Annotated in this window: 92 protein-coding genes, 2 tRNA genes, 1 rRNA gene and 3 riboswitches (1 of these 98 only partly in view); of the genes, 34 read left to right on the plus strand and 61 right to left on the minus strand. The window is 65.6% G+C overall.

All coding sequences use genetic code 11. The annotated features are described in order from the left end of the window. From J2S97_RS10775 to J2S97_RS10800, 6 genes are all read right to left on the minus strand, one after another. Positions 1-298 carry the 5' portion of a Gfo/Idh/MocA family oxidoreductase gene (locus tag J2S97_RS10775; protein WP_307049194.1) on the minus strand. It extends 821 nt beyond the left edge of the window, so 298 of the gene's 1,119 nt are visible here — the first part of the coding sequence; the start codon lies at positions 296-298; the stop codon falls past the left edge of the window. Positions 299-445: 147 nt separating this feature from the next. After that, positions 446-1,354 (minus strand): ATP-binding cassette domain-containing protein, encoded by a 909-nt coding sequence (locus J2S97_RS10780; RefSeq protein WP_307049196.1) that lies wholly within the window; start codon positions 1,352-1,354, stop codon positions 446-448. 13 nt (positions 1,355-1,367) lie between these two features. After that, entirely contained in the window at positions 1,368-2,417 is a 1,050-nt protein-coding gene (locus tag J2S97_RS10785; RefSeq protein WP_307049198.1) for an ABC transporter permease, read from the minus strand. Between the two features lie 72 nt (positions 2,418-2,489). Then, the gene (locus J2S97_RS10790; protein WP_307049200.1) at positions 2,490-3,485 is read right to left on the minus strand and encodes a substrate-binding domain-containing protein; all 996 of its coding nucleotides are present in this window, start codon (positions 3,483-3,485) and stop codon (positions 2,490-2,492) included. A 218-nt stretch (positions 3,486-3,703) separates the two neighbouring features. Continuing rightward, positions 3,704-4,531: an aldo/keto reductase gene (locus tag J2S97_RS10795; RefSeq protein ID WP_307049202.1), complete on the minus strand. Its 828-nt coding sequence runs from the start codon at positions 4,529-4,531 to the stop codon at positions 3,704-3,706. 62 nt (positions 4,532-4,593) lie between these two features. Further along, positions 4,594-5,826: an MFS transporter gene (locus J2S97_RS10800; RefSeq protein ID WP_307049204.1), complete on the minus strand. Its 1,233-nt coding sequence runs from the start codon at positions 5,824-5,826 to the stop codon at positions 4,594-4,596. Positions 5,827-5,991: 165 nt separating this feature from the next. On the opposite strand from J2S97_RS10800, the gene J2S97_RS10805 reads away from it, so the two are divergent. Then, a complete protein-coding gene (locus J2S97_RS10805; protein ID WP_307049206.1) occupies positions 5,992-6,441 on the plus strand; it encodes a MarR family winged helix-turn-helix transcriptional regulator in 450 nt (149 codons plus the stop codon). Positions 6,442-6,531: 90 nt separating this feature from the next. On the opposite strand, the gene J2S97_RS10810 is transcribed toward J2S97_RS10805, so the two are convergent. The 9 genes from J2S97_RS10810 to J2S97_RS10850 all read right to left on the minus strand — a co-directional run bounded on the left by J2S97_RS10810 (position 6,532) and on the right by J2S97_RS10850 (position 17,135). Continuing rightward, complete coding sequence (locus J2S97_RS10810) at positions 6,532-7,992, minus strand: sugar porter family MFS transporter (protein ID WP_307049208.1); 1,461 nt, start codon at positions 7,990-7,992, stop codon at positions 6,532-6,534. A gap of 11 nt (positions 7,993-8,003) precedes the next feature. Further along, positions 8,004-8,876 (minus strand): sugar phosphate isomerase/epimerase family protein, encoded by an 873-nt coding sequence (locus J2S97_RS10815; protein ID WP_307049210.1) that lies wholly within the window; start codon positions 8,874-8,876, stop codon positions 8,004-8,006. A gap of 115 nt (positions 8,877-8,991) precedes the next feature. Then, positions 8,992-10,005, minus strand: a complete 1,014-nt coding sequence (locus J2S97_RS10820; RefSeq protein WP_307049212.1) for a Gfo/Idh/MocA family protein — start codon at positions 10,003-10,005, stop codon at positions 8,992-8,994. Positions 10,006-10,041: 36 nt separating this feature from the next. Then, a complete protein-coding gene (locus J2S97_RS10825; protein ID WP_307049213.1) occupies positions 10,042-10,953 on the minus strand; it encodes a sugar phosphate isomerase/epimerase family protein in 912 nt (303 codons plus the stop codon). Between the two features lie 91 nt (positions 10,954-11,044). Continuing rightward, complete coding sequence (locus J2S97_RS10830; RefSeq protein ID WP_307049216.1) at positions 11,045-12,556, minus strand: CoA-acylating methylmalonate-semialdehyde dehydrogenase; 1,512 nt, start codon at positions 12,554-12,556, stop codon at positions 11,045-11,047. Between the two features lie 44 nt (positions 12,557-12,600). After that, on the minus strand, positions 12,601-14,529 hold the full coding sequence (gene iolD, locus J2S97_RS10835; protein ID WP_307049371.1) for a 3D-(3,5/4)-trihydroxycyclohexane-1,2-dione acylhydrolase (decyclizing): 1,929 nt from the start codon (positions 14,527-14,529) through the stop codon (positions 12,601-12,603). Positions 14,530-14,573: 44 nt separating this feature from the next. After that, positions 14,574-15,524 (minus strand): Cgl0159 family (beta/alpha)8-fold protein, encoded by a 951-nt coding sequence (locus J2S97_RS10840; protein WP_307049217.1) that lies wholly within the window; start codon positions 15,522-15,524, stop codon positions 14,574-14,576. Next, on the minus strand, positions 15,521-16,522 hold the full coding sequence (gene iolC / locus J2S97_RS10845) for a 5-dehydro-2-deoxygluconokinase (RefSeq protein ID WP_307049219.1): 1,002 nt from the start codon (positions 16,520-16,522) through the stop codon (positions 15,521-15,523). Before iolC ends, J2S97_RS10840 begins: the two co-directional genes overlap by 4 nt. A 208-nt stretch (positions 16,523-16,730) precedes the next feature. Then, on the minus strand, positions 16,731-17,135 hold the full coding sequence (locus tag J2S97_RS10850; protein ID WP_307049221.1) for a tautomerase family protein: 405 nt from the start codon (positions 17,133-17,135) through the stop codon (positions 16,731-16,733). A gap of 172 nt (positions 17,136-17,307) precedes the next feature. Between J2S97_RS10850 and J2S97_RS10855 the strand changes: the two genes are divergently transcribed. From J2S97_RS10855 to J2S97_RS10865, 3 genes are read left to right on the plus strand one after another with little or no spacing between them, the layout of a single operon-like run. Next, positions 17,308-17,670 carry an ArsR/SmtB family transcription factor gene (locus J2S97_RS10855; RefSeq protein WP_307049373.1) on the plus strand — a complete coding sequence of 121 codons (363 nt, stop codon included), beginning with the start codon at positions 17,308-17,310 and terminating at the stop codon, positions 17,668-17,670. Continuing rightward, positions 17,667-18,176, plus strand: coding sequence for an SRPBCC family protein (locus J2S97_RS10860; RefSeq protein ID WP_307049222.1), 510 nt, complete (start codon positions 17,667-17,669; stop codon positions 18,174-18,176). Before J2S97_RS10855 ends, J2S97_RS10860 begins: the two co-directional genes overlap by 4 nt. After that, positions 18,173-18,670 carry an SRPBCC family protein gene (locus J2S97_RS10865; RefSeq protein WP_307049224.1) on the plus strand — a complete coding sequence of 166 codons (498 nt, stop codon included), beginning with the start codon at positions 18,173-18,175 and terminating at the stop codon, positions 18,668-18,670. Before J2S97_RS10860 ends, J2S97_RS10865 begins: the two co-directional genes overlap by 4 nt. A 95-nt stretch (positions 18,671-18,765) precedes the next feature. Here J2S97_RS10865 and sucD read toward each other — a convergent pair whose 3' ends face one another. The 5 genes from sucD to J2S97_RS10890 form a co-directional block, all read right to left on the minus strand. After that, complete coding sequence (gene sucD / locus J2S97_RS10870; protein ID WP_307049225.1) at positions 18,766-19,668, minus strand: succinate--CoA ligase subunit alpha; 903 nt, start codon at positions 19,666-19,668, stop codon at positions 18,766-18,768. 11 nt (positions 19,669-19,679) lie between these two features. Beyond that, entirely contained in the window at positions 19,680-20,849 is a 1,170-nt protein-coding gene (sucC, locus tag J2S97_RS10875; RefSeq protein WP_307049227.1) for an ADP-forming succinate--CoA ligase subunit beta, read from the minus strand. 224 nt (positions 20,850-21,073) lie between these two features. Then, the gene (locus J2S97_RS10880) at positions 21,074-21,781 is read right to left on the minus strand and encodes a hypothetical protein (RefSeq protein WP_307049229.1); all 708 of its coding nucleotides are present in this window, start codon (positions 21,779-21,781) and stop codon (positions 21,074-21,076) included. A gap of 14 nt (positions 21,782-21,795) precedes the next feature. Then, the gene (gene pcrA / locus J2S97_RS10885) at positions 21,796-24,291 is read right to left on the minus strand and encodes a DNA helicase PcrA (protein ID WP_373460545.1); all 2,496 of its coding nucleotides are present in this window, start codon (positions 24,289-24,291) and stop codon (positions 21,796-21,798) included. 84 nt (positions 24,292-24,375) lie between these two features. Next, positions 24,376-25,224 (minus strand): inositol monophosphatase family protein, encoded by an 849-nt coding sequence (locus J2S97_RS10890; RefSeq protein WP_307049233.1) that lies wholly within the window; start codon positions 25,222-25,224, stop codon positions 24,376-24,378. Positions 25,225-25,301: 77 nt separating this feature from the next. On the opposite strand from J2S97_RS10890, the gene J2S97_RS10895 reads away from it, so the two are divergent. The 4 genes from J2S97_RS10895 to J2S97_RS10910 all read left to right on the plus strand — a co-directional run bounded on the left by J2S97_RS10895 (position 25,302) and on the right by J2S97_RS10910 (position 28,805). After that, entirely contained in the window at positions 25,302-25,928 is a 627-nt protein-coding gene (locus J2S97_RS10895) for a hypothetical protein (protein WP_307049235.1), read from the plus strand. Between the two features lie 134 nt (positions 25,929-26,062). Next, positions 26,063-26,911 carry a hypothetical protein gene (locus tag J2S97_RS10900; RefSeq protein ID WP_307049237.1) on the plus strand — a complete coding sequence of 283 codons (849 nt, stop codon included), beginning with the start codon at positions 26,063-26,065 and terminating at the stop codon, positions 26,909-26,911. A 2-nt stretch (positions 26,912-26,913) separates the two neighbouring features. Beyond that, positions 26,914-28,389 (plus strand): PGAP1-like alpha/beta domain-containing protein, encoded by a 1,476-nt coding sequence (locus tag J2S97_RS10905; protein ID WP_307049238.1) that lies wholly within the window; start codon positions 26,914-26,916, stop codon positions 28,387-28,389. Positions 28,390-28,391: 2 nt separating this feature from the next. After that, positions 28,392-28,805 carry a hypothetical protein gene (locus J2S97_RS10910; protein ID WP_307049240.1) on the plus strand — a complete coding sequence of 138 codons (414 nt, stop codon included), beginning with the start codon at positions 28,392-28,394 and terminating at the stop codon, positions 28,803-28,805. 23 nt (positions 28,806-28,828) lie between these two features. On the opposite strand, the gene J2S97_RS10915 is transcribed toward J2S97_RS10910, so the two are convergent. Further along, positions 28,829-29,635 (minus strand): DUF998 domain-containing protein, encoded by an 807-nt coding sequence (locus J2S97_RS10915; RefSeq protein WP_307049242.1) that lies wholly within the window; start codon positions 29,633-29,635, stop codon positions 28,829-28,831. Between the two features lie 86 nt (positions 29,636-29,721). Here J2S97_RS10915 and J2S97_RS10920 point away from each other — a divergent pair. From J2S97_RS10920 to J2S97_RS10930, 3 genes are all read left to right on the plus strand, one after another. Then, a tRNA-Arg gene (locus J2S97_RS10920) sits at positions 29,722-29,794 on the plus strand. Between the two features lies 1 nt (position 29,795). Further along, positions 29,796-30,338 carry a DUF6314 family protein gene (locus J2S97_RS10925; RefSeq protein ID WP_307049244.1) on the plus strand — a complete coding sequence of 181 codons (543 nt, stop codon included), beginning with the start codon at positions 29,796-29,798 and terminating at the stop codon, positions 30,336-30,338. A 2-nt stretch (positions 30,339-30,340) separates the two neighbouring features. Continuing rightward, a complete protein-coding gene (locus tag J2S97_RS10930; protein WP_307049246.1) occupies positions 30,341-30,745 on the plus strand; it encodes an NUDIX hydrolase in 405 nt (134 codons plus the stop codon). Between the two features lie 10 nt (positions 30,746-30,755). Here J2S97_RS10930 and J2S97_RS10935 read toward each other — a convergent pair whose 3' ends face one another. Both J2S97_RS10935 and J2S97_RS10940 read right to left on the minus strand, forming a co-directional pair. After that, positions 30,756-32,669, minus strand: a complete 1,914-nt coding sequence (locus J2S97_RS10935; protein WP_307049248.1) for an ABC transporter ATP-binding protein — start codon at positions 32,667-32,669, stop codon at positions 30,756-30,758. After that, the gene (locus tag J2S97_RS10940; protein WP_307049250.1) at positions 32,666-34,396 is read right to left on the minus strand and encodes an ABC-F family ATP-binding cassette domain-containing protein; all 1,731 of its coding nucleotides are present in this window, start codon (positions 34,394-34,396) and stop codon (positions 32,666-32,668) included. Before J2S97_RS10940 ends, J2S97_RS10935 begins: the two co-directional genes overlap by 4 nt. A gap of 183 nt (positions 34,397-34,579) precedes the next feature. Here J2S97_RS10940 and J2S97_RS10945 point away from each other — a divergent pair, with 183 nt between their 5' ends. Both J2S97_RS10945 and J2S97_RS10950 read left to right on the plus strand, forming a co-directional pair. Further along, the gene (locus J2S97_RS10945; RefSeq protein ID WP_307049252.1) at positions 34,580-35,326 is read left to right on the plus strand and encodes a hypothetical protein; all 747 of its coding nucleotides are present in this window, start codon (positions 34,580-34,582) and stop codon (positions 35,324-35,326) included. After that, positions 35,323-36,057: a hypothetical protein gene (locus tag J2S97_RS10950; RefSeq protein ID WP_307049255.1), complete on the plus strand. Its 735-nt coding sequence runs from the start codon at positions 35,323-35,325 to the stop codon at positions 36,055-36,057. The genes J2S97_RS10945 and J2S97_RS10950 overlap by 4 nt, the downstream gene beginning before the upstream one ends. A 201-nt stretch (positions 36,058-36,258) precedes the next feature. Here the strand turns inward: J2S97_RS10950 and J2S97_RS10955 are convergent, their stop codons facing one another. The 10 genes from J2S97_RS10955 to J2S97_RS11000 all read right to left on the minus strand — a co-directional run bounded on the left by J2S97_RS10955 (position 36,259) and on the right by J2S97_RS11000 (position 47,644). Beyond that, positions 36,259-39,285 carry an alpha-mannosidase gene (locus tag J2S97_RS10955; RefSeq protein WP_307049257.1) on the minus strand — a complete coding sequence of 1,009 codons (3,027 nt, stop codon included), beginning with the start codon at positions 39,283-39,285 and terminating at the stop codon, positions 36,259-36,261. A 175-nt stretch (positions 39,286-39,460) separates the two neighbouring features. Beyond that, positions 39,461-40,333: a formate dehydrogenase accessory sulfurtransferase FdhD gene (fdhD, locus tag J2S97_RS10960; RefSeq protein WP_307049259.1), complete on the minus strand. Its 873-nt coding sequence runs from the start codon at positions 40,331-40,333 to the stop codon at positions 39,461-39,463. Between the two features lie 71 nt (positions 40,334-40,404). After that, a complete protein-coding gene (locus tag J2S97_RS10965; protein ID WP_307049260.1) occupies positions 40,405-41,994 on the minus strand; it encodes a molybdopterin molybdotransferase MoeA in 1,590 nt (529 codons plus the stop codon). Further along, entirely contained in the window at positions 41,991-42,359 is a 369-nt protein-coding gene (locus tag J2S97_RS10970; protein ID WP_307049262.1) for a DUF6457 domain-containing protein, read from the minus strand. The genes J2S97_RS10965 and J2S97_RS10970 overlap by 4 nt, the downstream gene beginning before the upstream one ends. A 62-nt stretch (positions 42,360-42,421) precedes the next feature. Beyond that, positions 42,422-43,039: a molybdenum cofactor guanylyltransferase gene (gene mobA, locus J2S97_RS10975; RefSeq protein WP_307049265.1), complete on the minus strand. Its 618-nt coding sequence runs from the start codon at positions 43,037-43,039 to the stop codon at positions 42,422-42,424. Positions 43,040-43,087: 48 nt separating this feature from the next. Next, positions 43,088-43,588: an HNH endonuclease gene (locus tag J2S97_RS10980; RefSeq protein WP_028271305.1), complete on the minus strand. Its 501-nt coding sequence runs from the start codon at positions 43,586-43,588 to the stop codon at positions 43,088-43,090. Positions 43,589-43,811: 223 nt separating this feature from the next. After that, the gene (locus J2S97_RS10985) at positions 43,812-44,576 is read right to left on the minus strand and encodes an NlpC/P60 family protein (protein ID WP_307049268.1); all 765 of its coding nucleotides are present in this window, start codon (positions 44,574-44,576) and stop codon (positions 43,812-43,814) included. Positions 44,577-44,716: 140 nt separating this feature from the next. After that, positions 44,717-45,454: a C40 family peptidase gene (locus J2S97_RS10990; RefSeq protein WP_307049270.1), complete on the minus strand. Its 738-nt coding sequence runs from the start codon at positions 45,452-45,454 to the stop codon at positions 44,717-44,719. 4 nt (positions 45,455-45,458) lie between these two features. After that, positions 45,459-45,636: riboswitch (cyclic di-AMP (ydaO/yuaA leader) on the minus strand. Between the two features lie 129 nt (positions 45,637-45,765). Continuing rightward, positions 45,766-46,590: a M23 family metallopeptidase gene (locus tag J2S97_RS10995; protein WP_307049272.1), complete on the minus strand. Its 825-nt coding sequence runs from the start codon at positions 46,588-46,590 to the stop codon at positions 45,766-45,768. Between the two features lie 3 nt (positions 46,591-46,593). Continuing rightward, a riboswitch (cyclic di-AMP (ydaO/yuaA leader) is annotated at positions 46,594-46,838 on the minus strand. A gap of 110 nt (positions 46,839-46,948) precedes the next feature. After that, entirely contained in the window at positions 46,949-47,644 is a 696-nt protein-coding gene (locus tag J2S97_RS11000) for a metal-dependent transcriptional regulator (RefSeq protein WP_307049375.1), read from the minus strand. A 380-nt stretch (positions 47,645-48,024) separates the two neighbouring features. Between J2S97_RS11000 and serC the strand changes: the two genes are divergently transcribed. After that, positions 48,025-49,155, plus strand: coding sequence for a phosphoserine transaminase (serC, locus tag J2S97_RS11005; protein ID WP_307049274.1), 1,131 nt, complete (start codon positions 48,025-48,027; stop codon positions 49,153-49,155). A gap of 23 nt (positions 49,156-49,178) precedes the next feature. Here the strand turns inward: serC and J2S97_RS11010 are convergent, their stop codons facing one another. From J2S97_RS11010 to J2S97_RS11020, 3 genes are read right to left on the minus strand one after another with little or no spacing between them, the layout of a single operon-like run. Beyond that, positions 49,179-50,528 carry an MFS transporter gene (locus tag J2S97_RS11010; protein ID WP_307049377.1) on the minus strand — a complete coding sequence of 450 codons (1,350 nt, stop codon included), beginning with the start codon at positions 50,526-50,528 and terminating at the stop codon, positions 49,179-49,181. A gap of 45 nt (positions 50,529-50,573) precedes the next feature. Next, complete coding sequence (locus J2S97_RS11015) at positions 50,574-51,197, minus strand: DUF3027 domain-containing protein (protein ID WP_307049276.1); 624 nt, start codon at positions 51,195-51,197, stop codon at positions 50,574-50,576. An 8-nt stretch (positions 51,198-51,205) separates the two neighbouring features. After that, positions 51,206-51,589: a cold-shock protein gene (locus J2S97_RS11020; protein ID WP_011690655.1), complete on the minus strand. Its 384-nt coding sequence runs from the start codon at positions 51,587-51,589 to the stop codon at positions 51,206-51,208. 184 nt (positions 51,590-51,773) lie between these two features. Between J2S97_RS11020 and J2S97_RS11025 the strand changes: the two genes are divergently transcribed. The 6 genes from J2S97_RS11025 (at position 51,774) to J2S97_RS11050 (ending at position 58,900) form a co-directional block, all read left to right on the plus strand. Beyond that, positions 51,774-52,007 (plus strand): hypothetical protein, encoded by a 234-nt coding sequence (locus tag J2S97_RS11025; RefSeq protein WP_307049278.1) that lies wholly within the window; start codon positions 51,774-51,776, stop codon positions 52,005-52,007. Positions 52,008-52,017: 10 nt separating this feature from the next. Continuing rightward, the gene (locus J2S97_RS11030; RefSeq protein ID WP_307049280.1) at positions 52,018-54,522 is read left to right on the plus strand and encodes a helicase-associated domain-containing protein; all 2,505 of its coding nucleotides are present in this window, start codon (positions 52,018-52,020) and stop codon (positions 54,520-54,522) included. A gap of 40 nt (positions 54,523-54,562) precedes the next feature. Further along, positions 54,563-56,218, plus strand: a complete 1,656-nt coding sequence (locus tag J2S97_RS11035) for a DNA repair helicase XPB (RefSeq protein ID WP_307049282.1) — start codon at positions 54,563-54,565, stop codon at positions 56,216-56,218. An 81-nt stretch (positions 56,219-56,299) separates the two neighbouring features. After that, entirely contained in the window at positions 56,300-57,010 is a 711-nt protein-coding gene (locus tag J2S97_RS11040; protein ID WP_307049284.1) for a response regulator transcription factor, read from the plus strand. A 2-nt stretch (positions 57,011-57,012) separates the two neighbouring features. Then, a complete protein-coding gene (locus J2S97_RS11045) occupies positions 57,013-58,497 on the plus strand; it encodes a sensor histidine kinase (protein ID WP_307049286.1) in 1,485 nt (494 codons plus the stop codon). Positions 58,498-58,612: 115 nt separating this feature from the next. After that, positions 58,613-58,900, plus strand: a complete 288-nt coding sequence (locus J2S97_RS11050; protein ID WP_307049288.1) for a WXG100 family type VII secretion target — start codon at positions 58,613-58,615, stop codon at positions 58,898-58,900. Between the two features lie 6 nt (positions 58,901-58,906). Here the strand turns inward: J2S97_RS11050 and J2S97_RS11055 are convergent, their stop codons facing one another. The 6 genes from J2S97_RS11055 to J2S97_RS11080 form a co-directional block, all read right to left on the minus strand. Next, positions 58,907-59,869 (minus strand): ribonuclease HI family protein, encoded by a 963-nt coding sequence (locus J2S97_RS11055; RefSeq protein WP_307049290.1) that lies wholly within the window; start codon positions 59,867-59,869, stop codon positions 58,907-58,909. Positions 59,870-59,991: 122 nt separating this feature from the next. After that, positions 59,992-61,620 carry a chaperonin GroEL gene (groL, locus tag J2S97_RS11060; RefSeq protein WP_028271321.1) on the minus strand — a complete coding sequence of 543 codons (1,629 nt, stop codon included), beginning with the start codon at positions 61,618-61,620 and terminating at the stop codon, positions 59,992-59,994. 295 nt (positions 61,621-61,915) lie between these two features. After that, positions 61,916-63,256, minus strand: coding sequence for an ABC transporter substrate-binding protein (locus tag J2S97_RS11065; RefSeq protein ID WP_307049292.1), 1,341 nt, complete (start codon positions 63,254-63,256; stop codon positions 61,916-61,918). Further along, complete coding sequence (locus J2S97_RS11070) at positions 63,256-63,459, minus strand: cold-shock protein (RefSeq protein ID WP_307049294.1); 204 nt, start codon at positions 63,457-63,459, stop codon at positions 63,256-63,258. The genes J2S97_RS11065 and J2S97_RS11070 overlap by 1 nt, the downstream gene beginning before the upstream one ends. Before the next feature lie 169 nt (positions 63,460-63,628). Beyond that, the gene (locus J2S97_RS11075) at positions 63,629-64,279 is read right to left on the minus strand and encodes a LytR C-terminal domain-containing protein (RefSeq protein ID WP_307049296.1); all 651 of its coding nucleotides are present in this window, start codon (positions 64,277-64,279) and stop codon (positions 63,629-63,631) included. A 49-nt stretch (positions 64,280-64,328) separates the two neighbouring features. Further along, positions 64,329-64,673, minus strand: a complete 345-nt coding sequence (locus tag J2S97_RS11080; RefSeq protein WP_373460540.1) for a DUF3263 domain-containing protein — start codon at positions 64,671-64,673, stop codon at positions 64,329-64,331. Positions 64,674-64,844: 171 nt separating this feature from the next. On the opposite strand from J2S97_RS11080, the gene J2S97_RS11085 reads away from it, so the two are divergent. Both J2S97_RS11085 and J2S97_RS11090 read left to right on the plus strand, forming a co-directional pair. Further along, positions 64,845-65,615, plus strand: coding sequence for a uracil-DNA glycosylase (locus tag J2S97_RS11085; RefSeq protein WP_307049298.1), 771 nt, complete (start codon positions 64,845-64,847; stop codon positions 65,613-65,615). Between the two features lie 15 nt (positions 65,616-65,630). After that, the gene (locus tag J2S97_RS11090) at positions 65,631-66,470 is read left to right on the plus strand and encodes a siderophore-interacting protein (RefSeq protein ID WP_307049300.1); all 840 of its coding nucleotides are present in this window, start codon (positions 65,631-65,633) and stop codon (positions 66,468-66,470) included. A gap of 48 nt (positions 66,471-66,518) precedes the next feature. Here the strand turns inward: J2S97_RS11090 and J2S97_RS11095 are convergent, their stop codons facing one another. The 3 genes from J2S97_RS11095 to J2S97_RS11105 form a co-directional block, all read right to left on the minus strand. Continuing rightward, the gene (locus J2S97_RS11095; protein WP_307049302.1) at positions 66,519-68,015 is read right to left on the minus strand and encodes a threonine/serine exporter family protein; all 1,497 of its coding nucleotides are present in this window, start codon (positions 68,013-68,015) and stop codon (positions 66,519-66,521) included. A gap of 30 nt (positions 68,016-68,045) precedes the next feature. Continuing rightward, positions 68,046-69,119 (minus strand): lipid II:glycine glycyltransferase FemX, encoded by a 1,074-nt coding sequence (locus tag J2S97_RS11100; RefSeq protein ID WP_307049304.1) that lies wholly within the window; start codon positions 69,117-69,119, stop codon positions 68,046-68,048. Positions 69,120-69,236: 117 nt separating this feature from the next. Continuing rightward, positions 69,237-70,058 carry a DNA/RNA non-specific endonuclease gene (locus tag J2S97_RS11105; RefSeq protein WP_307049306.1) on the minus strand — a complete coding sequence of 274 codons (822 nt, stop codon included), beginning with the start codon at positions 70,056-70,058 and terminating at the stop codon, positions 69,237-69,239. A 110-nt stretch (positions 70,059-70,168) separates the two neighbouring features. Here J2S97_RS11105 and J2S97_RS11110 point away from each other — a divergent pair, with 110 nt between their 5' ends. Then, positions 70,169-70,750 carry a TspO/MBR family protein gene (locus J2S97_RS11110; RefSeq protein ID WP_307049308.1) on the plus strand — a complete coding sequence of 194 codons (582 nt, stop codon included), beginning with the start codon at positions 70,169-70,171 and terminating at the stop codon, positions 70,748-70,750. Between the two features lies 1 nt (position 70,751). Here the strand turns inward: J2S97_RS11110 and J2S97_RS11115 are convergent, their stop codons facing one another. From J2S97_RS11115 to J2S97_RS11140, 6 genes are all read right to left on the minus strand, one after another. Further along, a complete protein-coding gene (locus J2S97_RS11115) occupies positions 70,752-72,164 on the minus strand; it encodes an L-serine ammonia-lyase (RefSeq protein ID WP_307049310.1) in 1,413 nt (470 codons plus the stop codon). 158 nt (positions 72,165-72,322) lie between these two features. Continuing rightward, positions 72,323-73,654, minus strand: coding sequence for a serine hydroxymethyltransferase (glyA, locus tag J2S97_RS11120; RefSeq protein ID WP_307049312.1), 1,332 nt, complete (start codon positions 73,652-73,654; stop codon positions 72,323-72,325). Next, a complete protein-coding gene (gcvH, locus tag J2S97_RS11125; protein WP_307049314.1) occupies positions 73,651-74,046 on the minus strand; it encodes a glycine cleavage system protein GcvH in 396 nt (131 codons plus the stop codon). The genes glyA and gcvH overlap by 4 nt, the downstream gene beginning before the upstream one ends. A 389-nt stretch (positions 74,047-74,435) precedes the next feature. After that, positions 74,436-75,611 carry a glycine cleavage system aminomethyltransferase GcvT gene (gcvT, locus tag J2S97_RS11130; RefSeq protein WP_307049316.1) on the minus strand — a complete coding sequence of 392 codons (1,176 nt, stop codon included), beginning with the start codon at positions 75,609-75,611 and terminating at the stop codon, positions 74,436-74,438. A 10-nt stretch (positions 75,612-75,621) separates the two neighbouring features. Further along, positions 75,622-78,483, minus strand: a complete 2,862-nt coding sequence (gene gcvP, locus J2S97_RS11135; RefSeq protein WP_373460541.1) for an aminomethyl-transferring glycine dehydrogenase — start codon at positions 78,481-78,483, stop codon at positions 75,622-75,624. Positions 78,484-78,674: 191 nt separating this feature from the next. After that, a riboswitch (glycine riboswitch) is annotated at positions 78,675-78,773 on the minus strand. A gap of 112 nt (positions 78,774-78,885) precedes the next feature. Then, entirely contained in the window at positions 78,886-79,425 is a 540-nt protein-coding gene (locus J2S97_RS11140; protein WP_307049320.1) for a TetR/AcrR family transcriptional regulator, read from the minus strand. Between the two features lie 67 nt (positions 79,426-79,492). Here J2S97_RS11140 and J2S97_RS11145 point away from each other — a divergent pair, with 67 nt between their 5' ends. Next, positions 79,493-81,058, plus strand: coding sequence for an MFS transporter (locus tag J2S97_RS11145; RefSeq protein WP_307049322.1), 1,566 nt, complete (start codon positions 79,493-79,495; stop codon positions 81,056-81,058). Positions 81,059-81,208: 150 nt separating this feature from the next. Here J2S97_RS11145 and J2S97_RS11150 read toward each other — a convergent pair whose 3' ends face one another. Then, positions 81,209-81,688 (minus strand): Dps family protein, encoded by a 480-nt coding sequence (locus J2S97_RS11150; RefSeq protein ID WP_307049324.1) that lies wholly within the window; start codon positions 81,686-81,688, stop codon positions 81,209-81,211. A 193-nt stretch (positions 81,689-81,881) separates the two neighbouring features. Here J2S97_RS11150 and J2S97_RS11155 point away from each other — a divergent pair, with 193 nt between their 5' ends. The 3 genes from J2S97_RS11155 to J2S97_RS11165 are packed head-to-tail and all read left to right on the plus strand — an operon-like array spanning position 81,882 to position 85,543. Continuing rightward, on the plus strand, positions 81,882-82,916 hold the full coding sequence (locus J2S97_RS11155; RefSeq protein WP_307049326.1) for a nitrilase-related carbon-nitrogen hydrolase: 1,035 nt from the start codon (positions 81,882-81,884) through the stop codon (positions 82,914-82,916). Next, a complete protein-coding gene (locus J2S97_RS11160; protein ID WP_307049328.1) occupies positions 82,913-83,938 on the plus strand; it encodes an agmatine deiminase family protein in 1,026 nt (341 codons plus the stop codon). The genes J2S97_RS11155 and J2S97_RS11160 overlap by 4 nt, the downstream gene beginning before the upstream one ends. 30 nt (positions 83,939-83,968) lie before the next feature. Then, entirely contained in the window at positions 83,969-85,543 is a 1,575-nt protein-coding gene (locus tag J2S97_RS11165) for an APC family permease (protein ID WP_307049330.1), read from the plus strand. Between the two features lie 95 nt (positions 85,544-85,638). On the opposite strand, the gene J2S97_RS11170 is transcribed toward J2S97_RS11165, so the two are convergent. The 3 genes from J2S97_RS11170 to J2S97_RS11180 form a co-directional block, all read right to left on the minus strand. After that, positions 85,639-86,181 (minus strand): AMIN-like domain-containing (lipo)protein, encoded by a 543-nt coding sequence (locus J2S97_RS11170; RefSeq protein ID WP_307049332.1) that lies wholly within the window; start codon positions 86,179-86,181, stop codon positions 85,639-85,641. 314 nt (positions 86,182-86,495) lie between these two features. Further along, positions 86,496-86,798, minus strand: a complete 303-nt coding sequence (locus J2S97_RS11175; RefSeq protein ID WP_307049334.1) for a DUF4193 domain-containing protein — start codon at positions 86,796-86,798, stop codon at positions 86,496-86,498. Positions 86,799-86,953: 155 nt separating this feature from the next. Then, positions 86,954-87,175, minus strand: a complete 222-nt coding sequence (locus J2S97_RS11180) for a hypothetical protein (protein WP_307049336.1) — start codon at positions 87,173-87,175, stop codon at positions 86,954-86,956. A 144-nt stretch (positions 87,176-87,319) separates the two neighbouring features. Between J2S97_RS11180 and J2S97_RS11185 the strand changes: the two genes are divergently transcribed. Then, positions 87,320-87,670 carry a hypothetical protein gene (locus J2S97_RS11185; protein ID WP_307049338.1) on the plus strand — a complete coding sequence of 117 codons (351 nt, stop codon included), beginning with the start codon at positions 87,320-87,322 and terminating at the stop codon, positions 87,668-87,670. Between the two features lie 62 nt (positions 87,671-87,732). Here the strand turns inward: J2S97_RS11185 and J2S97_RS11190 are convergent. Both J2S97_RS11190 and J2S97_RS11195 read right to left on the minus strand, forming a co-directional pair. Further along, positions 87,733-87,806: transfer RNA gene (locus J2S97_RS11190), tRNA-Thr, on the minus strand. A gap of 172 nt (positions 87,807-87,978) precedes the next feature. Continuing rightward, the gene (locus J2S97_RS11195; protein ID WP_307049339.1) at positions 87,979-88,869 is read right to left on the minus strand and encodes a DsbA family protein; all 891 of its coding nucleotides are present in this window, start codon (positions 88,867-88,869) and stop codon (positions 87,979-87,981) included. A 181-nt stretch (positions 88,870-89,050) separates the two neighbouring features. On the opposite strand from J2S97_RS11195, the gene J2S97_RS11200 reads away from it, so the two are divergent. From J2S97_RS11200 to J2S97_RS11215, 4 genes are all read left to right on the plus strand, one after another. Next, positions 89,051-90,553, plus strand: a complete 1,503-nt coding sequence (locus tag J2S97_RS11200) for an alpha,alpha-trehalose-phosphate synthase (UDP-forming) (protein WP_307049341.1) — start codon at positions 89,051-89,053, stop codon at positions 90,551-90,553. After that, entirely contained in the window at positions 90,543-91,361 is an 819-nt protein-coding gene (otsB, locus tag J2S97_RS11205) for a trehalose-phosphatase (RefSeq protein ID WP_307049343.1), read from the plus strand. The genes J2S97_RS11200 and otsB overlap by 11 nt, the downstream gene beginning before the upstream one ends. Before the next feature lie 235 nt (positions 91,362-91,596). After that, complete coding sequence (locus J2S97_RS11210) at positions 91,597-92,679, plus strand: ABC transporter ATP-binding protein (protein WP_307049345.1); 1,083 nt, start codon at positions 91,597-91,599, stop codon at positions 92,677-92,679. Positions 92,680-92,855: 176 nt separating this feature from the next. Further along, positions 92,856-94,274, plus strand: a complete 1,419-nt coding sequence (locus J2S97_RS11215; RefSeq protein WP_307049347.1) for a DUF4032 domain-containing protein — start codon at positions 92,856-92,858, stop codon at positions 94,272-94,274. 50 nt (positions 94,275-94,324) lie between these two features. On the opposite strand, the gene J2S97_RS11220 is transcribed toward J2S97_RS11215, so the two are convergent. Beyond that, positions 94,325-95,695 (minus strand): FAD-binding oxidoreductase, encoded by a 1,371-nt coding sequence (locus J2S97_RS11220; RefSeq protein ID WP_307049349.1) that lies wholly within the window; start codon positions 95,693-95,695, stop codon positions 94,325-94,327. A gap of 348 nt (positions 95,696-96,043) precedes the next feature. On the opposite strand from J2S97_RS11220, the gene J2S97_RS11225 reads away from it, so the two are divergent. Together J2S97_RS11225 and J2S97_RS11230 are read left to right on the plus strand one after the other, a co-directional pair. After that, positions 96,044-97,765: a glycoside hydrolase family 13 protein gene (locus tag J2S97_RS11225; protein WP_307049351.1), complete on the plus strand. Its 1,722-nt coding sequence runs from the start codon at positions 96,044-96,046 to the stop codon at positions 97,763-97,765. Positions 97,766-97,811: 46 nt separating this feature from the next. Further along, on the plus strand, positions 97,812-98,843 hold the full coding sequence (locus J2S97_RS11230; RefSeq protein WP_307049353.1) for a LacI family DNA-binding transcriptional regulator: 1,032 nt from the start codon (positions 97,812-97,814) through the stop codon (positions 98,841-98,843). A 13-nt stretch (positions 98,844-98,856) separates the two neighbouring features. On the opposite strand, the gene J2S97_RS11235 is transcribed toward J2S97_RS11230, so the two are convergent. The 3 genes from J2S97_RS11235 to rrf all read right to left on the minus strand — a co-directional run. Then, positions 98,857-99,378, minus strand: coding sequence for a GNAT family N-acetyltransferase (locus J2S97_RS11235; protein WP_307049356.1), 522 nt, complete (start codon positions 99,376-99,378; stop codon positions 98,857-98,859). 10 nt (positions 99,379-99,388) lie between these two features. Further along, complete coding sequence (locus J2S97_RS11240) at positions 99,389-99,880, minus strand: SRPBCC domain-containing protein (protein ID WP_307049358.1); 492 nt, start codon at positions 99,878-99,880, stop codon at positions 99,389-99,391. A 106-nt stretch (positions 99,881-99,986) separates the two neighbouring features. Next, a 5S ribosomal RNA gene (rrf, locus tag J2S97_RS11245) occupies positions 99,987-100,080 on the minus strand; the annotation flags it as partial.

The following is a 100,080-nucleotide window of genomic DNA, read 5'->3' on the forward strand; positions in this document are numbered from 1 at the left end:
CGGCAGCCGCCTGCGCGATGAGGGAAGAGTGGAATCGCGCGGGGCTGGCGATGATCACTGCGTCGATCCCGGGATCAGCCAGGATGTCTTCGGCGTTGGGGGTCACCTTGGCGGTGCCCAAGGATCGGGCCAGTGCCCCAGCGGATTCGACATTCGGATCGGCGATGGCCGCGAGGACGGCACCCGGAACGCGGCGGGCAATGCTTTCAGCGTGGAATGCCCCCATCCAGCCGGAGCCGATGAGACCGATCCGTACGGGAGCCGGGACTTCGGCAGGGTCTTGAGTGATGTAGGCCAACGGGTTGGTCCTTTCAATGGGTCCGAGGTTCTCACTGGGTGGAACGCTCAACGGGCATTCCAGGTCTTACAGGTGCCAGGCCATGGCACGGCTGAGCAGGGCCGGCCCGGTGTGGGCGGGCCCTGCACGTCCAGCTGGGTCGGAAGGTCAGCTGTGGGACTTCCCGGAGGTCTGCGCCACTTCGCTCTTGACTTCCTTGACGACGTCACCGTGCCCGCCGATCTGTTCGAGTTCGTGGGCGAGTTCGGCCAGTTCGGCGCCGCCGGCCATCTGGGCGGTGAGTTCGTCGAGCGTGATGTCCTTTTTCTCGTAGTAGCCGATGGATTTGCCGCGCTTGAGCAGCAGGAACCGGTCACCGACAGGGAAGGCGTGGTGCGGGTTGTGGGTGATGAAGATGACGCCCAGACCGCGATCCCGTGCCTGCAGGATGTAGCGCAGCACCACCCCGGACTGCTTCACGCCCAATGCCGCCGTCGGCTCGTCCAGGATCAGGACCTTGGCGCCGAAGTACACGGCGCGGGCGATCGCAACACACTGGCGTTCGCCGCCGGAGAGCTGGCCGATGGGCTGCTCCACATCGCGGAGGTCGATGCCCATTTCGGCGAGTTCGTGGTTGGTGATGTCCTTCATCTTCTGGACATCCAGGCTCTTGAACGGGCCAAAGCCGGAGGTCAGCTCGGAACCGAGGAAGAAGTTCCGCCAGATGGGCATCAGGGGGACCACGGCCAGGTCCTGGTACACCGTGGCGATGCCCACGTCCAGGGCGTCGCGCGGGGATGTGAACTTCCGTTCCTCCCCCATGACCTTCAGCACGCCGTGATCGTGCTGGTGCAGACCGGCAATGATCTTGATCAGGGTGGATTTTCCGGCGCCGTTGTCGCCCAGGACGCAGGTGACGCGGCCGTTGTCCACGGCCATGGTCACATCGCTCAGCGCGACGATGTTGCCGTAGTTTTTTCCGACCTTGTCCAGTGAGAGCAGGTGCACCGGGGTGTGGGTCAGCGGGTCCGTTTCGTTCTGGAGCAGGGTCTTCTGGTCGATCTCTTTGGCATTCATGTCTCCGGGCCCCTTACTTGAGTTCTGCTCGGCGCTTGACGATCAGGTTGACGATGGTGGCCAGCAGCAGCATCAGGCCCAGGAAGAACTTGAACCAGTCGGGGTTCCACTGGGCGTAGACGATGCCCTTGTTGGCCATGCCGAAGATGAAGGCGCCAATCGCGCCGCCCACCGCCGAGCCGTACCCGCCGGTGAGCAGGCAGCCGCCGATGACAGCAGCGATGATGTAGAGGAATTCGTTGCCCACGCCCTCGCCGGACTGCACGGAGTCGAAGGCGAAGAGGTTGTGCATGCCCAGGACCCATCCGCAGAAGCCCACCGCCATGAACAGGCCGATCTTGGTCTTGGTGACCGGCACACCCACGGCGCGGGCGGCATTGGCGTCGCCGCCGGAGGCGAAGATCCAGTTGCCCACCTTGGTACGAAGCAGCACCCAGGACGCCACAGCCACCAGGACAATCCAGAAGAACACGGTGATCTTCACCTCCACCCCGGCGATGTTCACCGACGAGGCGAAGACGGCGCGGGCTGAAGCGAAGCCCTCCATCTGGGCGATCGACGGCGACGAGACTCCGTTGGAGATCAGGCGGGTCAGCGCGAGGTTCAGGCCGGTCAGCATGAGGAACGTTGCGAGCGTGACGATAAAGCTCGGCAGTTTGGTCTTCACCAGGATCCAGCCGTTGATGAAGCCGATAGTGAGGGAAACCACCAGAGCCAGCGCAACGCCCACCCAGACGTTCAGCGAGAAGTACCACGCGAACATGGACGCAGTCAGGGCGGAGCTGATGACTGCCACACCCGTGGAGAGGTCAAACTCGCCGCCGATCATGAGCAGGGACACCCCCACTGCCATGATGCCGATGGTGGACGACCCGTACAGCACCGTGGCAAATGAACTCGGCTGGATGAAGGTGGACGAAACGACTGAGAAGAAAACGAACAGGACAATGGCACCCACCAGGGCGCCGACTTCGGGCCGCCCCAGCAGCTTTTGGAACGGACTTCGGCGGCCGATCCGTTCATCCGCCGCCAGCGGTGCCGGCTTTGCTAACGTCTGTGTCATGAAAAACTCCTTGTTGGTCTAGCTGCGGGAGAACCGGGCTCCGGCCCTCCCACGGCCAGGGGTGCCTGCGACTTAGCGGACGCCCTGCTGGGCGAATTTGAGGACATCGGTGGCGGACTCTTTGTCCACCACGGTAGGCCCGGTCAAAACCGGCTGGCCGCCGCCGATCTCGAAGCCGCCGCGCTTGGCCTGCCACAGGGCGTCAATTGACCCGTAGCCCTGGAGCCAGGGCTGCTGGTCCACTGTGAACAGGATGGTGCCGTCCACGATCTTCTGCGCCAGCTCAGCATTCATGTCGAACGAGGCCGCCTTAGCGGAGCTGCCTGAGTCGGTGATGGACTTCAACGCCGTCAGGGTGATGGGGGCGCCCAGGCCGATGACGGCGTCAACGTCCTTGGCGGCCTGCAGCTTGGCGGTGATGGTGGAGGCGACTTCCGTCATGTCACGGCCGTTGACGTAAAGGACCTCAGTGCCGGCAACCTTGGCTTTGACGCCTGCGCACCGTGCCTCGAGGCCCACGTGGCCCTGCTCCTGGATGATGCAGACGGGGTGCTTGAAGTTCTGGGAAGCCAACTCGGTACCGACCGCCTCGCCGGCGAGCTTTTCGTTCGAGCCGAAGTGGGTGAAAGCGCCGAGCTGCTTCGAGACGCCTTCACCTGCGTTAAGGCTGACCACGGGAATGCCGGCATCAGTTGCCTTCTTCAAGGCGTCTTTCAAGGCATCCGGCTTGGCCAGGGTGACGGCGATGCCGTCCACTTTCTGGTCTACAGCCTGCTCGATCAGCTGGGCTTGGCGGCCGCCCTCCGGATCGGAAGTGTAGAGCAGTTCGACGTTGTCCTTCGCCGCAGCCTCCTCGGCGCCCTTGCGGACAATGTCCCAGAACGTATCGCCGGCTGCAGCGTGGGTGATGAGGGCGATCTTGATCCGGTCAGTGGTTGCGACTTGGCCGCCGCCAGCGCCGCCGCCTGCTTCGGTGGGCCGGCCGCCGCTGCTTGAACATGCGCTCAGCGCCATCATCGGGACTACCGCTGCAACGAGGGCCGCCTTGCGCCAGGAAAATTGTGCCACCTTAATCTCCTTTGATCTCAGGTTCCGGGCTGCCACTCTGCAGCCGCCGGAGCACTGTCTACCTCGATCATCGTGACTCAGTTCACTAATGTCAATAGTTTGTCCTGACATTAGGATGTTTTAACTTGGATTGGAGGTTCCGTGCACCAAAAAAGCCGGGGGTAACGGCTGTTGCCGCCACCCCCGGCCCGTCATCCAGGGACGTTCCGGGGCCCCGCCTAGCCGTGGAAGTCGGCAGGGTGCGGGCCCGTGCGCCCGTCGCGCTCGAGTGCGTCGACGGCCGCAAGCTCCTCGGCCGTGAGGGCGAATCCGAATACGTCGAGATTCTCCCTGATGCGTGCCGGCGTCACGGATTTGGGAATGACGACCCTCCCCTGCTGCAGGTGCCAGCGCAGCACAACCTGGGCAGGCGTGCGGCCGTGCCGGGCCGCAATGTCGACGACGGCCGGATCGTCCAGCACCGCGCCCTGCGCCAGCGGGCTCCACGCCTCGGTGGCGATGCCGTGGGCGCCGTTGAACACTGCGACGTCGCGTTGCTGCAGTGCAGGGTGGAGTTCAACCTGGTTGATGGCCGGCACCGTTCCGCCCAGGTCAACGAGCCGCTGCACGTGCTCGGGCAGGAAGTTGGAGACCCCAATGGCCCGGACCTTGCCGTCGGCCAGGAGCTTCTCCAGCGCCAACCACGAGTCCGCGTACATGTCTGATTCCGGAGCCGGCCAGTGGATCAGGTAGAGGTCGAGGTACTCCAGTCCGAGCTTGTCCAGGCTCGCCTCGAAGGCGGCAAGCGTCGATTCGTAGCCGAGATCGTCGATCCAGAGCTTGGACGTGATGAACAGTTCCTCGCGGGGGATGCCGGACTCCGCCAGCGCGCGGCCGGTGCCTTCTTCGTTGCCGTAGATGGCGGCCGTGTCGACGCTACGGTAGCCGGCGGCGAGGGCGGCGGTGACCGCCGCGGTTGTTTCGTCGTCGGGGACCTGGAAGACGCCGAAGCCGAGTTGGGGCATCTCCACGCCGTTGTTGAGGGTAACGGTAGGTATTGAGGTCATGGTGTCTCCAGAGGTTCTAGCTCGATGGTTTGGGGTTGCGATGCAGGGGTGACGACGCAGCGTCAGCGGGCGGCGACCGGCTCGGCCGTGGCAGGGACGGACGATTCCGTCACCGGCGCTTCAGTCACCGGCGCCGCGGCGTTGTTGTGCCGCTTCGCGCTTGCTGCGGCGACGGCCATTACGCCGAGGCCGAGGAGGGTAATGCCGGCGCCGGCCCAGATCGGCGAGGTGTAGCCGAGTCCGGCGGTGATGGTCACGCCGCCGAGCCAGGCACCGAGGGCGTTGCCGACGTTGAAGGCGCCGATGTTGGCGCCGGAGGCCAGCGTGGGGGCGCTGTTGGCGTATTTCATGACCCGCATCTGCAGTCCGGGGACCGTCGCGAAGCCGAAGCCACCCATCAGGACGATGGAGGCGATGGTGAGCGGCTGGTTGCGGGCGGTCAGGGCGAAAGCCACCAGAATCACTACCAGCACGGCCAGGACCACCAGGAGGGTGCGGTCCACGTTTCTGTCCGCCGCCTTGCCGCCCACGGTGTTGCCGATGAACAGCCCGATGCCGAAGAGGATGAGCAGCCAGGGCACGGTGGAGGCCGCGAAGCCGGTGACCTCGGTGAGGGTGAATGCGATGTAGGTGAAGGCGCCGAACATGCCGCCGTAGCCGAGGATGGTGACGAGGATGGACAGCCAGACCTGTCCGGAGCGGAAGGCGCTGAGTTCACTCCGGAGCCCGCCCGTGGTGGCTGCACCGCGGTCAGTCTTGGGTACCAGCGTCAGGATACCAACGAGGGCCAGGACACCGATTCCAGTGATGGCCCAGAAGGTGGAGCGCCAGCCCGCCGCCTGACCCAGCATGGTGCCGAACGGGACGCCGAGGACGTTGGCGGCGGTGAGCCCGGTGAACATGATGGCGATGGCGCCGGCTTTTTTGGTGGGGGCCACCATGTCGGCGGCCACTACTGCGCCGATGCCGAAGAACGCACCGTGGGCCAGGGCGGCAACGATCCGGCCGATCATCATCATGGAGTAGTCGGGGGCGATGGCCGAGATCAGATTGCCGCCGATGAACAGCACCAGAAGGATGGCGAGAACGGGCTTGCGCTCACAGCGGGTCACTGCCGCGGTGAGCAGCAGGGCGCCGACGACGACGGCAAGGGCGTAGCCGGAGATCAACCAGCCGGCGGTGGCCTCGCTGACGCTGAAGTCAGCGGCAACCTCGGGCAGCAGGCCCATGATCACGAACTCGGTGAGTCCGATCCCGAACCCGCCGAGGGCGAGGGCTAACAGGCCAATAGGCATGGTGAAGCTCCTTCAAAAACTGTACGGAATGGGGTAGGGCGCGTAGGCTAGTAGTTGCAGACGCTTTATTTATTGTTGCACAAGCAGATACCACGCGCAAGCAACTATTATTTGTTGTGTCCCGCTTCACATCCGCGGGGTGCACGATCCGAAGGGAAGTACAAGATGGGCATCAAGGACGACGCCGTTGAAGTCCGCGCGCAGGGCTGGCGGACGCTGGCGGCCTTGCACGGCCTGATCGAATCGGAGCTGGAACGCTCTCTCCAGGCCGAAGCCCAGCTGTCCGTCGTCGAATACACCGTGCTCGACGCCCTTAGCCGGCAGGACGGCTGGCACATGCGCATGCAGCAGCTGGCCCGGGCCACCGCACTCAGTGCCAGCGCCACAACCCGGCTGGTCAACAGGCTCGAGGACCGCGGCCTGCTGACCCGCATCCTCTGCGCAGATGACAGGCGCGGCATCTACACCGAGCTCACTGCCAGCGGGATCAAGCTGCTCGAAGAGGCACGCCCCACCCACGACGCCACCCTGGAACGCGCCCTCGCCGAGGCCCAGGACATACCGGAGCTGGCCCCTTTGGTGGACGCTCTGCCCAAACTTCACGCGCACGCCTAGCCCCAAAACCCGAGCTCCACAAAACAAGGGCACAGCAAAAGCCCCGCGCCGCGCCGAAGCGCGCCCGCGGGGCTTTCAGTCGGTGTTGGCCTACTTTCCGGCCACGATCTTGAAGTAGTGTTCCAGGTCTTCGAGGCTCTTGTCCTTGGTTTCGGGGACAACCCGTTTCACCCAGACGATGGCCGCCAGCTGGATGGCAACGAAGATAAAGAAGGTGGTTGAAACGCCGATCCACGCAACCATCTGCGGGAAGAAAAAGCCGATCAGGAAGTTGATCATCCACAGCACGAACACGCAGATACCCATGCCGACGCCGCGCACATGCAGCGGGAAGATTTCAGACATCGTCAGCCACGTGACTGTGCCGATGCAGGACTGCATGGATCCCAGGAACGTGACCATGAACAGCAGCACCAGGTAGCCACGAAGGGTGCTTTCCGGGATCAGCATCGAAATCAGCCCAATGGCCAACAGCGACGATGCGGTACCGCCAAGGCCGACGATCAGCATGGACTTTCGGCGCACCCGGGTCATCAGGGACATGCCGACGATCACGGCAACCACTGAGGTGACGCCGTTGACGACGTTCGCAAGCAAGGCACCTTGGTCCCCGAAGCCGGAGCTGGAGAGGATGGAAGTGCCGTAGTACATGATGGCGTTGACGCCGCTGATCTGGTTGATGACCGCCATGCCCAGTCCCACCACGAAAATCCTGCGGATCCATGGCACGGTGAGGTCCCTGAATGTGCCGAGCTTGGATTGGTAGTCCTCCCGGGCTCCCTGCCGCACTTCATCGAATTCCGTGGAGACATCGGCCGCTGCCCGGGTTTTGCGCAGCACTTCGAGGACCTCGCCGAAGCGTCCGGCCGACGCCAACCAGCGTGGGCTCTCTGGGAGGACCAGCATGCCGAACCAGAGCACCACTGCCGGCAGTGTTGCGATGACCAGCATCCAGCGCCACACGTGCGAAGCCTCGGGGAAAGCGTTGCCCAGGACGGCGTTGAACGTGAAGGCCAGGAACTGGCCCGTGACGATCATGAGCTCGTTCTGCGTGACGATCCGCCCGCGTTGGGCCGCCGGTGACATCTCCGCGAGGTACACGGGCACAATCACCGATGCCCCGCCGACGGCAAGGCCCAGGACCGTGCGGGCCGCGACCAGCAGCTCCGTCGTGGGGGCGAGGGAGCAGGCAATGGTGGAGGCGGCGAAGATGAGGGCCAGCACCATGATGGTCCTGCGGCGCCCAAAACGGTCGGACAGCCGGCCGGCCGTGATGGCACCGAACGCCGCACCGAAGAGCAGGGTGGAGGTGACCAGTCCTTCGGTCAGCGGCGTCAGCCCGAGGTCGCGTTGCATGAACGGCAGGGCACCGTTGATGACGCCGGTGTCGTAGCCGAAGAGCAGTCCGCCAAAGGTGGAGAACAGGGCGACCCGCCGCATGAACCCCTTGGGATTGGCGGGGGCAGCGGCGGGAGCACCGGCCGGCCCAACGGCCGGGCGGGCTGCGGATTGGCTGGGCGAACCGGTGAGTGTTTGTTCAGGTTGCGTCATAGGGCGGCCCGCTACCGTGCCTTGGCGATGTAGTTGTTCATCGTGTCGAGCTGGTAGCGGGAAACATCCGCGGCGTTGTCGTCTTCGGCGAAGACGCTGGACACCATGACCGTGTTGTCGCGGTCCAGGAAGCCGATTTCCTGCAGGCCGCCGAAGAACTCTTCCCAGTTGACGTCGCCGTCGCCGATCTTCAGGTGCTGGTGCACGCGGACCGGGTTGCCGGGCGGGTTGGTGATGTAACGCAGGCCGTGCGACGCGTGGTGGTCCATGGTGTCGGCGACGTGGACCAGCCGGAGCTTGTCCCCCGCGGCGCGCATGATGTCCAGGGGCGCGTTCTTCATGTGGAAGCTGTGCGAGGCCACATAGACCAGGCCAACATTCTTGGAGTTCAGGCCGCGGATGACGCGGATGGCGGCCAGGCCCTCTTCCACAAAATCGTCCGGGTGCGGATCGATCAGCAGGTCGATTCCTTCCCGCTCGATGATGGGCAGCAGCTCTTCCATGGAGCGGTAGAAGGCGCGCTCCGACTCTTCGGATTTCTCCGGGCGTCCGCTGAATTCGGTGTTCATGGTGCTGACGCCCAGGTCCACGGCGATCTGGATGGCGCGCTTCCAGTAGCGGACGGCTGCTTCGCGCGCGTCCTCGTCCGGCCCGGACCAGCGGAGCACGGGCAGGATCGAGGCAATCTCGATCCCGGCGTCCTTGCAGGCCTTGTTGAGCTGGCCCACCAGTTCGTCGTCGGCCTTGGGGTGGTTGTAGAACGGGATGAAGTCGGCGTGCGGGGTCATCTGCATGTACTTGTAGCCGAGGTCCGCCACCACCCGGGGAAATTCGAGCAGGCTGTGCGAGTGGTGGAACGGCGTGGGGTCAAGTGCGATTTTCACGAGGAACACTCCATTGTGGATCAGTCAGGAACTTGCGGAGTTTTTGTCCAGATAAAGCGGCCCCGGAGGGCTAAAACTCGCTTTATCTGGACAAAAACTCTCTTACGGGCGGGGCCTAGCTGTAGAGGGCAGGCTTGGCGCGCAGTTTCACGGCGACCTTTTCGCCATTCTTCTGTGCTTCCACGCCTGCTTCGCAGCATGCTGCGGTGGCGTAGCCGTCCCAGGTCGTGGGACCGCCGATTTCGCCGCGGAGTGCAGCGTCAACCCAGGCCTGGATTTCGACGTCGTAGGCCGCACCGAAGCGCTCTTCGAAGCCGGGGGTGACGCTGCCGCCCCAGCGGCCGGCGCTGCGGGTGTACGGTCCCTTGTCGCCGCCGATGTTGACGATGCCGTCCTCGAACGCAGCCTGTGTGGCCACTTCATAGCCGAACTTGGCGTTGACGTAGATTTCGACGTCGGCGAGGACACCGGACTCGGTTTCGACCAGGACGTGCTGGGGATCGTGCTGGCCGGCCGGGGCGTTCTTCGTGGCCTTGCCCAGGCGGACCTGGACGCTGGTGATTTCCTCGCCGGTGAAGAACCTGATGGCGTCGAATTCGTGCACCACGGAGTCGTTGATCAGCATCTCATTGGTGAATCCCGCCGGAGTGGTGGGGTTGCGGTGCTGGTGGTGCAGCATCAGCAGTTCGCCCAGTTCGCGGTCCCGGATAACCTGGCCCAGGGCTGCGTACTCGGCGTCGAATCGGCGCATGAAGCCCACCTGGATGCGCTTGTGGCCCAGCTTTTCCTCGGCCTGGACGATCTTCCAGGCTGATTCGGCGTCGGGCGTGAGCGGCTTCTCGCAGAGGATCGGGATGTCCCTGGCGAGGGCCTTCAGCAGGATGTCCTCGTGCAGGAAGCCCGGGGTGGCGATCAGCACCGCGTTGACGTCGCCGTTGTTGAGCGCCTCTTCGGCATCGGCGAGGGCCACTGCACCCGGGATGCCTTCGATGGCTGCCTGCGCACGTGCAAGGTCAACGTCGACGACGGCGGCGACTTCCGCGCCGTGGATGCGCTTGCTAAGGCGCTGGATGTGGTCCGCGCCCATGCGGCCGGCGCCGATGACGGCGACACGAAGGGTTTCAGTCATTGTTCTTTCCTTACGTTTCGGGAGCCTGGACGGCTGTTAGTTGACGGCCGTGCGGGAGCCGCAGGACAGCAGGTAGTTGCGGGTGCGCTTGGCGATCGGCATGGGGACGTCGAAGGCCACCGGGTACATGTCCTGCTCCACGATGCCGAAAATGGGGCGGTTCAGGGCCTCCACTGCTTCGATGACAGCGCGGAGGTCGGGCAGCCCGTTCGGCGGTTCGGTCATGACACCGGCGAGGTTGGCAGCCGCCCACGTCATGTTTTCCTCATTGACCTTCCTGAGGATATCCGGGTTGATCTGCTTCAGGTGCAGGTAGCCGATGCGGTCCGGGTAATTTTTGATGAGCTCGAGGCTGGAGGCTCCGCAGTATTCCGCGTGGCCCGTATCCAGGCATAGGTTCAGGTATTTCGGGTCCGTGGCACCCAGTAGGGTTTCGATGTCCTCCTGCGCCCCGACGTGGGAATCAGCGTGCGAGTGGAACTGCTGCTTCAGGCCGAAGTCCTCCAGCAGGGTCTTTCCCAGGCGGTTGTGGCCGGCGAACAGGTCGCTCCACGCCTTGTCCGTGAGCTGCCCGCTTTCCACCGCTTCGCCGGTGACGTCATCGCGCCACATGGCCGGGATGACCACAATGTGCTCGCCGCCCATGGCCGCCGTGAGCTCTGCGACCTTGCGCGCCGGCTCCCAGGCAGTCTCCCACTGGTCAAGCCCGCGGTGGAACGCGGTGAAGACCGTTCCGGCGGTGACCTTCAGGTCGCGCTGCTTGAGCTCCTCCGCCAGCCGCGTGGGGTCGTTCGGCAGGTAGCCGTACGGGCCGAGCTCGATCCACTTGTAGCCGGATTCGGCCACCTCGTCGAGGAAGCGCTCCCACGGGGTCTGCTTGGGGTCATCCGCGAACCAAACGCCCCAGGAGTCCGGTGCTGTGCCGATGATCAGCTTGTTCTCAGTCATATCGATTCCTTCTCATCGGTTGCTCCGCAAGTGCCCTTTTGGACGGTCAAAACGGCAGTTACGGAGCAGTCGATCGTGGTTGGTCGGGGCCTTAGTTGGACGGGAAGTTGTAGGAGGCACCCGAGGCGTGGGTGGGTTCGGGCCAGCGGGAGGTGACTACCTTGCCACGGGTGTAGAAGGAGACGCCTTCGGGGCCGTAGATGTGCTTGTCACCGAACAGGGAGGCCTTCCAGCCGCCGAAGGAGTGGTAGGCCACCGGAACCGGGAGGGGCACATTGATCCCGATCATGCCCACGGTCACGGAGCGCTGGAACTTGCGGGCGTTCGCGCCGGAGGAGGTGAAGATGGCGGTGCCGTTGCCGTAGGGGTTGGAGTTGATCAGGTTGATGCCTGCCTCCAGATCCTCCACGCGGACCACGACGAGGACCGGTCCGAAGATTTCCTCGGTGTAGGCGGTCATTTCGGCCTTGACGTGGTCCAGGACGGTGGGGCCGACCCAGAAGCCTTCCTCGTGGCCGGGGACCACCAGGTCGCGGCCGTCTACCACCATGGCCGCTCCCGCGGCTTCGGCCTCAGTGACGATCCTGACGATGCGTTCCTTGGAGGCGGGCGTGATGACCGGGCCCATTTCGGCGTCGGGCGCGGTGCCGTTGTTGACCTTGACGGCCAGGGCGCGCTCTTCGACCTTCTTGACCAGCAGTTCGGCGGCGTCGCCGACGGCGACGGCGACGGAGATGGCCATGCAGCGTTCGCCGGCGGAGCCGAACGCTGCGGCGGCGAGGTGGTCCGCGGCGTTGTCGAGGTCCGCGTCGGGCATCACGATGGCGTGGTTCTTCGCCCCGCCCAGGGCCTGGACGCGCTTGCCGTGTTTGGTGGCGGTCTCGTGGACGTACTGGGCGATCGGGGTGGAACCGACGAAGGAGATGCCGTCCACGTCCGGGTGGGTCAGGAGCCCGTCGACGGTTTCCTTGTCGCCGTGCAGGACCTGGAAGACACCGTCGGGCAGGCCGGCCTGCTTCCACAGCTTGGCCAGCAGCATCGAGGCGGAGGGGTCGCGCTCGGAGGGCTTGAGGATGAAGGCGTTGCCGGTGGCGATGGCCATCGGGGCCATCCACAGCGGCACCATCACGGGGAAGTTGAACGGGGTGATGCCGGCGACGACGCCGAGCGGCTCGCGGAAGGAGAAGACGTCGATGCCGGTGGAGACCTGGTCCGAGTAGTCGCCCTTGAGCAGCTGCGGGATGCCGCAGGCGAACTCGATGACCTCAAGGCCGCGGCCGATCTCGCCCTTCGCATCGGAGAGGACCTTGCCGTGTTCGGCGGTGATCAGTTCGGCGAGTTCGTCCACGTGGGAGGCGACGAGTTCGCGGAACTTGAACAGCACGTTGGTGCGCTTGGCCAGGGAAATATCACCCCAGGAATCGGCGGCGGCGCGGGCGGCGGCCACGGTGGCATCCAGGTCCGCCCGGTTGGCCAGCCGCAGCTCCGCGGACACGGCGCCGGTGGCCGGGTTGTAGACGGGCTGGGTGCAGGTACCCTCGCCGGCGGTCTCGGCGCCGTTGATGAAGTGGTTGATGGTGGTGGTGACGGTCGTCGTTGACATGTGATGGACTTCCTTGGTCTGTGGGGGGCTGTGTGTCTGGGAAATCAGCCGAGCAGCTTGCGCTGGCGGTTCTTGTGGTCGGTGTAGGTCGTGAAGGCCTGCCGGGTCGAGTCGAGGTCCGAGACCTGGGAGACGGGAACGTCCCACCATGATTCGGAGCTCGGGGCGTCCAGCAGGGGGTCGGATTCAACGTGGATCAGGATGGGCCCGCCGCGCTCGGGGGCGGCCTTCGCGTCACGGATGGCCTGCTCGAGTTCGGCGATGACCTTCTCCCCCGGTTCGATCCGGATCACCTTTACGCCGAGGGACTCGGCGTTCAGGGCCAGGTCCACCGGGAGGGTTTCGCCTTCGTCGAAGCTGTGCTGCTCCTCGTTCAGGGCCCGGTACTGGGTGCCGAACCGCTGCGAACCCAGCATTTCGGAGAGCGAGCCGATCGAGGCGTAGCCGTGGTTCTGGATGAGGACCACGATCAGCTTGATCCGTTCGGCGACGGCGGTGACCAGTTCGGTGTGCATCATCAGGTAGGAGCCGTCCCCCACCATGACCACGACGTCGCGCTGCGCACCGCCCGCTGCGGCTTCCGCCAGCGCTGCGCGCTTGACGCCGAGGCCGCCGGGGATTTCGTAGCCCATGCAGGAGTAGGCATATTCCACGTGGTAGCCGAAGGGGTCCCGGACACGCCACATCTTGTGCAGGTCACCGGGCAGGGACCCGGCAGCGCAGATGACGACGTCCGCCGCGTCCATGGCCCGGGACGTGGCGCCGATGATTTCGTTCTGGGCCGGCAACGGGGTGAACCGGGTGTCGAACGCTTCGTCCACGGTGGCGTCCCAGCGCCTCTTCTCGGCAGCGACCTGCTGTTCCAGGTCGGCACCGACGCGGTAGCCGCCCAGGGCCTGGTTCAGCTTGACCAGTGCCTTGCGGGCATCGGCCACAATGGGCAGCGAGGTGCCGTGCTTGTACGCGTCGATCGGAGCGACGTTGATGTTGATGAACTTCACGTCCGGGTTCTGGAACGCGGTCCGGGACGCGGTGGTGAAGTCCTCGTAGCGCGTGCCGATCCCGATGATCAGGTCCGCCTCGGCAGCGAAGGCGTTGGCCGCCGTCGTGCCGGTGGAGCCGATCGCGCCGAGCGAGAACCGGTGGTCCCACGGCAGGACACCGACCCCGGCCTGGGTGTTGCCCACCGGGATGCCCGTCAGCTCGACGAACTTCGCGAGCTCATCGTTGGCGTAGGCGTACAGGACGCCGCCGCCCGCGATGATGAGCGGGCGCTTCGAGGCACGGATGGCTTCGGCGGCACGGCGGATGTCCTCGTCCTCGGCGTCGGGACGGCGGATGCGCCATTCGCGTTCGGCCAGGAACTCCCCGGGCACGTCGAAGGCCTCGGCCTGGACATCCTGCGGCAGCGAGATGGTCACGGCGCCGGTCTCGGCCGGGTCCGTCAGGACGCGCAGGCCGTGGTGGAACGCGGAGAACAGCTGCTCGGGCCGGGTGACGCGGTCGAAGAACTTCGACAGCGGCCGGAAGGCGTCGTTGACGGTGATGTCGTAGGCGTAGGGCTGCTCGAGCTGCTGCAGGACCGGGTCCGCGGCGCGGGTGGCAAAGGTGTCACTCGGCAGCAGCAGCACCGGCAGGCGGTTGGTGGTGGCCAGCGCCGCCCCGGTGAGCAGGTTGGAGGAACCCGGCCCGATCGAGGTGCTGATGGCGAACGTCTGGCGGCGCCGGGTGTGGCGTGCGTAGCCCACGGCCTGGTGCGCCTGGGCCTGCTCATTGCGGCCCTGGTAGTACGGCATGATCGCCGGATCCAGCTGCTGGTACTGCTTGAGGGCCTGGCCGACACCGGCAACGTTGCCGTGCCCGAAGATGCCGAACGTTCCGGGGATCAGGCGTTCCCGGTAGTCCAGCCCGCCGACAGAATCAACGGTGTACTGCTTAGAAAGGTATTCCACCACGGCCTGGGCCACGGTCATTCGACGGGTTCCGGCGGCTGTGCCAGTTCTGATCCCCATGGGAATTACTCCGATACTTCTGCGGTGTGGGCTGATGCGGTGTGGTGAAGGAGGGAGGCCGCGGTGGCCACGGCGCCGGCAACATCGCCGTCCTGCGGATACAGGAGGGTCCGGCCGACGGTGAGGCCCTGCACGCCGGGAAGGGCCAGGGCGGCTTCCCAGGTGGCGAAGACTTCGTCCTGGGTTCCTTCCGGGTCTCCGCCCAGCAGCACCGTGGGCATGGTGGTGGCGGCCATGACGCGCTCCATCCCGGCCACCACGGGCAGCTTCATCCACGTGTAGGCGCTGGTTGAACCCAGGCCCTCGGCGATGGCGATGGACTTGATGACGGCGTTGGTGGACAGGTCGTTGCGGACCTTACCGTTCTCGCGGACGGACAGGAAGGGCTCCACCATGGCGATCAGCTTGCGTTCGGCGAGGGAGTCGATGGCCTTGGCCGTCGCTTCCAGCAAGGAAACGGTGTCCGGGTCGCCGAGGCAGATGCGCGTCAGCATCTTGCCGCCGTCGGCCCCCAGGGCTTCCAAGGCTGCGGCGGTGTGCCCAGTGAAGCGGTCATCGAATTCGTTGACCAGGCCGGCCAGCCCGCCGCGGTTCATCGATCCGAAAATCAGTTTGCCGTCGAGTGCGCCCAGCAGTAGCAGGTCGTCCATGATGTCCGGCGAGGCGAGCACGCCGTCCACGTCGGGGTTGGCCAGCGCGATCTGGAGGCGGTCCAGCAGCTGCCGCCGGTCCGCCATGGCCACGGGATCGTTGCCGACGGCGAGGGCACCGCGGGCGGGGTGGTCTGCGGCGACGATGAAGTTCTGCCGGCCGTACTTAAGCCCGGGGTGGCGGCGCCGCGCCTTGGCAGCGCGGGCAACGGCATCCGGATCCTCCAGGCGGATGGTGCTCAGGTGCGCGTAGCGGCGCGGGTCGTCGTCGAGGGCATTGTTCGAGGCGATGGGCGTGAGGGTCACAGTGCTGCTCCTTCGGTGGCGAACTGCCCGGGAACCAGGCGGCCGCGTTCGGCCAGCAGCGAGGTGACCTCGGCCGGCGTCGGCATCGCGTCGGCGCAGGACAGGCGGGATGCGACGATCGCACCGGCGGCATTTGCGTAATCCAAAACCTGGGCCAACGGCCAGCCGGACAGCAGTCCGTGGCAGAACGCTCCGCCAAAGGAATCACCGGCGCCGAGGCCGTTGACGGTCTCCACCGGAACGGGGGCGGACACCACGCGTTCCGTGCGGGTCTTGGCCATCACGCCTTCGGGGCCGAGCTTGACGACGGCGATTTCAACGCCGGCTGCCAGGAGCCGGTCTGCCTGCTCATCCGGGGTTCCCTCCCCCACTGCGACGGCACATTCCTTGTCGTTGCCGATCGCCACCGTGACATGCGGCAGAATCTTGGCGACCTGCGCCCGGGCTTCCTCTTCCGACGCCCAGAACATGGGTCGGTAGTCCAGGTCGAGGATGGTGTACTGGCCCTCCTTCAGGCCGGCGTGCGGGCGTGCTTCGTGCGCTTTGATGTGCGCCTCGCGGCTGGGCTCCTGGCACAGGCCGGTAACCGTGGACCAGAAAATCCGCGCGTCCCGGATGGCATCCAGGTCCAGCTCTTCGGCCTTGATCTGCAGGTCCGGGGCCGTGGGGAACCGCCCGTAAAAGTAGAGCGGGAAGTCTTCCGGCGGCTTGATCGCACAGAACGTGACCGCGGTGGGCCATTCCTTCACCGCCGTAACGAACGTATCGTCCACGTTGAACTTGCGCAGTTCACGGTGCAGGTACGTGCCGAAAGCGTCATCGCCCGTACGGGTGACCACACCGGTACGGCGGCCGTGCCGTGCGGCTGCGACGGCCACGTTGGAAGGTGAACCACCGAGGTACTTTCCGAAGGACGTGACGTCCTCCAGATCCACCCCGATGTCGTTCGGGTAGATATCAACGCTGATGCGCCCGATCGTGAGCAGTTCGTGGGTCACGGTAATCGCGGACCTTTCTGGTTTGAACTCTGTACCTCTGAACAGAGAGAGCTCCGGTTCCTGGCGGACCCCCGTGAGCGGGGCCACAACCACTACTTTGCCCTAGAATTATTGTCCTGTCAAAGGTTTGTACTGACATATTTACAACTTGGCATAGGCTGCTGAATTGGCACCCGCAGAACAGTTCGGCGGGTGCTTAAAACCGGGGCTATTTGCGGGGAACCGCCAGTTCTCCGGTGACATACTGGGCCCGCCCGAAGCCGAATGACCAGTCGCCGGCGCCGTTCTCCACGTACCCAATAAACACGTCCTCACCGGCCACGCCCAGCGCTTCCAACCGGCCGGCGATCGCCGCAAAGAGAGACTGCTTGGCTTCCTGGCTACGGCCGCCCTGCGTGAAAATCTGGATCATGACCACGTCCGGCGTGCGCTCAAACCCGAGCCCGGCGTCTTGGGCAAAGATCTGCCCCTGGGGGTGTTCGGTGAGAACGTGGAAATAGTCGCGCTCCGGGATCCCGTACTCGGCAAGGATCGCGTCGTGGATCCCCCGACTCAACAGACCCAGGGCCTCGGGGCTACGGCCCTGGTTAACATCAATTCGCACAAGCGGCATGTGGGACTCCTCAAATAGTTTGTCCTGACATACTAACAAACTATTCCCACGGGCAACAAGGCGCAGCCGAAAAATAAGCCCTTGCATGACTGCACACGCCGGGAGTAGCCTTAAACAACCAATAGGTTGATAAAGCAATTGATTGACTAAGGGGCGGAGTGATTCGCAGGCCATGGACACGGGCGATGATGAACTGCTTGACGCGGCCTTCCTGGCCCTCGCCGATCCGGTCCGCCGTCGCATCATCTCCCGGCTCAGCCGGGGCCCGGCCACCGTAAACGAACTGGCGGAACCCTTCGCGATCACCAAACAGGCGGTCTCGAAGCACATCCAGGTCCTCGAGCAGGCGCAATTGGTCACCCGCACGCGTGACGCCCAGCGCAGGCCCGTCCACCTGAACCCCGCACGGCTGGAGGCGCTCACCGCATGGATTGACCAGTACCGGTTGGTCCGCGAGGGGCAGTTCCGCAGCCTCGATGCCGTGCTCCAATCCAGGGCCGCCGCAAGCGGCACACAGGCAAAGGACCCATCATGAGCAACGAACTGAAACTCAGCATCCCTGAGGGGCAGCCCTTCATTGACTACGAGCGTGAATTCGATTTCCCGGTGGCGGACGTGTTCCGCGCCCACAAAGACCCGGACCTGATCGTCCAGTGGCTCGGCCCGCGGGGACTCAAGATGGAAATCAACCATTACGATTTCCGCACCGGCGGCGGCTACAGCTACATCCACACAGGACCGGACGGCGTCGCCTACAAATTTAGCGGCGTCTTCCATACTGTCCGCGAAAACGAGTTCGCCGTCCAGACCTTCGAGTTCGGCGGCTACCCTGACGTTGTCAGCATCGAGTTCCTCACCTTTGAGGACGTGGGCGGCGACAGGTGCCGCATCGTGGGCCACTCCGTATACCCGAGCCAGGCGTCCCGCGACGGCATGGCGCAGTCCGGCATGGAGGGCGGCATGACGGAGGGCTATGAGCGGCTCGATGAACTCCTCGGCGGGGCTGCCGGCAGCCGGGAGGCCGGGAAGGAAACGGCATGAGCAACGCACTGAGGCTCGTGGTCCCGGAGAATCTGCCGTTTGTGGACTCCGAGCGGGAGTTTGATTACCCGGCGGCTGCGGTCTTCCGCGCGCATGTGGATCCCGGGTTGTTCCGGCAATGGATCGGACCGCGGGAACTGACCACGCGGATTGACGAATTCGACTGCCGTCCCGGCGGAGCGTACCGCTTCGTGCAGGAGGGCAGGGACGGCCGCGAGCATGCGTTCCGCGGCGTCTTCCACACAGTGCGCGAGAATGAGTTCGTGCTGCAGACATTCGAGTACGAGGGGTACCCGGATGTGGTCACGCTGGAGTATGGAACGTTCGAGGATTTGCCGGATGGACGCTGCAAACTCACCGGCAGGTCCGTCTACCCCAGCGTGGAAGCCCGCGCCAGGTTCCTGGCTGACGGCATGGAAGCCGGCATAGCCGCCGGCTATGAGCAGCTGGACGGGATCCTCGGCCAGCACGTCAGGCAGCAGCGGACGGACTGATAAGCAAAAAAGAACGACGGCGTCCGGTTACCTTCCCTGGGGAAGGCGGCCGGACGCCGTCGTACTTTGAAAAGTTCGTACCTTGAGGGCCGGACTTAGAGAGTCGCGAAAACCTCGCGCAGCAGCTTGGCGGTCTCGGACGGCGTCTTGCCGACCTTCACGCCTGCAGCCTCAAGCGCTTCCTTCTTTGCCTGGGCCGTGCCCGCGGAACCCGAGACGATGGCGCCGGCGTGGCCCATGGTCTTGCCTTCCGGAGCAGTGAAGCCTGCCACGTAGCCGACAACCGGCTTGGTGACGTGGGCCTTGATGTAGTCCGCGGCACGCTCTTCGGCGTCGCCACCGATCTCGCCGATCATCACGATCGCCTTGGTCTCGGGGTCGGCTTCGAACGCTTCGAGGGCGTCGATGTGCGTGGTGCCGATGACCGGGTCGCCGCCGATGCCGATGGCGGTGGAGAAGCCCAGGTCGCGCAGCTCGTACATCATCTGGTAGGTCAGGGTGCCTGACTTGGAGACGAGGCCGATGGGGCCTTTGCCCGTGATGTTTGCCGGGGTGATGCCCACGAGGGCTTCGCCGGGGGTGATGATGCCGGGGCAGTTCGGCCCGATGATGCGGGTGACCTGCTTGCCATTGGCGTCGACCTTGGACTGTGCCAGTGCCCAGAACTCAGCGGAGTCCTGGACCGGCACGCCTTCGGTGATGACGACGACCAGGCCGATGCCGGCCTCGATGGCTTCAACAACGGCGTCCTTGGTGAAGGCCGGCGGTACGAAGACGATGGAGACGTCGGCGCCGGTCTCGGCGATGGCTTCCTTGACGGTGCCGAAGACGGTGATTTCGTTATCGCCGTGCAGGACGGTGGTGCCGGCCTTGCGGGCGTTGACGCCGCCCACGACGTTGGTGCCGGCCTTGAGCATCAGGGCGGTGTGCTTGGTGCCTTCGCCGCCGGTGATGCCCTGGACGATGACCTTGGAGTCCTTGTTCAGATAGATAGACATGGTGCGTCCCTTTACTTAGCTGCGTTGGCGAGCTCGGCGGCCTTGTCGGCGCCCTCGTCCATGGTGGCGGCCAGGGTAACCAGCGGGTGGTTGGCCTCGGCCAGGATGCGGCGGCCCTCTTCGACGTTGTTGCCGTCGAGACGGACAACAAGCGGCTTGTTGGCGGAGTTTCCCAGCTCAGCCAGTGCACCCACGATGCCCTTTGCCACAGCGTCACAGGCGGTGATGCCGCCGAAGACGTTCACGAACACGGATTTGACCTGCTCGTCGCCCAGGATGACGTCCAGACCGGCAGCCATAACCTCGGCGGACGCTCCACCGCCGATGTCCAGGAAGTTGGCGGGCTTGACGTTGCCGTGGTTTTCGCCGGCGTAGGCAACGACGTCAAGGGTGGACATGACCAGGCCGGCGCCGTTGCCGATGATGCCAACTTCGCCGTCCAGCTTGACGTAGTTGAGGTCCTGCGCCTTGGCCTTGGCCTCGAGCGGGTCAGCAGCATCCTTGTCTTCGAGGAGTACGTGCTTGGGGTGACGGAAATCGGCGTTCTCGTCCAGGGTGACCTTGCCGTCAAGGGCAACGATCTCGCCGGCGCCGGTCTTTACCAGCGGGTTGACCTCAACGAGGGTTGCGTCCTCCTTCTTGAAAACGTCCCACAGCTTCAGGATTACGTCGGCGACTTTGCCACGCAGTTCCTCAGCGAAGCCTGCAGCGGCAACGATTTCATCGGCTTTGGCCTGGTCGATGCCCACAGCGGGATCGATGGCGATTTTGGCGAGCGCCTCGGGGCGTTCGACGGCGAGCTGTTCGATTTCCATGCCGCCTTCAACCGAGCACATGGCCAGGTAGTTGCGGTTGGCCCGGTCCAGCAGGACGGAGAAGTAGTATTCTTCGGCGATGTCCGCGCCCTGGGCGATCATGACCTTGTTGACCGTGTGGCCCTTGATGTCCATGCCCAGGATGTTGGTGGAGTGCTCCAGAGCCTCATCGGCGGTCTTGGCGACCTTAACGCCGCCGGCCTTGCCTCGGCCACCGACCTTAACCTGTGCCTTGACGACAGTTACGCCGCCGATCTTCTCGGCAGCTGCCTTTGCTTCTTCAGGGGTGTGCGCCACGATGCCAGCAAGCACGGGTACACCGTGCGCCTCGAACATATCGCGCGCCTGATATTCAAACAGGTCCACGGTTTAGTGTCCTTCTACGTCGAAGTAGTTTCTGTACAGCCGGACCCCACGTAATCGTGGTTACCGGGCTGCGGAATAAACGCACCCTGCGGCAGGTTTGGAAACGAGCCACACGGCGCAATGCTCCTCTCGGAACTCTAGTCCTTTCTGCGGACCGGCCCGTTCCAGAGTACCTGTTATGTGAGTAAGGACACTATTCTATGGAGCGTAGAAAAACCCCTAGATTACGGGCTTTTTGGCGCCTCCGAGGGCGTGGCTGAGGCGTTTTCACTGCCGCCGGAAACTAGTTCGTAATGGTCCCGGGAAATGAAGAAGGCAACCCCCGCTGAGACGTTTCCGCAGGCCACGCCCCCGTTGTAGGCCGAGCAGCGCAGGCCGTTCCGCTCAAGGTTCTGGCCGTCCTCCAGGACGGGCAGCTGGGATACGGGGCCCGCTTTGCTGCCTTTGGGCCCGAATTCGGCTTCCATCTGGGTCACTCCGGAGCGGCATTCCCCGTAGCTCGCCTTGTCCGGCGTGAGCAGGGCTGCGCCGCCCAGGTAGCCCAGGCCGGTGCCGGCACAGTCATCCGCCACATCCGCGGCTTCGGGTTTGGGGTACCTGGCCAGCTCGCAGTGCGCCACCGGAACGATGGCGAGCCTGTTGTTTCCGGCGTCGCTGAACGCGTTCTGTTCATACGGCAGGTTGACGTGCTCGCCGCGCGCCGACGTGAGGGAGCAGACGGTGTTGCGGTCCGCCGTGACGAAGCTGAGGACGTCCCCGCCTGCGGAGAAGCCGGCGGCGTCCGCCACGGGGGCCTGTTTCAGCTGCTCAAGCACGGGTAGCGGCGGTGGGGGCACATAGTCCGGGTCCTTTTGGGTGATGGTGCACGCTGTGCAGGCCATCAGAATGAGGGCGGCCAGGATCCCCAGTACAGTCCGTCGCATGGCACCCATTATGCCCGTAAGTGCTAGGCGTCCAGTTTGGTCAGCGGTGCGTACCTCAGCAGCAGGCGCTTTTCGCCGACGCTGAACTTAACCTTTGCTACGGTCTTGTCCCCCGCGCCTTCGACTGCCAGGACGGTGCCGTTGCCGAAGCTCGTGTGGTTCACCTGGTCCCCGACGCTGACGGCAACGACTTCCTTTTGCGGCTGCACACGGTTCTTGGCGACGGCGGCAGGAACATCGGCGTTGAACCCGGCGGAAGGGCTCGCCGCGTTGCCGCGGGCCGTGCCCGCGCCCCAGAACGATCCGCCGTACCGGCTGGACCCGATGGGGGCCCCGCTCCCCCAGCCGCTGACCTGCCGGGAGGTGCCTTCACGCCGCCATTCCACCAGTTCCGCGGGAATCTCCTCGATGAACTGGCTGGCCGGGTTGTACTGGCTCTGGCCCCACATGCTGCGGACTTCTGAACGTGTCACATACAGGCGCTTCCGGGCACGGGTCAGGCCCACATAGGCCAGCCGGCGCTCCTCCGCGAGCTCCTTGGGGTCGGTGGCCGAACGCTGGTGCGGGAAGAGGCCGTGCTCCATGCCGGTGAGGAAGACCACCGGGAACTCGAGGCCCTTGGCCGTGTGGAGTGTCATCAGCGTCACCACGCCCAGCCGTTTGGCTTCGGCCACGGCGGCGGCCAGCTCGTCGGCGGTACCCGCCGGGGCATCCGGGATCTGGTCGGCGTCCGCCACGAGGGACACCTGTTCCAGGAAGGCGCCCAGGGAACCTTCTGGGTTCTCCTGTTCGTATTCGCGTACTACGGCGACGAGTTCCGCAAGGTTCTCTACCCTGGACTCGTCCTGGGGATCCGTGCTGGACCGCAGCCCTGCCAGATACCCGGTCTGCTCCAGGACCGCTTCCAGGGCAGCAGCCGCACCGGAGCCGCTTGCCACCTCGGCAAGGTCGTCGAGGAGCTTCACGAAGCCCAGCACCGCGTTGACCGAGCGGGTGGCCATCCCGGGGGCCTGGTCAGCACGGCGGGCGGCGTCCATGAACGAGGTCCGTTCGCGTTCGGCCAGTGCGGCCACGGCGCCCTCGGCGCGGTCGCCGATGCCGCGCTTGGGTTCGTTGAGGACCCTGCGCAGGTTGACGTCGTCGTCGGGGTTTACCAGGACGCGCAAGTAGGCGAGGGCGTCCTTGATTTCCTTGCGCTCGTAGAAGCGGGTGCCGCCCACCACCTTGTACGGCAGGCCGACGCGCACCAGGACGTCTTCGATGGAGCGGGACTGGGCGTTGGTGCGGTAGAAAATGGCGACGTCTCCGGGGCGCAGGTTGTCCTCGTCCTGCAGCCTGTCGATTTCCTTGGCGATGAACTGGGCTTCGTCGTGTTCGTTTTCGCCCACGTAGCCGATGATTTTGTGGCCTTCGCCTTCGGCGGTCCAGAGCCGCTTTTCGGGTCGGTTGGGGTTTCGGGAAATCACCGAGTTGGCGGCCGTGAGGATGTTCTGGGTGGAGCGGTAGTTCTGCTCCAGCTTGATGGTGCGGGCGTTCGGGTAGTCCTTTTCGAACTCCACGATGTTGCGGATATCGGCGCCGCGGAAAGCGTAGATGGACTGGTCCGAGTCGCCCACCACGGTGAGTTCGGAAGCCCCTGGACCCTCGCCCACGATCTCGCGGACCAGCGCGTACTGGGCGTGGTTGGTGTCCTGGTATTCGTCCACCAGGACGTGCCGGAAGCGCCGGCGGTACGATTCGGCGAGTGCCGGGAAGGCGCGGAACATGTAGACGGTTTCGGCGATGAGGTCGTCGAAGTCCATGGCGTTGGCCTGGCGCAGCCGCTGGGTGTAGCCCTTGAAGACGTCGGCCACTGCAGACTCGAAGGGATCGTTATGGTTGGCGGAGGAGGAGTAGGAATCGGCGTCGATGAGCTCGTTCTTGAGCGCCGAGATCTTGTGCTGGATGGCCTTGGGTGCGAATTTCTTGGGGTCCAGGTCAAGGCTCTTGGACACCTGCGTGACAAGCCGCAGGGAGTCCGCGGAGTCATAGATGGAGAAATTGGACTTGAGCCCAACGTTGGCGGCTTCCTGCCGGAGGATGCGCACGCAGGACGAGTGGAAGGTGGAAATCCACATGATCTTGGCGCGGCCGCCCACCAGCGCCTCGATGCGCTCCCGCATTTCCGCGGCGGCCTTGTTGGTGAAGGTAATGGCCAGGATCTCACCGTGATGCGCCCGCCGGGTGGCGATCAGGTATGCGATCCGATTGCTGAGCACGCGTGTCTTGCCGGATCCGGCTCCGGCCACGATGAGCAGCGCGCTGCCGGCGTACTTGACCGCTTCTTCCTGCTGGGGGTTGAGGCCCTGCAGGAGTTCGTCCACGCCGGGCAGCTTCGGACGTGACCGTTCCCCCTCGGATTCCGGCCCGCCGTTCCCGTAACGCGCCGGATCTTCCCCGGCTGCGGGGCGCGACTTGGTGAGTGCTGCCGCTTTCGGGGCAGCCTTGAACGGTCCGTCAGCATACGGGTCAAACAACATATCCATGGTGCTATAAGTCTAGGCGGTGGGGCCGACACTCACTTCCGGGCCGGCCGGCTTCACTCCGCAGCGAATGAAGTGGCCTTACTCCACCGAGCCTGACTCGAGGGCGGCACGGAGCTGCCGGACCGCCGTCGTGCCTCCCGCAACGAACCACTCGAGTCCGTTGACGCGGACGACGTCGACGGCGCCGCCGGCAGCAAGCACAATGGCTTTGCCGGGAAGCCAGTCCCATTCAGGGCAGCTGTGCTGGAACCAGCAGTCGAGCTCGCCGTCGGCCACCCGGCTGAGGTCGCAGGACCCTGATCCGAACATCCGCAGCGATGCGGCAGCGGTGGCCGCGGAGTGCCAGGGCATGGCGCACAGCGGGTCCGCGAGCCACGTGGGGTGGATGTAGGTGGCGGCGCCCTGTTCGGCCAGCGGCTTCAGCGTCCGGGCGCCGCCGTCCGCCTGGAAGGAGGCCAGCCGTTCACCGTTCAGGGTGGCGGGCCGGGTGGTTCCGCCCAGCCAGAGCTTGTCCTCTTCGGGCTGGAAAATTGCCCCAAGAACCGTGCCGGCGGCGTCCTTGAGGGCGAGCGCGGAGCACCAGTAGGTGGAGCCGTGCAGGAAGTTGTAGGTACCATCCACGGGGTCGATCACCCAGGTCCGGCCGCTGCTCCCGTCCACGGAGGCGCCTTCCTCCCCCAGGATGCCGTCGTCCGGGCGGCAGCGCCGCAGCTGCTCGAGGACGTAGGCTTCGGCGGCGTGGTCGGCAGCGGTGACAACATCGGATATCGAGGTCTTCTGCTGCCCTTCCAGGCCGCCCTGACGCATCATGAGTGCCAACATGCCCGCTTCCCGGACCAGTGCCTCGGCCAGCTGGTAGTCGTCCAGTCCCGCGTTCAGTTCCGCCGCGCTGTGCCTGCCAAGTTTGTGTCTTCCAAGTTCCGTCACGCGTCCCAGCCTATCCGCGGCCACCGGCAGCTGAACAGCAACAGGGAACAGTGAGCAGGACCAGCGATAATGAACCCATGGCCAAGACCCCAGCTCAGCGGATCAAGAAGCACGGCGCCAACGCGTCCGTTCCCCAGCACCATCTGCCGCCGGTGATCAACCCCACCACCCAGCGGTCGCCGGAGAAGGCGCGGGACAACAGCAATGTGATCCTCATAGCGGGTGTGGTGGCCAGCCTTTTCCTGTTCTGGTACCTGCATCTGCTGACGCTGAACCAGCTCACACAGCTGTCCGGCGGCCTGCCCATGCCCGATTCGCTGATCGGCGGCTTTGACCAGGCATTCGTGGACCAGCTGAGGGCGGCCATGAATGAGGAAGCCCGCGGCCAGCTCAACTACGTCCACAAGACGGCAGGCACCCTGTTTCCGCTGATCTTCGGCTTCACGTGGCTTCTGCTGATCGGGACCAATGTTGCCCGCAAATCGCTGAGATGGGCTCTCTGGGCGCTCCCGCTCCTCTTCGCCGCCGTCCGGCTGTGGGGAAACGTCGCCGTTGATTCCATGATGTCGGCGTCCACGGCCGACGGCGGCCAGGTGGCCTTGGCCTCGGCCCTCACCGTTGCCGGTTGGGTATTGCTCGTGCTGAGCCTGGTGGCAGGCGGCGCCGCGGTGTTCCTGGGACGGAAGTCCGGGAAACAGCAGTAGGCAGGCTCCCGGCTGCCAGGTGTGACACCCCGCCACGCCCCAGGGCACCTCTCCCCATACCGCTTTGGTTTCACACCGCGTAGCGTGACGGACAGCTGTCCAATGGGGCGGACAACTTAACATTGGGGGGAATCATGGGGGAAGTGCGGTCCGATCCGCATCTCAACATCTTTGAGATCAGCGGCCTCGCCTGGGCAACGACAGTTCACAAAGCGGCCGCCGTCCTGGCAGCCGAACCCGGCGGCTTCGTCAGCGCCGCTGATGTCTTGGCCGTCGAGGCGGTCGGTGAACCCAGCCCGGAGGACACCCGGATGGTCGATGCCGAACTGGCAAGGGCCGGGATTGTGGATGCGGCAGGCAACATTTCAGCGCAATGGGTGCTGGCGGTCTGGACGTCAGCTTTCGCTCCCATCAAGGTCACCACCGTGTCCCGGGCCGGGCTGGAGTCTTCGCACTGCGAGCTGGGGCTCGCCGGCGGCCGCGGCATCGCGGTGTCCTACCGGCGCCGTCTCAGCCGCACAACGCTCGGCGTTGAGGTGGCAGAAGTCAGGAACGCCGTCGAAATCTCCTTCTTCCGGGCGGAAGACGCCTGGGCTGCAGCGGCCCGTAGCCTGCCGGCCGTGGCCGAACTGCATGCCGCCCCCTCCGGCGCCTCCGGCTTCGACGGCGAGCACACCACCATTCCGCTCGCAGCCCTCCCTCCGTCCTTGCAGCCAGTCGCTGACGGTGTACCGGCCGCCATCGCACATGCCCGTTGTACCGTGCATTTGGGGGTGGCTGCGTCGGACCCCGGCAGCGGACGGATCCGCTACAGCGCGGCAGTGTGGGCGCTGGCGGACCGGCTCTACTCGCTGCGCACTGAGCCGGGCACAGGGAACCTATCCGCCGTCGACGTGCCGGCGGGCGACGTCGGCCGTGATTTCGCGTGGCGGATCCTCGGTGCCCGCGAATTCCTTGCCAGCTCAGCGGTGCAGGCGGCCTGACGATGACTCTTTATGGAATGGACGTTGAGTCCGGCCGGCGCCTCAGCGAGGACTTCGCCCGGGCCAGCGAGCGGCTCCTGGCACTGAGCGGCAGCATCACACCCCTAGTGAAGGCCACACCCTGGCACGGGCCCGACGGGCAAAAGTTCCAGGAGGACTGGACGGGGCACCGGCAGCAGCTGATCGGTACGGCGCATGCCCTCAAGGCGGCGTCGAACGCGGTGAGGCGCAACGTCGAGGAGCAGCTTGTTGCCAGCGAAACACGGGGCCTGGAGGCCGGACAGCCAGGGCACGCGGGCGCCGCCTCATTGTTCGACCGGCTGAACGATAGCATCGCAGGCGGAGCCGGGGATCTCTGGGACGGTGCCGGCGGTTTCATCAGCACCGTGGAAGATTCAGCCAGGGCGGGCTGGAACCTTTTTCAGGACGTTGCTCCGCCCGGCATCGGGAACCTGATGGACGCCCACGCAAACCTTCATGACCGTCTCGGCAATTTCGGCGACATGGGCTGGCGCTGGTTGACCACAGGGGAACCGCCTTCCATTACCGAGTTCGGCTCCAACACTGTGTTGCTGGGCGCTGCGGCCGCCACCCTGGGCATCACCATCAGGACCTTGGGAGCCTATAACCCGCACCTGTTCGACGACGGGCGTCCTGTCGCCGGTGATCCGATTCCCGTGGGCGTGGGCGACCCGGGCGCAGCCGACGAAGGCGTCCGCCTGAACACTCCGGTCCCGTCGACAGTCAGCGCCATCATGGACAGCACCATCGCCGCGTACAGTGACCAGGGCCAGCCGGGGACGCCGGACACGAGCGTCCGCATCACCGCGGTCCACAAGCCCGGCGAGCCTGACGCGTACATCATCAGTATTCCCGGTACCACCCGTTGGTGGCCGGACGGGGCGAACAACCCGACGGACCTCACCGGGAACCTGGAGCTCGCAGGCGGGAACCTCTCCACCGCTGCCGAAGCGGTCCGGTTGGCGATGGAAAAAGCAGGCATTCCGCCCGGCGCCCCTGTCATGCTGTCCGGGCACTCGCAGGGCGGAATGATCGCAGTTTCCCTGGCGTCGAATCCCGAATTCACCGAGAGATTCAACGTCACGAATGTCGTGACCTTTGGCTCACCGATAGATTCGACGCCGATCCCTGCCGACATCGACGTCCTTGCCCTGCAGCACGCTGGAGATCCCGTACCGAAGGTGGATTTGGGTGACGCCGCCGTGGCGCCTGACGGCCGGATATCCGCTACTCAGGACAATGCGGCCACTAAGATCACGCTGCCCAACCCTGCCGGCGACCCCGGTATCGCGAATATGAATTACCACGATGGCGGCAAGTACGTGGAGTCCGCCGCTGCAAACGAGGCGGGCGGTCAGATCGCCGAGTACAGTCAAAAGGCGTCAACACAAAAATTCACCACCACGGATCCCGGCCAAGTAACATCCACCGCGTCCAATTTGTCCCGAAAGCAGTGAGTATGCGCAGCTTCCGTAGAATCATCACCCGAGCACTCATCTTGGGTGCGGTGGCCATTGCGCTCTCAGGGTGCGTTTTCGGCGGGGCATCACGGGCTGACCGCCTGGAGTCTTCGTTGAGGGACGCAGCCATGTCCGTTCCGGGGATCAAGTCCGTCAGCGTCAATGCAAACGCCAACACGTCGGGAAACTTCATCGTCGTGAAGCTCGTCGGGGATACCGATGACAAGTCCGAGCTCACGGAGATCCTCAGGACCGCGATCCCTGCTCTCCTGGACAGCATCAAGGATCTTGAATCCGGTACGTTTGGCGTCAGTATTTTCTCCCCGGACGACTCCGTGTCGGCGGAGCCGGGCGAGCTCGGATATTCCGGGTCAAGCTCGCTGGTTCGTTACCGCGAGTTCTTTTCCGAGTAGCCGGCGGGACGGTCGGCACGGCCTCACCGCGTGCCGCCCGCCCCCGCGGCGCCCCGTGCAGCAGCGGCGCCCAGCGCAGCCTTCCGGGCCTTCAGTTCCTGGCGCACCCGCTGGCCTATGACCAGGCCCACAGCGGCCAGGCCGATGGTGACGGGATAACCCATGAACCGCTCCAAGGTCCCCGGCTCGGGCACGTCCATCCCGGTGGCGCCGCCAAGGCCCAGTGCCACGAATGAGGTTGCCCCGCACGCCAGGATGAACCAGCCGAGTGGCGATTGCCGCAGCCAGAGCGCACCCAGCAGCAGCAGTGCGAGGGCTCCCCCGATGAAGAACATCAGGGCGCCGGCAAGGTGCACGGCGAAGAATCCGGCGTCCTCGGGGACCACTCCCACGATGATGGTCCCGGTGCCCGCGGCGAAGGTCAGAACCTTGGCGCCGACAGCTGCGAACCACGGGGAACGGCGGGCCGGCGCGACGGGGATGCGGACGCCGGGCCGGGCGGCGATGCACAACAGCGCCGAGCTGAGGAGCAGCGCCCCCAGCAACATTCCCAATCCCTGCAACACGAACGAGGCATTCATCAGCGCATGCAGGGGCGAGCAGACATTCCTCTCCTCGTGGATTCCACAGTGAATGGCGCCGAGGTCGCTGATGAATCCGGTTCTGCGGCTGTACTGCTCCGGTCCCGCCCATGCACCGATCACAGCGGCTTCGGCCACGAAATACTGCAGGACACTGAGCTTCGCCCACGCGCCGAAATACTCCCTGGTGGAGGCGATGTTCGGGAGGAATCCGGCCCGGGACAACGTTGCTGGTGTTGCTGCAGTCATGCCAAGAGCGTAGTACGCGCTGGTACCTTGTATGCTTGTATCCGTGCCCGAACAGGACGGCCTGGTGCCAACCGGTTCGGTCGCCCGCCCTCGTAGCTCAGTGGATAGAGCACGGCTCTCCTAAAGCCGGTGTCGTTGGTTCGATTCCAATCGAGGGCACTTGAACTTCCAGCCGCAGAATGCAGCACGGGACCCTGCGGTACACCAGCCGCAGGAATTCGATCTGCGCGCCTACCTGCTGGGCAGCTGGTCCGTGGAGCGCACCCTGTGGGACCGCAGCTCCGACGCCCGGGGAACCTTCACCGGCGTCGTCCGCTTTTCCCCGAACGACGACGGCGGCCTCGCCTTCCATGAAGAGGGCACCATGCACTGGCCTACTCCGGCCGGCGACAGGTTCACCGGCCCCGCGAGCCGCGACTACGTCCTGCATCCCACCGCCGTCCCCGATGCCATGGACATGATGTTCCCCGACGGACGGCCGTTCCACCGGATGAGCTTCCGGGATGAGTCCAGCCAGGATGAGCACTGGTGTGACCCGGACACCTACCGCGTCACCTACGCACTCCGCGGGCCGGACGAGTTCAGCTACGCCTGGGACGTTCACGGGCCCCGGAAGGACCAGCTCCTGGAATCCGTACTGCGCCGGCTGGGCCCTAACGGGGCAGGTCCGACCGGGCCAGGCCCGAATGGGCTAGGGTCGTAGCCGTGAAAGACCGAATTGTTGTGTCCGCCGTCTGCGTCTATGACGAGGCCGGCCGGCTGCTGACCGTCCGCAAGCGCGGCACGGACAAGTTCATGCACCCCGGCGGCAAGCCCGAACCCGGCGAATCAGCAGCCCAGGCCGCCTCACGTGAACTGCTGGAGGAAGTGGGCATCGACGTAGCCCCCGAAGACCTTTTGCGCATGGGCGTCTGGCTTGCCGACGCCGCCAACGAGGCCGCCACGGATATCGAGGCAACGGTGTTTACCGCACCGGGCACCTGGAGCGCGCACCCCTCCGCGGAGATCGCCGAAATCCGCTGGCTGGACCTTGCCGCCGAACTGCCGGCGGACCTTGCGCCCCTGCTAACGGACCACATCCTGCCCGCCTTGGCGGCAGGACGGGCCTAAAGGGCCAGGGCTAAAACTCCGGAACGGCCTCTTCGACCACGGCACTCGCCTCCGCGAACTGCGTGCGGTAGAGCTCCGCGTACCGGCCGTCCGCCGCAAGCAAGCCGGTGTGGGTGCCGCGCTCCACGATGGCGCCGTCCTCCACCACCAGGATCATGTCCGCGGCGCGGATGGTGGACAGCCGGTGGGCGATCACAACCGCGGTGCGGCCCTCGAGCGCTGCCCCCAGCGCAACCTGGACGGCTGCTTCGTTGGTGGAATCCAGGGCTGCCGTGGCCTCGTCCAGGATGACGACGCGCGGCTGCGCAATCAGCAACCGGGCAATCGTGAGGCGCTGGCGTTCACCGCCGGAAAGCCGGTAGCCGCGCTCCCCCACCACCGTGTCAAGGCCGTCCGGCAGCGACCGGATCATGTACTCGAGCCGGGCCTGCCGCAGCACGTCCCACATGTCCGCTTCGGTGGCGTCCGGGCGGGCCAGCCGCAGGTTGGACGCGATGGATTCGTGGAAAAGGTGCCCGTCCTGGGTCACCATGCCCAGCGTCGCCCGCATCGAATCAAAGGTGGCGTCGCGGACGTCCAGTCCGCTCCCGGGCACTGTTCCGCCGAGGCGTACGGCGCCGGAATCGACGTCGTAGAGCCGGGACAGCAGCTGGGCGATGGTGGACTTGCCGGCCCCCGAGGAACCCACCAGGGCAACGGTCTGGCCCGGTTCCACCCGGAAACTGATGCCGTGCAGCACTTCCTCGCCGCCGCGGGTGTCCAGGGTGGAGACATCCTCGAGCGATGCCAGGGACACCTTGTCCGCTGAGGGGTAGGCGAACCGGACGTCGTCGAACTCCACCGAGACGGGACCCGGCGGCACCTCGACGGCGTCGGGCTTCTGCTGGATCAGGGGCTTGAGGTCGAGGATTTCGAAAACCCGCTCGAAGCTGACCAGGGCACTCATGATTTCCACGCGGGCGTTGGAAAGCGCGGTGAGCGGCGCGTACAGGCGGGTGAGCAGCAGTGCCAGCACCACGACGTCGCCCGCGGCGAGCTGGCCGCCCAGCGCAAGCCAGCCACCCAGCCCGTACACCAGGGCCAGCGCCAGTGCCGAGACCAGCGTCAGGGCCGTGACGAACGTGAACTGCAGCATCGCGGTGCGGACGCCGATGTCCCGGACGCGCCCGGCACGGACGGCGAACTCGCGGGATTCCTCGTCGGGGCGGCCGAAGAGCTTGACCAAAGTAGCGCCGGGGGCGGAGAACCGCTCAGTCATCTGGGTGCCCATGGCGGCGTTGTGCTCGGCGGCCTCGCGCCGCAGGTCGGCCAGCTTGGAACCCATCCGGCGGGCCGGAATGAGGAAGATTGGCAGCAGGATCATGGCCAGCACGGTCACGAGCCAGGACTTGCCCAGCATGACTACGAGGGTCAGCGCCAAGGCCACCACGTTGCTGACCACACCGGACAGCGTGCCGGCGAAAGCCGACTGGGCGCCGATGACATCGTTATTCAGCCGGCTGACCAGGGCACCTGTCCGGGTGCGGGTGAAGAAGGCGATGGGCATTTTCTGGACGTGGTCGAACACCTTGGTGCGCAGGTCCACGATCACGCCCTCGCCGATGGTGGAGGACAGCCAGCGGGTTACGAGTCCCAGTCCGGCCTCCGCGACGGCCACTGCGGCGATGAGCACCGCCAGCCGGATCACGACGTCGGCGCCGACCCCGGCGATGATGGCGTCCACCACCTGGCCGGCAAGGACGGGGGTGGCCACCGCAAGGACTGCCATGGCGATGGACAGCAGCACGAAGGCGATCAGTTTGCGGCGGTGCGGCCGGGCGAAGCCGAATACCCGCTTCAACGTCGCCTTTGAGAACGGCTTGGAACCGCTGGCGGCCCGTGTGATGTTGTAGAGGGAGCTCCACGCTACCCGGTCCATGCTCATCGGGTCTGGCCTTTCATGACGCGGTCCCTAGTGCCCGGGGATGATGCGGTGCCCGGGGATGATGCTGCGCCCGGTGCAGCCGCGCCGGCGAGCAGTTCGGTCACCACACCGCCCTCCACGTTCCAGCGGACGTCCAGGCGCACGTTTTCCAGCAGCCTTCGGTCGTGCGTGACCAGTAGCAGGGCGCCATCGTAGCTTTCCAGTGCCTCCTCGAGCTGCTCGATGGCGGGCAGGTCCAGGTGGTTGGTGGGTTCGTCCAGGACCAGCAGGTTCACGCCGCGCGCCTGCAGCAGGGCAAGGGCGGCGCGGGTCCGTTCGCCCGGGGAGAGCGAGTCGACCGGGCGCGATGTGTGGTCCGCTTTGAGTCCGAACTTGGCCAGCAGGGTCCGGACCTCCGCCGGAGTCAGCTCCGTCAGGACAGCCTCGACGGCGTCGCCCAGGCTGAGGTCACCTGCGAGCAGGCCACGGGCCTGGTCGATCTCGCCAATAGCTACGGAGGCGCCCATGGCGGCATTGCCGGAATCCGGCTGCCGGATCCCCAGCAGGAGCCGGAGCAGCGTGGACTTGCCGGCCCCGTTGGGACCGGTGATGCCGATGCGCTCCCCGGCGTTGAGCTGCAGGTTGACCGGGCCCAGCGTGAAGTCACCCTGGTGGACGACGGCGTCCCTCAGCGTTGCCACAACGGCACTGGAGCGCGGGGCCTGGCCGATGCTGAACTGCAGCTGCCACTCCTTGCGCGGCTCCTCCACTTCGTCGAGCCGGGCAATCCGCGACTCCATCTGCCGCACTTTCTGGGCCTGCTTCTCCGACGACTCGGTGGAGGCCGCACGGCGGATCTTGTCATTGTCAGGGCTCTTCTTCATGGCGTTCCGGACACCCTGGGAGCTCCACTCACGCTGGGTCCGCGCGCGGGAAACGAGGTCCGCCTTCGTTGAGGCGAACTCCTCGTACCGCTCCCGGGCATGGCGGCGGGCCACGGCACGTTCCTCCAGGAACGCCTCGTAGCCGCCGTCGTATACCGCCACCGAATTCTGGGCGAGGTCCAGTTCCACGATGGTGGTGACACAGCGGGCCAGGAACTCACGGTCGTGGGACACCAGGACCGCACCGCCGCGGAGCCCCTGCACGAACGCCTCCAGCTTGGCCAGCCCGTTGAGGTCAAGGTCGTTGGTGGGCTCATCGAGGAGAACCACATCGAAGCGGCTCAGCAGCAGGGCAGCCAGCGCCACGCGTGCCGCCTGACCGCCGGACAGCCCCGTCATAAGAGCCTGAGGCCCCACATCCAGGCCAAGGTCGGCAAGGACCGGCGCGATCCGTTCGTCCAGGTCCGCCGCGCCGGAGGCCATCCAGCGGTCGAATGCCAGGGAGTAGGCGTCGTCGGCGCCGGCGGCACCCGAGCCCAGGGCTTCCGCCGTGGATTCCATGTCAGCCGTTGCCTGTGCACAGCCGGTCCGGCGGGCGACGTATTCCGCCACCGTCTCGCCGGCGACGCGCTCGTGTTCCTGCGGCAGCCAGCCAACGAAGGCATCGGCCGGGGCCAGGCTCACCGATCCGGCCAGTGGCTGGTCCACACCTGCCAGCAGCCGGAGAAGGGTGGATTTGCCGGCGCCATTGGCGCCAACAACGCCCACAACGTCGCCCGGGGCCACGGTGAGGGAAAGTTTTGAGAAGAGTGTGCGGTGGTCGTGACCGCCTGAAAGGTCTTTGGCAACAAGGGTTGCAGTCATTAGTCCATCCTCTCACTGCGGCCCAAAACGGCCTGGAATCCGGCCGGACATGGAAGAACCCGCCGGTCCGGACTTGGGGGGTGTACGGACCAACGGGTTCGACCATCTAGCATAGTTCACATACCCCCCGCCGTAAAATCGACCGTCGCTACTCCAACCGCCCCACCCCGCAGGAAGCCATCCATGCCACTCCCCGCCAAGGCGTTCCAACGCTGGCTTCACGGAATAGCGCCCCAGGCGAGCACCGCCGATATCTGCAGGATCTCCGGGGTCAAGCGGACCACCCTGGCGCAGCAGCTGGTCCGCGGGAAGGTGGCGGAAAGCACCGTCGTCAGCATCAGCCGGGCCTTCAATATCAACCCGGTGGCGGCGTTGGCCACGTTTGCGAACTACAGCGAGCTTGCCGGAAGCCCCGTGCTGCCCACCGCCGCGGAGCTGGTCAGCCAGATCGCCACCATGGACCTACTGAGTGCTGTCATTGCCCGCTCCGCTGGTGCAGCGGGAGGCGGCGACGACGTGGACAAGCCGCAGGCCCCGCCGCTCACGCCAGCGCCGCATGCGACCTCCGTGAAGAACTGGGTTGACGCGATCGACGACGGCGAACTCCGGCACCGGGTGTCAGTCGCCACCGGGATCGCCCCCCAGAATTATTCCGCGCAGCTGACGGCCAACCGGCTGACCCCGGAGCTGGCCATCGCCACGTCCAGGGCAGCCGGCGTCGGCCTGACTGGCGGGCTGGTGGCCACGGGCATGATCACGGAGTCTGAGGCCGGCTGGCCGTCCGGCGCACGGCAGGCCGCCTTGGACGCGTTATCCGACGGCGAGCTCGCCGCACTGGCCGGCGAGCGGCTGCAGGCGCTGGGGAAGACCCTCAAGCGCCAGGAGCAAGACCATCAACAAACCAAAACGATCTGGGAGAACCTCGGATGATCGAGATCCTGCAGTGGTCCACCCTTGCCGTCTGCTGCGCAGCTGCGCTGGCGCGAATTCCAAGTGCCGTCAGGGGTGAGAACAGGTCGCTCTTTTACATCTTCGTGCTGGCCACTCTCGCGATACTCCTGAGCATTGACGGCCCGTACGTTGCCATCGACGGCCTGCTCGGCGGCAGCAACGTCGCCAACCTCATCCTGCGCTTCGTCCTCTTCGCCGTCATCTTTTTCATTGGGCTGCGGTGCGTCAATGCCTTCGGCGCCGACCAGCAAAGGCGTTGGCTGCTCGGGGTGCCGGGAATCGTGGTGTTTGGCCTCATAGCTGGGGTCATGGTCGTCTTTTTCACCATGATGGATTCGTCCGGGTCGTCGGCGGGGCTCGTTGCGGTCTACGAGCGCAGCACCCGCAACGCCCACCTGGTGGAGTACTACGGTGCAGCCGGGCGCGCCTACCCGGCCTACGTTTCCCTGGTCCTCCTTCCCGCCATGGTGAAGGCGGTTGGCAGCCGGCTGCCGGTGCTGGTGCGGGCAGGTGCCCTCCTGCTGGCCGTCGGCGGTGTCTGCCTGACTGTGAGCCTGCTGTTCCCCTTCTTTCCGGAACCGTGGTCTCCCTTGAAATTCATCATTAACTACGGAGCCGCGCTGTGCTTCGTAGTGGGCCTTGCGGCTTTCTGGATCGCACGTGTCAGGGCAACGCAACTCGCCCCGCAAAAGTCATCTACTGCAAAGTAGACTGAGGGCTTTCACAAAATCATTAGAACGTGAGAGAATCATGAATGTGTGAAAGTGGCCTCTTTCTGGAGTCGCGAATGGGGACAATCCGTTCGACGCCGGGTGGCCGCTGAGCGCTATTGGGGGGATGAGTGGTGGCGGGCCGTTGGGGACCGCCCCCACTCAGCCTGTTTAAGGGCAGCGGCTTAACGCCCCGGCCGCTCAGCGCGCGAACCGCAGGGTCATGAGCTGGAACGGGCGGAGCGTCAGTTCCGCCGAATCGCGGCCCGCCGTGACGCCCTGACCCTTAACCGGACGCTCCAGGAGATCCACGGCGTGGACTCCCTTGGTGTCGAAGTTCGCCGTCACCAGTCCTACGGACCGCTCCCCCAGGGATTCATAGAGACGCACGATGACATCGCCGGAGCCGTCCTCGGCGAGCTTCACCGCCTCGACCACAATTCCCTGGTTGAACACGGTGAACAGCGGACTGACGGCGTGCGCGCCCTTCACGATGCGCGGGGCAAGGTTGGTCCGGTAGCCCTCTTCCACGGCATCGGCGATGGCCGCGCCGGGCCTGATGGTCACCAGGAGCTCATGCCGGCCGCGGTCGGCGCCCGGATCCGGATACTTGGGGGCACGCAACAGCGACGTGCGCACCGTCGTGGTTGTGCCGCCGTCGTCCCTCACACTGCGGGTGACATCGTGGCCGTAACTGGAGGCGTTGGACACGGCCACGCCATAACCCGGTTCCGCAACGTGGATCCAGCGGTGGGCGCAGATTTCGAACTTCGCCGCCTCCCAGGATGTGTTGGTGTGGGTCGGCCGGAAAACATGCCCGAACTGTGTCTCCGATGCAGAGCGGTCCGCGCGAATGTCCAGCGGGAAGCCGATCTTAAGGAGCTTTTCCCGTTCCTGCCAGTCCACGGCGGTCAGGATGCTCAGTGATCCGGACCCGGCCTCCAGCGAAATCCGCTGGGTGATGGCTGACGATCCCGCCAGCCGTTCCACCACCACGACGGCGTCCCAGCCGCCCCGCTCCAGCGTTACCGAACGCGCTTCGGTCAGCGAGGTGACGTTCCGTCGATAAAACTCGTCAATGTCCCACGCGTCCCATTCATTGGGCGTATCGCGGTGGAGTTCCAGATGGTTCCCGAACTGGCCCGGGGCAATCGCTTCGCGGCCGCTTGCATGGTCGAGCAGCGAAGTCAGGAGTCCGTTGGCATCCAGCACGGCCCGGATCACGCCGTTGTCCAGGATGTAGCCCCCGCCGGCTTCGGTCACCGTCACCGGGTTGTCGCTCCTGGCGGGTTCGGCGGCGGCCAGCGCGGGAACGCCGCTGCGTTCGTGCGGTGCGGCGTTGAGCAGGAACTCGCTGCCGCCTTCCCCGAGCGCCGCGCGCGCCGCGCCGGCGATGATGGCCTCGAGGGCATCCGCGATGGCCGCATAGTTCCGCTCTGCGTCCTGGTGGACCCAGGCGATCGAGCTGCCGGGCAGGATGTCATGGAACTGCTGAAGCAGGACCAGTTGCCACAGGCGCTTCAGTTCGGCCGCCGGGTACACGAAATCGCCCGCGGTACGGACGGAGGCGGTGGCGCACCACAGCTCGGCCTCCCGGAGCAGGTGTTCGCTGCGCCGGTTGCCCAGCTTGGTTTTCGCCTGGCTGGTGTACGTTCCGCGGTGCAGTTCCAGGTACATCTCGCCCACCCACACTGGCAGGGACGTGTACTCAGCCTGTGCATGCGAGAAGAAGTTCGCGGCAGTTCCGATCCGCACTCTCGGGGAGCCTTCGAGGTTGGCCGTGCGGTGGGCTGCGGCAATCATTTCCCGCGTCGGTCCGCCGCCGCCGTCACCGTATCCAAACGGGACCAGCGAGACGGTGCCGCGGCCGTGGTCCCGATAGTTCCGTTCGGCATGGGCCAGTTCGCGGCCGCTCAGTTCCGAGTTGTAGGTGTCCACCGGGGGGAAGTGGGTGAACAGGCGGGTGCCGTCGATGCCTTCCCAGTTGAAGGTGTGGTGCGGCATCTTATTGACCTGGTTCCAGGAGATCTTCTGGGTCAGGAACCACTTGCTGCCGGCCGCCTTCACGATCTGGGGCAGAGCGCCGGAGTATCCGAACGAATCAGGCAGCCAGGCTTCCTGGCAGTCCACGCCGAATTCATCGAGGAAAAATTTCTTGCCCTCAAGGAACTGCCGGGCCATTGCCTCGCCCCCTGGCATGTTGGTGTCCGATTCCACCCACATGCCGCCCACGGGTACGAATTGTCCGGCCTTGACCTTCTCGCGGATCCGGCCGAACAGCTCCGGGTAGAACTCCTTCATCCAGGCCAGCTGCTGCGCTGACGAACAGGAGAAAACGAAGTCAGGAAACTCATCCATCAAAGCCACGACATTGGAGAACGTGCGTGCACATTTGCGCATGGTTTCCCGGACCGGCCACAGCCAGGCAGAGTCAATGTGCGCGTGGCCCGTGGCCACCAGCTGATGGGCCGAGGCGTAGGCAGGGCGGGAGAGCACTTCGGCCAGGGCGGCACGGCCGGCCGCCGCGGTCCCGGGCACGTCGTCCGGATCCATGATGTCCAGCATCCGCTCCAGGGCGCGAAGGATCTCGTGGCGGCGGGGCAGCTCCATGGGGAGTTCGTGCATGAGGCCGCTCAGGGTCCAAACGTCCTGTTGCAGCGCCCAGACGGTCTGGTTGAGTTCGGCGATGGCGATGGTGCCCAGCCGGTACGTGGGATCCTGCCCCGCGGTCGTCTTGTCGCCGTACGGCATGGCTGCGAAAGTCCAGCCCTGCGCCACGTCGGGGTTGGCGGCAGCCTCGACGTAGAAGTCCACTGCCATTCCGCTGCCCAGGAGTTTCAGCGGAATGTACTGGTTCCGCGGCGAGATGGCCTTGATGATGGTCCCGTCAGGCCGCCACGCGATTCCCTCGCACTGGAAGCCCGGAAGCTCCCGGGTGAATCCGAGGTTCACCACGATTTCCACCGCGGTATCAGGAGCGGTTCCCCACGAATCGGGCACCTCGCCCTGCAGCCTCAGCCATTTGGTACTCCACGGCCGGCCCCACGATGCGCCGTGTTCCAGCGGGGTGAAGTCTTGGCGCAGGGCTTCCATGACGGAAACTGGCTCGTCCGGAACCTCCCAGCTGCTCAGGTTCAACGGGACGCTGCGGGTATATACCGCGGTGTCCACGCGTTCGCGCATGAAGCGGTCGAGACGGACTTCCGTGATGCGGCGGTCGTCGTGCAATGTGGTCCTCTTTAATGCCTGTGGCCTGGGAGCTGACAGCTGGTTCGCGGTACGTGCCTGGCCGCTAGGCTCAGCTTATGCGCACGCCCTGGAACTCGGCCGAAAGAGCGGTTCGGCGCGTCCATTCGATGGATAAAATCTACTGCGCCCGGCCCGATAATCCAAGCGCTTTGACCTATCCCGGCACGGGCGCGGGCGCCGTGATCCGCTGTTGTCCGGCATAGACATTGAGCGTGGTGCCCCTGCTGAAACCCGCCAGCGTCATGCCGCTGGCCTCAGCAAGTTCCACGGCCAGGCTGGAAGGAGCACTGACCGCGGCCAGCACCGGGATGCCGGCCAGGGCCGCCTTCTGCACGAGTTCGAATGAGGCGCGGCCCGAGACCTGCAGCACCGTGCCCGCCAGCGGCAGCAGCCGTTCCCGCAGCGCCCAGCCCACCACTTTGTCCACGGCGTTGTGCCGCCCCACGTCCTCGCGCAGGCACAACAGCTCAGTGCCGCCGTCGTCCCTGATCTTGAAGAGCCCGGCGGCGTGGACGCCTCCGGTGGCATCGAAGACCGCCTGTGCCGCGCGGAGTTTGTCCGGCAGCCCGGACAGCGTCTCCACGGGGACCGTCAGGGGGTCCGCCGCGGGGCTGAAATGCGACGACTTCCGGACGGCGTCGATGGAGTCCGTGCCGCAGATGCCGCAAGAGCTCGAGGTAAAGATGTTGCGGCCCCTGTCAGGCAGGACGACGTCGGGCCGCAGCTGCGCTTCCACCACGTTGAACGTCTGCACGCCGTTCTCGTCCTCGCCCGCGCAAAAGCGCAGCGAGACGAGCTGCTCCGGGGCCCAGATGATGCCCTCGGAAACCAGGAATCCGGCCACGAGGTCGAAATCGTCTCCGGGCGTCCGCATGGTGACGGTAAAGGGAAGGGAACCCAGCCGTATCTCCAGCGGTTCCTCCACCGCCAGCACGTCTTCCCGGTGCCGCACGGGGAACTCGCGGGACTGGGGTGAACCGTCCAGGACAAACCTGTGGATCTTGCGGCGTTGCGTCATACGGGCCACTATGTGCTCCTAACAGTGCGGGATATGACCATCATTGCAAGCCGGGACCGCCTTCACCAGCGGGGATCGAATTAGCCCAGCAGCGCACTCCAGTCCACCGGGCCGTCCGCAGCCGGGGGCTTTCGTGAGGCCTTGCGGGGAGCCGTCCTGGGCTTCGCCGTGGCCGGTTCCGCCTGCTGGATCGGCGCACCCCAGGGCAGGGCGAAGGCGGGCACCGCCTCCCCCAGCTGAACGCCGTGCGGCGGAACCACAAGGACGCCGTCCGCCGCCGCAAGGCCGCGCATCATGCCGGGTCCGGCGTGCTGGGCCGGGGATGCCATCCCGTACAGGAGCCTGAACGGCATCAGCCGCGTCCGCCCCGGATCGGGGTCGAGCATCGTTCCGCAAGGCACCTCACCCACCGGCGGCAGCGTTCCATGGCCCAGGGCGGCCAGCAGCGGCGCCCCCACAGTGCAGAGAGCCATCATGGCCGCGAGCGGGTTGCCTGGCAGGCCAAGGATGAAGCGGCCGTCCGGCAACTCGGCGAGGACCGCCGGGTGCCCGGGTCGCATGGCGATGCCATCGATCAACAGGCGACCGCCCAGTTCCGCGACAGCCCGGCGGAGGTGGTCGGTCCCGGAACGGCCGGTTCCGCCGGTGGTGATGACGACGTCGGCAGGCGCTTCTTCCGCTGCTGGCTCCCCTGCTTCATCAAGGGCCACTGAGCCCTCCGGCCCGGTGTCTTCCAGGGCAGCAAGCCACTCGTCGTAGCCGTCGCCGATCTTCTCCTGCCCGGCGCTGATGCCGCCGAGCATCTCAACCACGGCCCCAAGCTGCGGGCCGAAGGTGTCGCGGACCTTGCCCGGCACGGGAAGGCCCTCGGTGACCACCTCCGATCCCGTCAGCAGGATCTTCACTACAGGTTTCCCCTGGACCCGCAGGGCGTCATGGCCGGCAAGCGCCGCGAGGGCCAGGTGGGCAGGGTTCAGGACTGTGCCGCTTTTGACCAGGACATCTCCGGCGGCCGCTTCCTCGCCCGCTTTCCGGATGTGCTGGCCGTTTTTCGGTTCGCCGGGCCGTGCTGCCCCGCCAAGGGCAAGCACCGGGAGCCCTTCGTCGTCTGTAGCCATGGTGCCGCTCTCGCTGCGGAGCACAGCCTTCGCGCCGGGCGGAAGAAGGCCGCCCGTGACGATGGGGCTGGCCTGGTGAGGTGCGAGGCGATGACCGGGCTCTGCCAGGATCCAGGGCCCGGTGCCATTGACCGCCCAGCCGTCCATTGCGGACGACGCGTAGTGCGGCATGTCCTGAAGGGCGGTAATGTCTGCCGCGAGCGTCCTGCCCAGTGCGTTTCCGAGCGGCACCAGTCCAGGCGGAATGGGTGTTGCGCAATCAAATGACGCCTGCCGGGCCTCCTGCCAGGTGTGCGCCAAATGGCTGTGCCCGGAGTCGGCGGATCCGGAGTCGCCGGACCCTGCGTCGCCGGGTCCGGCATCCTCGGAGAGGACATCCCCCGTGCCTGCATCCCCGGGTCCTGCATCCTCAGTGCCTGCATCCCCGGGTCCGGTATCGCCGGAAGCCCCGTTGGCGCCCCCTTCAGCGCGGGGATCAGCGGATACGGCGGCTTCCCCGCGTCCACCTACGTCGCTGGCGGCGTCACGGCCGTCCGGCGGCGCAGCAGTCATGCGCCGGTGTTCCCACTGCTGACAGACGGTCCTGGCGCAGCGTCGGCCCGCAAGGCGCCCGGTCCGGCCGGATCGGCCGTGCCGGCCGCTGAGTCCGCCGCTGCGTAGTCCATGGCCAGTGCCCGGGCCACTCCCAGGGCCGCCTGCATCGAGACGGCATCCGGGGCCTGCCCCGAACCCGATGCCATTCCCGCGGCGAAGCCGGCGATGAACGTGGTCAGCGGTGCCGCCGGACGCACCACGGAATGCGCTGCGACACCGGCCAGCGCAAGCACTTCATTGACGTCCACCTCGACGTCCTCCAGCTCGAAGGCCTGCAGCAGGGCCCGGCACCAGTCCTCCAGCGTTTCGTCCTGGCTTTTCACTGTTGCCTCCAAACTCAAATTCAGTTGCGGTGCCACTGCACGGTTCCCCACCAAACGGCGGATCATGACCCCTGGCGGGACACCCCTAACGCGGTGGCATCGTCCCATGTGTCCACATCATCCGTGGCGCCCGCAGGGACGGTAACAGCCCGCACGTCAAGCCTAGCAAGGAGGGCGAAGACTGATGCCCCCGTGAGCCTTCCGCCCTTCTCCATTTCGTCCGCCGCACGTTTTAGCGCACCTGTGTCATAAAAACCGGCAAGTGGCTGTCTGCGGCCGTCCGGAGAAGCGGCCATGACCCCCTCGGATTCGGTGGCATCCGGGCCGTCACGGACCAGGGCATCCCGCAGGGCGGCGACGGCCTGGTCCGCTTTGGGCATGTCACAGGCCAGCACCAGCGTCATCGGTGCCCTGAGGGGGCCTCGGGAGCGGTCGAGGGACGCCAGACCGGCGGCGATGGCGGCAGCAGGGCCCGCGAAGGCCGGCTCCTCGCGGCACGTCAGAACACCCGGGGGCAGACTCCCGGGATCAGGTCCCACCACTACCGTGGCGCCGGCCCCGGCGGATGCAGCCAGCGACCGCGCAAGGAGGGTGGCGCCGTCGTACACCAGCTGGGCCTTGGGCACCCCGCCCAGCCGAGATGACCGGCCGCCGGCAAGGATTAAGGCATCAAACTCCACATGGCAAGCCTAGCCCCCGACCCCGCGGCTTGATGCAGCCGTGACGTCTCAGGCGGCGGATTCGGGCAGGAGGAAAGGGTCCCACGCCGGCGTGGGCTTCTCCAGCTCCTTGATCTGCCAGATGGTGCCATGCGGAGGGGCCGGCACAAACCTGAGTTTCCAGCCCATCTCGGCCGGCGTGTGGTCACCCTTGACGTTGTTGCAGCGAAGGCAGGCGGCCACAAGGTTCTCCCAGGAGTCCGCACCGCCCCGCGATTTCGGGTGGACATGGTCAATGGTGTGTGCTGCCTTACCGCAATAGGCGCAGCGGTGGCCGTCACGGCGCAGCACGCCCCGGCGGCTCACAGCCGTGATCGTGTTGTACCGGGGCCGGATGTAGCGGTTGAGGAGAATCACGGACGGACGGCCCAGAATCTCCTGCGGCCCAACGACGGGATCGTCGCCCTCGGCCACCACGCTTGCTTTTCCGGTCAGCACAAGAACCAGCGCCCGGCGGAAGGTCACAACCGCCAGCGGTTCATATCCAGCATTAAGAACGAGAGTGCGCATGCACATACCTCTTCACGGCCGCACCCGTCAGGGGCTCGAGGGCCGGCTGCCCTCTGCTTGTCCGGGCTATGGATCGACAACACAAGAGTAAACACTCAAGTGCCCGATCGCCGAATCGGGCCAATACCATACACTGTGTGTCGGTAAAAATTCACCTGCCGGAAACGCAGAAGAACCCCTGCCGGATGGCAGGGGTTCTTCTAACAGACTTCAGCCGGAGGCTTTAGCCGCCAACGCGGATGAAGACCGGGCCGGAGCCGACGTTGACGCTGAACAGTGAAGTGGTTCCACCGTTCCAACCGCCGTGCACGGCCTGGCCGTTGCCGACGTATACAGCGATGTGGGCCATGCCCATGCCGCCGTTCTGGTAGTAGGCGAGGTCGCCCGGCTGTGCCTCGGCGGCGCTGACGGTGCGGCCGAGGGACAGGTAGCCTGCCGGCCAGCCGTGGTAGTTGACGCCCACTGCGGCAAGCGCGTTCGTGGCCAGGGCGGTGCAGTCCTGGGCAACGCCGAGCTGGGCGTAAGCGGCGGCTGCAATCGCGGCACCGTTTCCGCTGGCAGCGGCAGGTGCGGCGGGAGCTGCGGGGGCGGCCGGGGCGGACACAGTTGCGGCAACGGCTGCGGGAGCGGCCTCGGGAGCAGCTTCCTGAACTTCGACAACCGGCTTCGGAGCCTCAACGACCGGGGCAGGCGAGGTGGAAACAGCCGGCTTCTCGAAGGAGATGGCGATGCTGGAAGCAGCCGAGATGTTGGCCGGAGCGGAGGACTGAACTTCCAGGGTGGAAGCGGAGGTCGCTTCGCGCTGGACGTTGGTGTCGGCAGCGTTTGCTGCGATACCGCTCGTCAGGACCAGGCCGGAAGCAGCAGCGATAACCGCAGCCTGACGGCCCATGCCGCCAGCGTTGTCGCCGACAGCCTTGGCAATGACAGCAAGCGAGTTGGTTTTGGTAACCTCGGCGCGGTGACGTGCGATGGCACGAGTAGTCATTATTTCTCTCTTTCGTTTTCCTCAGACTGCGTGGCAGGCCGCGGTTTTTGGACGCTCCGGCATCTTGGGGGTAGGCCGGAACGGCCCGAATGGATTTTTTAGCGAAGTACGCGCGCTTCAGCGAAGGGAAGCGGCGTGTTTTAGCGAAGCGTGTAGTACGCAGACGTGCCCGTGGCGGACACAGCGTGCAGGATGGTGCCCTGCGACGGGTTCAGCGCGCTGATCATCATGCCGTTGCCGACGTAGATGCCAACGTGCGCGCCGCCGTTTTGCATGACCAGGTCGCCCGGCGCCGGCGTGGCGGTAGGCGTCATGGCGTTCCATGCGTTGGTGCGGGGGATGCTGATGCCGGCCTGGGCGTAGACCCACTGGGTGAACCCTGAGCAGTCCCAGCCGCTGGGAGTGGTGCCGCCCCAGACGTAGGGGCTGCCGATCCCGGTGTAGGCGATCGCGGCGAGGCCCGATGCGGCGGCGGAGGAAGCGGCGTCGGCGAGCTTGCCGGCCTTCGCTTCTCCCTCAGCCTCAGTTGAGGTCTCGGATTCTGAACCGGTTGACTGAGCCCGTACGGTTTCAACCTTGGGCGCTGCCTTCGTGGTCACTGCCGGACGCTCGAAGGTAACAGTCGCTGTCGGTTCCGCGGTTACGGCCAGCTGGACCGACTGTGAGCCGGACTCGGTGGAAGCGGAAACTCCCAGGTTGGAGTCTGCGGCATTTGCCGGCATTCCAACGCTGAGGATCAGTCCGGACGCAGCTGCAATGACAGCCGCCTGGCGACCTACGGTCCCGGCGTTGGCAGTAACAGCCTTGGACACGGAGTTCAACGGGTTCGTACGAACCGTTTGCGCACGGTGGCGCGCGGAATTGTGACGTGAAGACACGAAGGTAGCCTCTCCCAATGCCTACGAGGTGAGCTGTCGGATTCGGATGGGAGTCACCCGGCCACTCGGCTTCCTGGGAAGCTTTGCGACTTAACCCCAAGGTCTTCTTGCGAAGACCAAAATTGGTTCCCCCGCCTCTGCCAGACGATGTAATGCGAACGGACCTTGAGCGGTGGCAGAGTTAGGCAATCCACTCAAGAGCGCCAACTTCGGAAAAGTTGGCGTGCTTTAGACGGTACAGGAATTCCGCAGCAATGTCACATTCAGGTCACGGCATGTCACAGGAATGCGAGAGTATTCCATCGGATGGATCAGAGCCAGCCGGTGGGGTCAACGACTTCGCCGTTGACCATCACTTCAAAATGGAGGTGGCAGCCGGTGGAGGCGCCCGTGGTCCCGCTGAGCGCCACAACGTCGCCACGGCTGACCTTCTGGCCTACCTGGACGCTGGACGAGGACAGGTGGTTGTACGTGGTCTCGAGGCCGTTGCCGTGGTCGATCACCACGCGGTTGCCGCCTCCGTACGGGTGCCATCCGGAGAACGTCACTGTGCCGCTGGCCGCTGCCAGAACGGTCGTGCCGCATTGTGCGGCGTAGTCCTGCCCGCGGTGAAACTCGCCGGCACCGCCGGTGATCGGGCTGACCCGGAAACCGAAGGGGGAAGCCGACACCATCTGCTCCAGCGGCGCACCGAGGCTTCCGGTGGACGCCGCGCGGGTGATGGTGCCCGCGGATTGCGCGCTGAGCAGCTGCTTGAGCTTGCCGTCGGGATCGCCCTTGGTGGCGACGTATGTCCGGCTGAAATCAATCTTGGCGCCTGCAGCCGCGGAAACCTCAGGCTGAGCCCTGACAGAGGCGGCAGCGGACGTGTGTTCCGCGTCCGCCGTGCTCATCACGGGTCCGGTTGACGGGACGGTCACTGTGAGGACCAGTCCGGTTGCGGCCAGGGCAATGCCGGCCTTCTGACCCACACCGCTGGCGGAAGCGAACTCCGTCACCTGGCTGAACAGGCTCCGGCGCCGGCGCGCATCACGATGTGCATCGCGCGGCCTGACCGTCATGACGGCTTCGGCCACGGGGTACTCCGAAGCGGGACCTGTCGCCCTGCGGCGGCCCCTGACGGTCTGCGTGGTCAAGAAATATCCTCTCTGGATAGCCTGCGGAGTTAGCTGTCGGATTCGGGTCAGAGAGATCAAAGACCCGGTCCGCCGTTGCAAGGCAATCCGGCACAGGGGTATCCCAAAGGATTCCTTCGTCGGAGATGACTTGCCGCTGACGGACTTCACCCCAAGGCCGTCTTTCAACGGCCGGTTGTGGTTCCCCCGCCCCTGCCAGGAGGTGTTTCGTACGCTGATCCGCTGGCAGAGTTCGGCTTCGGATCAGGTAACGCTTTAGTATCGGCGCTAGTCCCCAACTATAGGGGATTAATCAGCGCGGTAATAATTCCGTTATCTACGTCTCAGTCGGTCGTAGGTGGTCCTATGAGGGACGCGGTTAGCTGACCGTAACAAACACGTGGGCTGCCACTTCCGGGGGCAGCTCAAGGGCGCCTTCGATCTCGGGCACGCGCACCGAGATGTACTCCCCTACCCGCTCCAGGGCGAGCGTCGCTCCCGGCCGGATCCCGCCTTCATCGAGCTGGACCAGCAGCTCCGGTTCAACCTGGATGGGTTCGGCCAGCCGGCTGACAGTAATGCGCGAGTCGGCCCCGTACCCGGTCATGGCGTCGAGCAGATTCACCACACCGTCAGTGAACAAGGGGGCTGGCTGGCCGCCAAGTGCCGCCAGGCCGGGAATGGGATTGCCGTAGGGGGAAACCGTGGGGTGGTTCAGGAGTTCATAGATGCGCCGCTCAACGCGCTCGCTCATGACATGTTCCCAGCGGCAGGCTTCGTCGTGGACATATGCCCAGTCAAGGCCGATGACGTCAGCCAGGAGCCGCTCCGCAAGCCTGTGCTTGCGCATGACTTCGGTGGCGCGTTTCCGGCCGGTTTCGGTCAGCTCAAGGTGCCGGTCGCCAGAAACAACCACCAGTCCGTCGCGCTCCATCCGGCCGATGGTCTGCGAAACGGTCGGCCCGGAGTGGCGCAGCCGTTCGGCAATCCGGGCACGGAGAGCCACGATGTTCTCTTCCTCAAGCTCCAAGATTGTCCGAAGATACATCTCCGTGGTGTCGATCAGATCCGTCATCCAGCTCAGCTCCTCGAGCACAGTCCTTGCGTCAGTCCCACCGTACCGCGCGGAGGCGTTCTCCGTGGTCTCGTCGAAGTGGAACTGCATCCACCGATAGGCCTTGGGAACAGCCTCGCGGGGATCAGCCCGGCCGGCGTCGCGGCCCGCTGTACGTCAAAGTCAAGCCTAGCCTATTTTGAATTAGTCTGGATAATCCGCGCAAGCACAGACCGCAGGGCAGAACTGCGCGTGCCGCCGGGATGTCTCAGTGACTGGACTATGACGGATGCCGTTCCGTCCCCCGCAGGCATGTCAGGCAGAATATAGGGGATTCCCCCGGCAGGAACCCGTGTACTGCCGGGCCTCTCCCACGTCCACGCCGAAAAATTGGAGCCATCGTGAGCGACACCAGCATCACTATCCCCGCCAACCTCCTGCCCAAGGACGGACGGTTCGGCGCCGGGCCTTCAAAGGTCCGCCCGGAGCAGATCGAGGCCCTGTCCGCCGCGTCTGCCACGCTGCTGGGTACGTCCCACCGCCAGGCCCCGGTGAAGAACCTCGTGGGATCAGTCCGCAACGGCCTCAGCGAATTTTTCCGCGCCCCGGAAGGCTACGAAGTCGTTCTTGGCGTGGGCGGCTCCACGGCGTTCTGGGATGTCGCGGCGTTCGGCCTGGTCGACAGCAAGGCCCAGCACCTTTCCTTCGGCGAGTTCGGTTCCAAGTTTGCCTCCGCCACGAACAAGGCTCCGTTCCTGGATGCCTCCTCCATCATCAAGGCCGAGCCCGGCACTCGGCCCACAGCCCAGGCAGAAGCGGGCGTCGACGTGTACGCCTGGCCGCAGAACGAGACGTCCACGGGTGTGGCTGCCCCGGTCAAGCGGGTTGCCGGGGCGGATGAAGGATCGCTGGTCCTGGTGGATGCCACGTCCGCCGCGGGCGGCCTCGATGTGGACGTCTCCGAAGCCGACGTTTACTACTTTGCGCCGCAGAAGAACTTCGCGTCCGACGGCGGCCTGTGGCTGGGCCTGTTCTCCCCCGCAGCCCTCGAGCGCGCTGCACGGATCAAGGAAAGCGGCCGGTGGATCCCGGACTTCCTGGATCTGCGGACTGCCATTGACAACTCCCGCCTGAACCAGACGTACAACACGCCGGCGCTGGCTACCCTGGTGACGCTGGACGCGCAGGTGCAGTGGTTGAACGCCAGCGGCGGCCTCGATTTTGCCGCTGCCCGCACGGCCGACTCAGCGGGGCGCATCTATTCCTGGGCCGAGGCCTCCGAATACGCCACCCCGTTTGTTGCCAAGGCCGAAGACCGTTCCAACGTGATCGCCACGATCGACTTCGACGACTCGATTGATGCTGCGGCCATCGCCAAGGTCCTTCGCGCCAACGGAGTCGTGGACACGGAGCCTTACCGCAAGCTGGGACGCAACCAGCTGCGCATCGCCACGTTCGTTGCGATCGAGCCGGACGATATCTCGGCCCTCCTGTCCAGCATCGACTACGTCGTGGGCGAACTTCGAAAGTAACGCATCAGCTGACGCTGACCCCGTTAGCGTTCGACGGCGTCGTCCGGGTTTTGCTCCCGGACGGCGCCTTCTTCTTTGTCTTCTTTTCTTTGCGCCTCGCTGGTCTGGCCGGACGCGCCGGATACCAGTCGGAAATACCGCATCCCCCGGGCCCGGCGGTTGAAGCCCAGCCGCAGCTGCTTTGCCCGGATGATCCACACCATTCCGATCAGCGCGGCCAGCAGCCCGGAAACCGCGGCCACGGACATGGACCAGCGGGGTCCTGCAACGTTGGCCACCCAGCCGACCAGCGGCGCCCCGATGGGTGTTCCGCCCATGAAGATGGCCATGTAGAGGGCCATCACCCGGCCGCGCATGACCGGGTCCGTGGTGGTCTGCACGTAGCCGTTGGCGCTGGTCATCATCGTGATGGCAAAGAGGCCCACCGGGACCAGGGCGACGCCGAACCAGAAGTAGCTGGGCGCCAGGGCCGCCAGCCCGGACGTGACGCCGAAGGCGCCGGCGGCCCCAAAAATGACCCGAAGCCGGGGCTTGCTCCGCCCGGCCGACAGCAGCGCACCCGCCACGGAGCCGATGGCCATGATCGAGTTCATCAGCCCGAAGGCACTGGCGTCCAAACCGAACTCGGTTCCCACCATGGCCGCAATGAACAGGACAAAGTTCAGTCCCAAGGTGCCCACGATGAATACGCCCACGAGCACCACCACGATGTCCGGGCGGAACCGCACGTAACGGAGTCCTTCGCGGATCCTTCCTTTGCCGGGAGCCGCGCGCGGGAGGAGGCGCAGTGATGAAGCCGGGATCTTCCACAGGCTGACCAGGAGGGCCAGGAACGTGGTGGTGTTGATCAGGAACACCCACCCCGGGCCGACGGCCACCGTCAGCACGCCTGCTACTGCGGGTCCGATCATCCTGGCGACATTGAAGGAAGCGCTGTTGAGTGCCACCGCGTTGGGCAGGTAGTCGTCCCGCACCAACTCCGAGACGAAGGTCTGCCGGACAGGTGCGTCAAGGGCGGAGACAAGTCCCAGCAACAAGGCGAAGGCGTAGACGTGCCACAGTTGCCCGGCGCCGAGGACCACCAGGAGGCCGAGGCCGGTGCTCAGCAGGGCCATGGTGGACTGGGTCATCACCAGGAGGTGCCGGCGGTTGAAGCGGTCCGCTACCAGGCCGGCCACGGGCGCCAGAAAGAGCTGCGGGCCCAGCTGCAGGGCCATGGTGATGCCCATGGCGCCCGCGTCGTGATCCGTCAGGTGGTCAAAGACCAGCCAGTCCTGGGCTGTGCGCTGCATCCAGGTCCCGATGTTGGATATCAGGGCGCCAACGAACCAGAGCCGGTAGTTGAGAATATGCAGGGACTTGAAGGTGGACATCATCGCCGGCCTCCGTGTTGCCTAGTCCCCGTCAATTCCAACTGGTTAGTCGACCTCGCGGAGGGAGTATCTGTCGCCTGATTCCGGATCGCCTGCGTCCGGAAGGGCGTCTGGTTCCTCGGCGGGCCCGTCCTCGGAGACGTCAGCCGCGCCGCCGTCGGCAACGGGCACGTCGGCCATCAGGTCCAGGGCGTCGTCGTCCGCGGCTGCCTCGTCCGCAGCGTCCACGGCGATCCCGTCGGCGGCTGCGCCTGAGTCCGCAATTTCGGCGTCCGCGATTTCATCTTCCTGGGCGTCCTCCGGGCGCACGCGTTCGGCCCACGGCACCCACTCCGGCGCAAGGATTGAATCCTCCGAGGGCAGCAGGCCGAGTTCGTTTACCGTAATGACCTTGGAACGCGAATTGCGTGTGAGCACCGCGTACCAGTGCCACCCCAGGTATCCGGCCAGCCTGGACTCAAAAAGATGCGTGACAACACGGTCTCCCTCGGTCTTTGCACCGAGATGCCGTCCGATCTGTGAGGCCGGGGCGATGCCCTCAACCGCTGTCCGGGCAAAGTCCACGGCTGCAGCGAGCACGGCATCCGGTTTACCGGTGCGCCACACGGGGACGCCGGCACGGGGCTTTGAGGCCGGTTTGGGGGCGCTCTGATCAGGTTCGGAAGTCATGCGGAGGCCTAAGCGTCCAGCTCGTCGGCAACCTTACGGAGGGCGGCGGCAATCGCCTTTGCCTTGTTGCCTTCCGGGTACTTCCCGGCGGAAAGGGTTCCGGACAGGTTGTCCAGCACGGTCACCAGGTCCTGGACGAGGGGCGCCAGGTCCTTGGCACTGGGACGCTTTGCCTTGGCGATGGACGGTGTCTTGTCCAGTACGCGCAGCCCGAGGGCCTGCGCGCCCTTGCGGCCGTCAGCCACGCCAAACTCCACCCGGGTGCCGGCCTTGAGTTCCGTCACACCCTCGGGGAGGGCGGATTTGGGCAGGAATACTTCCTGGCCGTCCTCGCCCGCGAGGAATCCGAACCCTTTTTCCTTGTCATACCACTTGACCTTGCCGGTAGGCACGTAATCAACCTTCTTCGTTCTGGACTTTCTGAGACATGGCCGGCGGCCACCGCATCCGCATTGATATGCGGGTTCAGGGTATGACTGCCTGGACCATGTTGGTCTGTATCTTCAAGGTTATCCTGCCGGGACCCGGTTTCCCGCTTTGCGGCGCGGGCACAGCCGGGCTGTTAGCGTTACTTCCATGACACCCTCCCGCTACCAGCGGCCACTGATGATAGTTGCGGCGGTCATTGCCGTTTTTTCCCTGGCGGCCGTAGGCGCCGTCATGGCCATCGCCTTCGCCGGAAGCGCCGCCCCGGCGTGGGTGACGTCCTTTGCCCTGTACGGCCTGCCGCTGGCATTTCTCCTGATGATTTTCCTGGTGATCGACGGCGTCGCCGCCCGGCGCCGGGCAGGAAAGTCCGGCGGGCGGTAACGTTGGACTGATGTCCCTTATTCGCGCGCTCAGCAAGGAACTGGAGGCACGCAGCGACGACTCGTTGCGGGCCTTGTTCTCCGCGCGGCCGGACCTCATCTCACCGAACGTTCCGGACTTCGCGGCCCTTGCGGCCCGGGCCAGCGCGCGGGTCAGCGTGCAACGGGCCCTGGAACGGCTGAACCGGCCGCAGATGCAGGTCCTGGAGACACTCCACCTCTGCACCAACACGGACACGGCGCACAGCGCGTCGGCTGCGGGACTGAAGAAACTCATCCACGGCGGCTCGCTTGCCGCCATCGAACGCATCCTGCATTCCCTTGAGGAACTGGCCCTTGTGCACCGTGCAGATCCCCCGCACGGCGCGGTGCTGCCTGCAGGTCCCCGCCAGCGGTTCTACCTTCCGGTGGGGAGTCTGCGCGACGTCGTGGGGATCTATCCGGCCGGACTGGGCCGCAGCTACACGGAACTCGTCCGGCTGCAGCCGGCTTTCGCCCAGCGCGTGGTGCAGCTCGTGGGCGAGCTGCACCACAGCGGCGCCGCCATCCACCCCGCCACAACACCCATGGAAGCGGCCCTGTCGCTGCAGCACTGGACGGCGACCCCTGATGCGCTGAACCGGATCCTCGCCACGGCACCGGACCGGACCACGGGACTCCTGGCCCGCTTCGGGAACTGGGCCATGGGCGCGGTCCCCCAGGCGCAACGGCGCGCGTCGGTCCTCAACGAGGGCGCCGACGTCGGCCCTGTGGACTGGCTCCTTGCAAGGGGCTTGCTGGTGCCGCTGGACGCCGCGCACGTGGAACTGCCGCACAGCGTGGGCATCTCCCTCCGCGGCGGCGCCGTGATCGAGGACTTCACCCTGACTCCCCCGGTCCCCAAACTTGGACAGACCACGGCGGCGCTGCGGCGCAACGCCGCCTTGGGCGCCATCGCGGAAACCCTCCGCCTGACAGGCGAACTGCTGTACAGCGTGCGCGAGCAGCCACTCGTGACGTTGCGGAGCGGCGGCGTCGGGGTCCGCGAGATGAAGCGGCTGGCCGACTCGCTCCGGATCGAACTGCACAGCGCAGGCCTGCTGCTTGAGCTCTGTGCCCTGGCCGGCCTCGTCCGGCTTGACGTTGACAGCTCCGCCTGGGTCCAGCCCGAGCAGCTGGAGTGGCTCACGCTGCCCCGCCAGGAGCAGTGGCTGTGGCTGGTCAATGCCTGGCTGGCCAGCGAGCGCGCCCCGTCGTTGGTGGGCCAGCCCATCACGGGCCCCGGCGCGGGTCCCGCCCCGCATCGGGCGGCGGCAGGCACCACCATCAACGCACTGTCCGCTGAAGCCCAGCGGCCCGATGCGCCCGTGATCCGGAAGCGGATTCTGGAGATCCTCAACGAACTTACGCTTGAGGCTGCCGAGGCGGATGGCAAGGCGCCGGTGCTTGACGCCGCGGCGGTGCTTCAACGGGCCGAGTGGACCCAGCCTCGCATGGCCAGGCGCTTCAGTTCGCTGATCCGGGGGGTCCTCGCTGAAGCCGAAATGCTCGGCCTCATCGGTTCGGGTGCGCTCAGCCAACTGGGCTCGGCTATCGCCGCGGAACGCCCTGATGAAGCCTTGGACATCCTGGGAGAACACCTGCCGGCCGCACTCAACCACGTCCTGCTGCAGGCCGACCTCACCGCCGTGGCGCCGGGATACCTGGCGCCCGAGCTGAGCGAAAAGCTCCTCCTGATGGCCGACGCCGAGGGCCAGGGTCCGGCCACTATCTACCGCTTCTCGGTGGCCTCGATCCGTCGCGCCCTTGACGCCGGGCACGACGCCGCCAGTCTGTTGGGCTTCCTCCGCGAGCATTCGGCCACTGCAGTTCCGCAGCCGCTCGAGTACCTTGTGGAGGACACCTCGGCACGGCACGGCAGGCTCCGGGTGGGCGTGGCCTCCAGTTTCATCCAGAGCGACGATGAAGACGCCCTGCTCGAACTGGTCAAGGAGTCCAGCGCGTCCGGACTGGGGCTGGTACACATTGCGCCCACAGTCCTCATTTCCCACGCGGGCCCCAAGGAAACCGCCCAGGTCTTGCGGGCGCTGGGACTGTCGCCGGCAGTTGAGGAACCGGAGTCAGCGCTGGTCCGGCTGCGCCGCACCACTGCAGTTCCGGGCAGCGGGCGTCCGGTGTACAGCGCGCCGCGGACGGCACCTCCGGAGGCCGACGTCGACGCCCAGCTGGCGGTTCTCCGCAGCGCCAAGGCATCCCACGGCGGGAACGGCAACGGGAGCCACCGGCCGACGCCGGGAACGACCGGAGAGGAAGCAACGCAGCTCGGGCTCGAAACCCTGCAGAAGGCCATCCGGCTCCGGCAGGCCGTGGTGATGAACGTTGTGGACAGCCAGGGGAATTCCAGCAGGGAAACGGTTGTTCCGGTTTCTGTGACCGGAGGACGGGTCAGGGTGTTCGACCCCGCCCGGGAAACCGAGCGCGTGCTCTCCATCCACCGGATCATCGATATTGAGGCGGAAGAGGAATTCCAGCAGTGACCAGCATCCACCCGACCGGAAGCCCAAGGGCGTTGGCGCCGTGAACGACGGCCCCCTGATCGTCCAGAGTGACAAAACGATCCTGCTCGAAGTGGACCATGAGCAGGCAACGGAGGCCAGGCACGCCATCGCCGCCTTCGCCGAGCTTGAGCGCGCGCCGGAGCACGTCCACAGCTACCGTCTCACCCCGTTGGGCCTGTGGAATGCCCGTGCCGCCGGCCTGGACGCGGAGCGTGTGCTGGACACCCTCCTGAAGTATTCACGTTTCCCCGTGCCGCATTCCCTGCTCATCGACATCGAAGAAACCATGTCACGGTACGGCCGGCTGCGGTTGGAAAAGGATCCGCAGCACGGGCTGGTGATGCGGACCAACGATTACCCCGTACTCGAGGAAGTCTGCCGGGCCAAGAAGATCCAGCCGCTGCTGGGCCCGCGCATCGACGGCGAAACCGTGGTGGTCCATTCCTCGCAGCGGGGGCAGCTGAAGCAGCTGCTCCTCAAGATCGGCTGGCCCGCCGAGGACCTGGCCGGCTATGTGGACGGCACGCCGCACCCCATCATGCTCAATGAATCCGGCTGGAAGCTCCGGCCCTACCAGAAGCTGGCCACGGAGAACTTCTGGGCCGGCGGCAGCGGAGTGGTGGTGCTTCCCTGCGGCGCAGGCAAGACGCTCGTGGGCGCGGCGGCCATGGCCACCAGCTCCACCACCGTGCTGATCCTGGTGACAAACACCGTGTCCGCCCGGCAATGGAAGGACGAGCTCATCAAGCGGACGTCGCTGACGGCGGACGAGATCGGCGAGTACTCCGGCTCGGTCAAGGAAGTCCGCCCGGTCACGATCGCGACGTACCAGGTCCTCACGACGAAACGCGGCGGACTCTATGCCCATCTGGAACTGCTGGACGGCCACGACTGGGGCCTGATCATCTACGACGAGGTCCACCTGCTGCCGGCACCCATCTTCCGGATGACGGCGGACCTCCAGGCCCGGCGTCGGCTTGGCCTGACGGCAACCCTGGTGCGCGAGGACGGCCGCGAAGGCGAGGTGTTCAGCCTTATCGGCCCGAAGCGCTACGACGCGCCGTGGAAGGACATCGAGGCCCAGGGCTACATCGCCCCGGCAGACTGCGTGGAGGTCAGGGTGGACCTGCCGCACGACGAACGTGTTGCGTACGCCATGGCCGAGGACGCCGACAAATACCGGCTGTGCGCCACGTCCGAAACCAAGACCACCGTGGTGGAACAACTGGTGGAGCAGCACCGGGGTGAGCAACTCCTGGTCATCGGTCAGTACATCGACCAGCTCGACGAGCTGGGTGAACGGCTGCAGGCTCCAGTGATCAAGGGTGACACGTCCGTGAAGGAGCGCCAGAAACTGTTCGATGCCTTCAGGACGGGCGAGGTGCAGACCCTCGTGGTATCCAAGGTGGCCAACTTCTCCATTGATCTTCCCGAAGCCTCAGTAGCCATCCAGGTGTCCGGTTCGTTCGGTTCCCGGCAGGAGGAGGCCCAGCGCCTGGGCCGCCTGCTCCGCCCCAAAAAAGACGGCCGCGCGGCGCGTTTCTATTCACTGGTGGCACGGGACACGCTCGACCAGGACTTCGCAGCGAAGCGCCAGCGGTTCCTTGCCGAGCAGGGGTATGCCTACCGGATCATGGATGCCAAGGACGTCGGACGGAATCCCACGGCCACCTGAGCGGGTTCCCGAGGGCCGGGCACATGGGACACACAACATTCATTCAGAAAACTCCCAGTTTCTGGGAGCATCATGGGAGGTATGAAAAAGAACGGTCCCGAAGCCAAGCTGCTCGTCGTCGATGATGAACCAAACATCCGCGAGCTGCTCTCCACATCGCTGAGGTTCGCCGGCTTCGAGGTCGTCTCGGCCGGCAACGGACGCGACGCCCTCGCCGCAGCCGAGCTCCACGCCCCGGACCTCGCGGTGCTCGACGTCATGCTGCCGGACATGGACGGCTTCACGGTGACCCGGCGGCTGCGGGCCGCCGGCAAGCACTTCCCCGTCCTCTTCCTCACGGCCAAGGATGACACCGAAGACAAGGTCACCGGCCTCACCGTCGGCGGCGACGACTACGTCACCAAGCCCTTCAGCCTGGACGAGGTGGTGGCCCGGATCCGCGCCGTGCTGCGGCGCACCCAGCCCATGGTTGACGACGACGCCGTGATCCGGGTGGACGATCTGGAGCTCGACGACGATGCCCACGAGGTGCGCCGCGGCGGCACCGTCATTGAGCTCTCGCCCACCGAGTTCAAGCTCCTGCGCTACCTCATGCTGAACCCGAACCGGGTCCTTTCCAAGTCCCAGATCCTGGACCATGTCTGGGAATACGACTTCAACGGCGATGCCTCGATTGTGGAGTCCTACATCTCCTACCTGCGCCGCAAAGTGGACATCGATCCCGATGCCCCTGCCCTGATCCAGACCAAGCGCGGCGTGGGCTACGTACTGCGGACAGCCGAAAAGCGCTGACCTTGCTGCACCGTTGGAAGTCGGCCTCACTGCGTTCCCAGCTGGTGGCCATCATGATGGCCCTGATGCTGGTGGCACTCGCTGTGACCGGGTCCGGCACGCTGACACTCCTGCACAGCTATCTGCAGGGGCAGGTGGACGACAAGCTCAAGGTCGCGGTCAATTCCGTGAGGCAGCAGCAGTCCTTCAGCCAGTTGCAGGAACAGAATCCGAACATCCCGACGGACTACTCCCTGATGCTCCTGCGGCCGGACCAGGAGGCCTTCCCCTTCGGCGGCAGCAAGGACTCGCACCCGGACATCGACAGCCTTTCCCCGGCGGAAGCCAAGAGGCTCGATCTTGACCCCTTCCAGGTCCGCGGAACGGACGGGCGCAACTGGCGCGTCGTGGCGTTGAACGTACTGGACGGGAACCAGCGCAACGCCGTCGTGATCATCGGGCTGCCGCTGGCCCCGGTGGACTCCGTCGTGGAACACGCTGCGCTGGTGGTGATCGGAGTGGGCTTCCTGACCCTGGTGCTTGCCTTCTTCATTGCCACCTGGACTGTGTCCCGGTCCTTCCGCCCCTTGGCACGCGTCGAAAAGACGGCGGCCGCCATCGCCGCGGGTGACCTCTCGCGCCGCGTCGATGTGGAGAATCCGGCCACGGAAGTTGGCCGGCTGGGCGGCTCCCTCAACGCGATGCTCAGCCATATTGAGTCAGCCTTCGCAGCCAGGATGGCCTCCGAGGAGCGGATGCGCCGCTTCGCCGCTGACGCTTCCCATGAACTCCGCACGCCCCTCGTGACGATCCGCGGGTTCTCGGAGCTCTACCGCCAGGGCGCACTCACCACGGAAGAGGACGTGGCCACCGCGATGGGTCGAATCGAAAGCGAAGCCAAGCGTATGGGCTCCATGGTGGAGGACCTCCTGCTCCTGGCACGGCTGGACGAGCAACGCCCCCTGCAGCAGAAGCCCGTGGACCTTCTCCTTCTCGCCAACGACGCGGTGGTGGACACCCAGGCCAGCGACCGGGACCGGACCATTTCGCTGACCGGCCTGGACGGCGGCCCGCCGTCCCCTGCGCCGGTGCTGGGCGATGAGGCGAAGCTTCGCCAGGTGGTGGGAAACCTGGTGGGCAATGCCCTCCGCTATACCCCTGGCGGAACGCCCCTTGAGCTCGCCGTGGGTGTGCGGACCGGCGACGCCGGCCAACGCTTCTCTGTCATCGAGGTGCGCGACCACGGACCAGGGATCTCCGAGGACGAGGCTCCCCGGATCTTTGAACGCTTTTACCGGGCGGATACGTCCAGGACCCGAGAAACAGGCGGTAGCGGTCTCGGGCTGGCCATCGTGGCGGCCATCGTGGGATCCCACGCCGGCTCCGTCCGGGTGGAACAGACCGACGGCGGCGGTGCCACCATGGTGGTCAGCCTTCCGTGTCAGGACGCGGGAGCAGAACAGGCAGCTGCCGCAGGCGACGACGGCGGCGAAGTTGTCCACATATAGGCGACTGCTGTAGCGCGGGTTTCCGCTCTGTTCCTAGGCTCGACGTAACGGTCCCGAACACCAGGGCCGTCCGCAGGCTTGAACAAGCTTCCGAACAGCGTCGAAGGGCATAACCATGAGCATCATCTCTGTTGATACCGAACTGCTCCAGCTCAAATCAGCCAACGTCAAGGCCACAGTGGACCGCATCAGCGCGGACGTCCAGACAATGAAACGCGGGCTGGATGAGCTGCAGGGCACGTGGCGCGGATCAGCTGCCACCAACTTCCAGGCGCTGATCACGGAGTGGACCCTCACCCAGGGCAAGGTGGAGGCTTCCCTCGCCTCCATCAATCTTGCCCTCACCACGGCGGCGGCCACCTACGCCCAGGCCGAGCAGGGCAATACCCAGCGGTTCAGCTGAGGCGGACTAAGCCTCCGGTGTTCCCTGGTGGAAGCGGAGCCGCCACTGGGTGCCGTCGAGCACCCAGAGCGAGCTGCGGAGGGAGGACCCGGCCCTGCCCTGGCTGCGGTAGGTCAACAGGACTGCCTCACCTCCGAGCCGATCGGCGCTGATCACGTCCAGTTCGGCACCGCCACCGGGGTTCTCCTCGATCGCCATCATCATTGAGTCGCGCGTCCACAGCCGTCCTGAGGTGCCGATCTCCGTAAACTCCGGGTGCAGCAGCACTCCTGTACGCCCGATGTCGGCGCGGGTGTCCGGGCGGAGCAACTCCCGTTCAAGTGCTTCAACAATGGCCTCGGGTGCTGCTTCCGGCCCGGCCTGGACAGCGAAGGGATCCGCATCCAACTCACTGAAAAGGTCAGGCTCGCTTAATAGATCCGGCTGAGTGCGGTTCCCCGTCGGGGTTACGGGCCCCTGACGCTCCGGCGCCTTGGCAGCGGCAGCCGTGGCGGCCCCGTCCCCGCGGACAAAACCCGGCCCTGACCGCACTGCAACACCCTGCTGATAGGCAGTCGCTGCTGCCCGTGCGCGGTCGTCAGCGGCCTCGTTCAAGTCATGGCCAGCGTGACCGCGGACCCATTCGAACCGGTACTTGCGTCCGGAAAGCGCCTGGTCGATTTCGCGAAGGATCTCCACGTTCAGCACGGGCTTGCCGTCGGCCTTGCGCCAGCCCTTGCGCTTCCACCCCGGCATCCATTTGGTGACCGAGTTGATCACGTATTGGCTGTCGCACAGGATGTGCAGTTCCTCGTCCGGAAGGTGCGCCGTGCAGCGGAAAAGATCGAGCACCGCCATCAGCTCGCCCTGGTTGTTTGTGCCGTGCGGCCAGCCGCCCGCCCGCCAGCAGTCATCGTTCACGTACCAGGCCCATCCGGCCGGGCCGGGATTTCCTAAAGCCGAACCATCGGCTGCTGCAGTAATCGTCACCGCACTATCCTGCCAGACCGGCCCGACATTGTGGTTATGTGCCTGGGCGATAAAAGCAAAGTGCGGCCCCCTCGAATCGAGGGAGCCGCACTTCGTGTGTGCGCTAGGCGCGGTTGGGCAGGTTAGAAACCGCCCATGCCGCCCATCTCGTCGCCGCCACCCATGGCCGGAGCGTTCTTCTCCGGCTTGTCGGCCACTACGGCCTCGGTGGTAAGGAACAGACCCGCGATGGAAGCAGCGTTCTGCAGTGCAGAGCGCGTTACCTTGACGGGGTCGTTGATGCCGGCAGCCAGCAGGTCAACGTACTGTCCGGTTGCAGCGTTCAGGCCGTGGCCTGCAGGCAGGCCGCGGACCTTGTCCACAACAACGCCCGGCTCGAGGCCGGCGTTGAATGCGATCTGCTTCAGCGGTGCGTCAATGGCAACGCGGACGATGTTGGCGCCCGTTGCTTCGTCGCCTTCAAGCTGCAGGTTGGCGAATGCCTTGGCACCGGCCTGGATGAGGGCAACGCCGCCACCGGCGACGATGCCTTCTTCAACAGCAGCCTTGGCGTTGCGGACAGCGTCCTCAATGCGGTGCTTGCGTTCCTTGAGTTCAACCTCGGTAGCGGCACCGGCCTTGATGACTGCAACGCCGCCGGCCAGCTTGGCCAGGCGTTCCTGCAGCTTCTCGCGGTCGTAGTCCGAATCGGAGTTCTCGATCTCGGCACGGATCTGGGAAACGCGGCCGGCGATCTGGTCGGCGTCGCCGGCACCTTCGACGATGGTGGTCTCGTCCTTGGTGACAACAACCTTGCGTGCCTTGCCCAGGAGTTCGAGGCCGGCGGTCTCAAGCTTGAGGCCGACTTCCTCAGAGATGACCTGGCCACCGGTGAGGATGGCGATGTCCGCGAGCTGCGCCTTGCGGCGGTCGCCGAAGCCCGGAGCCTTGACGGCGACGGACTTGAAGGTGCCACGGATCTTGTTGACGATCAGGGTGGCCAGGGCCTCGCCCTCGATGTCTTCGGCAATGATCAGCAGCGGCTTGCTGGACTGCATGACCTTTTCGAGGACAGCAACCAGTTCCTTGACGTTGGAGATCTTGGAGTTGACGATCAGGATGTACGGATCCTCGAGGACCGTTTCCTGGCGCTCAGCGTCGGTGACGAAGTAAGCGGAGATGTAACCCTTGTCGAAGCGCATACCTTCGGTGAGCTCAAGCTCGAGGCCGAAGGTGTTGGACTCCTCGACGGTGATAACACCTTCCTTGCCGACCTTGTCCAGTGCTTCGGCGATCAGCGCGCCGATTTCATCGTCACCGGCGGAGATGGATGCCGTGGCGGCGATCTCTTCCTTGGTTTCGATTTCCTTGGCGGATGCGAGCAGCTCGGTGGTGACGGCTTCAACAGCCTTCTCGATGCCGCGCTTCAGGGACAGCGGGTCAGCGCCGGCCGCGACGTTGCGCAGGCCTTCCTTGACCAGGGCCTGTGCCAGCACGGTTGCCGTGGTGGTGCCGTCGCCAGCGACGTCGTCCGTCTTCTTGGCAACTTCCTTGACCAGCTCGGCGCCGATCTTCTCGTAGGGATCGTCCAGCTCGATCTCCTTGGCGATGGAAACACCATCGTTGGTGATCGTGGGGGCGCCCCACTTCTTTTCGAGGACGACGTTGCGTCCACGCGGGCCGAGGGTGACCTTGACGGCGTCGGCGAGGATGTTCAGGCCCCGCTCAAGACCGCGGCGTGCCTCTTCATCAAATGCAATGATCTTGGCCATAACGGCAGTAGTCCTTTCGGGACAGTCGTTAAGAATGAACCTTCGCTGCGGTGCCCGCGACGGACGACCCTTCACCGTCGGCCTCTGTATGCCGCGCGGATGGGATCTCACCCCAGCAAGGTATTTCTTTCGCTCCTTGTCCTTCCTGCTTACTCCGCTACCGGCCGGAACCGGGCGTCGAGTTAGCAGTCAGTCCGTGGGAGTGCTAAGTCAATAATTAGCACTCCCCCGGGGAGAGTGCAAGCAGCGACTGCCGGAAACGGCCCGGCTGCGGCCCGCACTACGCTAGGAGCGATCAGCCGCCGGTGCGGGCAGCGGTTTCGCTGCCGCTCATCCTGGCCTTGTTGTCCGGGCCATAAGTGAACACCATGTAGTTGGCCGAGGTTACGTCCCCGTTGTCATCGAAGCCGACCCGGCCGGACTCGCCGTCATAATCCGCAGGCTTTCCCGCCTTGATGGCATCGACACACTCCCTGTAGTTTTTGCACACCGAGGCCGCGTCCGCGGGCGCTCCCGCGGCCGCGGACGGCACTGTTCCTCCGGACTTCGCGCTCCCGCCGGAGACGGAGATCAGCTTCGCTGCAATGGAGGATCCGGCGTCGTCCTGGGCCGCTGCCGCGGCTATGGCCGCCAGGTTAACGGCGTCGTAGGTTTCCGCGGCAAATGTCATGTCCTGGAGGGCGGGGTCAACCGCCACGAGTTCAGCCTGGAAGTGTGCCGAGGGGAACACCCCGGGGAGGATCCCGCGGGCGCCGTCGAGGGCGTTGGATCCGAGAGCAGAGCCGTACTGGTTGATGGCGCCGTCGCTGAGGACCAGCTTCTTGCCGGCAAGACCCTCGTTGTTGAGTTCCGCAATGGCGCCCTGGGCGCCGGAGCGTGCCACCAGGATGACGGCATCAGGGCCGGCGGCCTTGGTGGCCGCCGCCGCCTGCTGCGTCTGGCCGGGCGCGAATTCGGCGTCTGCCACGATGCCAAGACCGGCTGCCTTGGCGGCGGCGGCCACCGCCACTGAGACGTCCTTGCCGTAGCTGCCTTCCTCGTGCACGACCGTTAGTGTCCGGGCACCGCCGTCCTTGGCCAGTTTAACCAGAACGGGGGCCTGGGCCACGTCGGCCGCTGACGTGCGGAAGTAGTACCCGCCGCTCCTGTACCGGGAGAGTCCGTGCGCGGAATTGGCCGGAGAAATCATCGCCACTTTGGCGCGCGCCAGGACATCTATGGCCCCTGGAGCACGGCTCGAGTCAGTGGGACCGATGACGACATCCGCCTTCGCGGCCACGAGTTCCTTGGCCCGGGCGATAGTGTCCTCGCCGATTTCCGCAGGGAGCAGCTCCACCGGACGCCCCTTGTGGCCCCCTGCGGCGTTGATCTCCTCGACGGCGAGCTTGGCCGCCGCCAGCTGCGAGGCGTTCAGGAACGACTGCTTTCCCGTGTTGTCCAGGATCAGGCCGATCCGCAGCGTCCCGTCGCCGCCGGCATCAGCCGTGTCGACACGCGCGTTGCCGCTCTGGCCAGAGCAGCCAGCCAGCACCAGCGCCGTGCCCGCGGCGAGCACCGCAGCAGCAGGGAAGCGCCGCCGCGCACCGCCGGAGCGGGCAGTGATCGTTGTGCCATGCACCGCCGCGGAAGGAAGCATCAGGCCGGCCGGACGTTCTCTGCCTGCGGACCCTTTTCGCCTTCGCCGACTTCGAGCTGGACGCGCTGCCCTTCGTCCAGGGCCCGATAGCCCTCGCCCTCGATGGCAGACCAGTGGACGAACACATCGTCGCCGGAGCCGTCAACGGTGATGAAGCCATAGCCTTTTTCGGCGTTGAACCATTTGACGGTTCCCAATGCCATGTTGCCCACACTTTCCGGTTGCTTCTGTTCGGCCCACGTCTCTGTGCGCCGTCGGGACGTTCCGCGCGTTAGGCGCAGCATCCGGAATCACTCTAGCTATTGCCGTTGCCGGGCGCAGGACTGCGGCCTGCGAGCGCCCAATAGTTATTCAGGCGTAACCGAATTTCCCTTACTGGAAGCCCGGCCCGAGGACCACCACGACAGGCTGCTGGAACTCGGTGGAGTCCACCAGCGAGGTGATGTTAAGGAGCTCGCCCAATGCCTCGGCGTTGGCCTTTTGCTCAGCCCCGCTGTAGTAGATCACGGAAGTCTGCGCCGGCATTCCGCCCCAGTTGCCCACCGGACCGAGTGTCCAGCCATCCGCCGAAACGGTGCCGCTGACCCGGCCCGCAAGTCCTGCAGTCGTGGTTCCGTTGTAGACCGCCACTGGCTGGGACTTGTCAAGAGCCGCCGCCTCTTCTTCGGGAGCGGTGGAGGGAGTGCCGCTGTTCGGAAGTGTTTCGCTGGCAGACGGAGTCACACTCGGCTCCACGCTCGGCTCGGCGCTCTGGGAAGCGGTGCCCTGCGACGCCTCGGCGGAGGGGGAAGCGGAGGGGCTTTCCAGGGCGGACCCTGCCGCCATGAGCGGGCTGCCGGTGGGAGCGAATCCCAGCTTGGGCAGAAACAGGAAGGCAACAAGGCCGATGGCGAGCGCCACAACACCGACGGCCAAAATGGGTCCGAGCCGGCGCCGGGGAGCATCGGAAGCGACCCGGTGGACACCCTGTCGCGAGGAGGTCTCCGGGACCCTGTCGAATTCATCCCGAGCGTATTTGGTCATGGTAAAACGATGTCCTTGCTGGTACTTGCTGATTGCTCAGCCCTGACTCTTACGCGTCCGAGCCCAAACGGCGCGCCGTGCGTGCCCGTTGGCGTGACGTACGTAGTCTACGCAATCTCTTAACGAGCATCGGGTCGTGCGCCACGGCGTCCTCGGTATCAATCAGCGTGTTGAGGATCTGGTAATAGTGGGTGGCCGAGAGATCGAACAGCTCCCGGATAGCCTGTTCCTTGGCCCCCGCATACTTCCACCACTGCCGCTCGAGCGCCAGCATCTGCTGGTCCCGCTCACTCAGCAGTGAGCCCGGTTGCAGTGCAGGCAATAAGCCCATCGCCACCGCGGTTTGGCTGCCCGTCTCCGCAAGTGGCAGGTCATCGCGCACTGGTTCGGCCACGGCAAACTCCCTCACTCGATCCGGTCAAAGTCTCTTTCCATGGTACGGGCGAATAACACGCCTGTCATTTACGCAGTGTGACGCGCCCCTGTGAGGCTGGGCTGAGTGGAACCGGCTCCCGGCAGCACTGCCGCCCGCCTTTGCGCGGTCCAGCACTGCGAGAATGTACTCGTGTTTGATTCTGAAGCTTTGTTTGAGCTGGAGCCGGCTGCCGGTGCGACTCCGGGTTTCGCTGAGATGGCAGGGATGCCGCTGGAGGAGTTGGTGGCTGCCGACTGGGCCGCGGCGCTGGCTCCCGTCGAAGCGGAACTGCGCAGCGTCCTGGAGTTCCTTGCAGCTGAAGTGGCGGCCGGGCACCCGGTGCTTCCGGCGCCGTCAAACGTGTTGCGTGCCTTTCGGCGGCCCCTCGCTGACGTCAGGGTGCTCATCGTGGGCCAGGATCCCTACCCGACCCCGGGCCACGCCATCGGGCTGTCCTTCGCAGTTGACGGGCACACCCGGCCAATTCCGCGCAGCCTGGCGAACATCTACAAGGAACTTGAAGCGGACCTGGGCCTTCCGTCCCGTGTCCACGGTGACCTGTCGCAGTGGGCGGAGCAGGGGGTGCTGCTGCTGAACCGCGTCCTTACCGTCCGCGCCGGTGCGGCTGGATCCCACCGCGGCAAAGGATGGGAGCCCATCACGACGGCGGCGATCGCCGCAGTGGCCGGACGGCGCTCCGCCGACGGCAGCAATATGCCCTTGGTGGCCGTCCTGTGGGGCAAGGATGCCGAGAGCGTCCGGCCCCTGCTGGGGAACGCACCCGTGCTGGCCAGCGCCCACCCCAGCCCGTTGTCAGCCGCGCGCGGTTTCTTCGGTTCCCGCCCCTTCAGCAGGGCCAACGAAATCCTCCGGTCGCAGGGTTCCGCACCCGTGGACTGGGAGCTGCCCCCAGTTTCTTAGCCTATCCTTACTTCCATGACTTCACTGCCCGCTGCCACTTCAGCCAACCGAAAATCGCGTCCCCAGACGAATCTCACGGTCCTCAGGAGCGAGGAACTCTCGCCCCACATGGTGCGGATCGTGGCCGGCGGCGAAGGCTTCTCCAGCTTTGTGAACAACGATTACGTCGACCGGTACGTGAAGATCGCCTTCCCCCAGCCCGACGTCGACTACCCGCTCCCCCTGGACCTCTGGGCCGTCCGGGAGTCGATGCCACGCGAACAGTGGCCGCACACCCGGACATACACGGTGCGCTGGGTCGATGAAGAAAAGCGTGAGCTGGCCATCGACTTCGTCATCCACGGCGACGAGGGCCTGGCGGGGCCGTGGGCAGCCAAGGCGCAGCCCGGCGACACCCTGGTGTTCACCGGTCCGGGCGGCGGCTACAACCCCGACCCTGCTGCCGACTGGCACCTCTTCGCCGGTGACGAGGCCGCCCTCCCGGCAATCGCCGCCGCCATCGAGTCGTTGCCGCCGGAGGCCCGTGGCCTCGCGTTCCTGGAGGTGGACAGCGATGCCGAGATCCAGCCCATAGCAGTGCCGGCCGGGTTGCAGATCAACTGGCTGCCGCGGAACGGGGTCCCAGCCGGAACCAGCGAACTGCTCATCAGCGCCGTCCGGGATGCCGAATGGCCCGCCGGCCGGGTGCAGGTCTTCGCCCACGGCGAGCGCGGCTACATGAAGTCCCTCCGGGACGTCCTCTTCCGTGAGCGGGGCCTCGAGCGCGGGCAGGTGTCGCTTTCCGGGTACTGGGCCAACGGGCGCGTGGAGGACGACTTCCAGGCCGAAAAGAAGCTCCCCATCGGCCAGATCTAGCTGCTGGCCGATGGGGAAGACTGATCCGGAAACGGAGGCCGTGCCCGGCTAGCGGCGGCGGGCGCGGCGGCGTTCGTTGCTCGCCAGGCTGCGGGTCAGCGGACGGGCCAAGGTATCGCCCAGGACGATCCCGGCGGCGACGCCGAGAACGATCGCCCCTGCGTTCAGCATGCCCCCGGCGCCCAGCAGGATATCCGACTCTTCGATCGTCAATACATACATGGACCGGAATATGGTGAGTCCCGGCAACAGGATCAGAGCGGCTGGAACGGCAACCACCAGTTGCGGGGCGCCCATCCGGAGTGCCACCACCCGGCCGAGCAGGCCGATGACGACGGCGGCCAGGGCCGGGGAAAAGCGCGGACCGATTCCCAAGGCCTCTCCACCGATAAGGACCAGGTAGCCGATGGCCCCCACGGCCGCCGTAGGGAGGAGGAGCTTCCAGCTCGTCTGTTCAGTAATCCCGATCGCGACGACGGCGATGGCAACGAAGACTCCAATTGCCCACCACGGGTACGCCGGCGGGAAGGTTTTGGTGACGTCTATCGGCTCCATGCCGGTCTTTGCGACCACCACGAAGCCGACGGCGATGCCGGTCACGAGGGCGCCGAAGGTCAGGATGGTCGACAGGAAACGGCCGGCCGCCGTGACCGGGAATCCGTTGATGGCGTCCTGTACCGAGGAGACGAGTCGTCCGGTGGGAAGCAGCAGCAGGATCCCGCCGACCACCACGATCTCGGGGGCGATCTGTATCCCCACCGGGCTGCCAAACCGCGACAGGAGCAGGGCAATGAAGGTGACAAGGAACGCGCAGGACGCGGTAATAAAGAAGTCCGGTGTGCGCCACCTGCCCAGTTGCCGGGCCAACAGGCTGACCAGCAGGTTGGAAGCGAAGGCAACTGCGGAGGCTCCGAGCCCGCCACCGAGCACACCGACGAAGACGGCGGCGAACACTGCGAAGGCGACCGTGACCATCCAGCGTGGGAACGGCTTGGAGCTCCGGACGATTTCGTCCAGCCGGCGTACTGCCTCATCGCGGCCCACACCGCCGGCCACGATTTCCGTGACCAGCTGGTGCACTTGGGCCAGTCCCGCGTAATTGTTGGTCCAGGACCGCACGACTCGGAGCAGGGTGATGGGTGTCTGGTCCTTGGGAGCATAGTTGATGGCCACGGACTGGTTGGTGATGTCCACTTCGATGTGCTTCAGGCCCAGTGCGGCCGTGATCGCGATGATGCTGGTTTCCACTTCCAAGGCGCCGGCGCCGTACCGGAACATGGACTCGGCCAGATGGAGGGCGAAGTCGATGGTCTTTCGCGCGGACGCGTCCACTCCCCCGACCTGGATCATGGGGTTGGCGTAGGGGCTCCCCGCGAGCCTGTCCACAATGCTCATGGGGGCCGTGGGCGGGTTTTCGCCCTGTACCAGCCTGCGGAGCATGCGCTTGGCCGCGGCGTTCTGGCGTATCTGGGACGCGGTCAGTGGTTCAGTCGGGGGCAGCGCCCCCGTGGGCGGCCTGCGGCGACCGTCCGGTGCTTTGGTCATTGCGGCCTCCTCAAGGGCATCACAAGTTTTTTAGTAGAACTGCTGGCCTGTTCGCCGGGTGTACAGCTGGCGCGCTACGCGTTCGCCGGCGGCCATCCAGGCCTTGTATTTCAGCGGGCTGATTACTTGGTCGTAGCATCCCACGAAGTCGGTGACCGTCTTGCTGAAACTCGTCTTGAACAGCCCCAGCCCGTGGAACGGGTTGGAGGTGTCCTTGAGTTTGTCGCTCGGAGGCGTGCCGCAGAAGTCGTATTCCGTGCAGCCGAGTTCCTTGACCTGGTTGATCGCCGTCCACTGGACCAGATGGGAGTCCCCGTACTGGCTGCGCTTCTGCAGCGAGCCGCCGTCCTTGTACGTCCCCTTCCGTCCGTAGTTGATCACGAAGGCGCCCACGGAGGGAACCCCGTCCTCGTAGACGAACAGCAGCCGGCCCTGGCCGCGGTCAATGAAGTTGGTCCAGAACTTCTGGTAGTACTCGTATTCCCGGACCCTGACCTGCGACTTCGCTTCCACCGTAGTGGTCATGAGGCCGTACATGGCCCGGAAGTTCTCCTCGGTGGGCTCCGCGTTGTGGACTTCCACGCCCTCCCGGATGGCTCGTCGGACGGCGTTACGCCCCCGGGAATGCAGGTTCCGCAGCAGTTGGTTCTCTTCCGGCGCGATGTCCAGCAGCGCTGTGGAGTCGTTGGGCTGCAGGTTGTGGGTCTTGACCAGGCCGGCGCCCTCGATCACCCGCTGGGCGTCCTCGGAGAGGATGATGTCGGGCTCGATCTTGATGGCGAACACGCCGAGCTTTGCGCGCTTGACGAACTCGGCGTTTGCCGCCGCAATGCCCGGTATGTCCTCCACTGTTGCCACGTCCGGCCCTTTGATGAGGTACCAGAGCTTGCCGAGGACCGGAAAGGACTTCTCCAGTACCAGGTTGTAGCTCGTGTAGTCGGGGGTCTCATAGACCAGGTGGAGGGGCTTCCAGCCGAAGTGTTGCTTGACCTGGGCGAAGGCCTCGGACTGAAGCAGGTTTCCGCCGTTCGGGTTCGAGGTGACGTGGGTGTCCCAGTTGGCGACCTCCTCGGCGGAGGCAAAGCGGGCGGTGAATTCTCGCAAGTGCGCGGTGTCCAATCTTTGCGGGCGTTGCTTCGGCTGCATGCCGGGCATGCAATCCATAAGTCTATCGGCCATGCCTAGGAGGACGCTCACCGGGTACTTCCCGCGGGCACGGTTTCAGAGCCGGACCTGCTCCATGGACTCGAGCCGTACCGCCATGGGTTCCTTGCCCCGTGATCGTTGGCTCTTGACGAGCCGGTCCGCGTTTTCCAGCCGGGAAAGGCTCAGCCCGGTCAGCTCGGCGATCTGCCGAACCGGGACCTGGAACGTGCGGAAGGGGCCAAGCGGGGGCGGTTCATCCGCCAGAAGCCGTTCCCGGATGGCCTTCTTGAGCTCCACTTTCCCCAGCAGCGGCGACTGGTCCAGCAGGAATCCCGCGGCGGCGAGCTTTCCGTCCATGGTCCAGGCGGCGATCTTCCAGAACTTCCTGGGAATCTGGACACCGCGGTAGGGCAGGTCGTCCTCCGCAAGTACGGGGCCGGTTAGGACGCTGAGCTTGGCATCGTTGAGATCGGCATGGTTGAGGACGTGGTCTTCAAGTCCCACCCACAGTTCCTTGCCCTGGTTGAAGTCGTCGACCTGGGGCGCGGCGTTAGTGAAGGCGAACGTGTCCTGGTTGGCGCCCCTGGCCGTGGCCTCGTCCCCCCAGACCGGGTCCAGCCTCCGCACCAGGTGCCCGCGGTCGAACGCGTTGTTCTTATAGACGTCCGGGCCAGCCTGCTGCTCCTTGGGAATCCGGGGGTCGAAATGCCACGTGCCCTGGCGCGCCAGCGGGACGAGCTCGCGCCCGTGGATGTTCACCCCGACGACGGCGGCCAGTTTGCGGGCGGCCCGCAGCCGGACCGAAAAGTGGATGTAGTCAAGCAGAACAGTTGCTGCCGGTGGACTGGGCAGCTCAAGGCGTGCCCGCAGAAAGTCCCGGTCGTATCCCCCAGTCATAGCTCCATAGTGGCACTGTGGCCTGAGCGTGAACAGGGGAACTCTGTTCGCACGTGCCCGGTGTCGGTGCGGCGCTTGACGCGGCACGCCGGACTCGCAAGGGTTGAAGGATGCAGGCTCACCACGAACAGTCCATGGCCAGTCCCGGCGCCAGTCCCGGCGGCGGGCCTGTCAGCAGGACCGGGTACGGATCAAAGGGCCTTGGCCCCGGCGTTCAGGTGCTCGGACTGGCCGTGTTCCTGGGAGCTTCCGCATTGGTCGCCTGGCTGGGCGCGTTCGCGACGGTAAGCAACGTGAACGGCTGGTACGTGGCTGCGGACAAGGCGCCGTGGTCGCCGCCCAACTGGGTGTTCGGCCCGGTCTGGACGCTGCTCTACACCGCCATGGCAGTGGCCGCGTGGCTCGTCTGGCGCCGCCGCGCCGAACGCTCCGCCCCTGCGTTGGTTGCCTACGGAATCCAGCTGCTGTTGAACCTGTTGTGGACGCCGGTGTTCTTCGGCCTCTATCCGGTAATGGGCACGGCGGCACTCTGGCTCGGCTTCGCCGTCATCATCGCCCTGATAGTCGCTGTGACCGTAACCGTCCTGTTCTTCGGCCCCATCAGCCGTGCAGCCGGCCTCCTGCTGTTGCCCTACGTCTCCTGGCTGGTGTTCGCCGCCAGCCTGAACTTGTGGGCCGCACTGCACAACTGAGTCAGCACTCCACGACGTTGACGGCGAGGCCGCCCATGGCGGTTTCCTTGTATTTGGAGCTCATGTCCTTGCCGGTTTCGCGCATGGTCACGATGACCTCGTCGAGGGATACCCGGTGTGTGCCGTCGCCCCAGAGCGCCATTTTGGCGGCGTTGATGGCCTTCGCCGCGGCGATGGCGTTGCGTTCGATGCAGGGAATCTGCACGAGCCCGCCGATCGGGTCGCAGGTCAGGCCCAGGTTGTGCTCCATCGCGATTTCCGCGGCGTTCTCCACCTGCTGCGGGGTCCCACCCATGACTTCGGCCAGTCCGGCGGCCGCCATCGACGACGCCGATCCCACCTCGCCCTGGCAGCCCACTTCGGCGCCGGAGATCGAGGCCTGTTCCTTGTACAGCACCCCGATCGCGGCGGCGGTCAGCAGGAACTTGACCACGACGTCGTCGCGGTCCGCCTGGGTGGCCACGTCCATGCCGGGGGCGAAGTGCAGGGCGTAGTACAGCACGGCCGGAATGATCCCGGCCGCGCCGTTCGTCGGGGCGGTGACCACCCGGCCGCCGGAGGCGTTTTCCTCATTCACGGCAAGGGCGATCAGGTTGACCCATTCCTGCCAGTACTTCGGGTCCCGGTAGCCGGGATCGTGGTCCCGGCTTTCCTTCAGGAGCCGCTCGTGCCAGTCCGGGGCACGACGGCGGACCTTGAGCCCGCCGGGCAGCAGCCCTTCGCGCTTGAGGCTGGTTTCCACGCAGCCCTGCATGACCGAATAGATGTGCAGCAGGCCCTGCCGGATCTCCTCCTCCGTCCGGGAGGCACGTTCGTTGACGAACATGATCTCGCCAATGGACAGTCCCTTGGACTGGCAGCGTCCGAGCAGTTCGGCGGCCGTGCGGAACGGCAGCGGCAGCTCCTTCTTGGACTCATCGAGTTCCTTCAGCGCAGCATCTTCCTCGCCTTCGCGGACGATGAAGCCGCCGCCCACGGAGAAGAAGGTGGCGCTGTGCAGGACTTCCCCGTCGGCGTCGGAGACCGTAAACGTCATGCCGTTGGTGTGCCTGGGCAGGATGGTCAGCGGCCGCAGGACGATGTCCTGCACCCCGTACGGGAGCTGCACGGACCCGGCCAGCTGCAGTTTCCCGGTCTCGGCGATGGCGGCCAGCCGCTCCTCCACCTCGTCGGGGAGGATCAGCTCGGGGTGGAAGCCTTCCAGGCCCAGCAGGATGGCGGTCATGGTGCCGTGGCCGTGGCCCGTCGCGGCGAGCGAGCCGTACAGGTCCACCCGCAGCGACGCCACCCGGTCCAGTTTCCCGGACGACTTCAGCTCTTCGGCGAACACCGCGGCGGCCCGCATCGGACCCACCGTGTGTGAACTGGACGGTCCTATTCCGATGGAAAAAAGGTCAAAGACTCCAACGGCCATTGTCGGTTCCTAACTAGGTCTAACTGTGGTCCGGCAGATGGTCCTGCCGGAAGGCCGCGTACTCGCCGGGCGGCGGGCGCATTGCCTGATGCGCGGCGCCGGGCGGCAGCTTGTGGCGGCCGCCCGGTGTCGTGATCTCTACTTCTGTAATACGGCCTCTAGCCCAGGTTGGCAACCGAGGGGTAGAGCGGGTGGGCGTCGGCGAGGGCTTCGACCCGGGAACGCAGGCCGGAGAGGTCCGTGCCGGCGTCGGCGGTCAGTGCTTCGGCGATGATGTCTGCAACTTCGGCGAAGGCCGCTTCGCCGAAACCGCGGGTGGCCAGGGCCGGGGTGCCGATGCGCAGCCCGGAGGTGACCATCGGCGGGCGCGGATCGAACGGTACCGCGTTCCGGTTGACCGTGATGTCGATTTCCGCGAGGCGGTCCTCGGCCTGCTGGCCGTCCAGCTCGCAGTTGCGCAGGTCCACCAGGACCAGGTGCACGTCGGTGCCGCCGGAGATCACGTTAATCCCCTTCGCGGTGACGTCCGGCCGGACCAGCCGGTCGGCCAGGATCCGGGCACCGGCCAGGACGCGTTCCTGGCGTTCCTTGAACTCCGCGGACGCGGCGATCTTGAACGCCACGGCCTTGCCCGCGATCACATGCTCCAGCGGGCCGCCCTGCTGGCCGGGGAACACCGCGGAGTTGATCTTCTTGGCGATGCCGGCGTCGTTGGAGAGGATGATCCCGCCGCGCGGACCGGCCAGGGTCTTGTGCGTGGTGGAGGTGGTGACGTGCGCGTGCGGGACCGGGGACGGGTGCAGCCCGGCCGCGACGAGCCCGGCGAAGTGCGCCATGTCCACCATCAGGTAGGCGCCCACGGAGTCGGCGATCCGGCGGAACTCGGCGAAGTCCAGCTGGCGTGCGTACGCGGACCAGCCGGCAACGATCAGGGCCGGCTTGTGCTCCTGGGCCAGGCGCTCCACCTCGGCCATGTCGATCCGGTGGTCCTCCTCGCGGACCTGGTACGGGATGACGTTGTACAGCCGGCCGGAGAAGTTGATCCGCATGCCGTGCGTGAGGTGGCCGCCGTGCGCCAGGTTCAGGCCCATGATGGTGTCGCCGGGCTTGATCAGGGCGTGCATCACCGAAGCGTTGGCCTGCGCGCCGGAGTGCGGCTGGACGTTGGCGAATTCCGCGCCGAACAGGGCCTTGACCCGGTCGATGGCCAACTGCTCGATCACGTCAACGTGCTCGCAGCCGCCGTAGTAGCGCTTGCCCGGGTAGCCCTCGGCGTACTTGTTGGTCAGCACCGAGCCCTGCGCCTGCATCACGGCCGCGGCGGTGTGGTTCTCCGAAGCGATCATTTCCAGGCCCGTGCGCTGGCGGGCCAGCTCGTCGTCGATCTTCGCCGCGATTTCCGGGTCCAGCTCTGACAGCTGGGCGTCCAGGCTCGGCGAGACTACCTGCTCAAACGCCGTTGCGGTGCCTGCGGCACCTGCCCCGCTCACAGCTCGCCGCCGTTCTTGGACGCGTATTCCTGCGCGGAGAGCAGCGGGCCGTCGGATTCAGCGGCCACCTTGAAGAGCCAGCCGGCGCCGTACGGATCGCTGTTGATCAGGGCCGGATCGTCGACGACGGCGGGGTTGATCTCCGTGACCTCGCCCGTCACCGGGGAGTACAGGTCCGAGACCGACTTCGTGGACTCGACTTCGCCGCAGGTCTCCCCCGCGCTCACGGTCGAGCCAACCTCGGGAAGGTCCACGTAGACGATGTCGCCCAGGGCGTCCGTGGCCACGGCGGAGATGCCGATGGACACAATATTTGATCCGGCGTTGCCGGTATCCCGGGCAACCCACTCGTGCTCGTCGGAGTACTGCAGTTCAGCGGCAACTTTTGCCATGTTTTTTTCCTTACGTTTGAAATCTGTTGGTTCCGTACGGCGCCGGGGGTCCGAGTTCGCTGCAAGCGTTTCGACAAGCTCAACCCCCAATGATCGAGCTTGTCGGGGTGCGCACCAGCCCACCTGCGCGGCAGGCGGTCCATCCCCCAGCACCGTTGGCTTTCGAAGGCGGGACGGCCGGAGCGGTCTTGCCTTGTCCGTTTGTCCGAAGGTGAGCTGCCAGCCCCCTTCGGGGCTGGCATCCGGAAGCGTGCGTCTAAGGGAGCGTCACGTCCGCCCAGCGGGCGTCTACGCGACCGAGCACGCGGAGGATGTCAGCCCCGACGGGGCCACCGGTGCCGGCCCCGGAGCCAGCCAGGGCCCCAGAGCCGGGAACAGCGGAGCCCGGGCTACTTTGCGCGCTTGTAGAAAGGCAGTGCGACGACTTCGAACGGCTCCGCCTTGCCCCGGAGGTCGATGTCCAGGGCGGTGCCGGGCTCGGTGAACTCGACATCGACGTAGGCCATGGCGACCGGGTAGCCGAGGCTCGGGCTGGGCTGGCCGGACGTCACTTCGCCCACCACGTTGCCGTCCTTGAGGACCGGGTAGTGGCCGCGGCCGGCACGGCGTCCGAGGCCTTTGAGACCAATGAGCTTTCGGCCGCTGGTTGATCCTGCGCCGGCTTCCTTCTTGGCCGCCAGTGCCTCCTTGCCCACGAAGTCGCCTTCCTTGGAAAGCGCGACGACGGGTCCCAGGCCGGCGGCGAACGGGTCGCCGTCGATGGACAGCTCGTTGCCGTACAGCGGCATGCCGGCTTCGAGGCGGAGCGAATCGCGGGAGGCCAGGCCGGCAGGCGTCAGCTCCCCTTCATCCGCGATGGCGACGATTGCCTGCCAGAGGGCGGCGGCGTCGTCGTTCTCCACGAAGATCTCGAAACCGTCCTCGCCGGTATAACCGGTGCGGGCGAGCAGGAGGTCGGTGCTGCGGCCGGCCACCATAAAGGGAACCTCGACGGCGGCATAGTACTTCAGGCCGGTGACCAGCTCGTGCTGGGCCGCGGGGACGAGGCGGAGCAGGATGCCTTCGGCCTTCGGACCCTGGACGGCGATCAGCGAAGTGGCAGCGGAAACGTCGTCGACGACGACGTCGAAGCCGCCCTGTTTGCCGGAACCGGCCCGCTCAGCCAGGGCATCGGCCACGACCTTGGCGTTGCCGGCGTTAGGGACCACCAGGAACCTGTCCGTGCTCCCTTGTGCGGGGTCTGCGGCAGCAGGGCGGCGGTAGGTGATGAGGTCATCGATGATGCCGCCGTCCTCGTTGCAGATCAGCGAGTACTTGGCCTTGCCGACGGCCATCGCCGAAATCTTGCCGACGAGGGCATAGTCCAGGAAGGCCTCGGCATCGGGGCCGGTGACCCAGACTTCGCCCATGTGGGAGAGGTCAAAGATACCTGCCGCCTTGCGGACGGCGTGGTGCTCGGCCAGCTCGGAGCTGTACTTGAGCGGCATCTGCCACCCGCCGAAGTCGGTGAAGGAGGCGCCGAGCTTCTTATGCTCTTCGTAGAGCGCCGTGTAGTTCTCAGTCATCGTAGAGTCCTTAGTTTTCAAACTCGGAAAGCGGCGGGCAGGAGCAGATCAGGTTGCGGTCCCCAAGGGCACCGTCGATCCGGCCCACGGGCGGGAAGTACTTGTCCTGCCTGAGGGAGTGCACAGGGAACACTGCCTGTTCGCGGGGGTAGCTGCGGTTCCAGTCGGTGCTGATGGCGGCAGCAGCCGTGTGCGGCGCGTTGCGCAGCGGGCTGTCCGCGAGGGTGAAGTCACCGTGTGCCACCTGGTCGATTTCCGCACGGATGGAGATCATCGCGGTGATGAAGCGGTCGATCTCGGCGAGGTCTTCGGACTCCGTGGGCTCCACCATCAGGGTGCCGGCCACGGGGAAAGCCAGGGTCGGCGCGTGGAAGCCGTAGTCGATCAGCCGCTTGGCCACGTCCTCGGCCGTGACGCCGGTCTTGGCGGTCAGCTCCCGGAGGTCCAGGATGCACTCGTGCGCCACAAGGCCGCCTTCGCCGGTGTAGAGGACCGGGAAGAAATCGTTGAGGCGGGCTGCAATGTAGTTGGCAGCGAGCAGCGCGGACTTGGTGGCATCTGTCAGTCCGCGGCCGCCCATCAGCTTCACGTAGGCCCACGAGATGGGCAGCACGCCGGCGGATCCGTATTTGGAGGCCGAGATGGGCGTGCCGTCGGCGCCGTTGGCCGGATCAGCCGCGTTGCCCGGCATGAACGGGGCCAGGTGCGCCTTCGCTGCGACCGGGCCGACACCTGGGCCGCCGCCGCCGTGCGGGATGCAGAAGGTCTTGTGCAGGTTCAGGTGCGAGACGTCGCCGCCGAACTTGCCGGGCTGGGCCAGTCCCACCAGGGCGTTGAGGTTGGCGCCGTCAATGTACACCTGCCCGCCGGCGGCGTGGATGGCGTCGCAGACTTCCCGGACGTCGGCGTCGTACACGCCGTGGGTGGACGGGTAGGTGATCATGATGCAGGACAGGGCGTCCTTGTGCAGCTCGATCTTGGCGTTCAGGTCGGCGTGGTCGATCGTGCCGTCGGCCGCCGTGGCAACCACAACAACCTTCATGCCGGCCAGGACCGCCGAAGCGGCGTTGGTGCCGTGTGCGGACGCCGGGATCAGGCAGACGTTGCGCTGCTCGTCGCCGCGGGACAGGTGGTAGCCGCGGATGGCGAGCAGGCCGGCGAGCTCGCCCTGGGATCCTGCGTTGGGCTGGATGGACACCTGGTCATAGCCGGTGATTTCGGTCAGCTGGGCTTCGAGATCGGCGATGAGTTCACGCCAGCCCTCGGTCTGGGAGTCCGGAGCGAACGGGTGGATCGACGCGAACTCGGGCCAGGAGATGGCTTCCATTTCGGCGGTGGCGTTCAGCTTCATGGTGCACGAGCCCAGCGGGATCATGGTCCGGTCCAGCGCGAGGTCACGGTCCGAGAGCTTCCGGACGTAGCGCAGCAGCTGCGTTTCGGAGCGGTGGGTGTGGAAGACGGGGTGCTGCAGGTAGTCGGAGGACCGTTCGACGGCGGCATCCAGGCGGAAGTCGCCGTCGGCGTCTGCGACAGTCGCGCCGAAGGCGGCCAGTACGTTGGCCACGACAGCGTCGGTGGTTGCCTCATCAGTTGAGATGCCCACCGTATCGGCGTCGATTCCGCGCAGGTTGATGCCCTTGGCTTCGGCAGCGGCCAGGATGTCCGTTGCCTTGCCCTTGACGGAAACGGTGACGGTGTCGAAGAAGCTGGTGTGCTGGACGGCCAGGCCGGCGGCCTTCAGGGAAGTGGCCAGTGTCCTGGCGTGGCCGTGGGCGGTCTCAGCGATCGCCTTCAGGCCTTCCGGGCCGTGGTAAACGGCGTACATGGACGCCACGATGGCCAGGAGGGCCTGCGCGGTGCAGATGTTGGATGTGGCCTTCTCGCGGCGGATGTGCTGCTCGCGGGTCTGCAGGGCAAGCCGGTACGCCGGCAGGCCGGTGGAATCCTTCGAAACGCCGACCAGACGGCCCGGCATGGAACGCTCAAGGCCCTTCTGGACAGCCATGTAGGCAGCGTGGGGGCCGCCGTAGAACAGCGGAACACCGAAGCGCTGGGCGGAGCCGACAGCGATGTCAGCGCCCTGCTCACCGGGAGGGGTGATGAGGGTTAGGGCCAGAAGGTCGGCGGCGACGGTCACCAGAGCGCCGCGTTCCTTCGCGGCAGCGATGACCTCGGAGTGGTCGAAAACACGGCCGGAAACGCCGGGCTGCTGGAGGACAACGCCGTTGATGACGCCGTCAGGAAGTCCCTTGGAGAGGTCCGCAACCTCAACCTCGAAGCCGAGCGCTTCCGCGCGGCCCTTGACGATGGCGATGGTCTGCGGGAGGCAGTCGGCATCCAGGACGGTCTTGCCTTCACGGGCTTCCTTATCCTTGTTGGCCCTGCGCATCATCAGCACGGCCTCTGCCACGGCGGTGGCTTCATCGAGCAGCGACGCGTTGGCAATGGGCAGGCCCACCAGGTCCTGCACCATGGTCTGGAAGTTGAGGAGGGCTTCGAGCCGGCCCTGGGAGATTTCGGGCTGGTAGGGAGTGTAGGCCGTGTACCAGGCCGGCGCTTCGAGGATGTTGCGGCGGATCACCGGCGGGGTGACCGTGTCGTAGTAGCCCTGGCCGATCATCTGCACGGCAGTCTTGTTCTTGGCGGCAAGCTTGCGCAGCTCGGTCAGGGTTTCCACTTCGCTGAGGGCCGCGGTGAGCTCCAGCGGCGAATCCTGCCGGATATCCTTCGGAACGGCCGTGTCCACCAGCGAGTCAACGGTGTCGTAGCCGACAGCCTTGAGCATCGCGTCGACGTCGGCTTCGCGGCGCGCGCCGATATGGCGGTCAACGAAGGAAGTGGAGGCTGAATTGACAGTCACAAGGAACTCCATAACTAAGGCGGCGCAGGGTACGCCACATCGATTCGGGTTCCTCCCCACTCTGTATTGGACCTGAGAGTTTCCGCGCAGCCGCGCTTTCGCATGGCTCCGCTTGCACCGTCGGTGAGCACAGCATGTCAGGGTTCCGTGTCCTCAACAGGATTGGGACACGGGGCGGACAGCCTGCTGCTTTCCAGAGTTGCCTTGCCGCGGCGGTACATGGGCCTGAGAGATTCCTGGGGAGGATTTGCTCCTACGGCGCCTGCTTGTACCTACTTGCAGAACTCTCCCGCCGCAGATCAAAGGCATATTTAGTTAGCGGTGACAACAGTCACAGCCTCCATTGTCCTACGCCGGAGACGCGTCTGCAAACCGCCGGCGAGTAGCGGACTCAGCGTTACGCGGCCCGCCGCGTCAGGCGCGCAGCCGCTCCAGTGCCGCCAAAAGGCTCTCGACGTCGGTGGCCGTCTGGGCCGGTGTCGCAGCCGGCCCGATGGACAGCATCGCGTTGAAATACAGGCCATCGCCCATGTAGAGAACGGCCCGGGCCACCGCGGGGCCAACGTCGGCAGCGATCGCCTCCAGCCAGCGCTGCTGGATCCGGGCGAACCTCCGGCGCGTTTCCTCGTGTGCCACCTCGGCCAGCCGGGTGGCGGCGACGACGGCGCGGTCCAGCGGCGTGTCATCCCAGACAGAGGACCTGATGAAGTACGCCGCTGCGCCTTCAGGCGCCTGGGCCATGGCCTCGGTGTCCGCAACCGCAAACTCATCGAGTCGGTCGAGCAGCACGCCGATCAGCGCTTCCTTGTTGGGAAAGTGGTACAGCAGGCCACCCTTGGAAACCCCGGCCCGCTTCGCTACGGCGTCCAGGGTTGCCGCCCGCTCCCCCACTTCGATGAGGAGGGATTCGAAGGCGTCGAGGACGGCCTCACGTGCGACGGGTTTTCTTGCCATGGTTCCCATCATGCCGGTCCGGGAGTCAATTTCTTAACTGTACCGTCTGGACGGTATAGTTAAATCCATGACCCCGTCCGCCGCCGTCCGCCCCAGCAACCCGTCCGCCCTCGCGGCCCCTCCCCGCGCCAGTTCCTGGCGGGACTGGCTGGCCCTCGGCCTGCTTATGTTTCCGGTTCTGCTGGTGGCAGTAGACAACACCGCCCTGACGTTTGCGCTGCCGGCAATCGCCCGCAGCCTGGAGACCAGCGGCGTTCAGCTGCTCTGGATCGTTGACGCCTATCCATTGGTCCTGGCCGGACTCCTGGTGGCCATGGGGAGCTTCGGCGACAGGATCGGCCGCCGCCGGCTGCTTCTGATCGGAAGCACCGGCTTCGCCGCCGTCTCCGCCGCCACCGCATTTGCTCCCAGTGCCGAATGGCTGATCGCGGGACGGGCAGCACTGGGCTTCTTCGGCGCCATGCTCATGCCATCCACGCTGTCCCTGATCCGCAACATCTTCCCTGACCCGAACCGGCGCCGGCTGGCTGTGGCCATCTGGGCGGCGGGATTCTCCGGCGGCGCGGCCCTTGGGCCGATCTTCGGCGGCTGGCTGGTGGAGCAGTTCTGGTGGGGTGCGGTGCTCCTGGTGGCCGTGCCCATCATGCTTCCACTGCTGATACTGGGACCGGCGTTCATACCGGAATCCCGGGATCCCGCTCCGGGCCGGGTGGACCTGCCCAGCATCGTCCTGTCGCTGCTCGTCATGGTGCCGGTGGTTTACGGCATCAAAGAACTGGCGACCCACGGGCCGGGGGCGGCGCCGCTGGCCATCATCGCGTTTGGCCTGGCCATGGGGGCGGTCTTTGTGCGCCGCCAGCTGCGGCTGCCGGCACCGCTGCTGGACATGTCCCTTTTTGCCAACCGTGTCTTCAGCACCGCGATTACGGCGAATGTGCTGGCCCTGTTCTCCTTCAACGGCTTCATCCTGTTCCTGGCCCAACACCTGCAGTTGCTCGAAGGCATGTCGCCGTCAGCCTCGGGGGTGGCCATGATTCCGGCCCTGCTGGCAACCGTCGCCGCCGGGCTGCTGGTGGTACCGCTGGTACGGAAGGTCCGTCCCGGCTTCGTTGTGGCCGGGGGCCTCTCGTTCAGCGCAGCCGGCTATTTCGTGGTGGCCTTCGGTGACCACAGCTCTGGCCCGGCCCTGCTGCTGGGCGCCCTGCTGATCCTTGCCCTGGGCGTGGGAGCTGCCGAGACCATTTCCAATGACCTGATCCTGGGCTCGGTCCCGGCCGAGAAGTCCGGCGCCGCATCCGCGATTTCGGAGACCGGCTATGAAGTGGGATCCCTTCTCGGCACCGCCATTCTCGGTTCCATCCTGACGGCCTCCTACCAGCAGAACCTCCACTTCCCGGCGGGCGTCGGCGAGGCAGCGTCCGGCCAGGCGGTCCGGCAGGCCGGCGAAACGCTCGCCGGCGCAGTTGAGCTTGCCGGCACGCTGCCGGCTCCGCTGGCCGAGTCCCTGACGGACGCCGCCCGGGCGGCATTCGATTCCGGCGTCCACATCACGGCAGCGATCGCGCTGGTCCTGATGGCCGCGGCTGCGGTCCTGACCGCCGTCAGGCTCCGCAAGGTGCCGACGGCGAAGTAGGGGCACCCCCTGGTCCGCCAAAGGGAGCCCGGCAAAAGAGAAGCCCGGCACCGGATGGATATCCGGCTCCGGGCTTCCCGGGTGGTTGTCGGCGACTGCGTGCGTCGCCGCAACAGGCCTCCCTTGCTGTCGAGGTTCTTGCTGGCGTTGCTACTTGCTGTCGGGAGTGGTCACGCTGGCCGAAGCCTTCATGTTCTCCGCGCCCACCATCCAGGCGTACTGCTCGAGTTTCGCAATGAACTCATGAAGCAGGTCTGCGGTGGTGGGGTCCTCTTCATCAACCTCGTCGTGGACCTTACGCATCGTGCCCACGGCAGCCTCAAGCGCGGCCACTATGCGGTCGACGGCGTCCTTGGTGCTGATCAGCCCCTGCGGGAACTGGGCGAGGCTGGTGGATTCCGCAACAGTTGCACTGCGGCCGTCCGGCAGGGCATGGAGTGCGCGCATGCGCTCGGCCATGTCGTCGGCAAAGTTCCGCGCCGCATCGATGATTTCATCCAGCTGCAGGTGAAGGTCACGGAAGTTTGTTCCCACGATGTTCCAGTGCGCCTGCTTGCCCTGGATGTGCAGTTCAATCAAGTCCGCGAGCACAGCCTGCAGATTGTTGGTCAGCGTCGGTGATGCCTTCATTGATCCTCCTGGTATCAGCGGTTTCTCGGGTAATTCGAAACTATCCCAGCCGACACAGCGGCGCTACCGATTCTCGCCTCCGGCTTAACAAAATGATGCTTGTTCATTTTTCCCCTTGCCATGCGGTGGCGGGGCGTGGATACTAAATGAACGTCATTCATTTAGTGACCGCCGTCTCACTGGAGTATTCACCATGATCGAAATCACCTGCCTGACACCGCCCGTTTCGCTCGCGCGGACCCAGCCCTCCGAACGTCCTGCGCTGAGGATCGGAGTGGTCCAGCACCGCTGGCACGCGGACCCTGCCGAACTCCGCGCGGAACTGGACGAGGGCATCGGACGCGCAGCCGGGCTGGGAGCCACCGTCGTTTTCCTCCCGGAACTCACGCTCTCCCGCTACCCGGCGGATACGCTACCCGAGAACGACACGTCCCGCTCGTGGGCCGTGCGCCCCCGCCCCTCGGACTTCGCCGAGGACCTACTGACCGGCCCCACTTTCCGTTTCGCCGCTGAGGCCGCCCGCCTGCACGGCGTCTGCATCCATGCCTCCCTGTACCAGCGCGCGGAGAACCTGGACGGCTCGGACGACGGCCTGGGACTCAACACCGCCATCCTCGTGTCCCCCGAGGGTGAACTCTTGGCCCGAACCCACAAGCTGCACATCCCGGTGACCGCCGGGTACTACGAGGACAAGTTCTTCCGCCACGGCCCGGCCGCGCAGGACGCCTACGAGGTCCACTCCCCTGCCGAACTGGGCGGAGCCCGGCTGGGCATGCCTACCTGCTGGGATGAATGGTTCCCCGAGCTCGCCCGCCTGTACTCCCTGGGCGGGGCGGAGATCCTGGTCTACCCCACGGCCATCGGCTCAGAACCGGACCACCCGGACTTTGACACCCAGCCGCTCTGGCAGCAGGTGATCGTCGGCAACGGCATCGCCAACGGCCTGTTCATGGTGGTGCCGAACCGCTGGGGAAGCGAGGGGACGCTGAACTTCTACGGCTCCTCGTTCATCTCGGACCCCTACGGCCGGATCCTGGCCCAGGCTCCCCGCGACGAATCCGCAGTCCTCGTCGCCGATCTGGACCTGGACCAGCGCAAGGACTGGCTCACGCTGTTCCCGTTCCTTGCCACCCGCCGCCCCGACACCTACGGACGGCTCACGGAACCCGTCCGCCGCAGCGAGCCGCTGGGCGGCGAAGCACCCACATACCACGAGGTGACCGCATGAGCCGGTGGCGCATGCCCGCCGAGACCGCGCCGCAGGAACGTGTTTGGATGGCGTTCCCCACCGGCGGCTACACCCTCGGCGACACGGCGGAAGATGCCCATGCGGCGCGGTCCGTGTGGGCCGCCGTCGCCAATGCCGCCGTCGAATTTGAGCCGGTCACCGTGGTGGTAACCCCCGACGACGTCGACACCGCCACCCGCTACCTGGATCCGGCCGTTGAGGTGCTCACCGCGGATCTCAATGACGCGTGGATGCGGGACATCGGCCCCACGTTCGTCCTGGACGACGCCGGCCGCCTCGGCGCCGTCGACTGGGTCTTCAACGGCTGGGGCGGCCAGGACTGGGCCCGCTGGGACAAGGACTCGCTGATCGGGGCCGAAGTCGCCGGCCGGTCCGGGGCCCGCCACCTTGCCTCAGACCTGGTCAACGAGGGCGGCGGAATCCACGTGGACGGTGAGGGGACCGTGCTGGTGACCGAAACCGTGCAGCTGGATCCGGGCCGCAACCCCGGAGTGTCCAAAGCGGAGGTGGAAGCCGAGCTCGCCCGGACCATCGGCGCCACCCACGTCGTCTGGCTGCCGCGGGGCCTCACCCGGGACTCCGAGCGGTTCGGCACCCGCGGGCACGTGGACATCGTGGCGGCCATCCCCTCCCCCGGCACGCTGCTGGTCCATTCCCAGCAGGATCCCGGCCATCCGGATTTCGAGGTCAGCCGCGAGATCATCGAATTCCTCTCTACTACGCGGGACGCAGCAGGCAGGGAGTGGAAGATCATCGAAGTCCCCGCTCCCGCCGCGCTGACGGACGAGGAGGGATTCGTGGACTACAGCTACATCAACCACCTCGTGGTCAACGGCGGAGTGATTGCCTGCACGTTCGCGGACCCCAACGACGAAAAGGCCCTTCGGATCCTTGCCGACGCCTACCCGGGGCGCAGGATCGTGGGCATCGACGCCCGCGAGCTGTTCGCGCGGGGCGGCGGCATCCACTGCATCACCCAGCAGCAGCCTGCTGCTTCCTAGAACCGTGCTGACTCCCAGAAAGGGACGGACATGACCCAAACCATCCGACACAGCTCCGAGGCCGGAACAGTCGGCACCGGGGCAGCCGGCGCTGACGCGCCGGGCACGCCGCACGGCATTACCGGAAAGGGACTGAAGGGCGGCCAGCTGGGCCTCCTCGCCGTCGTCGTCCTCGGCATTTCCACTATCGCCCCGGCGTACACGCTGACGAGCGCCCTCGGCCCCACTGTGAACGAGGCCGGGCTGCAGTTGCCGGTCATCTTCCTCATCGGCTTCATCCCCATGATCCTGGTGTCCCTTGCCTACCGGGAGCTCAATGCTGACTCGCCGGACAGCGGCACCACCTTCACCTGGGTCACCAAGGCCTTTGGCCCGTGGGTGGGCTGGATGGGCGGCTGGGGTCTCCTGGCGGCGAACATCATCGTGCTGTCCAACCTGGCTGCGGTGGCGGTGGACTTTTTCTACCTGTTCCTCGCCCAGCTCACGGGTACGCCGGAACTGGCGGACCTTGCCGCCAACAAGCTCCTCAACGTGGCCACCTGCTTTGTCTTTGTGGCGCTGGCCGTCTGGGTGAGCTACCGCGGGCTGCACACCACCAAGATCGTGCAGTACGGCCTGGTGGGCTTCCAGCTGCTGGTGCTTGGGCTGTTCGTTGCCATGGCCTTCGCCAACTGGTCTTCCTCGGAAACCTCCATCCCGTTCAGCTGGGAATGGTTTGACGTCACCAAGATCGAAACCTTCGGGCAGATTGCCGCCGGAATTTCGCTGTCTATCTTCGTTTACTGGGGCTGGGACGTGTGCCTCACCGTGAACGAGGAAACGGCCAACGGCAAGAAGACCGCGGGTATTGCCGGCACCCTCACCGCCGTCGTGGTTTTGGGCATCTACTTGCTGGTGACCATCGCCACCATGATGTTCGCCGGCGTGGGCACCGAGGGCGTCGGCCTGAACAACGAGGAGAACCACGCCAACATTTTCACCGCGCTGGCCTCCCCGATCATGGGCCCCTTCGCCATCCTGATGTCCCTGGCCGTGCTTTCCAGCTCCGCGGCGTCGCTGCAGTCCACGTTCACCTCGCCGTCCCGCAGCCTGCTGGCCATGGCGCACTACGGCGCCCTGCCCAAGCCCTTCAGCCACCTGAGCAAGAAGTTTGCGACGCCGGGCTTCGCCACCGTCGCTGCGGGCGTCCTTTCAGCGGGGTTCTACGCGATCATGCACGTGGTCAGCGAAAACGTCCTCAACGACACCATCCTCGCCCTCGGACTCATGATCTGCTTCTACTACGGGCTGACAGCGTTCGCGTGCGTCTGGTACTTCCGCAACAGCGTCTTCAGCAGCTTCCGCCTTTTCATGCTGCGGCTGCTCTGCCCGCTGCTGGGCGGACTCGGCCTGCTCGTGGTGTTTCTGCAGACGGCCGCTGACAGCTGGGCGCCGGAATTCGGCAGCGGATCCGAGATCTTCGGCGTGGGGCTGGTGTTCGTCCTCGGCGTCGGAATCCTCGCCCTCGGCGCCGTGTTCATGCTCATCATGGCCAGGCTGCGGCCCGGGTTCTTCCGCGGCGAAACCATACGCAAGGACACCCCTGCCCTGGTAGTGCCCGAGTAAGGCCTCCCGGCACCCAGCGCGTTGGACCCACACGGCCGCAGGCCCCGTCCCGGATGTTCCGGAGCGGGGCCTGCAGTGCGTTTGGCTAGCGCCTGTCACCAGTAGTGTGCAACGTCAACCACCAGGCGTGATCCCGCCCCGGGCCCATCCAGGGTGAACACCCTGAAGGGAAGGCGTCCGCGGACACCAAGGCCGACGTTCGAGTACCCTTCGAAACTCCCCGCCCACGCCACTTGGCGGAAGGTCTGGTAGCCGCCGACGTTGGTCAGTTCATTCCTGTCGGCCGGGTTGTACGTCGAGTTGCCGCCATCGTCATAAGCCGGCCCAGTGGCAGTGATCTGGAGGAACGCCCGGCCCCGCAGGGGAACCGGGAACCCCGAACCATCCTGCACCACTGTGGGGACGTACCGTGCGGTGTAGCCCTCCACAGGCCCGTTGAGGTCAACCACCAGGCGGTCGAAGCAGTAGTGCTGCCCCGTCCGGACATTCGTGACCTTTCCGGTGCTCATGGTTGCCTCGGATTTCTCCAGAGATCCCCAGGCCAGCCCGCAGTAGGAGGCGGATGCCGGCGCCGGAGCCACTAAGCCAAGTCCGGCCGCCATCAGGACTGCCGCCAGCCATACTTGAAATTTCTTCATTTGAGCCACCCTCGGAAGTGATGAGATACCTCAAGCGTAGGAGTCCGGGCAGGCGAAAACGAGGGCTGAAATCCGTTCGGCACCCAACTGTTAGCGTGCCTCGGCGCAGGTTACAAGACGGTGTTGCGGCGGTGGCTTTGGCGGCGTTCGGAAGCCCTCCAGACGGATTTTGGGCGTGGTTCCGTGATGTCGGATAACGGCGGCGGCGGTGGACTTAATCCCTGCGGATGCAGCGAGGCGCCGGCCGCCCTTTCGGGCTGCCGGCGCCTACGTCGTTCCTTGCTGTGAAGTTGTGGAGCGCGTCGGAAAGTGGCTTAGCCTTCGCAGTCGCGGCAGTACTTCATGCCGTTCTTTTCGCGGGCAACCTGGGACCGGTGACGGACCAGGAAGCAGGAGGAGCAGGTGAATTCATCGGACTGCTCGGGAACAACAGTGACCGTGAGCTCTTCGCCGGAAAGATCCGCACCGGGAAGGTCAATGCCCTCGGCCGTGTCGTTCTCATCAACGTCGATGACGGCGGTCTGGACTCCACCGCTGCGCGACGCCTGAAGGGCCTCCAGAGATTCTGCGGGAGACTCTTCTTCTGTCTTGCGTGGGGCGTCGTAATCGGTAGCCATAGCGTGGTTCACTTTCGTTGCTGCACAGCGCCATTTCAGGCACCTCAGTGAAGCAGTTTAGGGCATTACGCGGGTTGTTGAGGAATAGTGTGTTCAACCCGACAAATTGCGTCGCCCCGTGCTGCCGCCCGGCCGTCTGAACATCAGACCGGCGGCTATCCCCGGCCTGCAGTGCCGCCCGTATCCCGGTGCGCCCTCGCGGCGTGATCGGCCGCAACGGACACCCCGCTGAGCGCCGGGAGCCAGCCCCACCGGGTGACATCGGCGATGGCGGCATTTCCCTGTTCCCAGGCGCTGGCTTCAGGGGAGACCGCAGCGGCCGGCGTGGGCCGGGCCTCGAACCACGAGGCTATTCTGGCGAGCAGGCGTGTTGTCATACGCTCAAGGTAGGCGCGCCATGTTGTGGGCACGTTTCGGCGCAGTCTCCGCGTCGTTACAACTCCGGGCCGGGGCTCTGGCGGGCCGGGGCAGGTGGTTTTAGCCTTGAGGGACAGCACACCCGAGATCCCCGGAGGTATGGCATGGCCACGAAGCTAAACAAGAAGGCACTGGACAACGCCCGCAGCCTCGTGAAGGACGGGAAGGTTGTCCGCGACACGCGGGACGACTGGAGCGAGCACGCACCGTCCGCTGACCAGGAAAATGCCTTTATCGAAAAGCACGGCTTTTCGGAGTTTTCGAAGTGGCACCTGGGGCTGGACCCGGAGGAATCCGAAGGCACAAAGGGCAGTGTCAGTTTTCCTTTTGGCGATTTCAAGAAGGTTCACCGTTGCGCAGTCGTTTCCCTGGAAAGCCGGGCGGCGCAATATAACCATGACGAAATCGCCAAAGCCGCCAAGGACCTGCTGGAGAAGATAGACGCCGACTCGTAGCCAGACGCCGGCCCCGCCGCGGACGTGCGGCCGCGGACGTGGCCCGTGCGGGCGGCGTACAGGGCCCCCTGTCGGATTCGAACCGACGACCCCCGCTTTACAAGAGCGGTGCTCTGGCCAACTGAGCTAAGGAGGCGTGCATTGTTTCTGCCTGACGGATCAGGCGCACCGTGCAGTGCCAGGTGCTGGGCAAGATCCGGTGCTAGATAAGGTTAGCCCAAGGACGCCCCCCGGTAAAAACGGCAGTGGCCCGGTTCCGGATTGTTCCGGAACCGGGCCACTGAACGGCTGTACGCGGCGGGCGGCTGCTAGCCCTTGGCGTCGATGGCGGCCTGAATGAACGGGATGAGGTCAGTGTTGGCGGAATCGCCCTTGCCCCACTGCTTGCCGTCCACGAAGGCAGTCGGAGTACCGCTCACACCGATGGCCGCAGCTTCCAGCGTGGCCACCTTTACATATGGCCGGTATTTCTTCTCTTCCACACAGGAATCGATGCTCTTGGCACCCACGTCGGTGGCCATCTTCTTCAGCTCATCATCCGACAGGCCGGCTCCGCCTTCGGTCGGCTGCTTGTCGAAGAGAGCGTTGACGAAGTCAGAGTACTTTTCAGGTGATTCGTTGACCACGCAGGCTGCGGCGTTGGCCGCGCGGGAGGAGTAGTTGGTGGTGGACTGCTGGTCCAGGAAGCCGAGCGGCCGGTACTCGAGCGAGATCTTGCCTTCGTTGCGGAGGCTGGTCAGCTGCTCGTTATAAGTGGTTTCGAACCGCTTGCAGACCGGGCAGATGAAGTCGATGTAGACGACCACCTTCACGGGCTTGCCCGCTTCCGCTTCGGCGCCGGGAGCAGTCACCTCGGCAGGGGGCGTTGCCGGCTTGGCCGGTACGTCCTTGACGTTGACCGTGGCGGGATCGGACTTCACGACCTCGGAGTTGGCCAGCAGCGTCACGCCGCCGTGGATGTTGCCGTTGGCCGGCGTGGGTCCTTCGTCTGCGACCGGGGCGTTATTCCGGATGTTGGTACTGACCACCAGGGCAACGATGGCGAGGATGGCCACGACGGCCACCACGATGCCCCAGCCGATGAGGAGCTTGTTGCGCTTGTCCTTCTTCAGCTGCGCCTCACGGATCTCACGGGCTTTCTCGCGGGCCTCGGCAGTGCGTTCTGCTTTGGACTTGCGGGGTTCGTTTGCGGCGCTCATCAGTTCCTCGTGTCGATCGGCCAGGTGCGGACCACGTCAGTGGCAACTTTTTCAGTTTAGGGGAGAAACCTGAGAGCTTGCGCTTTCAAGTTTCCGTCAGCCTTCCCAACGGATGAATAGCAGGGAAGATTCCGTCCGGCTAGGGTTGACGTTGAGCTATTAGCAACCCCAGGGGGCACCAATGCACACTACGCACCGTGAAAAACCCGAAGCAAACGCTGACGGGAAGCCCGCTCCGGGCGACAGCCACGCGGAAGCCGCGCTGTATGACTTTATGGTGGTGTCCAACCGACTGCCGGTTGACCGCTGCGCACCGGAGGACAGCGGATGCGAGGACGGCTGGCGCCGGTCACCGGGCGGCCTGGTAACCGCACTGGCTCCGATGATGACCAAGACCGACGGCGCCTGGGTGGGCTGGCACGGCGCCCCGGATGAAACCATCGAGCCCTTCAGCCACGGCGGCATGGATCTGGTCCCGGTGCAGCTGAGCAACGACGACGTCGAGCTGTTCTACGAGGGCTTCTCAAACGCCACCCTCTGGCCGCTGTACCACGATGTGATCGCGCCGCCGGAATTCCACCGCACGTGGTGGGACTCCTACCGGAAGGTCAACCGGCGGTTCGCCGACGCCGTCGTACGGCATGCCGACCAGGGAGCCACCGTCTGGGTCCAGGATTACCAGCTGCAGCTCGTTCCCAAGATGCTCCGCGAAGCACGCCCGGACCTGAAGATCGGGTTCTTCAACCACATTCCCTTTCCCCCGCCGGAAATCTTCGCCCAGCTCCCCTGGCGCAAAGCCATTATTGACGGCCTCCTCGGCGCGGACCTCGTGGGCTTCCAGCGCAGCAGCGACGCCGGAAACTTCATGCGTTCCGCCCGGCGCTTCCTGGGTGCGAGCGTCAAGCAGCAGCAGGTGCACGTCAAGGGCCCTGACGGCAGAACCACCCACATCGCCCGCGCGCAGGCTTTTCCCATCTCCATCGACGTCAAGCAGATCAGCGAACTGGCACGCAATCCCGAGATCATCGAGCGCGCCCACCAGATCCGCCGGGACCTCGGCAATCCCAAGACCATCCTCCTCGGCGTCGACCGCCTCGACTACACCAAGGGCATCCGCCACCGGCTCAAGGCCTATGAGGAGCTGCTGGCCGACGGCAAGGTCACGGTGGAGGACGCGGCCCTGATCCAGGTGGCGAGCCCCAGCCGGGAGCGCGTGGAGCAATACCGCCTCCTTCGTGAAGAGGTGGAGGGCACCGTGGGCCACATCAACGGCACCTACGACACCATGCAGAACACGGCGGTGCGGTACCTGCACCACAGCTATCCCATCGACGAAATGGTGGCTCTTTACCTGGCCGCCGACGTCATGCTGGTCACCGCATTGCGGGACGGCATGAACCTGGTGGCCAAGGAGTACGTGACAGCCCGAACCAACAACGACGGCGCCCTTGTGCTCAGCGAATTCGCCGGTGCCGCGGACCAGCTCAAACAGGCTCTCCTGATGAATCCGCATGACATCGATGGCCTCAAGGACACCATCATGAAGGCCGTGGACATGCAGCCGGCGGAGGCTTCCCGGCGGATGCGGTCCATGCGCAAGCAGATCCTGGACCACGACGTCGACCTCTGGTCAGCAGACTTCCTAGCAGCGCTTAAAGAGAAAGTGGTCCGCGATGACTCCTGATGCCGCTCCGGGCACGACGCCCCTCACCCTTCAGCCGGAACTCCTGGCAGCCCTGAAGGAGGTTGCCGCCACCGACCACCTGCTCGTGGCCATGGATTTCGACGGAACCATTTCCCCGCTGGTTGACCACGCGGCTGACGCCCGCCCGCTCCCCCGGTCCGCCACCGCTTTTGCCGGCCTGGCCGGGCTCCCGCGCACGACGACGGCCCTCATCTCGGGCCGGGCCCTCGCCAGCCTCCGGGCGGTAGCTTCGCCGCCGCCCGAGACTCTTCTGATCGGCAGCCACGGGGCCGAAGCCTGGCTCGGACCGGGTTCGTCCGAACTCACGCTGGACCCGGAACAGCTGACCCTGCTGGCGGACGTCCGCCGCATCCTCGAAGAGATTGTGGAGCAGGCGCCTGGCACACTGCTGGAGGACAAGCCAGCGGGCGTGGTGCTCCACACCCGGCTGGCTGCCGACGACGTGGCGGAAGACGCCGTCGCCGCGGCCCGCGCGGTTCTGCAGGACCGCGCGGACGTGTACTTGAAGAACGGCCACCGCGTATTGGAGACGTCCGTAGTCCACGCCTCCAAGGGCGAAGGCATGGCGTTCCTCCGCCAGGCGACCGGCGCAACGGCAGTGGTGTTCGCGGGTGACGACACAACGGATGAAGACGCCCTGGGACGTCTCTACCCCGGGGATGTGGGCGTGAAGGTGGGACTGGACTTCACCCAGGCGCAGTTCCGCGTCGAGGCTCCGGTGCACATTGCCGAACTGCTCGAGACCCTGCTCAGGGAACGCGCCCAGGCGGTGTCCGGGTCAGCGTAGTCCGCGCCTCGCGTTACGGATCTCACATGTGACCTCCGTAACATTTGCAACATAATGAATAAAATCTGACATACTCTGTTTGTGATGTGGCGCACAGACACCGTGCGGCGTCACGCGATACTCCTCGGCTTCGGCCGGGGAGTACACGGCTGAAAAACCGTGGACAACTGAATAAATATGAACCATTCACAACGGATCGTCCGGCACGTACCTGCCGGTGAAGGGATTGATAACTGTGGCAACAGTTACTTTTGATAACGCTACGCGTCTGTACCCGGGCACAGAAAAGCCCGCCGTCGATAAGCTCAACATCGACATCGCCGATGGCGAATTCCTGGTCCTCGTTGGACCCTCAGGTTGCGGAAAGTCCACCTCGCTGCGCATGCTCGCCGGCCTCGAGGACGTCAACGCAGGCCGCATCCTCATTGGTGACCGCGATGTCACCGACGTTCCGCCGAAGGACCGCGACATCGCAATGGTCTTCCAGAACTACGCTCTGTACCCGCACATGACTGTTGCGGACAACATGGGCTTCGCGCTGAAGATTGCCGGCGTCAGCAAGGAAGAGCGCGCCGAGCGTGTCCGCGAAGCAGCAAAGCTTCTCGACCTCGAGCCGTACCTGGACCGCAAGCCGAAGGCACTCTCCGGCGGTCAGCGCCAGCGTGTTGCCATGGGCCGCGCCATCGTGCGTAACCCGCAGGTCTTCCTCATGGACGAGCCGCTGTCCAACCTTGATGCCAAGCTCCGCGTGCAGACCCGTACGCAGATCGCATCCCTGACCCGCCGCCTGGGCGTCACCACCGTCTACGTGACCCACGACCAGGTCGAGGCCATGACCATGGGTGACCGTGTGGCTGTGCTGAAGGACGGCCTGCTGATGCAGGTTGACACCCCGCGCAACCTCTACGACAAGCCCAAGAACGTCTTCGTCGCCGGCTTCATCGGCTCCCCCGCCATGAACCTGCTGGAACTCCCCGTCGTCGACGGCGGCGTCCAGTTCGGCGGAACCGTCTACCCGGTTCCCCGCGATGTCCTCGAAGAGGCACACGGCAGCACCGTTACACTGGGCAGCCGTCCGGAAGACCTCGAGACCGCACCGCAGGGTGAAGGCCTGAAGGTCGAAGTTGACGTTGTTGAAGAGCTTGGCGCCGACGCTTACGTCTACGGCCACACCACGCTCGACGGCAAGGACCACGACATCGTGGCACGCGTCGACGGTCGGCGTCCCCCGCTGAAGGGCGAGGCCATCTACGTCCGTCCGCAGTCGGGCCACGTGCACCTGTTCGACACCAAGACCGGCCTGCGCCTCGGCGACTAGTTCCCGGATGTGGATGCTGAGTCAGGCGGTTGCGTCAGCTGCGACCACTTGACCGGCACCTCACTGCATTGACCGACGGCGGCCCCTCCTTACTGGACGGGCCGCCGTCGTGGTTTAAGCGCGGCTTTCCTGACTGTGTTTAGGCACCCCGCCCCTACGTACGGAAGAATTGGCACATGACCGAGGAAAGCAACGCCCAATGGCACGACGAGCCCACCGACTACGGCCAGATCGGCAAACTGCCTCGGTTTGAAGCGGCCAGCGCCAACGACGACAAGAGTTCCAGCGTCTCCAGCAACCTGAGCATCACTGCCGCGGCGGCTGATCCGGAACTCCTGGACCTGCCGTGGCACATCGCATTGGAGGACTGGCCGGCTGAAAACCTCGCCGCGCTCCCCCGCGGCATTTCCCGCCACATTGTGCGCTTCGCCCACCTTGGCGGCTCCGTGATAGCCATCAAGGAAACGTCAGAGCACGTGGCCCGCCACGAGTACCACATGCTCCGCAAGCTGGCGCGCCTGGACGTGCCCTGCGTTGAACCCGTGGCCGTCATCACCGGCCGCACCACGCCGGACGGCAGGCCGCTGAACCCTGTACTGGTCACCCGCCACCTGAAGTTCTCCATGCCCTACCGTGCGCTCTTTTCCCAGATGCTGCGCAAGGACACCCTCACCCGCCTTATTGACGCCCAGGCGCTGCTGATGGTCCGGCTGCACCTCATCGGCTTCTACTGGGGCGACGTCTCGCTCTCCAACACCCTGTTCCGCCGTGACGCCGGCGCATTTGCCGCGTACCTCGTGGACGCCGAGACGGGCGAGCTGTACCCGGACCTGTCCACCGGCCAGCGCGAGTACGATCTCGAGATCGCCCGGGTCAACATCGCCGGTGAGCTGATGGACCTGCTGGACGGCGGCCTCATCGAAGAGAAAGTGGACCCGGTCGCCACCAGCGAACTCATCATGGACAGCTACCGGCGGCTCTGGACCGAGCTCACGGAGAAGGAATCGTTCGAGATCGGCGAACGCTGGCGCGTGGCCGCCCGGATCCGGAAGCTCAACGAGCTCGGGTTCGACGTCGAGGAATACGCGATCAAGACCACCCAGAACGGCTCCACCATCCAGCTCCAGCCCAAGGTGGTGGATGCCGGTCACCATCAGCGTCGCCTGCTGCGGCTTACGGGGCTGGACGCCCAGGAGAACCAGGCCCGCCGCCTGCTCAACGACATGGACTCATTCCGGGCGGACAACAACCCGAAAATGGACGAGGAATACAGCGCCCACCTCTGGGTCAGCCAGATCTTCGAGCCCATTGTCCGCTCGATTCCGCGCGACCTCTCCGGCAAGCTCGAACCCGCGGAAGCCGTCCATGAGGTCCTGGAGCACCGCTGGTACATGTCAGAAAAGCAGGAACGGCACATCCCGCTGGCCGAAGCCGTTCAGTCCTACATCGATTCCATCCTCCGGCACCGCCGTGACGAGGCAGCGATCATGCTCAACCCGGACACCGGGCTGCTCAAGATCCTCGAAGTGGAGACCGAGCAGTCCCGGTACGGCGACGACGAAACGATCGACGAGTACCCGGACGTCGACGACTAAGGCCGCCGGCGGGACCGCGGGCTGACCGCTGCTGCGGAACGCCCCGCGGCCTAGATCGCCTTTCCGGGGTTCAGGATGCCGGCCGGATCGAAGAGTTCCTTGATCCGGCGCTGCAGCTCACGCACCGGTGCCGGCTGTTCCAGGCCCAGCCACCGCAGTTTGTACTGCCCGATCCCGTGCTCGCCGGTGATGGTGCCGCCCATCGCCAGGGCTACCGTGATGGATTTGTCCAACGCGGCGCCCAGCCGCTGCATGGCTTCGGCGTCCACCTGGTTGTCCAGCCGGTCAACCCAGAAGGTGGGGTGCAGGTTGCCGTCACCGGCGTGTGCCACGACCTTGAGCTGAACTCCGTAATCCACGGCCATGGCCTCGAGTTCGCCGACGTAGTCCACCAGCCGTGAGCGCGGGACCGCCACATCCTCCCCCACGCGGTATTCGTCGTCCACCTCGACGCCGCGGCTGTTGCGCCGCAGGTCCACCAGCCGCTCCGCTTCGGCACTGTCCTCCGTGGTCACCGTGGCTCCGCTGGCGGATAGGACATCGCGGACCACGTCAGCTTCGGCGGCTGCACCGAAACCGTCTGTCTGGACCAGCAGGAGCGAGGCGCCGCGTGCACTCAGGTCCGAGCCGTGGATCTCGTCGAGCTGAAGCAGCGAACCGCCGTCGAGCAGTTCCATGATGGCGGGCTGCACACGCGCCTTTCCGACTGCCAGCACGCCCGCCGCAGCGCTGCGGAAGTCCGGGTAGAAGGCGGCGATGGTGTGCACTTCGCGGGGCAGGTACTTCAGCCGCACCGTTGCCCCCACGACTATTCCGAGCGTCCCTTCGGAACCGACGAACAGCCCCGTGAGGTCATAGCCGGCCACGCCCTTGAAAGTCTGGTGGCCGGTGTGGATCAGCGAGCCGTCGGCCAGTACCACGTCGAGGGCCAGCACGGAGTCGCGGGTGACGCCGTACTTGGCGCAGCGCAGTCCGCCGGCGTTGGTGGCAACATTGCCGCCAATGGTGGACGTCCGGAAGCTCGCGGGGTCCGGCGCGTACATCAGACCGTGGACGGCCGCGGCGTCGTTGAGGTCGGCGTTAATCACACCCGGTTCGACGACGGCGGTCTCGTCGTCCGGCTTAAGGTCCAGGATGCGGTTCATCCGTTCAAGGCACAGCACGATGCACCCCGGGCTGGCATGCGCGCCCCCGGAGACACCTGTCCCGGCCCCGCGGGCAACAATGGGCACTTTGTGCTTGGCGCAGGCACTCACCACTGCCTGAACGTCCGCCACCGTTTCGGCCCACACCACGGCCAAGGGCAACTGGTAGTCAAGGACCGGGGCCTGGTCTATGGCGTAGACGGCCAGGGTCTGTTCGTCCACGGCAAGTTTGCCGGGCTCCAGGATGGTTTTGAGCTCGTCAACAATGTTGACCATGCGGCCTCCAGGTCCGTTGAATCCGGCCTTCAGTCTAGTCCGCGGGGGCCCCGGGTGCCTGAGCGCCGGACGGTAATGCCTAGTGCAGCCCGGAGTGCAAACGCTTCCAAAGTCGGGGGACGGAAGCACAGTGGAAAGCCACATTACTCGGCGGTAGTGGGTGGCGCAAGAGCCGCGGGTGGAGCTTTGCGAGATCAGCATTATCACCGTATGCCATACCACCAAGCCGAAAAATGCTCCAGGCAGAAACGAGGCAAACTTAATCGAATGAGGCGTGCGTCACAATTGGAAGCGTTTTCAGCTCCGGGAAAATCCGTTCTACGATTACCGGCATGTCCGTTGACTCAAATGCTCGAAGCCCCCGCCGTCTCGGCCGGGCCACTGACCTTGGTACACACCGCCGATGACGCTCCAGGATGGTGGCGGTCCGCCGTCATCTACCAGGTCTATCCGCGTTCCTTCCGCGACCTGAACGGGGACGGAGTCGGTGATCTCGCCGGAATTACGGCAGAGCTACCGCAGCTGGCCCGGCTGGATGTCGATGCTGTCTGGTTATCGCCGTTCTACCGGTCCCCGCAGAAGGACGCCGGGTACGATGTCAGCGACTACTGCGATGTTGATCCGCTCTTTGGCACGCTGGCAGACTTCGACACCATGATGGCGGAGGCCGCCCGCCTGAGCCTCCGGGTGATCGTGGACCTCGTTCCCAATCACTGTTCGGACCAGCACGCCGCTTTCCAGCAGGCCCTCGCCGCACCGGCCGGCAGCCGGGAACGTGAAATGTTTATCTTCCGGGAGGGCCGCGGCGCTTTCGGTGAAGAACCGCCCAACAACTGGCAGTCGCACTTTGGCGGATCGGCCTGGACCCGGATCACGGAGCCGGACGGGGCGCCCGGGCAATGGTACCTGCACCTCTTTGACGCGTCGCAGCCCGATTTCAACTGGGACAACCAGGCGGTCCACGATGAATTCGAGCGCGTGCTCCGCTTCTGGCTGGACCGGGGCGTCGCCGGATTCCGCGTGGACGTTGCGCACGCCCTGGTGAAGGCTCCCGGTTTGCCGGAATGGGGCGGCCGGGCCGACGGCGGCAGCTCGGACGGCTACCCCGGGCATGAGGCACCGATGTTCGGCCAGCCGGCCCTGCACGACATCTACCGGGCCTGGCGCCGCATCCTTGCGGAGTACGGTCCCGACCGTATCCTGTGCGCCGAAGCCAACGTGGACCCGTTGCCCCGTTTGGCAGACTGGGTCCGGCCTGATCAAATGCACCAGGCGTTCAATTTCCCCTACCTGCATGCCGGCCTTGACGTTCGCCGCCTTCGCGGCGTCATCACGGATTCGCTGGTGGCGCTGGACGCCGTCGGCGCACCCAGCACCTGGGTGCTCTCCAACCACGACGTCGTCCGCCATGCCACTCGCTTCGGCTACGACGGCCCCGCACCGCGCGACGGCGACGGGATCGGCATCTTCGACCATCAGCCCGACGTCGTGGCGGGCAGGACCCGGGCAGCGGCAGCATCCATGTTCATGCTGGGGTTGCCGGGCGGGGCCTACCTGTATCAGGGCGAGGAGCTGGGGCTTCCCGACGGCATCGATATTCCAGACAGCCAGCGGCAGGACCCCACGTTTGCGCGCACGGGTGGCGAACGGCTGGGCCGCGACGGGTGCCGGGTGCCCTTGCCGTGGCGCGCCGCTGAGCTGCACGCCGGGTTCGGGTCCGGGCAGGCCCCGTGGCTGCCTCAGCCGGAGGGTTTCCGTGAACTGGCGCGAGATGCCCAGACGGACCAGCCGTCGTCGCATTTGAACCTCTACCGCCGGATACTGGCGATGCGCAGGGAGCTTGACCTGGGCCGGGGGTCATTGGCATGGCTGGAAAGCTGGTGTACAGATAGGTCCCTGGCCTACCTCAACGGAACCACGCTTGTAGTCATGAACGTGGGACGGGACCCCCTGGAGCTTCCGCCGGGCCTGGTGCTGCTGCGCAGCTCACCGGCCGCAGCGGAAACGCATGACGGCGGCCATCAGCTAGGCTCAGGTGAGACGGTCTGGTTGAACCTTCCACTTGGGTAATCCTGCTGTCGTCTGATTTCGCAGTTGAGGACACGGAGAGCTGAATATGCCCGGCATCAAGGACGTCGCAGAGCGGGCGGGCCTTTCCATCGCAACGGTGTCGCGGGCACTCAGTGGCAAGGGCAATGTCTCGGCACGCAGCCGCGAACGTGCCCGGGCTGCCGCGGCTGAGCTCGGTTTCGTGTTGTCGTACCACGCTTCCAGCCTCGCTTCCGGCCGAAACCACAACGTGGGCGTGGTGGTGCCTTCCGTCCACCGCTGGTATTTCTCCGCGGTGGTGGAAGGCGTCTCGGCTACATTGCTCGACGCCGGATACGACCTCACGCTCTACAACGTCAGCGAAGGCCCGGACCGACGGCATAGCGTGTTGAACGACTTCCTGCTGCGGAAGCGCGTGGATGCGGTCATCGCCGTGTCGCTCGAGCTCAGTGAAGCGGAAATACGACAGCTGCTGGCTATCCATCGGCCAATTGTGGGTATCGGCGGTCCCTTGCCGGGCGCCTCCACCATCCGGATAAATGACGCCGGTATCGCAGAGGCCGCCACGAACCACCTGATCCACCTTGGACACTCCCGGATCGCGCATATGACCGGTGATGCCTTCTTCGAGCAGGATTTCCGGCTTCCGGGTATGCGCCAAGGCGGTTACCACAAGGCCATGGCGGCCGCCGGGCTGCAGGTGCGCCCCGAATGGCAGGTCTCCGCCGACTTCACTGTCCAGGGCGCCTATGCGAGTGCCAGGCGGCTGCTCGGCGGCATCTCCGAACGTCCCACCGCGGTGTTCGCTGCTTCGGACGAGATGGCCATCGGTACAATTCTGGCGGCACGCGACTTCGGCCTCCGGATCCCCTACGACCTTTCTGTCATTGGCATCGACGGTCACGAGCTTGGCGAGGTCTTCGGTCTGACCACCATCGACCAGGACGCCCGCGGCCAAGGCGCTCTGGCGGTACGGCTCCTGCTGGCAGGGCTTGGGGACGCGGCCGACGGCGAGGCAACCGATACGGAATTCCCTACCAAATTCGTGGTCAGGTCCAGTACGTCCGTACCACCTGGCGATACAGCGCCGGCGCGCTAAGAACCCTGCGTGGTTAGGCCTCCGGCCCCGCCGGCGACAGCTCACGCTCCATGATGATTTCCTTATTACTGGGATCGAGCGGGTATACCTCCCGGCGCCCCGTGTCATGGAAGCCGTGACGTGCATAGAAGCCCGCGGCGCGGGTATTGTCCTCGTGGACTCCCAGCTGCAATATCCCGGCTCCCAGCTCATCCGCTGCGACCGCGACCGACCGTCGCAGCAGCTCATCCGCAAGGCCGGTTCCCCGATAAGGGGCAGCCACATACACACTGATAAGCATGGCCTGAAGGGGCCGGTTGGTTTCCTGTGGCTGCTTGACCACCACGCGCATCAGGCCGCAGAAGGCCAAGGCCCCGGGGACCTCCTCGGCGACGAAAGTCACGCTACCCGGAGCCGTCATGGCGACAGCCCGGTTCCGCCATTGCCCCACTGTCTGCGCCTGGGCGGACTCCAGCGACTCCACATAGGCAGAGGGAGTATCGGCGAGCATCTCAAGCCGCACCCTGCGTAGCGGCTCCCATTCCCCCTCAGCCATGCGCCGGACGCTAGCCAACTGCCCCTCCCATAAACCGTACGAAGCGGGACAGTACGCCCGGCCATCCTGCGTCGTACTCGGCGCGCGTCCGTGCCGGGTCTTCGGCGCCCTCCCAGCCGTCATGTACCAGACGGAGCTCAGTCCCGCCCTCCACAGCCCTGAACGCGGCCCTGAGCTCAGTGGACCACAACGCCGTGGTCCCCGGGTGCCAGCTGGCATGGAAGGACATCGGGGGCTGCCAGTCGTCTATGGATCCCCAGACAGCGGTCCGGCCGTCGTCGGCTGTTTCAAGAACCAGGTTCTCTTCGAATTCGACGTACGAGCCGGCGCCGAACACGCTGTGATCCTCAAGCGGCCACCAAAGATGGGTGTGTTCCGTGAAGCCAATGAATACCTTGGAAACCGAACCGGGCACCACCACCGTATGAACTATGGCGTCCAGGGCGTCTACGGGATCGGACGCTTCGTCCGCAGGGGACGCGTGGCTGAAGAGGTTATCCATGGTCAACAACTTTACCCGGCGGCCGGCCCGCCCAAAACGGCACTGAAGCGGCCGTTAAATAACTCAGGCCCCGACAATCCTTGTCGGGGCCTGAGTTCTAATTTATGTCCGGCGGTGACCTACTCTCCCACACCCTCCCGGGTGCAGTACCATCGGCGCTGTGGGTCTTAGCTTCCGGGTTCGGAATGGGACCGGGCGTT

The sequence above is a fragment of the Arthrobacter oryzae genome (assembly GCF_030812315.1).
GTDB classification, from domain to species: Bacteria; Actinomycetota; Actinomycetes; order Actinomycetales; family Micrococcaceae; genus Arthrobacter; species Arthrobacter oryzae_B.

Coding starts and splice junctions, on each gene's coding strand:
- J2S97_RS10780 (WP_307049196.1), bottom strand. CDS start 1,354: ATGAATGCCAAAGAGATCGACCAGAAGACCCTGCTCCAGAACGAAACG.
- J2S97_RS10785 (WP_307049198.1), bottom strand. CDS start 2,417: ATGACACAGACGTTAGCAAAGCCGGCACCGCTGGCGGCGGATGAACGG.
- J2S97_RS10795 (WP_307049202.1), bottom strand. CDS start 4,531: ATGACCTCAATACCTACCGTTACCCTCAACAACGGCGTGGAGATGCCC.
- J2S97_RS10800 (WP_307049204.1), bottom strand. CDS start 5,826: ATGCCTATTGGCCTGTTAGCCCTCGCCCTCGGCGGGTTCGGGATCGGA.
- J2S97_RS10805 (WP_307049206.1), top strand. CDS start 5,992: ATGGGCATCAAGGACGACGCCGTTGAAGTCCGCGCGCAGGGCTGGCGG.
- J2S97_RS10810 (WP_307049208.1), bottom strand. CDS start 7,992: ATGACGCAACCTGAACAAACACTCACCGGTTCGCCCAGCCAATCCGCA.
- J2S97_RS10820 (WP_307049212.1), bottom strand. CDS start 10,005: ATGACTGAAACCCTTCGTGTCGCCGTCATCGGCGCCGGCCGCATGGGC.
- J2S97_RS10825 (WP_307049213.1), bottom strand. CDS start 10,953: ATGACTGAGAACAAGCTGATCATCGGCACAGCACCGGACTCCTGGGGC.
- J2S97_RS10830 (WP_307049216.1), bottom strand. CDS start 12,556: ATGTCAACGACGACCGTCACCACCACCATCAACCACTTCATCAACGGC.
- iolD (WP_307049371.1), bottom strand. CDS start 14,529: ATGACCGTGGCCCAGGCCGTGGTGGAATACCTTTCTAAGCAGTACACC.
- J2S97_RS10850 (WP_307049221.1), bottom strand. CDS start 17,135: ATGCCGCTTGTGCGAATTGATGTTAACCAGGGCCGTAGCCCCGAGGCC.
- J2S97_RS10855 (WP_307049373.1), top strand. CDS start 17,308: ATGGACACGGGCGATGATGAACTGCTTGACGCGGCCTTCCTGGCCCTC.
- J2S97_RS10860 (WP_307049222.1), top strand. CDS start 17,667: ATGAGCAACGAACTGAAACTCAGCATCCCTGAGGGGCAGCCCTTCATT.
- J2S97_RS10865 (WP_307049224.1), top strand. CDS start 18,173: ATGAGCAACGCACTGAGGCTCGTGGTCCCGGAGAATCTGCCGTTTGTG.
- sucD (WP_307049225.1), bottom strand. CDS start 19,668: ATGTCTATCTATCTGAACAAGGACTCCAAGGTCATCGTCCAGGGCATC.
- J2S97_RS10880 (WP_307049229.1), bottom strand. CDS start 21,781: ATGGGTGCCATGCGACGGACTGTACTGGGGATCCTGGCCGCCCTCATT.
- pcrA (WP_373460545.1), bottom strand. CDS start 24,291: ATGTTGTTTGACCCGTATGCTGACGGACCGTTCAAGGCTGCCCCGAAA.
- J2S97_RS10895 (WP_307049235.1), top strand. CDS start 25,302: ATGGCCAAGACCCCAGCTCAGCGGATCAAGAAGCACGGCGCCAACGCG.
- J2S97_RS10900 (WP_307049237.1), top strand. CDS start 26,063: ATGGGGGAAGTGCGGTCCGATCCGCATCTCAACATCTTTGAGATCAGC.
- J2S97_RS10905 (WP_307049238.1), top strand. CDS start 26,914: ATGACTCTTTATGGAATGGACGTTGAGTCCGGCCGGCGCCTCAGCGAG.
- J2S97_RS10910 (WP_307049240.1), top strand. CDS start 28,392: ATGCGCAGCTTCCGTAGAATCATCACCCGAGCACTCATCTTGGGTGCG.
- J2S97_RS10915 (WP_307049242.1), bottom strand. CDS start 29,635: ATGACTGCAGCAACACCAGCAACGTTGTCCCGGGCCGGATTCCTCCCG.
- J2S97_RS10935 (WP_307049248.1), bottom strand. CDS start 32,669: ATGAGCATGGACCGGGTAGCGTGGAGCTCCCTCTACAACATCACACGG.
- J2S97_RS10940 (WP_307049250.1), bottom strand. CDS start 34,396: ATGACTGCAACCCTTGTTGCCAAAGACCTTTCAGGCGGTCACGACCAC.
- J2S97_RS10945 (WP_307049252.1), top strand. CDS start 34,580: ATGCCACTCCCCGCCAAGGCGTTCCAACGCTGGCTTCACGGAATAGCG.
- J2S97_RS10950 (WP_307049255.1), top strand. CDS start 35,323: ATGATCGAGATCCTGCAGTGGTCCACCCTTGCCGTCTGCTGCGCAGCT.
- J2S97_RS10965 (WP_307049260.1), bottom strand. CDS start 41,994: ATGACTGCTGCGCCGCCGGACGGCCGTGACGCCGCCAGCGACGTAGGT.
- J2S97_RS10980 (WP_028271305.1), bottom strand. CDS start 43,588: ATGCGCACTCTCGTTCTTAATGCTGGATATGAACCGCTGGCGGTTGTG.
- J2S97_RS10985 (WP_307049268.1), bottom strand. CDS start 44,576: ATGACTACTCGTGCCATCGCACGTCACCGCGCCGAGGTTACCAAAACC.
- J2S97_RS11000 (WP_307049375.1), bottom strand. CDS start 47,644: ATGACGGATCTGATCGACACCACGGAGATGTATCTTCGGACAATCTTG.
- J2S97_RS11010 (WP_307049377.1), bottom strand. CDS start 50,528: ATGTCCACCTTCAAGTCCCTGCATATTCTCAACTACCGGCTCTGGTTC.
- J2S97_RS11015 (WP_307049276.1), bottom strand. CDS start 51,197: ATGACTTCCGAACCTGATCAGAGCGCCCCCAAACCGGCCTCAAAGCCC.
- J2S97_RS11025 (WP_307049278.1), top strand. CDS start 51,774: ATGACACCCTCCCGCTACCAGCGGCCACTGATGATAGTTGCGGCGGTC.
- J2S97_RS11030 (WP_307049280.1), top strand. CDS start 52,018: ATGTCCCTTATTCGCGCGCTCAGCAAGGAACTGGAGGCACGCAGCGAC.
- J2S97_RS11040 (WP_307049284.1), top strand. CDS start 56,300: ATGAAAAAGAACGGTCCCGAAGCCAAGCTGCTCGTCGTCGATGATGAA.
- J2S97_RS11050 (WP_307049288.1), top strand. CDS start 58,613: ATGAGCATCATCTCTGTTGATACCGAACTGCTCCAGCTCAAATCAGCC.
- groL (WP_028271321.1), bottom strand. CDS start 61,620: ATGGCCAAGATCATTGCATTTGATGAAGAGGCACGCCGCGGTCTTGAG.
- J2S97_RS11065 (WP_307049292.1), bottom strand. CDS start 63,256: ATGCTTCCTTCCGCGGCGGTGCATGGCACAACGATCACTGCCCGCTCC.
- J2S97_RS11070 (WP_307049294.1), bottom strand. CDS start 63,459: ATGGCATTGGGAACCGTCAAATGGTTCAACGCCGAAAAAGGCTATGGC.
- J2S97_RS11075 (WP_307049296.1), bottom strand. CDS start 64,279: ATGACCAAATACGCTCGGGATGAATTCGACAGGGTCCCGGAGACCTCC.
- J2S97_RS11090 (WP_307049300.1), top strand. CDS start 65,631: ATGACTTCACTGCCCGCTGCCACTTCAGCCAACCGAAAATCGCGTCCC.
- J2S97_RS11095 (WP_307049302.1), bottom strand. CDS start 68,015: ATGACCAAAGCACCGGACGGTCGCCGCAGGCCGCCCACGGGGGCGCTG.
- J2S97_RS11105 (WP_307049306.1), bottom strand. CDS start 70,058: ATGACTGGGGGATACGACCGGGACTTTCTGCGGGCACGCCTTGAGCTG.
- J2S97_RS11110 (WP_307049308.1), top strand. CDS start 70,169: ATGCAGGCTCACCACGAACAGTCCATGGCCAGTCCCGGCGCCAGTCCC.
- J2S97_RS11115 (WP_307049310.1), bottom strand. CDS start 72,164: ATGGCCGTTGGAGTCTTTGACCTTTTTTCCATCGGAATAGGACCGTCC.
- gcvH (WP_307049314.1), bottom strand. CDS start 74,046: ATGGCAAAAGTTGCCGCTGAACTGCAGTACTCCGACGAGCACGAGTGG.
- gcvT (WP_307049316.1), bottom strand. CDS start 75,611: ATGACTGAGAACTACACGGCGCTCTACGAAGAGCATAAGAAGCTCGGC.
- gcvP (WP_373460541.1), bottom strand. CDS start 78,483: ATGGAGTTCCTTGTGACTGTCAATTCAGCCTCCACTTCCTTCGTTGAC.
- J2S97_RS11140 (WP_307049320.1), bottom strand. CDS start 79,425: ATGGCAAGAAAACCCGTCGCACGTGAGGCCGTCCTCGACGCCTTCGAA.
- J2S97_RS11145 (WP_307049322.1), top strand. CDS start 79,493: ATGACCCCGTCCGCCGCCGTCCGCCCCAGCAACCCGTCCGCCCTCGCG.
- J2S97_RS11150 (WP_307049324.1), bottom strand. CDS start 81,688: ATGAAGGCATCACCGACGCTGACCAACAATCTGCAGGCTGTGCTCGCG.
- J2S97_RS11155 (WP_307049326.1), top strand. CDS start 81,882: ATGATCGAAATCACCTGCCTGACACCGCCCGTTTCGCTCGCGCGGACC.
- J2S97_RS11160 (WP_307049328.1), top strand. CDS start 82,913: ATGAGCCGGTGGCGCATGCCCGCCGAGACCGCGCCGCAGGAACGTGTT.
- J2S97_RS11165 (WP_307049330.1), top strand. CDS start 83,969: ATGACCCAAACCATCCGACACAGCTCCGAGGCCGGAACAGTCGGCACC.
- J2S97_RS11170 (WP_307049332.1), bottom strand. CDS start 86,181: ATGAAGAAATTTCAAGTATGGCTGGCGGCAGTCCTGATGGCGGCCGGA.
- J2S97_RS11175 (WP_307049334.1), bottom strand. CDS start 86,798: ATGGCTACCGATTACGACGCCCCACGCAAGACAGAAGAAGAGTCTCCC.
- J2S97_RS11180 (WP_307049336.1), bottom strand. CDS start 87,175: ATGACAACACGCCTGCTCGCCAGAATAGCCTCGTGGTTCGAGGCCCGG.
- J2S97_RS11185 (WP_307049338.1), top strand. CDS start 87,320: ATGGCCACGAAGCTAAACAAGAAGGCACTGGACAACGCCCGCAGCCTC.
- J2S97_RS11195 (WP_307049339.1), bottom strand. CDS start 88,869: ATGAGCGCCGCAAACGAACCCCGCAAGTCCAAAGCAGAACGCACTGCC.
- J2S97_RS11200 (WP_307049341.1), top strand. CDS start 89,051: ATGCACACTACGCACCGTGAAAAACCCGAAGCAAACGCTGACGGGAAG.
- otsB (WP_307049343.1), top strand. CDS start 90,543: ATGACTCCTGATGCCGCTCCGGGCACGACGCCCCTCACCCTTCAGCCG.
- J2S97_RS11215 (WP_307049347.1), top strand. CDS start 92,856: ATGACCGAGGAAAGCAACGCCCAATGGCACGACGAGCCCACCGACTAC.
- J2S97_RS11220 (WP_307049349.1), bottom strand. CDS start 95,695: ATGGTCAACATTGTTGACGAGCTCAAAACCATCCTGGAGCCCGGCAAA.
- J2S97_RS11225 (WP_307049351.1), top strand. CDS start 96,044: ATGCTCGAAGCCCCCGCCGTCTCGGCCGGGCCACTGACCTTGGTACAC.
- J2S97_RS11230 (WP_307049353.1), top strand. CDS start 97,812: ATGCCCGGCATCAAGGACGTCGCAGAGCGGGCGGGCCTTTCCATCGCA.
- J2S97_RS11235 (WP_307049356.1), bottom strand. CDS start 99,378: ATGGCTGAGGGGGAATGGGAGCCGCTACGCAGGGTGCGGCTTGAGATG.
- J2S97_RS11240 (WP_307049358.1), bottom strand. CDS start 99,880: ATGGATAACCTCTTCAGCCACGCGTCCCCTGCGGACGAAGCGTCCGAT.